This is a genomic window from Nevskia soli DSM 19509, from assembly GCF_000711955.1.
GTDB lineage: Bacteria > Pseudomonadota > Gammaproteobacteria > Nevskiales > Nevskiaceae > Nevskia > Nevskia soli.
Genome location: NZ_JONR01000021.1, coordinates 1 through 105,117 on the forward strand (window position 1 = coordinate 1; position 105,117 = coordinate 105,117).

88 protein-coding genes, 1 tRNA gene and 1 pseudogene are annotated in these 105,117 nt (G+C 64.8%); 55 read left to right on the top strand and 35 right to left on the bottom strand.

Annotated features, from left to right (window positions below; genetic code table 11):
* Positions 1-462 precede the first annotated feature (462 nt).
* Positions 463-1,818: a tyrosine-type recombinase/integrase gene (locus BP26_RS0111965; RefSeq protein WP_029920818.1), complete on the top strand. Its 1,356-nt coding sequence runs from the start codon at positions 463-465 to the stop codon at positions 1,816-1,818.
* Positions 1,819-2,007: 189 nt separating this feature from the next.
* On the opposite strand, the gene icmF is transcribed toward BP26_RS0111965, so the two are convergent.
* Positions 2,008-5,274, bottom strand: coding sequence for a fused isobutyryl-CoA mutase/GTPase IcmF (gene icmF, locus BP26_RS0111970; RefSeq protein WP_029920819.1), 3,267 nt, complete (start codon positions 5,272-5,274; stop codon positions 2,008-2,010).
* A 141-nt stretch (positions 5,275-5,415) separates the two neighbouring features.
* Between icmF and BP26_RS0111975 the strand changes: the two genes are divergently transcribed.
* The 5 genes from BP26_RS0111975 (at position 5,416) to BP26_RS0111995 (ending at position 13,367) form a co-directional block, all read left to right on the top strand.
* A complete protein-coding gene (locus tag BP26_RS0111975) occupies positions 5,416-6,426 on the top strand; it encodes an AraC family transcriptional regulator (RefSeq protein WP_029920820.1) in 1,011 nt (336 codons plus the stop codon).
* 399 nt (positions 6,427-6,825) lie between these two features.
* Entirely contained in the window at positions 6,826-7,989 is a 1,164-nt protein-coding gene (locus BP26_RS0111980) for an acetyl-CoA acetyltransferase (RefSeq protein ID WP_029920821.1), read from the top strand.
* Positions 7,989-9,518, top strand: a complete 1,530-nt coding sequence (locus BP26_RS0111985; protein WP_029920822.1) for a class I adenylate-forming enzyme family protein — start codon at positions 7,989-7,991, stop codon at positions 9,516-9,518. Before BP26_RS0111980 ends, BP26_RS0111985 begins: the two co-directional genes overlap by 1 nt.
* On the top strand, positions 9,515-10,912 hold the full coding sequence (locus BP26_RS26655; RefSeq protein ID WP_036516731.1) for a tetratricopeptide repeat protein: 1,398 nt from the start codon (positions 9,515-9,517) through the stop codon (positions 10,910-10,912). The genes BP26_RS0111985 and BP26_RS26655 overlap by 4 nt, the downstream gene beginning before the upstream one ends.
* 22 nt (positions 10,913-10,934) lie before the next feature.
* Positions 10,935-13,367, top strand: a complete 2,433-nt coding sequence (locus BP26_RS0111995) for an efflux RND transporter permease subunit (protein ID WP_036516733.1) — start codon at positions 10,935-10,937, stop codon at positions 13,365-13,367.
* Here BP26_RS0111995 and BP26_RS31095 read toward each other — a convergent pair.
* Positions 13,292-14,699 (bottom strand): annotated as a pseudogene (locus BP26_RS31095) (4-hydroxyphenylacetate 3-hydroxylase N-terminal domain-containing protein). The gene BP26_RS0111995 and the pseudogene BP26_RS31095 overlap by 76 nt on opposite strands.
* Positions 14,700-14,991: 292 nt before the next feature.
* On the opposite strand from BP26_RS31095, the gene BP26_RS0112005 reads away from it, so the two are divergent.
* From BP26_RS0112005 to BP26_RS0112075, 15 genes are all read left to right on the top strand, one after another.
* Complete coding sequence (locus tag BP26_RS0112005; RefSeq protein WP_029920825.1) at positions 14,992-16,956, top strand: hydantoinase/oxoprolinase family protein; 1,965 nt, start codon at positions 14,992-14,994, stop codon at positions 16,954-16,956.
* A gap of 2 nt (positions 16,957-16,958) precedes the next feature.
* Positions 16,959-17,399, top strand: a complete 441-nt coding sequence (locus tag BP26_RS0112010; RefSeq protein ID WP_036516735.1) for an acetone carboxylase subunit gamma — start codon at positions 16,959-16,961, stop codon at positions 17,397-17,399.
* A 4-nt stretch (positions 17,400-17,403) separates the two neighbouring features.
* The gene (locus BP26_RS0112015) at positions 17,404-19,593 is read left to right on the top strand and encodes a hydantoinase/oxoprolinase family protein (protein ID WP_051748893.1); all 2,190 of its coding nucleotides are present in this window, start codon (positions 17,404-17,406) and stop codon (positions 19,591-19,593) included.
* 30 nt (positions 19,594-19,623) lie between these two features.
* On the top strand, positions 19,624-21,894 hold the full coding sequence (locus BP26_RS0112020; RefSeq protein WP_051748894.1) for a hydantoinase B/oxoprolinase family protein: 2,271 nt from the start codon (positions 19,624-19,626) through the stop codon (positions 21,892-21,894).
* Positions 21,895-22,069: 175 nt separating this feature from the next.
* Positions 22,070-24,721: a PAS domain S-box protein gene (locus tag BP26_RS27585; RefSeq protein ID WP_084183030.1), complete on the top strand. Its 2,652-nt coding sequence runs from the start codon at positions 22,070-22,072 to the stop codon at positions 24,719-24,721.
* Entirely contained in the window at positions 24,708-25,334 is a 627-nt protein-coding gene (locus BP26_RS0112030; protein ID WP_029920830.1) for a response regulator transcription factor, read from the top strand. Before BP26_RS27585 ends, BP26_RS0112030 begins: the two co-directional genes overlap by 14 nt.
* Positions 25,335-25,740: 406 nt before the next feature.
* Complete coding sequence (locus BP26_RS0112035; protein ID WP_029920831.1) at positions 25,741-27,117, top strand: DUF1329 domain-containing protein; 1,377 nt, start codon at positions 25,741-25,743, stop codon at positions 27,115-27,117.
* Positions 27,118-27,312: 195 nt separating this feature from the next.
* Positions 27,313-29,745 (top strand): efflux RND transporter permease subunit, encoded by a 2,433-nt coding sequence (locus BP26_RS0112040; RefSeq protein WP_029920832.1) that lies wholly within the window; start codon positions 27,313-27,315, stop codon positions 29,743-29,745.
* A 107-nt stretch (positions 29,746-29,852) separates the two neighbouring features.
* A complete protein-coding gene (locus BP26_RS0112045; RefSeq protein ID WP_051748896.1) occupies positions 29,853-30,791 on the top strand; it encodes a WD40/YVTN/BNR-like repeat-containing protein in 939 nt (312 codons plus the stop codon).
* 60 nt (positions 30,792-30,851) lie between these two features.
* Positions 30,852-32,900 (top strand): DUF1302 family protein, encoded by a 2,049-nt coding sequence (locus tag BP26_RS0112050; RefSeq protein ID WP_051748897.1) that lies wholly within the window; start codon positions 30,852-30,854, stop codon positions 32,898-32,900.
* An 84-nt stretch (positions 32,901-32,984) separates the two neighbouring features.
* Positions 32,985-34,364, top strand: coding sequence for a DUF1329 domain-containing protein (locus BP26_RS0112055; protein ID WP_029920835.1), 1,380 nt, complete (start codon positions 32,985-32,987; stop codon positions 34,362-34,364).
* 38 nt (positions 34,365-34,402) lie between these two features.
* A complete protein-coding gene (locus BP26_RS0112060) occupies positions 34,403-35,233 on the top strand; it encodes a glucose 1-dehydrogenase (RefSeq protein WP_029920836.1) in 831 nt (276 codons plus the stop codon).
* Between the two features lie 20 nt (positions 35,234-35,253).
* Positions 35,254-36,105 carry a hypothetical protein gene (locus BP26_RS26670; RefSeq protein ID WP_036516738.1) on the top strand — a complete coding sequence of 284 codons (852 nt, stop codon included), beginning with the start codon at positions 35,254-35,256 and terminating at the stop codon, positions 36,103-36,105.
* Positions 36,102-37,103, top strand: coding sequence for a hypothetical protein (locus BP26_RS0112070; RefSeq protein WP_029920838.1), 1,002 nt, complete (start codon positions 36,102-36,104; stop codon positions 37,101-37,103). Before BP26_RS26670 ends, BP26_RS0112070 begins: the two co-directional genes overlap by 4 nt.
* Before the next feature lie 473 nt (positions 37,104-37,576).
* Positions 37,577-39,610 (top strand): acetoacetate--CoA ligase, encoded by a 2,034-nt coding sequence (locus BP26_RS0112075; RefSeq protein WP_084183031.1) that lies wholly within the window; start codon positions 37,577-37,579, stop codon positions 39,608-39,610.
* A gap of 279 nt (positions 39,611-39,889) precedes the next feature.
* On the opposite strand, the gene BP26_RS0112080 is transcribed toward BP26_RS0112075, so the two are convergent.
* Positions 39,890-40,513 carry a tyrosine-type recombinase/integrase gene (locus BP26_RS0112080; RefSeq protein ID WP_029920840.1) on the bottom strand — a complete coding sequence of 208 codons (624 nt, stop codon included), beginning with the start codon at positions 40,511-40,513 and terminating at the stop codon, positions 39,890-39,892.
* A 593-nt stretch (positions 40,514-41,106) separates the two neighbouring features.
* On the opposite strand from BP26_RS0112080, the gene BP26_RS0112085 reads away from it, so the two are divergent.
* The 10 genes from BP26_RS0112085 to BP26_RS0112130 all read left to right on the top strand — a co-directional run bounded on the left by BP26_RS0112085 (position 41,107) and on the right by BP26_RS0112130 (position 51,599).
* A complete protein-coding gene (locus tag BP26_RS0112085) occupies positions 41,107-42,057 on the top strand; it encodes an ROK family protein (RefSeq protein WP_029920841.1) in 951 nt (316 codons plus the stop codon).
* A 169-nt stretch (positions 42,058-42,226) separates the two neighbouring features.
* Positions 42,227-43,090 carry a DUF4394 domain-containing protein gene (locus BP26_RS0112090; RefSeq protein ID WP_029920842.1) on the top strand — a complete coding sequence of 288 codons (864 nt, stop codon included), beginning with the start codon at positions 42,227-42,229 and terminating at the stop codon, positions 43,088-43,090.
* Between the two features lie 89 nt (positions 43,091-43,179).
* On the top strand, positions 43,180-44,952 hold the full coding sequence (locus BP26_RS0112095) for a M61 family metallopeptidase (protein WP_029920843.1): 1,773 nt from the start codon (positions 43,180-43,182) through the stop codon (positions 44,950-44,952).
* 201 nt (positions 44,953-45,153) lie between these two features.
* Positions 45,154-45,441, top strand: coding sequence for a GIY-YIG nuclease family protein (locus tag BP26_RS0112100; protein ID WP_029920844.1), 288 nt, complete (start codon positions 45,154-45,156; stop codon positions 45,439-45,441).
* Between the two features lie 338 nt (positions 45,442-45,779).
* Positions 45,780-46,478, top strand: coding sequence for a glycerol-3-phosphate 1-O-acyltransferase PlsY (gene plsY / locus BP26_RS0112105; protein ID WP_084183032.1), 699 nt, complete (start codon positions 45,780-45,782; stop codon positions 46,476-46,478).
* A 198-nt stretch (positions 46,479-46,676) separates the two neighbouring features.
* Positions 46,677-47,744, top strand: a complete 1,068-nt coding sequence (locus BP26_RS0112110; protein WP_029920846.1) for a bifunctional biotin--[acetyl-CoA-carboxylase] synthetase/biotin operon repressor — start codon at positions 46,677-46,679, stop codon at positions 47,742-47,744.
* A complete protein-coding gene (locus tag BP26_RS0112115) occupies positions 47,741-48,469 on the top strand; it encodes a type III pantothenate kinase (RefSeq protein WP_029920847.1) in 729 nt (242 codons plus the stop codon). Before BP26_RS0112110 ends, BP26_RS0112115 begins: the two co-directional genes overlap by 4 nt.
* A 320-nt stretch (positions 48,470-48,789) precedes the next feature.
* Positions 48,790-49,413, top strand: a complete 624-nt coding sequence (gene msrA / locus BP26_RS0112120) for a peptide-methionine (S)-S-oxide reductase MsrA (RefSeq protein WP_029920848.1) — start codon at positions 48,790-48,792, stop codon at positions 49,411-49,413.
* Between the two features lie 199 nt (positions 49,414-49,612).
* A complete protein-coding gene (locus BP26_RS0112125; protein ID WP_029920849.1) occupies positions 49,613-51,103 on the top strand; it encodes a M20 family metallopeptidase in 1,491 nt (496 codons plus the stop codon).
* A 420-nt stretch (positions 51,104-51,523) separates the two neighbouring features.
* Positions 51,524-51,599 (top strand) — tRNA-Thr (locus BP26_RS0112130).
* Between the two features lie 13 nt (positions 51,600-51,612).
* On the opposite strand, the gene BP26_RS29485 is transcribed toward BP26_RS0112130, so the two are convergent.
* On the bottom strand, positions 51,613-52,722 hold the full coding sequence (locus BP26_RS29485) for a hypothetical protein (protein WP_157572494.1): 1,110 nt from the start codon (positions 52,720-52,722) through the stop codon (positions 51,613-51,615).
* A 152-nt stretch (positions 52,723-52,874) separates the two neighbouring features.
* On the opposite strand from BP26_RS29485, the gene BP26_RS29490 reads away from it, so the two are divergent.
* From BP26_RS29490 to BP26_RS0112135, 3 genes are read left to right on the top strand one after another with little or no spacing between them, the layout of a single operon-like run.
* Complete coding sequence (locus BP26_RS29490; RefSeq protein WP_157572495.1) at positions 52,875-53,234, top strand: hypothetical protein; 360 nt, start codon at positions 52,875-52,877, stop codon at positions 53,232-53,234.
* A 15-nt stretch (positions 53,235-53,249) separates the two neighbouring features.
* The gene (locus BP26_RS28545; protein ID WP_084183033.1) at positions 53,250-53,807 is read left to right on the top strand and encodes a hypothetical protein; all 558 of its coding nucleotides are present in this window, start codon (positions 53,250-53,252) and stop codon (positions 53,805-53,807) included.
* Between the two features lie 53 nt (positions 53,808-53,860).
* A complete protein-coding gene (locus tag BP26_RS0112135) occupies positions 53,861-54,355 on the top strand; it encodes a hypothetical protein (protein WP_029920850.1) in 495 nt (164 codons plus the stop codon).
* Positions 54,356-54,562: 207 nt separating this feature from the next.
* Here the strand turns inward: BP26_RS0112135 and BP26_RS0112140 are convergent, their stop codons facing one another.
* Positions 54,563-54,871 (bottom strand): PXPV repeat protein, encoded by a 309-nt coding sequence (locus tag BP26_RS0112140; RefSeq protein ID WP_029920851.1) that lies wholly within the window; start codon positions 54,869-54,871, stop codon positions 54,563-54,565.
* Positions 54,872-55,322: 451 nt separating this feature from the next.
* Between BP26_RS0112140 and BP26_RS0112145 the strand changes: the two genes are divergently transcribed.
* Entirely contained in the window at positions 55,323-55,613 is a 291-nt protein-coding gene (locus BP26_RS0112145) for a hypothetical protein (protein ID WP_029920852.1), read from the top strand.
* A gap of 134 nt (positions 55,614-55,747) precedes the next feature.
* A complete protein-coding gene (locus BP26_RS28550) occupies positions 55,748-56,293 on the top strand; it encodes a septal ring lytic transglycosylase RlpA family protein (RefSeq protein WP_211254902.1) in 546 nt (181 codons plus the stop codon).
* A gap of 390 nt (positions 56,294-56,683) precedes the next feature.
* Here the strand turns inward: BP26_RS28550 and BP26_RS0112155 are convergent, their stop codons facing one another.
* From BP26_RS0112155 to BP26_RS27595, 8 genes are all read right to left on the bottom strand, one after another.
* Entirely contained in the window at positions 56,684-57,127 is a 444-nt protein-coding gene (locus BP26_RS0112155; protein ID WP_157572496.1) for a hypothetical protein, read from the bottom strand.
* Between the two features lie 123 nt (positions 57,128-57,250).
* On the bottom strand, positions 57,251-59,341 hold the full coding sequence (locus BP26_RS0112160) for a phosphocholine-specific phospholipase C (protein ID WP_029920855.1): 2,091 nt from the start codon (positions 59,339-59,341) through the stop codon (positions 57,251-57,253).
* A 426-nt stretch (positions 59,342-59,767) separates the two neighbouring features.
* The gene (locus tag BP26_RS0112165; protein ID WP_029920856.1) at positions 59,768-60,619 is read right to left on the bottom strand and encodes a uroporphyrinogen-III synthase; all 852 of its coding nucleotides are present in this window, start codon (positions 60,617-60,619) and stop codon (positions 59,768-59,770) included.
* Between the two features lie 328 nt (positions 60,620-60,947).
* Positions 60,948-61,937, bottom strand: coding sequence for an L-histidine N(alpha)-methyltransferase (gene egtD, locus BP26_RS0112170; RefSeq protein ID WP_029920857.1), 990 nt, complete (start codon positions 61,935-61,937; stop codon positions 60,948-60,950).
* Complete coding sequence (gene egtB / locus BP26_RS0112175; RefSeq protein WP_029920858.1) at positions 61,934-63,199, bottom strand: ergothioneine biosynthesis protein EgtB; 1,266 nt, start codon at positions 63,197-63,199, stop codon at positions 61,934-61,936. The genes egtD and egtB overlap by 4 nt, the downstream gene beginning before the upstream one ends.
* A 16-nt stretch (positions 63,200-63,215) precedes the next feature.
* Positions 63,216-63,497, bottom strand: coding sequence for a DUF427 domain-containing protein (locus BP26_RS0112180; protein ID WP_029920859.1), 282 nt, complete (start codon positions 63,495-63,497; stop codon positions 63,216-63,218).
* A gap of 334 nt (positions 63,498-63,831) precedes the next feature.
* Entirely contained in the window at positions 63,832-64,452 is a 621-nt protein-coding gene (locus BP26_RS0112185) for a hypothetical protein (protein ID WP_051748900.1), read from the bottom strand.
* A 54-nt stretch (positions 64,453-64,506) separates the two neighbouring features.
* On the bottom strand, positions 64,507-65,586 hold the full coding sequence (locus BP26_RS27595) for a phospholipase A (RefSeq protein ID WP_084183035.1): 1,080 nt from the start codon (positions 65,584-65,586) through the stop codon (positions 64,507-64,509).
* Between the two features lie 146 nt (positions 65,587-65,732).
* Between BP26_RS27595 and BP26_RS0112195 the strand changes: the two genes are divergently transcribed.
* Positions 65,733-67,511, top strand: coding sequence for a monovalent cation:proton antiporter-2 (CPA2) family protein (locus tag BP26_RS0112195; protein WP_029920862.1), 1,779 nt, complete (start codon positions 65,733-65,735; stop codon positions 67,509-67,511).
* Between the two features lie 388 nt (positions 67,512-67,899).
* Here the strand turns inward: BP26_RS0112195 and BP26_RS0112200 are convergent, their stop codons facing one another.
* Positions 67,900-69,198 carry an MHYT domain-containing protein gene (locus BP26_RS0112200; RefSeq protein ID WP_051748902.1) on the bottom strand — a complete coding sequence of 433 codons (1,299 nt, stop codon included), beginning with the start codon at positions 69,196-69,198 and terminating at the stop codon, positions 67,900-67,902.
* A gap of 318 nt (positions 69,199-69,516) precedes the next feature.
* Here BP26_RS0112200 and BP26_RS0112205 point away from each other — a divergent pair, with 318 nt between their 5' ends.
* Positions 69,517-70,815, top strand: a complete 1,299-nt coding sequence (locus BP26_RS0112205) for an adenylate/guanylate cyclase domain-containing protein (RefSeq protein ID WP_029920864.1) — start codon at positions 69,517-69,519, stop codon at positions 70,813-70,815.
* A 153-nt stretch (positions 70,816-70,968) separates the two neighbouring features.
* On the opposite strand, the gene BP26_RS0112210 is transcribed toward BP26_RS0112205, so the two are convergent.
* From BP26_RS0112210 to BP26_RS0112285, 16 genes are all read right to left on the bottom strand, one after another.
* Positions 70,969-71,763: an MlaA family lipoprotein gene (locus tag BP26_RS0112210; RefSeq protein WP_036516746.1), complete on the bottom strand. Its 795-nt coding sequence runs from the start codon at positions 71,761-71,763 to the stop codon at positions 70,969-70,971.
* Positions 71,764-71,773: 10 nt separating this feature from the next.
* Positions 71,774-72,040 (bottom strand): STAS domain-containing protein, encoded by a 267-nt coding sequence (locus BP26_RS0112215; protein WP_051748903.1) that lies wholly within the window; start codon positions 72,038-72,040, stop codon positions 71,774-71,776.
* A gap of 22 nt (positions 72,041-72,062) precedes the next feature.
* Positions 72,063-72,725, bottom strand: coding sequence for an MlaC/ttg2D family ABC transporter substrate-binding protein (locus tag BP26_RS0112220; RefSeq protein WP_029920867.1), 663 nt, complete (start codon positions 72,723-72,725; stop codon positions 72,063-72,065).
* Between the two features lie 13 nt (positions 72,726-72,738).
* On the bottom strand, positions 72,739-73,272 hold the full coding sequence (gene mlaD / locus BP26_RS0112225) for an outer membrane lipid asymmetry maintenance protein MlaD (RefSeq protein ID WP_029920868.1): 534 nt from the start codon (positions 73,270-73,272) through the stop codon (positions 72,739-72,741).
* 72 nt (positions 73,273-73,344) lie between these two features.
* Positions 73,345-74,109, bottom strand: a complete 765-nt coding sequence (mlaE, locus tag BP26_RS0112230; RefSeq protein WP_029920869.1) for a lipid asymmetry maintenance ABC transporter permease subunit MlaE — start codon at positions 74,107-74,109, stop codon at positions 73,345-73,347.
* Complete coding sequence (locus tag BP26_RS0112235; RefSeq protein ID WP_029920870.1) at positions 74,106-74,927, bottom strand: ABC transporter ATP-binding protein; 822 nt, start codon at positions 74,925-74,927, stop codon at positions 74,106-74,108. Before BP26_RS0112235 ends, mlaE begins: the two co-directional genes overlap by 4 nt.
* 135 nt (positions 74,928-75,062) lie before the next feature.
* On the bottom strand, positions 75,063-75,725 hold the full coding sequence (lipB, locus tag BP26_RS0112240) for a lipoyl(octanoyl) transferase LipB (protein ID WP_029920871.1): 663 nt from the start codon (positions 75,723-75,725) through the stop codon (positions 75,063-75,065).
* Entirely contained in the window at positions 75,726-76,001 is a 276-nt protein-coding gene (locus BP26_RS0112245) for a DUF493 family protein (protein ID WP_029920872.1), read from the bottom strand.
* 53 nt (positions 76,002-76,054) lie between these two features.
* A complete protein-coding gene (locus tag BP26_RS0112250; RefSeq protein ID WP_029920873.1) occupies positions 76,055-77,209 on the bottom strand; it encodes a D-alanyl-D-alanine carboxypeptidase family protein in 1,155 nt (384 codons plus the stop codon).
* Between the two features lie 88 nt (positions 77,210-77,297).
* Complete coding sequence (locus BP26_RS30885) at positions 77,298-78,446, bottom strand: septal ring lytic transglycosylase RlpA family protein (RefSeq protein ID WP_157572497.1); 1,149 nt, start codon at positions 78,444-78,446, stop codon at positions 77,298-77,300.
* Positions 78,443-79,438 carry a lytic murein transglycosylase B gene (gene mltB / locus BP26_RS0112260; RefSeq protein ID WP_029920875.1) on the bottom strand — a complete coding sequence of 332 codons (996 nt, stop codon included), beginning with the start codon at positions 79,436-79,438 and terminating at the stop codon, positions 78,443-78,445. Before mltB ends, BP26_RS30885 begins: the two co-directional genes overlap by 4 nt.
* Positions 79,439-79,444: 6 nt before the next feature.
* Positions 79,445-80,581 (bottom strand): rod shape-determining protein RodA, encoded by a 1,137-nt coding sequence (gene rodA, locus BP26_RS0112265; RefSeq protein WP_029920876.1) that lies wholly within the window; start codon positions 80,579-80,581, stop codon positions 79,445-79,447.
* A 22-nt stretch (positions 80,582-80,603) separates the two neighbouring features.
* A complete protein-coding gene (mrdA, locus tag BP26_RS0112270) occupies positions 80,604-82,622 on the bottom strand; it encodes a penicillin-binding protein 2 (protein WP_029920877.1) in 2,019 nt (672 codons plus the stop codon).
* Positions 82,623-82,647: 25 nt separating this feature from the next.
* On the bottom strand, positions 82,648-83,142 hold the full coding sequence (gene mreD, locus BP26_RS0112275; RefSeq protein WP_029920878.1) for a rod shape-determining protein MreD: 495 nt from the start codon (positions 83,140-83,142) through the stop codon (positions 82,648-82,650).
* Positions 83,142-84,386 (bottom strand): rod shape-determining protein MreC, encoded by a 1,245-nt coding sequence (gene mreC, locus BP26_RS0112280; protein ID WP_084183037.1) that lies wholly within the window; start codon positions 84,384-84,386, stop codon positions 83,142-83,144. Before mreC ends, mreD begins: the two co-directional genes overlap by 1 nt.
* Positions 84,387-84,506: 120 nt before the next feature.
* Positions 84,507-85,544 (bottom strand): rod shape-determining protein, encoded by a 1,038-nt coding sequence (locus BP26_RS0112285; RefSeq protein WP_029920880.1) that lies wholly within the window; start codon positions 85,542-85,544, stop codon positions 84,507-84,509.
* A 279-nt stretch (positions 85,545-85,823) separates the two neighbouring features.
* Here BP26_RS0112285 and gatC point away from each other — a divergent pair, with 279 nt between their 5' ends.
* From gatC to BP26_RS0112315, 6 genes are all read left to right on the top strand, one after another.
* Positions 85,824-86,111, top strand: a complete 288-nt coding sequence (gene gatC / locus BP26_RS0112290; protein WP_029920881.1) for an Asp-tRNA(Asn)/Glu-tRNA(Gln) amidotransferase subunit GatC — start codon at positions 85,824-85,826, stop codon at positions 86,109-86,111.
* A 2-nt stretch (positions 86,112-86,113) separates the two neighbouring features.
* Positions 86,114-87,568: an Asp-tRNA(Asn)/Glu-tRNA(Gln) amidotransferase subunit GatA gene (gene gatA, locus BP26_RS0112295; protein ID WP_029920882.1), complete on the top strand. Its 1,455-nt coding sequence runs from the start codon at positions 86,114-86,116 to the stop codon at positions 87,566-87,568.
* A gap of 20 nt (positions 87,569-87,588) precedes the next feature.
* The gene (locus BP26_RS0112300) at positions 87,589-87,993 is read left to right on the top strand and encodes a hypothetical protein (protein ID WP_157572498.1); all 405 of its coding nucleotides are present in this window, start codon (positions 87,589-87,591) and stop codon (positions 87,991-87,993) included.
* Positions 87,990-89,435: an Asp-tRNA(Asn)/Glu-tRNA(Gln) amidotransferase subunit GatB gene (gatB, locus tag BP26_RS0112305; RefSeq protein ID WP_029920884.1), complete on the top strand. Its 1,446-nt coding sequence runs from the start codon at positions 87,990-87,992 to the stop codon at positions 89,433-89,435. The genes BP26_RS0112300 and gatB overlap by 4 nt, the downstream gene beginning before the upstream one ends.
* Positions 89,432-90,298, top strand: a complete 867-nt coding sequence (gene hslO / locus BP26_RS0112310; RefSeq protein ID WP_029920885.1) for an Hsp33 family molecular chaperone HslO — start codon at positions 89,432-89,434, stop codon at positions 90,296-90,298. Before gatB ends, hslO begins: the two co-directional genes overlap by 4 nt.
* A gap of 121 nt (positions 90,299-90,419) precedes the next feature.
* Positions 90,420-90,890 (top strand): SET domain-containing protein, encoded by a 471-nt coding sequence (locus tag BP26_RS0112315; protein WP_029920886.1) that lies wholly within the window; start codon positions 90,420-90,422, stop codon positions 90,888-90,890.
* 53 nt (positions 90,891-90,943) lie between these two features.
* Here BP26_RS0112315 and BP26_RS26675 read toward each other — a convergent pair whose 3' ends face one another.
* Both BP26_RS26675 and BP26_RS27600 read right to left on the bottom strand, forming a co-directional pair.
* Positions 90,944-91,279: a DUF4398 domain-containing protein gene (locus tag BP26_RS26675; protein ID WP_084183038.1), complete on the bottom strand. Its 336-nt coding sequence runs from the start codon at positions 91,277-91,279 to the stop codon at positions 90,944-90,946.
* A 3-nt stretch (positions 91,280-91,282) separates the two neighbouring features.
* Entirely contained in the window at positions 91,283-91,816 is a 534-nt protein-coding gene (locus BP26_RS27600; protein ID WP_051748905.1) for a DUF4398 domain-containing protein, read from the bottom strand.
* A gap of 195 nt (positions 91,817-92,011) precedes the next feature.
* Here BP26_RS27600 and BP26_RS0112330 point away from each other — a divergent pair, with 195 nt between their 5' ends.
* The 6 genes from BP26_RS0112330 (at position 92,012) to BP26_RS0112355 (ending at position 98,299) form a co-directional block, all read left to right on the top strand.
* Positions 92,012-92,791 (top strand): DUF1295 domain-containing protein, encoded by a 780-nt coding sequence (locus tag BP26_RS0112330; RefSeq protein WP_029920889.1) that lies wholly within the window; start codon positions 92,012-92,014, stop codon positions 92,789-92,791.
* Positions 92,792-92,902: 111 nt separating this feature from the next.
* On the top strand, positions 92,903-93,955 hold the full coding sequence (locus tag BP26_RS0112335; RefSeq protein ID WP_029920890.1) for an SAM-dependent methyltransferase: 1,053 nt from the start codon (positions 92,903-92,905) through the stop codon (positions 93,953-93,955).
* Positions 93,956-94,007: 52 nt separating this feature from the next.
* Positions 94,008-94,742 carry a hypothetical protein gene (locus tag BP26_RS0112340; protein ID WP_157572499.1) on the top strand — a complete coding sequence of 245 codons (735 nt, stop codon included), beginning with the start codon at positions 94,008-94,010 and terminating at the stop codon, positions 94,740-94,742.
* Positions 94,711-96,048, top strand: coding sequence for a thioredoxin family protein (locus tag BP26_RS0112345; RefSeq protein ID WP_169740696.1), 1,338 nt, complete (start codon positions 94,711-94,713; stop codon positions 96,046-96,048). The genes BP26_RS0112340 and BP26_RS0112345 overlap by 32 nt, the downstream gene beginning before the upstream one ends.
* A 99-nt stretch (positions 96,049-96,147) precedes the next feature.
* The gene (gene purU, locus BP26_RS0112350; protein ID WP_029920893.1) at positions 96,148-97,014 is read left to right on the top strand and encodes a formyltetrahydrofolate deformylase; all 867 of its coding nucleotides are present in this window, start codon (positions 96,148-96,150) and stop codon (positions 97,012-97,014) included.
* A gap of 349 nt (positions 97,015-97,363) precedes the next feature.
* Positions 97,364-98,299 (top strand): alpha/beta fold hydrolase, encoded by a 936-nt coding sequence (locus BP26_RS0112355; RefSeq protein WP_051748906.1) that lies wholly within the window; start codon positions 97,364-97,366, stop codon positions 98,297-98,299.
* 28 nt (positions 98,300-98,327) lie between these two features.
* On the opposite strand, the gene BP26_RS0112360 is transcribed toward BP26_RS0112355, so the two are convergent.
* Both BP26_RS0112360 and BP26_RS0112365 read right to left on the bottom strand, forming a co-directional pair.
* Positions 98,328-98,810 carry an SET domain-containing protein gene (locus BP26_RS0112360; protein WP_029920895.1) on the bottom strand — a complete coding sequence of 161 codons (483 nt, stop codon included), beginning with the start codon at positions 98,808-98,810 and terminating at the stop codon, positions 98,328-98,330.
* A gap of 98 nt (positions 98,811-98,908) precedes the next feature.
* A complete protein-coding gene (locus tag BP26_RS0112365; RefSeq protein ID WP_245611786.1) occupies positions 98,909-100,324 on the bottom strand; it encodes an MFS transporter in 1,416 nt (471 codons plus the stop codon).
* Between the two features lie 114 nt (positions 100,325-100,438).
* Between BP26_RS0112365 and BP26_RS0112370 the strand changes: the two genes are divergently transcribed.
* From BP26_RS0112370 to BP26_RS0112385, 4 genes are all read left to right on the top strand, one after another.
* Positions 100,439-100,864, top strand: coding sequence for a hypothetical protein (locus BP26_RS0112370; RefSeq protein ID WP_029920897.1), 426 nt, complete (start codon positions 100,439-100,441; stop codon positions 100,862-100,864).
* A gap of 191 nt (positions 100,865-101,055) precedes the next feature.
* A complete protein-coding gene (locus tag BP26_RS0112375; protein WP_157572500.1) occupies positions 101,056-101,607 on the top strand; it encodes a hypothetical protein in 552 nt (183 codons plus the stop codon).
* 117 nt (positions 101,608-101,724) lie between these two features.
* A complete protein-coding gene (locus BP26_RS0112380) occupies positions 101,725-102,339 on the top strand; it encodes a TIGR04211 family SH3 domain-containing protein (RefSeq protein WP_084183040.1) in 615 nt (204 codons plus the stop codon).
* 132 nt (positions 102,340-102,471) lie between these two features.
* A complete protein-coding gene (locus BP26_RS0112385) occupies positions 102,472-102,939 on the top strand; it encodes a metallophosphoesterase family protein (protein WP_029920900.1) in 468 nt (155 codons plus the stop codon).
* A gap of 18 nt (positions 102,940-102,957) precedes the next feature.
* Here the strand turns inward: BP26_RS0112385 and BP26_RS0112390 are convergent, their stop codons facing one another.
* A complete protein-coding gene (locus BP26_RS0112390) occupies positions 102,958-103,464 on the bottom strand; it encodes a DUF1993 domain-containing protein (RefSeq protein WP_029920901.1) in 507 nt (168 codons plus the stop codon).
* Positions 103,465-103,554: 90 nt separating this feature from the next.
* Here BP26_RS0112390 and BP26_RS0112395 point away from each other — a divergent pair, with 90 nt between their 5' ends.
* The gene (locus tag BP26_RS0112395; RefSeq protein ID WP_029920902.1) at positions 103,555-104,514 is read left to right on the top strand and encodes a beta-ketoacyl-ACP synthase III; all 960 of its coding nucleotides are present in this window, start codon (positions 103,555-103,557) and stop codon (positions 104,512-104,514) included.
* The last annotated feature ends 603 nt before the right edge of the window (positions 104,515-105,117 follow it).

The following is a 105,117-nucleotide window of genomic DNA, read 5'->3' on the forward strand; positions in this document are numbered from 1 at the left end:
GCACCATGGAATCACCATGCCGCACTCTGTCCGACTTGCACTGCGCAAAAATGACCGCCGTCGCAGGCGCGATTCATTCTGTTACAGGCTCTAAGCATCGCAAGCTCGAGAACTCATCGAGCCGGACGATCTCGACCCCGCCAGTACGCCGCACCTCCACTTTTCGCAAACCGGCACCGCCGCCGATGTGCTTACATACGCGTCACAGTCCCAGCCGCATGCACCATGTCACAACCCCCTGAGCTGCGAATCGGTATCGATCTCGGCGGCACGATTATTGGGTGATGTCCAAGGAAATCCTAAGAAATCCCGTTTTATTTATTAATTGTTTGTTTTCAATAACTTTATTATTCAGTAATATCCCAGAAAATACCGAGTCATACCGCCCGTTTTGCGTAGCTAGATGTGTAGCTGTAGTCGCTTTATGCTGACCTGACTACACATCTATACGGAGTTTCACATATGGGCCGGATGACCGATGCTTCTATTCGCAAGCTGTTGCTCGAGGGGCGCCCCCTTGCCATCGCTGACGGCGAAGGCCTGACGTTCACGATTTCCAACAATCTCACAGCTTCCTGGATTGTGCGGTACCGCTATGCCGGTCGGCCGCGCGAAATCACCCTGGGTCGGTGGCCGCAGATCGGCCTGAAGGAGGCTCGGCTGGAGACGAGCAGGGTCCGGCTCGATATAGCAGCCGGAAAGGACCCCGCATACGAGAAGAAAGTCAGGAAGGAGCGTAAGCGCGGCAACTTCACCATCGCCGAGCTCTTCGAGGAATATGTGGAGCACCGTGGCCCGGAGCTTTCCCCTGTTACGGTCAAGAACACGCGGTCTCTGTTCGAAAAGGACGTTCTTCCTCGAATTGGGTCACGACTCGCCCGCGATTTGACTCCACAAGAAGTGGTTGGGCTGATCCGGACAGTCAAGGAGAGGTCGCATTCCGTTGCCCGGCGCATATGGGAATCCCTGTCGACCGTAATGTCCTATGCCTGCGCCTCGTCTGTGATTGATGAGAATCCCTTTCGGAACTTGAAGCCTTCGGCAGTTCTGGGCAAGAAGCCCTCTGTGCGCAAGCGCCTGCAGCTGACGCCGATCGAGTTGATGTCCCTTTGCGCGGAGCTTAACGAGGTCGGGCTCGTCAATCGGGTAGCCATCTTGATCCTTTTGGCGACCTGCGTGCGCAAGTCAGAATTGCTGGAAGCTCGCTGGGAGGAATTCGACCTTCGGACGGGTATCTGGACGGTGCCTGCGGCGCGTCGAGGTAACAAGGCTCGTCGGGAATACACAATTCCCCTGGCGCCGATCGTGGTGGGCTGGGTGCGCGAGCTTGAACCGTTCAGGAACGAATCTGGCTACCTGCTGCCGCGACAAGCGAGGAACTGGCGTAGCAGCGCGAAGCACATGAGTCGGACCACCCTGAACGTCGTGATCAAACGCCTAGGCGGACCGATGCGGGATTTTTGTCCGCACGATCTGCGAAGCACCGCGCGCTCCTATCTGCGGACACTGGGCTGCCGTGATGACGTGATCGAGCGGTCGCTCAACCACTCGCTGGGAGGTCTGACCGAGATATACCAGGCGGGTGACTTGATTGAGGAGCGGCGAGAGGCGCTCGGATTGTGGGCTGAGTTGCTCGGCGACGCGCACCTTGGCCGCATGCTCGAATCCCGTGCATTGCCGCCATTCATTCAAAAGCGGTGGAAAGAGGAGTTCAATGCCGGTGATTCACAGCCAGAAACTACGACCCCTACGGTCGACCTTTCCGATTTGTTCGGCCGGACCGCGCAGTCTGCATCGTTCGCTGCTTCAAATGGCTAGTTAAGCCTGTCTCGTTTGGCCTGCTGCAGCGGGCTGGCCACGCAGAAACTGCGTAATCTTCAGACAGACCAGACAACCCCGATTGAGCGGACGTCGGCTTTCGGGGTGCGGGCAGCAGGTCCGCAATGAAGGCCCAAAGCGGCCCCTCTGCCTGCAACGCAGCAAGGGAGCTCCTTCGAGGTGCACATATCACATATTACGCCGGTAGCGCCCACCGACCTCGAATAGAGTCTGGGTGATCTGGCCGAGCGAGCAGACGCGCACCGCGTCCATCAGCACTTCGAAAATGTTGACGTTGTCGATCGCGGCCTGGCGCAGGCGCTGCTGCATCGCGGCGGTGTCCTTGGCGTTGCGGCTGTGGAAATCCTCCAGGCGCTTGAGTTGGGACTGCTTTTCGTCTTCGGTGGAGCGGGCCAGCTCGATCGTCTCCAGCTGGGCGTCGCCGTGTGGGTTGCGGAAAGTGTTGACGCCGATTAGGGGCAAGGTGCCATCGTGCTTCTTGTGCTCATAGTAAAGGCTCTCTTCCTGGATCTTGCCGCGCTGGTAGCCGGTCTCCATCGCGCCGAGCACGCCGCCACGGCTGGCGATGGCCTCGAACTCCTTCAGCACGGCTTCCTCAACGAGGTCGGTCAGCTCGTCGACGATGAAGCTGCCCTGCAGGGAGTTCTCATTCTTGGCGAGGCCGAACTCGCGGTTGATGATTAGCTGGATCGCCATGGCGCGCCGCACCGACTCCTCGGTCGGCGTTGTGATCGCCTCGTCATAGGCATTGGTGTGCAAGCTGTTGCAGTTGTCGTTGATGGCGATCAACGCCTGCAGCGTGGTGCGTATGTCGTTGAAGTTCATTTCCTGGGCGTGCAGCGATCGGCCCGAGGTCTGCACGTGGTATTTTAGTTTCTGGCTGCGCTCGTTGGCGCCGTAGCGCTCGCGCATCGCCACTGCCCAGATACGGCGGGCGACGCGGCCGATCACCGTGTACTCCGGGTCCATGCCGTTGCTGAAGAAGAAGCTCAGGTTCGGCGCGAAATCGTCGATGTGCATGCCACGCGCGAGGTAGCTCTCGACGTAGGTGAAGCCGTTGGCCAGGGTGAACGCGAGCTGGCTGATCGGGTTCGCACCGGCCTCGGCGATGTGGTAGCCGGAAATCGACACCGAGTAGAAGTTCTGCACCTTGTTGGCGACGAAGTATTCCTGGATATCGCCCATCATCTTTAGCGCGAACTCGGTGCTGAAGATGCAGGTGTTCTGGCCCTGGTCCTCCTTTAGGATGTCGGCCTGCACCGTGCCGCGCACGGTGGACAGGGTCTTTGCCTTAATCTGCGCGTGCTCAGCTTCGTCCGGCTGGCGGCCGTTGGCCTCGACGAACTTCCCGATCTGTTGTTCGACGGCGGTGTTGAGGAACATCGCCAGGATCATGGGTGCCGGGCCGTTGATGGTCATCGACACCGAGGTGGTCGGCGCGCACAGGTCGAAGCCAGAGTACAGCACCTGCATGTCGTCCAGGGTGGCGATCGACACCCCGGAGTTGCCGACTTTGCCGTAGATATCCGGGCGCAGGTCCGGGTCCCAGCCGTAGAGCGTGACCGAATCGAACGCGGTGGACAGGCGGTGCGCGGACATGCCCTCGGAGACGCGCTTGAAGCGGCGGTTGGTGCGGAAGGCGTCGCCTTCGCCAGCGAACATGCGCGTCGGATCCTCGCCCTCGCGCTTGAACGGGAATACGCCGGCGGTATAGGGGAAGTAGCCCGGCAGGTTCTCCTTCATCAGGAAGCGCAGGGTCTCGCCTTCGTCGTCGAAGCAGGGCAGGGACACCTTGCGGATCTTGCTGCCGGAGAGCGACTCGGTGGTCAGCCTGGTGCGCAGCTCCTTGTCGCGCACCTTGGTCACCTGCTCGTCGCCGGCGTATTGCGCCTGCACCGTGGGCCACTGATCGAGCAGGCGTTTCGCCTCCTTGCTCAGCTCGCCGTCCTTGGTTTCGATCATGCTGTCGAACCCGCTCAGCGGCTGGTTTTGCGCCTCGAACAAGGCCTTGGCGATGCGCAGGGACTGGCGCTCGCGCGCCACGCGCGCCTGCCGTGCCAGTTCCTTGTGGTAGCCGCGCACATTGCCGGCGATGTCGGCGAGGTAGCGCACGCGTTCGCCCGGGACGATGGCGCGGCCCAGGCTGGAGTGGCGCACGCTGACCTTGGGCAGCCTGCCAGCGGGCAGCTTGAGGCCCTTGCCTTCCAGCCCTTCGCGCAGGGCCTGGTACAGGGCAGTGACGCCGTCGTCGTTGAAGTGCGAGGCCATGGTGCCGAACACCGGCATGGTGTTGGGCGGCTGCATGAACAGGCCGCGGTTGCGCTGGTACTGCTTGGAGACGTCGCGCAGCGCATCCTCGGCGCCCTTGCGGTCGAACTTGTTGATGGCGACGTAGTCGGCGAAGTCGAGCATGTCGATCTTCTCCAGCTGCGAGGCGGCGCCGAATTCGGGCGTCATCACGTACAGCGAGAGGTCGACGAAGGGCACGATGGCGGCGTCGCCCTGGCCGATGCCGGAGGTCTCGACCACGATCAGGTCGAAGCCCGAGAGCTTGCAGGCGGCAATCACGTCCGGCAGCGCGGCGGACAGCTCGCTGCCGGTGTCGCGGGTGGCGAGCGAGCGCATGAACACCTGCGGCGTCTCGATCGCATTCATGCGGATGCGGTCTCCGAGCAGGGCGCCGCCGGTGCGCTTGCGCGAGGGGTCGATGGAGATGACAGCGACCTTGAGGCGGTCCTCCTGGTCCAGGCGCAGGCGCAGGATCAGCTCGTCGGTGAGCGAGGACTTGCCGGCGCCGCCAGTGCCGGTGATGCCGAGCACAGGGGTCTTGATGTCGGCCGCCACGGCGACGAGGGCCTGGCGCACGTTGGCCGGGTAGGAGCCGTTCTCCACCGCGGTGATGACCTGCGCCAGCTTGCGGCGGTCGCCGGAGTGCAGCGCGTCGAGCGCTTCGCCCTCCGCCGGAGCCTGGGCGCAGAGGTCGTAATCGCTGCTGCGGATGACGTCGTCGATCATGCCCTGTAGGCCGAGCGTGGCGCCGTCCTCAGGCGAATACAGGCGGGTCACGCCGTAGCTCATCAGCTCGCGGATCTCGGCCGGCACGATGACTCCGCCGCCACCGCCGAAGATCTTGATGTTCTCGCCGCCGTTCTGACGCAGCAGGTCGACCATGTACTTGAAGAATTCGACGTGGCCGCCCTGGTAAGAGGTGATGCACACGCCCTGCACGTCCTCCTGCAGCGCGGCGTTGACGATCTCGCCGACCGAGCGGTTGTGGCCGAGATGGATCACCTCCGCGCCGGTGCCCTGCATGATGCGGCGCATGATGTTGATCGAGGCATCGTGGCCGTCGAACAGCGAGGTGGCGGTGACGAAGCGCACCTTGTGCGTGGCCTTGTAGGGAGCGGCGGTTTTGGCGACGGAGAGATCATTCATGGCGGGTGGGGACGGCCCGGTGGAGGTATAACGGCGAGAGTCTAGGCTTCTCGCGCAATCCCACATATGCCGAAAAATCCCGCGATTCGTGAGAGAATCTGCCACGGGTGGAATTCAAGCTCGGCGAGGTGAATCCTGCACATGGCGGAAACAGGAAAGGGCAGCGTTGCCATCGATTTTGTGCGGCAGGCGGCGCAGGCACTGGTGCGCCGCGGCCATGACCCCGTGCCTGTATTGCTACGCTGCAACATTGCGCCGACGCTCCTGCTTTCAGACAGCGCCCGAGTTACGCCGGAGAGCTTTGGCGCGCTGTGGCTGGCTATTTCTGCAGTGCTCGATGACGAGTTTTTCGCACTGGACGCACGGCGCATGAAGGTAGGCAGCTTTTCAACGTTGTGCCATCACTGCTTGAATGCTGACAACCTCGACGGCGTGCTGAAACGCATGAGCCGTCTCTTCAACATCCTGCTCGACGATACGGTGATGCGAGTGGAATCTCTCGGTGCGGAGGCCTTTTTGGTTTTGCGCTCGCGCCCTGGGCGGGAGCCCGAGCTGGAGGCTTTTGCACACGAAACGCTGTTGGTGATCTCCTATGGACTACTCTGTTGGCTGGTGGGCCGACGCGTGCCGATTCGCCGCGCCAGCTTCGCCTATACCCAGCCTGCCTGGTGGCCGGAATACCGCTCCATTTTCTGCGACGACTTACAGTTCGGCGGCACCGAGACCTGCATAGTGATCAGCGCCCGTCATCTGACGCAGCCGGTGATGCAGACGGCGGCTAGTGCTCGCGAGTTCCTGCGGGGTGCGCCGGCTAACTTCATCCTCAAGTACCGCGACGATCAGAGCCTGGCTTCGCGCCTCCGCCGCCGACTTCGCAGCCTTCCGCCGGAATCCTGGCCCAACCAGGCAACGCTGGCGCGCGAATTCCGGTTGGGTTCCTCGACCATGCATCGCAAATTAGCGGAGGAGGGTACTTCGCTGCGCGAGATCCGCGATGTCCTAAGGCGTGACTTGGCAGTTCGCCATCTGGCTGAATCAGGATTGAGCGTATGCGATATCGCGGCCGCCCTCGGTTTTGCCGAGCCCAGCGCGTTCCGCCGCGCCTTCAAACAATGGACCGGGGTGCGGCCGGGTGATTATCGGCGAGACTAAGCACCCGCTCGCAGCTTTGCTGCGACAGATAGCTGGCTCCCGTTATGAGCCGTGACGATCAGAATAGCGCCATCGCCTGACAACCGATGTTCTGCATTACTCGACTCTGCAGCTTTGGCGGAAGTCCCGACTTCTGTATGCAATCCAGGCGGCAGCAGCGCTTGCAGTGGGCAGGCAAAATCCATTTTCCGCGATGGCGGAATATGAAATCCGACAGCGTGGAACTTAGACGGCCGAAGGTCTGATTCTTCTGCACTAATAGGGAATCCCCTAAGTCGGCGAGTGTCTTTCCTAATTGTTGGCGGTCGCGGCCAGCGGACATAGTGTGACCTGCCCCCGTCCTTGGTGGCGCACGCTGTGGAGAGCTATCGTCATGGCAGTACGAAGAGAATCGGGCCAATGAGCGCCTGCATCGTAGGTTGGGCACATTCGCCCTTCGGGCGGCTCGAAAACGAAACACTAGAGTCACTCATCGTGCAGGTCACACGGCAAGCCCTTGAGCACGCAGACGTCGAGAGTTCAGATATCGACGCAATCTGGCTCGGCCATTTCAACGGTGGCTTCGTGCCCACTTCGTTTACCTCCTCGTTGGTGTTGCAAGCCGATGATGGTCTGCGTTGGAAGCCGGCTACGCGGGTGGAAAACGCCTGCGCCACAGGCGCAGCGGCGGTGTTTGCGGCGATAGACGCGATCGAGTCCGGACGTGCGCGCCTGGCGCTGGTGGTGGGCGCGGAGAAGATGACCGGCGCATCCACGGCGGAGACGACTGCGATTCTGGCGAACGCCAGCTACGTGCAGGAAGAAGCGTGCCGCGGCATGACCTTTCCCGGGTTATTCGCGGATATCGCAAGAGCCTATTTTGCCCGCTACGGTGATCACTCCGCCGTGCTGGCGCGCATCGCGGCCAAGAACCACGCCAACGGCGTGCGTAACCCTTATGCGCAGATGCGCCGAGATCTGGGCTTCGACTTCTGCAATTCCGTCTCACCGCGGAACCCGATGATCGCCGCGCCGTTGCGCAAGACCGATTGCTCGCTGATTTCCGATGGTGCCGCAGCCCTGGTGTTGGCTGATGAGCGCACCTCCTTGGCGATGCGCAGGGCGGTGCGCATCCTCAGCCACTCCCAAGTCAACGACTACCTGCCCACCTCGCGCCATGACATGGCCGCGCTGGAGGGCCCGAGGCGTGCCTGGCAGCAGGCGCTGTCTCGAGCCAACTGCGCAGTGTCCGACCTGTCGCTGATCGAGCTGCACGATTGCTTCACCATCGCCGAGCTGTTGCTCTACGAGGCTCTAGGACTGGCGCCGCCGGGTGAGGGTGCGCGCGCGCTCGACAGCGGCATGGTCTATCCGGACGGTGCCCTGCCGGTGAACCCTTCCGGCGGGCTCAAGGCGAAGGGCCATCCGATCGGTGCTACCGGCGTGTCGATGCACGTGCTGGCGGCGATGCAGCTTTGCGGCGATGCGGGCGAGTTCCAGGTCCGCGAGCCGCGGCTGGCCGGCATTCTCAATATGGGGGGTACGGCGGTCGCCAACTACGCCAGCATCCTGGAGGCGGCCTGATGAACTTGGCCCGCCTGCTGGTCCGTACTGCCGCTACCTTCCCCGAGCGTCCCGCCCTGATCCACGGCCAAGAGTTGCTCTGCGACTACCGTGGTCTCGCGCTGCGCGCCGCCCGCGTCGGTAGCTTCCTGCGCCATGACCTCAGCCTCGCCGCGGGCGAGCGCATCTGCCTGTGGATGTCCAATACGCCGGAATATCTAGAGATACTGTATGGCGCTTGGTTCGCCGGCTTGGTGGTGGTGCCGATCAACCTCAAGCTGCATCCCAGAGAGGTCGAATATATCCTGCAGGATTCCGGCGCCGCCGCCCTATTTGTATCGGCTGACCTCGTTGGGCAGTCCAAGAACTGGGCCGGGCAGCCGCGGCTGCGCGGGGTGTTCGTGCCGGGCACACTGGACTACGCTCGCCTGTACCGCGCCGAACCGATGGCCGAGCCGTTGTTTCGTGCCCAAGACGACATCGCGTGGCTATTCTACACCTCCGGCACCACCGGGCGGCCCAAGGGTGTGATGCAGACCCACGCCAACCTGCTGACCATGATCTCCTGCTATTTCATGGATCTGGACACGGTGTCACCGGATGACGGCACGGTTTATGCCGCTCCGATGTCGCATGCCGCGGGGATGCTCAACTTCCCGCACATCATCGGCGCAGCGCGTCACATCATCCCGCGCTCTGGTGGTTTCGACCCCCAGGAGTTGCTAGAACTGGCTGAATATCACGGTCGCCTGACGCTGTTCGCTGCGCCGACCATGGTCAAGCGCCTGGTCGACTATGTCGAGGCCACCGGTGCGGATCCTTCCGGTTTCCGCACTATCGTGTACGGTGGCGGCCCCATGTATGTCGAGGATATGCGCCGCGCCTTGCGCGTGATGGGCGAGCGCTTCGTGCAGATTTACGGTCAGGGCGAGACGCCGATGACCATCACAGCCCTGAGCCGCCATCACTTGGGCGACAGTGAGCATCCACGCTATCTGGAGCGCATTGCCTCGGTCGGAGTGTCACAGACCCTGGTGGAGGTACGGGTGGCTGATGCCCAGGGCTGCGCGCTGCTGCAGGGTGAGACCGGAGAGGTGGTGGTACGCGGGCCGAGCGTGATGAAGGGCTACTGGAACAACCCCGAAGCCACGGCACAGGCTATCCGAGATGGCTGGCTGTTCACCGGCGATGTCGGCAGCTTCGACGAGGACGGCTTCCTCACCCTCAAGGACCGCTCCAAGGATGTGATCATCAGTGGCGGATCCAACATCTACCCACGCGAGGTCGAGGAGGTGCTGCTGCAGCACCCGCAGGTGGAAGAGGTATCGGTGGTGGGCCAGCGCCATGACGAGTGGGGAGAGGAGGTGGTGGCCTTTGTCGTTACGAAGGATGGCCGGCCAATAGACGCCGGTGAGCTTGATGATCTGTGCCTGCAGACCATCGCCCGCTTCAAGCGCCCCAAGCAGTACCGCTTCGTCCCGGCTCTGCCCAAGAGTAGCTACGGCAAGGTGCTGAAAACCGCCTTGCGCGAACAACTGGCGGCTGGATGAGGTGCCGCGCCGCGCAGTTCTCGGCGGCGCTGTTCCTGGGGCTGGCTTGCACCGCGGGCGCCGATGGCATCAGCAGCCTGCGGGCGGCGATGCGCGAGGAGGAGCAGGGGCACATGCAGATCGGCATCGCGCTATACACTGCGGCGATCCAAGACCCGATGCTGTCCCAGCACGACCGCATGGCAGCGCATTACGATCGCGCTGGCGCCTACGAACTGTCGGGCGACTACGAGCAGGCGATCGGCGACTACAATCTGATCCTGCAGGCCGATCCGCGCAATGTCTTGGTGCTGGGCAAGCGCGCTGAGGCCTGGTGGAGCTTGGGTGAAGTGAAAAAAGCGCTTGCCGACTACGACGAAGCGCTGCGCTTGGAGCCGCGTAACGCCGTGCTGCTAAGCGGCCGCGGCAATCTCTATCGCGGCCGCTCTGATCTGACGCGGGCTTTGGCCGACTACGACCTCTCGGCACAGCTTGACCCAGGCAATCCGGCCGTGTATCTAAACCGCGCTCTGGCCTACAAGGACATGGGCGATAACGGTCGCGCCCTGTCCGACCTTGGCCAAGCGCTGCGGCTTGATCCGAAATATGCCAAGGCCTATTTATTTCGAGCCTACACCTACCGCGCTGCCGGAGACCTCGAGCACGCCATCGCCGACTACGACGCCGTGTTACGCCTGGACCCAGGCAACGCCACCGTCTACTACAATCGCGCTAATGCCAACGCTGCGCGTGGCCAAGCCGAGAGCGCCATCATCGACTATGGCCACGCCATCGCCCTAAACCCGCGCGATCCCTGGGCCTATTTCAATCGCGCCGGCCTATATCTGGAACGTGGAGAGTATGAGCAGGCAATCGCCGACTACCAGTCCACTCTGGCGCTCAACGGCCGTAATGCCGATGCTCATTTCAGCCTAGGCAGCGCGCGCTTCTTCTCCGGTCGCTACGCCGAGGCTGCGCAGGACATCTCGCGTGCCTTGACGATGCCCACCGACGGCGTGCTGGCTTTCTCGACCGGGAGTGATGGCGGCCTCGATACCAAGTATCGGCTTATCTGGCGCTACCTGGCACGCCGTCGCGCCGGGCAGGACGGGACGGATGAGCTCCGCCGCGGAGCCGCTGCACTCGATGGCGGTGACTGGCCCTCGCCAGTGATCGAGCTGCTCCTGGGGCGGATCGATGGCGAGCGCTTGCTGGCGGCGGCGCGCGACGCCGTCCCAGAGTTGCAGCGCAAGAAGCAGTGCGAAGCCAGTGCCTACTTGGGTGAGATGCGTCTCATCGGCGCCGATCGCGCCGGGGCGCTGTCGCTGTTTAAGGTCGCTGGCGAACAGTGCCCGGCGGGCTATATCGAACATCGGCTGGCGCTGGTCGAGTTGCAGCGGCTGGGGCAGCCTTGAGCGGGGAGGGCAACTGAGCGCCATGTATGCGCTGCGCTGGCGCATCGCACACTGGATGCTGGCGCACCGCCGCTTGGCCTGGGCGTTGTTCGCGGTGGTGACGCTGTTCTTCTCCGCAGGGCTGCCGCGGGTGCAGCTGCGCACCATTTTTTCCGACCTTCTGCCGAAGGATGATCCTTTCGTGCAGGTTTACAAAGACCATCCTGGCTTTGGCAATCCGCTGACCATGGCGGTGATGATCCGCCACCGCAATGGCACCATCTACGATGCGGCTACCCTGGCCAAGGTCTGGAAGTTCACCCGCGACATCGACCTGGCGCCGGGCGTGGACCACGACCAGATCCTCTCCATCACCACCGAGAAGGCGCGCTACTCCGAGGCGACGCCCTTCGGAGTGGACATGCGCCCGCTGATGGGGGACGCGCCACCGCGCACGCTGGAGGAGGTGCAGCGCTTTCGCGATCGGGTCGACAAGGCGCCGAACGTGCGTATTTTCCTGATCTCGCGCGATGAGCACGCAACCCTCATCACCGCTACCTTCATCGAGCAGCGCGTCGACTACGGTGTCGCTTTCCGTTACGTGCAAGGGCTGGTGGAAGCGGCGCGCGATGTCGATCACGAGGTGGAGCTGGCCGGCCAGCCGGTACTGATCGGCTGGGTATACCAGTATGAGCGGCAGATGATCGCGATCTTTGCTATCACCATCGGCGCCCTAGTGATGGCACTGGCCCTGTACATGCGTAACCTGGTCGGCGTACTCACGCCTATCGTCACCAGCGCCACCGCAGCTGTGTGGGCCTTCGGCTTGGTCGGCTGGTTACGCATCTCGATTGAGCCGCTGTTGATGGTGGTGCCGCTATTGCTCACCGCGCGCTCGTTCTCGCACTCGGTGCAGTTTACCGAGCGCTTCTACGAGGTCTATGCCCAGCTGCGCGACCGCCACCGCGCCGCCGAAACCACGATGGCGCTGATGATGGCGCCCTCGGTGCTGGGCATCGTCACCGACATCCTCGGCATCTTCATTGTCATCGCCGCGCCTATCCCGGCGATGGTGCGCCACGCCATCTTCTGCGGCATGTGGGCGGTATGGCTGATCCCCACCGGCGTTGGGCTCATCTCGCTGCTGCTGGCTTCTCTGCCGCCGCCGCGCGACATCGAGCGCCTGGTAGCGCGCCGCTCCGGCGTCCATGAACACCTGCATGGCGTGCTCGGCGCCGTCGCCAGCCTGAGCTGCGGCCGGTGCGCGCGCTGGACTGCGATGGTGGTGTTCGCCAGCGCGGCGCTGGCCATCGGCATCGCCCAGCAGATCCGCTTCGGCAACCCTGTGGAGGGGAGCGGTCTGCTGTGGGACGACTCCGAGTTCAACATTGCGGTGCGGGCTATCAATGCCAGCTTCCCCGGGGTGAACACTCTGGAGATCGTCCTCGAGGCGAAAAACCAGAAGGATCCGAACTGGGTCGCCAACCAGGCCGACACAATTCTCACCATGCAGCGCCTACAGCGACTGCTGGAGGATGGGGCGCTGCCACCGCGCGCCACACTGTCGTTCGCCGACTACGTCGCCGAAGGCAATCGCTTGTTCAGCGGTGGAAATCCTAAGTGGTTACCGTTGGATCCAAACGACACGGCGGTGAACGCGGCGGCGGTGGCGGTGATGATGGGTTCCAGCGCCAAGAATTTCGGTAACGTCGTCAACTTCACCATGGAGAACACCACCGTCTCCCTGTGGTACCGCGACAACAAGCAGGAGACGGTAGACGCCGCGCTTGCCGCGGCGCGCACCGCTGTGGACGAAGTGGGTGCCGATCACCAAGCATTCCGTATCCGTTTGGCCACCGGTACCATCGCCCTGCAGGAAGCGGTGAACCGGGTCATCGCACGCTTCCATGTGGTAGTGATCGCGCTGCTCAACCTGTTCATTCTGGCCTCGTGCAGCGTGGCCTACCGCTCGCTCAGCGCAGGAGCATTGTTGCTGATCCCGGTGAATCTGGCCAATCAGGTGCTGTACGCGGCTATGCACCTGATGGGCGTGGGCCTGGACGTGAACTCGCTGATCGTAGCCGCAATCGGCGTCGGCGTCGGCATCGACTACGGCATCTACCTATTGTCGCGCATCTGCGAGGAATACCTGGCGGCGAACGGCGACTGGGAGCGGGCCATCGCCGGCGCCCTGCGCACCACCGGCAAGGCAATCCTGTTCACCGCCATGATCATGATCCTGGGCATTGCACCCTGGTACTTTCTCTCTGGGCTGCGTTTCGTGGCCGACATGGGGCTGTTGCTGATCATCATCATGCTGATCAACATGGTGCTGGCCCTGGTGGTGCTGCCACTGCTGGTGTGGCTGGTCAAGCCGGCCTTCGTACGGCGGCTTCACCCTCAGCCGGTGGAGTTCAGCTTCGCCGCCGGCAACTCCGGCGTGACGCAGCCGGCGGGGCAGCAGCGGTCAGACTGAGCCGGGGGGAGCTGCCCCTGGTCCAGCACACCGCGGTCGAGCAGGCGCTCGACCAGGGCGGTCCTGTCCGGCACCGGGCAGTTGCGCCGGATCTCGCGCTTCGTCGCCTCCGGCGAGCCGCCGCCGTGCAGTGAAATGACCGAGTACCAGCCGCCTTGGTAGGAAGAGGTGAGATCTTCCACCAGCCGCGCCACCCCGAGGCGGCGCTGGGCCGGTACCTCGTCGCGGCCGGCCAGTACCTCGGCCAGGCTGGTGCGAATCTCCGGGTTGTGGTCCTCGTCCGGACCAGGCAGGACGACGATGAGGCCGCCGGAGACATGGCGGGCGAGACGGTGCATGTCGTAGATACGGGTGGCCAGCAGCAGCTTGCCGATGTTGGCGAACACCGTATCCGGCTGCACCGAGCCGGCCGCGCAGGGCGTGCGGTAGACCGAGGCGGCGACGCCGCAGACGTAGAAGCCTTCAGTGATGGCGATCAGCTCGACCATGGCGTCGCGGATGTGGGCGTGGCGCTCCGGGTCGAGGCCGTTGGCTTCGATCATCAGGGTGCCGGCACCGATCAGCAGGTCGCCGAAGCCGGCGCGTGCGCCAATGCAGGAATGGCGGTGGTTGGTGGCGTAGGACGTGGTCTGCACGCCAACCTTGACATGCTCTCCGGAGAGGACCCGCGCTCGTACGGCACGAACACGTCGGCGAACAGCACCACGCCGGTGGACTACCGTAGCGCGCCGAGAACATGGCGGCGCGCTCGCTCGGTCGGCCTACGGGCCGCGCCATGATGGTCACCCCGGGGCGTCGACCGGCACCGCGCAGCACACGGCAAAGTGCGCCTCCTCTGCTGTGTGGGTGCGGCACGGCATCACCAGGAACTCGTGCATGTACGGCGCACCGGTGACGATGGCCTTGGTGCCGCGGATGACGATGCCGCCGGGGTGGCGCTCCACGATGTGTACGTAGACGTCGGGGTTGCGTTGTTGCCCTGGCCGCAGAGAGCGATCACCTTTGGCGTCGGTCATGGCGATGCCCAGCGTCAGGTCTTGCTGCCGCACCTGTTCCAGACAGGCGGGAAAGCGGGCGTGGTAGTCGCTGCCGTGCGCGGCGTCGGCCGGCCGCACCCGGATTCGCGGCAGACCAGGCGCACCGCCTTGAGCTTGCGCAGCAGGTCCTCGGAGTGCTGGTCGATGTGCAGCATGCGGTTAACCAGGCGCCGTCCTGGTGCGCTGTCATCAGCGTGGCATGGGCCGGCACGTGCGCCACTGCCATGCCATCGACGAACACCCATGGCGCGTAGCGGCGCAGGGACTCGCGGTGGTCCTCGGCGGTCATCAGCATCGTTCGTCTCCAGGGCGGAGTGGAGCGGCATTCTGCGCGGGGCGGCGCAGGCGATTAAGCCGAGCGCTGCTACCGCGGATGCTCCGTCGCGATAGCGCCGTACTGGAAAGGGCACGCGCCAAAGCAGGTTTTTCCCGCCCCGGCCTTCGCGCTTGATGCAGGGATATTAGGGAAATCCCTACATAAACGGGGCAGCCTACTAATTGAGCGGTCTCGGGGCGGCGTCTACCGTTTGCAGACCGGCCAGAGTGCCGGCCCACACAGATACAAAACGCATCGACGAGGAGAGTTCATGGGAATGCTGATCAGCATCGACAACGGAGGCACGTTGACCGATGCCTGCGTCATCGCCGACGGCAAGGTGTTTCATGCCAAGACCCTGACCACGCCGCACGACTTGACCCAGTGCTTCATCGAAGTGCTGCGCCAGATATCCAGGCGGGTCTACGGCGAGGCTCGGCTGGATACGCTGCTGGAGGAAGTGGATTACATCCGCTATTCGACTACCCAGGGTACCAATGCCGTGGTGCAGCGCAAGGGGCCCCGCTTGGGTCTTTTGCTGCCGGTGGGCCAGGACCGCAAGGCACTGGTGCGCAACCAGGCCGAGGACGAGCTGCTGCAGGCTCTGGTCGGCGACCGCATCGCCAAGCTGGACCTGTCGCTGAACGACGAGGCGCTGGAATCCGAGGTGATCTCTGCCATCAACGAGCTGATGTCGCGCGGTGCCAACCGCCTGGTGGTGAGCCTCGGCGGCGGCAAGCTGGTGGAGGACGAAAGCCGCATCAAGCGACTCGCCTTGCTGCGTTATCCGCGCCATCTGCTCGGCGCCGTGCCGATCCTTTACTCGCACCAGCTCTCGGACGATGCTGACGACGCCCGCCGCACCTGGAGCGGCCTGCTCAACGCCTTCCTGCACCCGGCGATGGAGCGCTTCCTCTACAACGCCGAGGGCGTGCTGCGCGAGCGGCGTGCCCGCAACCCTCTGTTGATCTTCTGCAACGACGGCACCTCCTCGCGCGTGGCCAAGACCATCGCGCTGAAGACCTGGGGCTCCGGTCCGCGCGGCGGGATGGAGGGCGCCAAAGCCCTGGCGCAGCACTACGGCCGCAAGACGGTGCTGACCATGGACATCGGCGGCACCACCACCGACATCGGCGTGGTCGAGGCCGGCACGGTGCGTGAAGACAGCCGCGGCCAGCTGGAGGACGTGCAGATATCCTTCCCGCTGTGCGAGGTAGAAAGCCTCGGCGCCGGCGGCAGCTCGGTATTCCGCGTCGTCGACGGCAAGCTGCGCGTCGGGCCGGAGAGCGTGGGCGGTGCACCCGGCCCGGCCTGTTTCGGCTACGGTGGCAAGGAGGCAACCATCACCGACGCTCTGTTGCTGCTCGGCATCCTCGACGGCGAGTCCTACTTCGGCGGTTCGCTCAAGCTCGATGCCGAGCGCGCCCGCACCGCTGTCATCGAGAATGTGGCCAAGCCGCTGAACCTGTCGCTGGACCAAGCGCTGGCGGAGATGGAGCACGCCTACGTCGACAAGATTGCGGCGGCGATGTCGCACCTGGGAGGCAAGCCGGAGGAGACCTCGCTGCTCGCCTTCGGCGGCGCCGGCCCGATGTCCGCCTGCAAGGTGGCGGAGCGGCTCGGCCTGCGCGAGATCATCGTGCCGCGCATGGCGGCGGTATTCAGCGCTTTCGGTATTGGCTTCAGCGACATCGCCCACGGCTACAACGCTGCGCTGGGCGATGCCAGCGTTAAGTCGCTCGGCGCCCTGCTGGAGCAACTCAACCAGCGCGCGCAACGCGACATGTATGCCGAGGGCTTCGACCTCGGCGACTGCACGGTGGAGAAGTCGTTGAGCTGGGCCGGCAAGGACGGTCAGATCACGGTGCACCGACTCAATGGCAAGGCCGAGCTGCCGGAAGGCGCGTACGAGGCCGCCGACCTGCGGGTACAGCTGCGCGCCACCAAAGAGATCCCGCACTTCCATCTCAGCGCGGTGGACACAAAGGCTGGCGTCCAGGCGCAGACCCGGCAAGCGCGCACCGTGCGCTTGGCCGACGACCCGGCCAAATCGGGGAATCTCACCGCTAAGGGTCTGCCGCTGTTCCGCCACGAGGAGCTGCAGCCGGGGCAGTGGGGCATGGGCCCGGCGATCGTGGAGGAGGAGTACTTCACCTGCTATGTCGCCAGCGGCTGGCGCTTCCTGGTCAACGACAACCGTGACCTAGTCCTGAACAAGCAAAGCGAGAAGAACTGAACATGAAAGTACCGATGACGGAGTATCTGGAGATTGACCTCGATCGCGAGCTGTGGCTGTGCCGTGTGTGCGGCCACGAAATCGGCCCGGCGCGAGGTCTGTACAAGGAGGGTCTGCTGGTCCACGCCCGCGACCCACGCGAGATCCACAAGCCGGTCCTCGACCCGGAGATGTACGAGTTCACCTTCGCGCCGGACCCGAGCTGGGTGCAGATCCTTGAGTACTACTGCCCGAGCTGCGCCACCATGGTGGAAGTCGAGTACCTGCCGCCCGGCCACCCACCGGTGCACGACATGGACTTCGACATCGACGCGCTCAAGGCGCAGTGGAAGACCCGCAAGCCGCTAACCGCCGGCGAGCTCGCCGGCCCCGACATGGCCCACTTTGCGCAACACACCCATTCGCGCAAGGAAAAGGCGCAACACCGGCACGGAGGGCACTAAGACCATGAAGCGCATTGCAGTGGACATCGGTGGCACTTTCACCGACTGCTTCTTCACCTGGGACGACCGCTACATCCAGTCCAAGGCTCTCACCACCCATCACAACCTCTCCGTCGGGTTCCGCGAGGCGCTGCAGAACGCCTGCCAGAAGGTCGGGCTCGACGTGCAGGAAGTGCTGTCGCAGGTCGACTCGGTACGCTATGCCACCACCCTGGGCACCAACGCGCTGATTGAGCGTAAGGGGCCGAAAGTTGCGCTGCTGGTCACCGCGGGCTACGAGAGCTCGGTACCGTTGTCGCGCGGCCGCGGCTACGGCGAAGGTCTGGACCACACGGACCAGTCCAACCTGCCGGCCGCCGACCGGCCCGACGCGCTGGTGCCGATCCCGATGATCGCCGCGGTGCGCGAGCGCATCGACGCGGTGGGCGATGTGGTCATGCCGCTGGACGAGAACGACTTGCGCGAGAAGATCCGCAAGTTGGTTGACCGCGGCGCCCAGGCTTTCGTCGTCGGCCTGGTCAACTCGGTCACCAACCCGGCGCACGAGCGGCGGGTGGAGGAGATTCTGCTCGAGGAATATCCCGAGCACATGCTCGGTGCTATGCCGGTGGTGCTGTCGCACAAGGTGGCGGGGCGCAAGGGTGAATACGTGCGCTGGTCTTCCTCGATCATAGATGCCTTCCTGCACGACGTGATGTACCACGGCCTCAGCTCGCTGGAGCTGAACCTGCGGGAGTCCAGCTACCAGCGGCCGATGCTGGTGATCCATAACTCCGGCGGCATGGCGCAGCTCAATTCCACCGACTCGCTGCAGACCATCCACTCCGGCCCGGTGGCCGGCGTCAGCGCCTCCGAGCACTTGGCGATGCAGGCCGATCTGGGCAATGTCATCTGCACCGACATGGGCGGCACAAGCTTCGACATCGGCCTGGTGGTGCAGGGCGGCGTCAAGCACTACGACTTCAACCCGGTGATCGAACGCTGGCTGGTCAGCGTGCCGATGATCCACCTGGTCACGCTCGGCGCCGGCGGCGGCTCGATCTGCCGCTACGACCGCCTGCACCACACGGTCCAGGTGGGCCCGACCAGCGCAGGCTCCAACCCCGGCCCGGCGTGCTATGACCGCGGCGGCCTCAATCCGACGGTGACCGACGCCGACCTGGTGCTCGGCTACCTGTCTTCTGAGCGCTATGCCGGCGGCAACATCAAGCTCAACCCGGCGCGCGCCAAGAACACGCTGGAGGAGAGCATCTGCGACGAGCTGAACTGCTCGCCGATCGAGGCGGCGATGATGGTCAAGCGCCGCGTCGACGCCAACATGGCCAACGGCATTTTCCAGGAGCTGCGCGCCCGCGGCTACGATCCACGCACCTTCACCATGCTGGCCTACGGCGGCAACGGTCCGCTGCACAGCTGTGGCATCGCCAACATCCTGGGCATCAACCGCATCCTGGTGCCCCCATTCTGCTCGGTGTTCTCGGCAGTGGGCGCGGGCAACATGCACCAACTGCACATCCACGAACGCTCGCTGTTCATGTACATCTACGACAGCACCTCGCGCAAGCTCCTGGCCGACTATGACCGCTTCAACACCATCGTCGAGGAGCTGGAGCAAGCCGGCCGGCAGGACCTGCTGCGCCAGGGCATGGCACGCGAGCAGATCAAACACCGCTTGGAGCTGGACATGCGATTCGGTAACCAATTGGTCCAGACCACGGTGGTGTCGCCGAGCTCGCGCATCCGCAGCATGGACGATGTAATGGCCCTGATCAAGCAGTTCTCCGCCGATTACGGTCACCGCTTCGGCAAGGGCAGCGAGGCGCCGGAAGCCGGCATTCGCATCAACACGGTGCGCGTGCTCAGCTATGTCGAGCTGGAGACGGTGCGCTTCGGCGACATCGCGCCTCGCGGGCAGAGCCGCAAGCCGCCAGCGCCGGTGGAGCGCCGCAAGTGCTGGTTCGTCGACCACAAGGAGCCGCTCGACACCGACGTCTACGAGATCGGGCAGCTGGAGCCCGGCCACGTGGTGCAAGCCCCGGCGGTGGTGATATCGCCGGTAACCACCTACCTGGTCGAGCCGGGCTGGCGCCTGGAGCTCGGCGAGCACGGCGCCGCCTGGTTCACCCGCATCGGAGTGGCCAACCCGCACGCGCGCAACGCTACCACCACCGTCGGCGAGTCCGTCGTCGCCTGACGACGCGTCCACCCTATATCGGAGTACATCATGGGAAAGTCAGAAAACATCGGCGATCAGAAGCGCGAGCAGGATCTGATCAATCAGTTCCTCGCCGACAACGTGCTGTTCCTCGGGCCCGACCCCGAGATCATGGAGAACCACGACATTGCCCCGCGCACCGACGCGGAAGACAAGGCGATGAAGAAGGAGAGCGACCCGGCCGTGTTGGCCCTGGTGCGCGATCGCCTGCAGGCGGGCTGCAACGAGACTTTCGAGATGCTCGAGCAGATGGGCGCGGCGCCGGGGGCCAAATGGGGTGACCTCATCACCGGCATCTTCACCCCCAGCGGCGACCTGGCCGTCGGCAGCACCGGTGGCGTGCTGCTATTCGCCTGCCTGGTGCATCACCCGATCAAGTTCATCAAGAAGTATTGGGAGAAAGAGCCAACCGTCGGCATCCGCGAAGGTGACGGTTTCATCCACAACGATGCCCGCTACGGCAATATTCACAACACCGACCAGAGCCTGATCATCCCGATCTTCCACGAGGGCAAGCTGGTAGCCTGGGCCGGCGCCACTGTGCATGAAGGCGAGAATGGCGCGATCGAGCCGGGCGGTATGCCATCGGCGGCGGAGCAGGTCTACGACGAAGGCCTGAAGATGTCGCCGTTCAAGGTGGTGGAGAACTACGAACTGAAGAAGGACCTGGTGACCTACCTGCAGAACTCGGTGCGCGAGCCGAAGCTGCAGTACGAGGACATGAAGGTCAAGCTGTTCGTGTGCCGCCGCCTGGAGCAGCGCGTAAAGGCGGCCATCGCCGAGTTCGGCGTGGACGCGGTGATCTCGTCCCTGCGCCGCGGCCTGGAGGATTCCAAGACCGAGGTGCAGCGCCGCCTCACCGAGTGGCCGGAGGGCAAGGTACGCACAGTGGTGATGGCGGACAGCACCCTGCGCGAGAACTGCCTGATCAAGATCAACCTAGAGATGGAGAAGAAGGGTGACGAGTTGGTGCTCGACTTCCGCGGTTCCAGCCCAGAGTTCGCCAACCGCTGCAACAACACGGTGCTGTCCTCGCTCAAGGGCATGCTGTGTCAGCTGTTCCTGATGTTCGTCTGGCCCGACCTGCCGCGCAACCAGGCGGTGTTTGCGCCGATCCGGGTGATCTGCGACCCGAAGTCGACGCTGCGCTCGTCCTACACGACGCCCAACGCCGAGAGCATGATGACGTTCTTCCCGGCGTTCACTGCGGCGCAGCTGTGCGTGGCCAAGTTCCTGTACAACACGCCGGCCAAGTTCACCAAGGTCATCGCGCCCTGGCACAACATGATCCGTACCTTCATCTGGGGCGGCATGACGCAGCACAACGAGATGGTGGGAAACCTTTGCGCAGACCTCAATGGCATGGGTGGTGGCGCCCGCGCCGACCGCGACGGCGAGCATGCCATCGCGCCGATCTTCGCCTCCATGGCCGACACCGGCGAGCAGGAGCTGAACGAGGAAGAGGTGCCGTTCATCCAGATCGTGTCGAAGAAGATCATGTGCGACAATCAGGCGTTCGGCAAATACCGCGGTGGCCAGGGCTACGAGATGATTGCCTCCAACCTGAAGAGCAACATGTGGGGCTTCATGGTCTGCTGCATTGGTTCCAAGGTCTCAAGCACGCCGGGTCTGTTCGGCGGCTATTCCTCGCCGACCTACCCGCTGTGCAAGGTCAAGGGTGTGGATACCTTCGAGATCATGAAGAGCCACCCGGAGAAGTGGGAGTTCTCCATCGTCGACATCATGAACAAGCAACCGTTCGAGGGCGCCAAGTACAGCACGCACCACATGGGCCTGCAGTTTGAGTTGTGCAACCGCGGCGAGTTGTACATGATCATGCAGGGCAGTGGCGGCGGCTATGGCGACGTGCTGGAGCGCGACCCTGACCTGGTGATCCGCGACATCGAGGAAAACCTGATCTCGCACGAGGCGGCGTGGCGCGTGTACAAGGCGGTTTTCAACCCGGAGACCCTGGTGCTGGATCGCGATGCGACACAGAAGGCGCGTGACGCCGAGCGCGCCGCCCGCAAGAAGCGCGGCGTGCCGTTCAAACAGTTCGTCAAGAGCTGGAGCAAGCCAGAGCCGCCTGCCAACATTCCGTACTATGGCTGCTGGGGCGAGGACTGCAGCACGATTTACGCCGGGCCTTTCGCCGGTGTGCCGCGCAAGGTGATGAGGGCCGACAACATCGAGGCGGTGTTCATGCCCAATCCCAAGGACGTGCGCATCGCTGAGCTGGAAGATCGCATCCGTACGCTTGAGGCCAAGGGCCGCGGCTGAGAAGAAGACTGTGGCCGGCCTGGCCGGGGCCGGCCACAGCGACGCGTCGCCCCAAGATGCAAACCGGCCGGAAGCGGAGCAGCGCCCAAGGAGCGATGCCGGCTATTCATCGACTACAGGCCGGTGTACGATCCTGAGACTAGAAAAAGGGCAGGCGTGGCTGTGGAGGACGGCGATGCCAAACAGGAATCCGTACATTGGGTTCGAGAAGGACCGCAGGCGCGTGCACAGCTTGTGGGAGCGGTTCAACTCGGGCGAGGTCGATGCGGCGGGACTGCACGACCCCTATTCGCGCCTGTTGGTGAACGAATGGCAGCGCTGCGCCCGCGACGGCGTCGACCCGACACGCCGTATCGGCGTCAGATGCGCCGACGAGGAGTTCCAGCGCCACCTCGAGGAAAACCGCCAGCTGGTCAGCATCGCCCGGCCCTACATCGATGGAGTCATTGAGCGCCTGCACGACGTACCGGGCATCGTGCTGCTGGCCGACCGCGACGGCGTGATCCTCCATATCGACGGGGACCACAGCGTGCGCCGCCTGGCTGAGGACCGCTCCGGGGTGGTGGAAGGCTCGCGCTGGCAAGAGTCGGTTGCGGGCACCAATGGCATGGGCTCGGCCCTGCTCAAGCGCCAGTCGGTGCACGTCTATTCCACCGAGCATTTCTGCGAGGGCTGGCACAGCTGGACTTGCGCCGCCACGCCGCTGCTGGACCCGGAGTTCGGCGACCCCATCGGCGTGATCGACTTCACCACCGTCGAGCGCGACTACCGCGAGCAGGCGCTGAACCTCACTACCTCGCTGGCGCGCTCGATCTCTACCCACGTCGGCGCCGAGATCAGTGCTGCGCGGCAGCAACTGGTGCGGCGCTACGAAACGCTGTGCTCGCGCTACCGCGCCGAGCAGCTGGTGCTGGTGGACGACCGCGGCCGGCTAATCCGCACCGGCCGTGGCCAGGAGCAGGATTTCAATTCCAGTCCCGAGGCGCTGCGGCTATGCGCCGACGCCATCCCGATCCATAACGGCGGCCGCCGGCTTGGCACCGCCTACGTCCTCGGCAGCGACCTGACGCGGCCGGCGTCAGCCAGCCGCGCGCGCCGCAGCGCAGCAATGCCGCAGCGCCCGGCGCCTGCTCCGCCGCGGTTGCCGTGCGCGGCGCCGCGTGGCGGAGCGTCGCCGTCGGGCACCGAGGCCGACCCTGAGCAGCTGCTGCGGGCAACCGCCGACTATCAAGTCATCTTCGACAACGCCATCGTCGGCATCTGCTACAGCATCGACCGCGTCATCATGCGCTGCAACCGCCGCTTCGAGCAGATGTTCGGCTACGAACCCGGCGAGCTGGACAACAAGGAGTTCTTGCAGATTTACCCTTCCGAGTCCGACTTCCTGCGCATCGGCAAATCGGTCTACCGCTACTTCCATACCCATCGCATCTACTCCGATGAGCGCCTGATGCGGCGCAAGAACGGCCAGCTGTTCTGGTGCGCAGTGTCGGGCAAGCGGCTCGACCCGCCGGGGCAGTCGCCGCGCACCGCAATTTGGATCTTGCAGGATGTATCGCGCCGCAAGGACGCCGAGGAGGCCCTGCAGCGCGCCCACCAGCGCCTTGAAGCCCTGGTGCAGGAGCGCACCTCCGAGGTGCGCAAGAAGAACGAGGCGTTGAAGCAGGAGATCGCCCGCCGCAAGCGCATCGAAGAGAAGCTGCGCGAGAGCCAGAAGCGCTATCGCGTGCTGTTCGAGACCTCGCCCGTGGGCATGCTGGTCACGGACATGAAGGGCGACGTGGTCGAGGTCAACAAGGCGATGGCACGGATGATCCCCAAGGCCGAGCTCTCCGCCTGCATCAAGGGCGCGAAGAACGCCCGCGTATCGATGATCCACCCCGACGGCAGCGTGATGCGCCGCAACGACCTGCCCGATGCCCGCGCCCTGCGCGAGAATCGTACCATCCCAGAGTTCGAAGTCGGCATGCGCAACGCCGAAGGGGCGGTGCGCTGGTTCAACGTCACCAGCGCGCCGATCCCGGTCAAGTCCTTCGGCGCGGTGGTGGCGCACCGCGAGACCACCGAGACCAAGCGCCTGGAGGAGCAGGAGCGCATCAAGCGCCTGGAGCTGGCACGCGCCTCGCGCGTCAACACCTTAGGCGAGATGGCGGCGGCGATGGCGCATGAGCTGGGCCAGCCGCTCAGCTCGGTGGTCAACTACCTCTCCGGCTGCCGCCTGCGGCTGGAGGCTGGAGACTACGACCGCGAAGCCGTCTACGACACCCTCTCGCAGGCGCTGTACTACGCCGAGCAGGCCGGCGACATCATCAAGCACATCCGCCAGTTCGTGCGACGCCACGAACCGAACAAAGTGATGTGCGATCTCAATGCAGTGATTTGCGAGGTGGTGCGCTTCATGGATATTGAGCGGCGCCAGATCGGCGGCACCATCGAGCTAACGCTCTCCACTTTCCTGCCGCCGCTGATGCTCGATCCGCTGGAGATCAAGCAGCTGATGGTCAACCTGATCAAGAACGGCCTGGAGGCGATGACGGGGATGCCAGAGGGTCATCGCATCCTCGGCGTCAGCACCCGCGCGCGCGGCCGCAAGTGGGTCGAGGTGGCGGTGGCCGACCGCGGCCACGGCGTCACGGCGGACGATGCCAAGAGTATCTTCAATCCTTTCTTCTCGACCAAGAACAACGGTCTGGGGCTGGGTCTGGTGATCTGCCGCTCCATCGTCGAGTCGCACGGCGGCAAGATCACGGTGGGTGCCAATACCCATCGCGGCGCCACCTTCAGCTTCAATCTGCCACAGATGGCGACGGACCATGACCAACGATGACGAAACGGTGTTTATCGTCGACGACGAAGAGCCGGTGCGGCGCTCGCTCAAGTATCTGCTGGAGTCGGTCAAGCTGCGCGTGGAGGCCTTCGAGTCGGCTGAGTCCCTGCTCAAGAAGCTGACTCCCACCGCGCACGGCTGCATCGTGCTCGACGTGCGCATGCCTGGCATCGGCGGCCCGGAGCTGATGGACCACCTCAACCAGGTCGGCCTGACCATTCCCATCATCTTCCTCTCCGCCCACGGCGACGTACCGCTGGCGGTGCGCGCCATGCGTGGCGGCGCCATCGACTTCCTGCAGAAACCGCCCAACAGTCAGGTGTTCCTCGAGTGTGTGCGCCGTGCCCTGGCCTCGGACCGCCAGGCGCGGCGAGACCGCGCGGAGACAGCGGTAGTCACCGAGCGCTTGTCTGCGCTCACCGATCGCGAGCGCGAGGTGCTGGAGCGCCTGGTTGCCGGCCAAGGCAACAAGGCCATCGCGCGCGACCTGGACGTGAGCTACAAGACCGTCGAGGCGCACCGCGCGCGCGTGATGCGTAAAATGCAGGTGTCCAACTATCCCGCCCTGGTGCACCTGATCCTCAACGCGCGCCGAGGCGTTGGAGCCAAGTAGAGCTGACGGTAGGCGCCGCCCCCGCTGCGGCAATAAGCCCCCTGCAAAAAAAACCGGAGAACGGCGAGTCCTTACGGCCTTGCGCATCCTTGCGCGCGCTATTTCCGGCATTTTCCCTCCATGTTTCTCCCGTGCGCAGTACCCGGCCGGAATAGGGGAATTCCCTAATTGCTTGCGGCATTTCACTACGCACAGGTTCCAAATTCCGCAGTGTCCATGGCGAAGCCGAACGACCTCAGTCGACATCTTCCTAATTGACCCTTCCGGCGGTGCGCCGATACTTCAAGCGACGCTGTGAGGGCGAGAAAAGACACCTGTAGCGGCGCAGCCGCAAGGTGCGAATCCGCACACTGCCCCGCTGGCTGAATTACATAAACCTGGAACAGGTGCTGGTACTGGAGGACACATGCGCATCAAAAAGTACGATTTCAACTACGGCCGCCGAGCGCTCATGGAGAAAGCTGCCAAGGGAGTCTTCGCCACAGGCGTGCTGACGCCGCTGTGGCCCTTGATTGCCAGAGGCGACAACTTGGCCAAGGCCTATCCCGACGAACTGGTATCGATCGAAGCCTATACCAAGGGCAAGGTCAAGCCTGGTGACGCGATCACCGCCGACAACGTCGACGTCGTCAAAGATCTGCTCGATCCGATCGCCTATCAGCAAGTGAAGACCATGGGGCGACGGATCATCATCGTGCCGCCAACCACGGATATCACCAAGATGTTCAATCACGATTTTCTCGAGGCCACGCTGAAGAACAAGGGCAAGTCCAAGTTCGACGCGACCGGCAACGTGGTCTACGAGGACGGTGGGCCTTGGCGCGGTGGCACGCCGTTCCCCGATCCCAAGGACGGCAAGGAGGCGCTATTCAACATCACCCTGAGCTGGGGGCGTCACGACTATTCGCTCTACGCCATTCGCGACTGGGATATCCAGCCCAGCGGCGACGAGGCCTACCACTATGATTTCGTCTGGGCCGAACTGAACACCACCGCACGCGCCGACGGTCAGGTGTTCAACGGCATGAAGGATATGCTGCGCCTTCAATCGGTTTGGTTCACCTCCCCGCAGGACACGGCCGGCACCTCGTTCCTGTCGCAGTGGTACTACGACCAGCGCAAGTTCCCGGAGTTGTACGGCTACCTGCCGGCATTCAAGCGCGTGCGTCAGTTCCCCACCAACCAGCGCTTCGAGCCGCTAGTGCCGGGCATCACGTTTTTCCTCTCCGATGCCTGGTCTTCCGGCGATCCACTGCTGACCTGGGGCAATTTCAAGACCATCGGCCGCCAGCCGATGCTCGGGGCCATCAGCCAAAACTGGAAGGGCAGTTTGCCGAACTGGGAGCGGCCGCGGCATGGTGGCGGCAAGGGCAAAACCTTCCTCGACACTTACATGGAGTTGATTCCGGAGTGCATCGTGGTCGAGGCCGAGCCGGTGGGCTATCCCCGCGCGCCGGTGAGCAAGAAGCGGGTATGGATCGACGTGCGCAACAACATGTACGTGTCGAGCATCACATACGACCGCCGCGGCGAGGTGTGGAAGTCGTTCGAAACCGGCTCCGGTCAGTTCGTCGACGGCAATGCCGTATTCAAGGACACCTCCGGCCACCCGGCTTGGTCCTGGACGCACGTGCTGGTGCACGACATCCAGTCCAACCGCATGAGCATCCTCGCTCACGTACGCGAGGTGAAGGGCGGCTACCAGACCACGTTCAACATGGATGGCGATGTAGTCAATAAGTTCTTCACGGTGCAGGCGATGCAGCGCCTCGGCGCTGCCTGATGGAAGGTCCGGGTGCGGCAGGTTGCCGCCGCGCCCGGATCATCTCCGGTCCGCTGCGGCGGACCGTTACGCACGGCCCTGCCTTGCAGCTTGAGCACGAAGAGCCCCACCGGCGAGGGCCGGCGCAAGAGGGTGGCTTTTGGGCCCGAGGCAGGCTGGCCATCGACGACCTGACGCCTGGTTCCCGAGGATTTCATGCTTTCATTTCGCTACCGCATCGCCAGCTGGACCATGCACCACCGCAGGGTGGTGGCGGCGGTGTTCGCGCTGACTACGCTCGGTTTCGCTGGCGGCCTGCGTAACGTCGAGCTCAAGACCATTTTCTCCGACCTGCTGCCGAAGGACGATCCGTTTGTGCAGGTGTTCAAGGATCATCCGAACTTCGGCAATCCGCTTACCGTCACGCTGATGGTCAAACGCAAAGACGGTGACATCTACAACGCCGAGACCTTGAGCAAGGTTTGGCAGATTACCCGCGACATCGATCTGGCGCCGGGCGTGGATCACGACCAGATCCTGTCCATCGCCACCGAGAAGGCGCGCTATGCCGAGGCCACGCCCTTCGGCGTGGATGTTAAGCCACTGATGGAGGACCACGCTCCATCCACACTGGAGGAGATCGCGGATTTCCGCGCGCGTGTGGACAAGTCGCCGAATGCACGCGTATTCCTGATCTCCGGCGATGCCACGGCTACCCTGATCAATGCAACGTTCATTGAGCAGCACCTGGACTACGGCGAGGCTTTCAAGTACGTGCATGCCCTGGTGCAGAAGTACAGCGACGCGCACCACGACGTCTACCTGGCCGGCCAGCCCGCGCTGACGGGTTGGGTCTACGAGTACGAGTCACAGATGTTCACCATCTTCGCAGTAACTCTGGGCGCCTTGGTCTTGTCCTTGGCGTTCTACATGCGCAACGTGGTCGGCATCGTCACGCCCATCGTCACCAGCCTGGTGGCGGCGATCTGGGGCTTCGGCTTCGTCGGCTGGCTCAAGTCGCCGATCGAGCCGCTGCTGATGGTGGTGCCGCTGCTGCTGGTGGCGCGCTCCTTCTCGCATTGCGTGCAGTTCACCGAACGCTACTACGAGATCTACTCGCACGTGAAAGATCGGGTGAAGGCGGCGGAGATCACCATGGGCGTGATGATGGCGCCGTCGGTGCTGGGCATCTTCACCGATATCGTCGGCATCTTCCTCATCGCCATCGCGCCGATCCCGGCGATGGAGCGCTTCGCCCTGTTCTGCGGCTTCTGGGCGATCTGGCTGATTCCCACCGGCGTGATCCTGATCTCGCTGTTGCTGGCCTTCCTGCCGGCACCCAGGAATGTCGACAAGCTGATCGGCCGCGGCGGAGACAGCGGCGTGCATCGCATCATCAAGGCGGTGCTGCGCAGCGTCGCCCGACTCAGCTACGGCAAACCGGCGCGCATCACCGCCGCAGTGGTGGTATTAGCCGGCGCCTTCGCCGTCTACAGTGCGCTACAGATCAAGATCGGTAACCCGGTGGAAGGCAGCAACCTGCTGTGGGACAAGTCCGAGTTCAACACCGCGGTTCGGCAGATCAACCGTCATTTCCCCGGGGTCAACACCCTGGAGATCGTCTTCGAAGGCAAGGGATCTGGAGACGGCGACCGCGTCATGCACCAGGCCGACACGGTGCTGACCATGCAGAAGCTGCAGAGCCTGATCGAACACTCGCCGGCGCCGCCCCGCGCCACCCTGTCCTTTGCCGACTACCTGATGGAGGGCAACCGCCTGTTTTCCGGGGGAGATCCGCGCTGGATGCCCCTGGACCCCACCGACACCGGCGTCAACGCTGCGGCGCAGGCAATCATGCTCGGTAGCAGTGCCAAAGCCTTCTCCAACGTAGTCGACTTCGAGCAGGTCAACGGCACCGTCTCTCTGTGGTTCAAGGACAACAAGCAAGACACGGTCGACGCCGCGCTGGCCAATGCCCGCCGCGCCGTGGAGCAGGTACAGATCGACCACAAGAATTTCCGCATCCGTCTTGGCACCGGCACCATCGCTCTGCAGCAGGCCATGAACAATGTCGTGCACGAGTATCACTGGGTCATCATCGGCCTGCTCAACCTGGTGATCCTGCTTGGCTGCAGCTTCGCCTACCGGTCCTTTGTCGCCGGGTTCATCCTGCTGATCCCGGTGAACCTGGCCAACTTCATCATCCAGGCCTCGATGCACCTGATGCACATCGGCCTGGACATCAACTCGCTGATGGTTGCTGCCATCGGTGTGGGCGTGGGCATCGACTATGGCATCTACCTGCTGTCACGCATCTGTGAGGAATACCACGGCCAGGATCGCGACTGGGGCAGGACCCTCACCGCCTCACTCACTACCACCGGCAAGGCGATCCTGTTCACCGCCACCATCATGTTCATCGGCATCTTGCCTTGGTACTTCCTGTCCGCGCTCAAATTCATGGCCGACATGGGCCTGCTGCTGGTGTTGACCATGCTGATCAACATGGTGCTGGCATTGGTGGTACTGCCGCTGCTGGTTTTCCTGTTCAAGCCCTCCTTCGTTGGCCGCAAGGACCTGCTGGTGGGGGAAGGTGTGGACCTGTCCGCCTTCACCGCTTCCGAGCCTGAGTTGGCGGACGCATTGTGACGCACTCCTATCGGAACATGCTTATGCCTACGCCTCCTTCCGAGCCAACGCGTCCGCCGGGCCGCCCGCCGACGCCAGCGCCGACCCGCCGGCGCCCATCGCGGCCAATGCTGCTGGCGCTGTGCCTCGGTCTGCTCTCCGCTGGCGCCGCAGCCGAGCTCGCGCCGCCGCTGCTACCGGTGGTAAGCGGCACGATACACGAGGCGATGTACGGCATCGCCGCCCACGGCGATGCCATGATCGCCGTGGGCGCAAGCGGCATGATCTTGGAGAGTGGCGACGCAGGGCAGAGTTGGAAGGCCGCCACTGGCGTGCCTACGTCGCTGGCCCTATTGGGCGTGGCCATAGCCAATGGGCATGCCGTCGCTGTCGGCCAGGTCGGCACGGTACTGGTAATGGATCAGCGCGGCAACTGGATCAAGGCCGACAGCGGCACCGATGCACGCCTGTTCGGCATCGGCGTCAATGATGCAGGCCGCGCTGTCGCGGTGGGCGGCTTCGGCACCGCCATCAAATCCGAGGACGGCGGCCGCACCTGGAGTTCCATTTCGCCTGATTGGAAGACCATCACCGCCACCGGCGAGCAGCCGCATCTCTACGGCGCCGCGGTGGACCAAGCCGGCGTCATCACCGTGGCCGGTGAGTTTGGCCTGATCCTGCGCAGCAGCGACGGTGGCATCAGTTGGAAGCAGCTGCATAAAGGCGACGCCTCGCTATTCGCGCTGGACCTGCATGACTCGGCCGTGGGCTTTGCCGTGGGGCAGAACGGAACCATCTTGCGCAGCAGCGACGGCGGTGCCACCTGGGCGCAGGTGGACAGCGGCAGCAGCGCCATCTTGCTCGGTGTGCGCGCGATTGGCGGCGGGCGTGTCGTCGTCACCGCCATGCGCGACTTGCTCGAGAGCCGCGACGACGGCCGCAGCTGGCACGACATCGCGCACGGCGAGGCCAGTACATCGTGGTACCAGGGTATAGCGCCCGCCCCGCAGCAGCAGGAGGCGTTTGCGGTGGGGCATTCCGGCCAGATCATCCGCGTTGGCAACTGAGGAGCTGAAAACCTCACGCGGCCACAAGTAGACAGTGCGAATCGAGAGGGGAGAATGCAGATGAACAAGGTGCTTTTAAGAAAAATCGCGCGGCTCTGTGCCGGCCTACTGGCAGCAGGTGCGCTCGCCGTCTGGGCGCCGCCCGCGGCGGCCCAGGATGCCTCAAGCGTTGACGCCAGCAGCACACCGCCTGTAGGGGGCGATTCCGGCGGTGGCGGCTTCGGTGGCCTGTTCAAGGACTTCGACATCAGCTTCGGCGGCTTTCTGCGCCTCGAGACGGCCTTCTCCACCGGCTATGAGAACCCCAACAACGAGCGTGGTGACCCGTACAACGGCGTCAGTGTGCACCGAGTGCCGGGGGTGCCAACGCCGGGTATCCCGCTCACCGCCTTCGTCGTTCCCAATCCGCTACTGGCCACCGACGTGGTGCGGCCACTGGCACCGTCCAACAACATGTTCAACTACCACACGGTGCGCGGAGAACTCGAGGCGGGCATCAAGATCAACTCCAACCTCAACTTCATCTTCCGCGCGCGCGCTCTGGTCGAGCCGGGCCACTACAGCGACTTCAACGGGGCCTCGCTCACCGGCACCAACGAGGGGGGCATCACCGGCGGCGACCCGGCCCTGTACGGCGGCGCGCCGAACTACTTCCAGTACCGAGTGGACGGCGACAAGCATCCCAACCCGCTGGAAATCGCCGGCCCGAACTACCTGTTGTATTTCCCGGTAGCGATCCTCAACTACACCAACGGCCCCCTCAACATCCGCGTCGGCAACCAGCAGATCGCCTGGGGCCAGATGATCTTCTTCCGCATTTTCGACACGCCGGACGGCCTGGATCTGCGCCGCCACTTGGTGCTGGGCAAGGCTACGGAGGAATATTCCGACTCGCGCGTGCCGGCGCCGGCGATACGCATCGGCTACCAGATCACCGACTCGATCCTGGTCGATACCTTCGCCGAGAAGTTCCAGCCGACGATGTACCCCAATCCCAATACGCCGTACAACGTCATTCCCTCGCAGTTCACGGTGCACGACCGCTATTTCGAGGGCAACTACGAGAACAAGATCAACTACGGCATGCGCCTGACCGCCGACTTTGGCCAGTACAGCGCCGGCCTGATGTACGTGCGCCGCTACAACCCCGACGGTATCTTCCGCTGGACCAAATCCAACGTGAACAAGGATTTCCCCATCGTCAGTTCCACCGGCGGCGTCAACACCCTGGGTGTGGTGGAGAACACCTTGGCTCTCGCGGCGCTGACCAACTCCGGCTCCAGGTTGGCGCAGACGCCAGTGGAAGTGGCACCGGGCGGTGTCTACTCTGCCGATGAGTGGTTCCATTATGCCGCGCAGGTGCGCCTCAACGGCATTGGGGCTCTGAACTCGCTGATCAACGATTTCGAGCCGGCCACCGGCCTCCTGCTGGCCGATCCGGTGACCACCTACTCGGCGGCGCACAACGAACTGGATACGTTTTTCACTGCGGCCGGCGATAGCCTGCGTGGCCATATCGCACGCGACTATTTCCGGGAGGACGACATTGGCCTGAACTTCGGTTATGTCACCGAGGCCGAGCCGGGCTCGATCTTCGACCAGATCCTGGTGCACCTGGAAGCGAGCTACACGCCGAACCGCACCTACACACCGATAGACCTCGGGCAAAACCCGCTGCGCCAACATGAGTGGACGGTTGGCCTGGTGGCGGAGAAATACCAGCGTTTCTCCGAGGCCTTTCCGGCGACCTATATGGTGTTCCAGGCCCTGCACAAGACCAAGAGCGACTTGTTCGGCCGCTCGCTTCAGGGCTATGGCGGCACCGACACCACAGCCGCGCCGGGCGTGGCCGGCGGCGCGAACTACTTCGTGCTGGCCGGCATCCAGCCATTCCCAGCCTCGATTTACGAGGCCTACGCTGCGATTCTGGCCGACCCGCGCGGCGGCGTTCTGGCCCAGCCGGGCCTGCGTTGGAAGCCGCGCGGCGACATTACGGTGGAGGGCTTCTATACCTATATCAATGGCCACCTGGGCAACCCCAATCGCAATGCGCTGTCAACGCTGGATTTCGCCGATGAGTTCAGCCTGCGCCTGACCTACCAGTTCTGATGATCGGCGCCGACATCCGCAAGTTCCGCAGGTCTGCCACCGATCCGTCTGGACCGGTGGCAGCAGCGACCTAGGCCGGTACGCATGCGCATCCGCCGTTACGACCGCGGCTACAGCCGCCGTGCTTTCCTGGCGCAGGTGGGGCGGGGCGCCGCCGCGACAGGCGTGCTGATGCCGCTGTGGCAGGCAATCGCCGACAGTGGCAGTGTGGCCAAGGCCTACCCGGACGAGTTGCTGTCAATCGAGGAGTACAGCAAGGGCAAGCTCAAGCCTGGCGACATGATCGACGCCGGCAACGTCGAGCTGGTTAAGGACTTGCTGGAGCCGATCAAGTACCTGCAGGTGGCCAAGCTAGGGCGCAAGCTCAAGCTGGTCAGCACCACCACCGACATCATGCGGCTCAGTCCCTGGGAGTACATTGAGGCGACGCTGCGCAACAAGGGGCTGGCCCGTTTCGACGCCCGCGGCAATGTCGTCACCGCCGATGGCAAGCCCTGGATCGGCGGCAATCCCTTTCCCGCAGCGTCCAATGCGGTGGAGCTATTCGCAGGGCTGACCCTGAGCTGGGGCCGGCACGATGCCTCCTTCTACGCGATCAAGGAGGAAGACGTGTCGCCGGAAGGAGAGGTGCTGTTCCACTACGAACTGGGCTGGACCGAGCTGTCGCCGGTGGCGCGGGTACGCATGGAGCCGCGCCCGTACTGGCCGGGCAAGGAAAACAAGCTGCGCTTCCAGTCGGTGTTCTTCCAGGTACCGGAGAACGTCAAGGGCACCTCCTTTCTCAACGTCTGGGACTATGACCAGAGCACCTTTCCCGAGCTGTACGGCTACGTGCCGGCGTTCAAGCGCATCCGCCAGTTTCCCACCGACCAGCGCTTCGAGCCGCTGATCCCGGGATCGACCTTGTACCTGTCCGATGCCTGGGCCGCCGGCGACCCGCTCTACACCTGGGGCAACTATCGCATCGTTAGCCGTGGTCCGATGCTCTCCGGCGTCTCCGGTGGCTGGAACCCGGAGCACCCCAACTGGGAGCACAAGACCCATGGTGGCCCCAAGGGCAACACCTTCTGGGATACCGAGGTGGAACTGGTGCCGGAGACAATCGTGGTTGATGCTGAACCAGTGAAATTCCCGCGTGCGCCGGTATCCAAGAAACGCGTCTGGTTCGACGCACGCACCGGCTTGCCCATTGCCATGGTCTCCTACGATCGGCGCGGCGAGCCCTACCGCTCCTTCGACGGCGCCTATGCGTTGTACGAGCGCGATGGCAAATCCTTCATGGATGGGGCCCATCCTTACTGGTCCTGGGGCCACGTCCACTGCTTCGACAGCCAGACTGGGCGCATGACTCGCCTGCAGCAGGTGCGCGGCATCAGCGGCGGGCACAGCACCCGGGCCAACGATCCCGGGCTGTATGAGCAATATCTGACCACCAGTGCCCTAATGCGCCTGGGCAGCGCCTAGCCTGACCCGGCGCAGCTCACAAGAAGAAGGAAAAAATCATGTCTCACGCCGTTATTGATTACAGGAACTTGTTTGCGCTTGATCGCAAGGTCGCTCTTGTCAGCGGCGGTAGCCGTGGCATCGGCGAGGAGATCGTGCGTGCCCTGGCTTCAGCCGGCGCCTCAGTGATGTTGACGGACATCCTGGCGGACGAGGGCCACGCTCTGGCGAAAGACCTGCGCGGCCGCGGGCTGCGCGCGGAGTTCATGCGGCAGGATGTTGCTGACGAGGTGCAATGGGAGATGGCGGTGGCCGCCGTCGTGGCAAAATTCGGTGGGCTCGACATCCTAGTCAACAATGCTGGAATCGAGAAGCAGAGCCTGATCGCCGATCTGTGCTTCGAGGATCTGCAGAAGGTGCTCGACATCAACATCTCCGGGGTGTTGCTGGGTTGCAAGCACGCAGTGCGGGCGATGCGCCCCGGTGGAATCGCCGGCAAGGGCGGTTCGATCATCAACATCTCGTCCATTGCCGGCCTCGGCGGCATCCCCGCCTTGAGTGCTTACACAGCCTCGAAGGGCGCGGTGCGGCTACTGACCAAGTCGGTTGCAGTGGAATGCGCCCAGCTGCGCACTGCTATCCGCTGCAACTCGATCCACCCCGGGCTGATCGATACGCAGATGGCCGCGCGCTTCCTGCAGGGTTTCGTCGACCTGAAGCTGGCCGAATCGGTGCAGGCATCGAAGGAGGCTTTCCTCAACCAAGTGCCGATGGGGGAGCTGGGCCGGCCGCAGGACATTGCGGCGGCGGTGGTCTATCTGGCTTCCGACGCCGCACGCTACGTCACTGGCGCAGAATTGCATGTGGACGGCGGCTATTACGCGATGTAATCACCTGGGGAGATGAAATCGTGGGCGCACTGCTCGACAAGATCAATCTGTTGCACCCCCTGGTCTGGCTCGACGACCTGAGCTACGTCGAGCGCCTGCTTGGCGGTGGCCGGATCGACTGGCTCGACGTTGCCGGCCTGGTGGCGCTGCGGCGCAAGGCCGCAGGTTTGCTGCGGGCGGAGTTGACGGTGCTGCCGGCCGCGGCGGTGGCCGCAGCCTGGATCGAAGCGCAGCCGGAACTGCGCCAGGCGATGGCGTCCAAGCCGCGCCCGGTGGTGCCGTTGCGCACCTTGCTGGCCGATCCCGGCCTTCGCGCCAGGCTCGACGAGCTGATCCGAGCCCTGCGCGCCGGCCTGCCAGGCCGGCCCCTGGTTCTGGCGCTCCCCTCGCCGCGGCGCTGGCTGGCCGAGGCCTACAGCGCCGCCCATGGCGCCGGGGCCGTGCTCAGTGCCGGGGCGGAGGAGATCGACACCGCTGCTGTCTACGTCGCTGAGTTCCTGCGGAGTTTCGGCGAGAGCGGCCTGGACGCCGTGCTGCTGCAGGAGGCGCTTGGCGCCGAGCCCGCCTCCGCCGCCGAGATCTCCTGGTACCGGCCGGTTCTCAACATCGCCGGCCACTACCGCTGGGATCTGGGCCTGCAACTGCCCGACGCTTCCGGCTTCGCCGGCCCGGCGCGGGACCTCGATTTCATCATCGCACCGCAGCCGCTGTCCGGTTGCACATTAGGGGTGGCACTGGATGGGGAGTTCTGGTCCGGCGCCGCGCCGCCGCAAGTGCCCGCCGGTGGCTTCCTTTTCGCGGTAGTGCCGACGAACGCGGTGCCCGAGCAGGTGCTGGCGCGGCTTGCCGTGCTGCGCGGCGGTGCCGATTGAAGCGTGCGCTGCGCAACGCCGGCCTGGCAGCCGCCGGCTTGTTCCTGGCCTGCGCCGCCTCCGCGGCAGAACTCGAGTGGCAATTGCAGATCGAGCTGAGCGTAGAAGGCCAGCAGGACTGGCACAACGGCCAGCAATCGTCGAAGGGCAGTACCAGCCAGCAATACAGCATCGAAACTCGGCTGCGCTCCGACGGCAAGCTGCAGGGTGCCAACTTGCTCGATCTGAATTTCGACCAGCGCCTGGCAATCAAGCAGGAATACATGCGACGCAAGGGTCTGGAAGAAGCCAAGCAGGCCGGTGGCGGCCAGTTGCGGATCCCCAGAACCGACGCCGAGCGCCAACAGGTATCGCAGCAGGCCCAGCTCGACATGTACAACTGCAGGGGCGATCCCGATTGCATGTCCGCGGTGGTGCAGCGCTACTCGGCGGTGTTCGCCACTGCCCCCTCCGCGGATGGCGAGCCGGCAGGCAGCGCCGCCGGTGCCGCGTTGCTCGACCGGGCCGGACGCTACCTGTTCTTCTTCGGTTACGACGGCTGCCCCAACCGTATGAAGGCGGCGTTGGAGACGCGGGTCGAAGGGCAGATCGCCTTCGACCGCGCCGGCAGGAAGCTGGTGCCTTTCACCCTGGAGCGCCGCGGCCAATCCAGCGGCGACACCGCGGACCGGAAATCGCTGTGCCGACGCTACACAGCTGTGGTGGACACTCAGGACCATCGTCTCTACCTCGACAACGTCTACCTGCCTTCCGCGCATGGCATCTCGCTGCGTACCCTGCACGGCTCCCCGCAGCAGCGCGAGGAAGACTTGGCGCCGCTTGGCGAAGCGCTGGAGTGGGCTTCGCAGATCCTGCGGCAGGCCGACGAATCGGGCAGCGCTACCGGCGAGCTCTCGCTAAAGGCCCCCTTGGACGGCAACGCCACGGTGGGCGGCCTGTTCAGCGGGTCGGGCAAAGTCACGATGAAATGGTCGTTCCTGCCAATTCCGCCGTCTTAGGGAAATCCCCCTGTAGTAGCGGCAAGTTCCGGATTGTGGCGTCCGCGCAGGCAATCGGATACTGCCACCACGCCGCCGCATCCGCGGCTTCGCCTACGACAAGGATCACCGCGGCGCGGTACTCCGCGCGCCAGCTTCGGGAGGACAACAATGCACTTACAGCAGGGCGGGGTCCGGGTTCGCAGGGCGGACCGCTGTGCCTCCCTGATCGTAGCGGCTGTGGCACGTCCCGGCCGATCCATGTCAGTTGGCATTTGCTTCGGGGCATCGGCCGGGAGATTTCGCTCCGCATGCGCTCCTGTTCCACCCTCCCTCAGTAGGGGGCGCGTGTTTTTGAAGCCGGTTTGTGACCAGGCCGGCTCTTTTTTTCAGAAGCCGAATGCCGATGGTGGTACACACCGCGGTCCGGGCCGAAGCAACGTCGAGGCGTGACATGACGCCGCTACGGCCGGACCTTTAAACCGGGAACCAAGATGGTGCAGAAGTTCAGTAAAACGTCGGGCGGGACCGCGGGGCCGTCGCTGGGTGATCCGGTGGTAGCCGATGGGGACCTGCTGTGGGTGCCGGGGCCGGAGCGCGTGGTGTCGGCGCCGATCACCCGCTATTTACAATGGCTGCGGCTGCGGGGTCGGCCATTCACCGATTACCACGAGCTATGGCGCTGGTCGGCGGACCGTGTCGAGGACTTCTGGGCTTCGATTTGGGAATACTTCGGCGTACTCTCCGACACGCCGTACGAGTCGGTGCTGGAACGCCGTGTCATGCCCGGAGCACGCTGGTTTACCGGCGCGCGCGTCAACTATGCCGAGCACGTGCTGCGCCATGAGGCGGAGCTGGCAGAGGAAACCGCGCTGCACTACATCTCCGAGGGACGCTCCTACGGCAAGCTCAGCTGGGGCGAGCTGGGCCGCCAGGTACGCATCCTCGCGACGCGGCTGCGCGCTATGGGCTTGGCACCCGGCGACCGCGTCGTCTCCTACATGCCCAACGCGCCGGAGACCGCGGTGGCGATGCTCGCCACCACCGCGATCGGTGCGATCTGGTCTTCGGCAGCGCCGGAGTTCGGCGCCGGCGCTGTACTGGAGCGCTTCCGCCAGATCGGGCCGCGGCTGATCTTCGTCGCCGATGGATATGTCTATCACGGCAAGACCTTTCTGCGCGGAGTTGAGGCGGCGCGCATCGTCGGTGATCTGCCGACTCTCGAGCATGTGGTGTGGCTACCCTTCGTCGATGCGGGCGCCGGCTGCCCAATCGCCGGAGCACTTTCCTGGCACAACATGCTGGCCGGGCCAGAAGTGCCGCGCGCCGCGTTTCGCTATGAGCGCGTGGCGCATGACCATCCACTGTGGGTGCTGTTCTCTTCCGGTACTACAGGGTTACCCAAGGCCATTGTGCACAGCCATGTCGGCATCTTGGTAGAGCTGTTGAAGCTGACCCAGCTGCAGCTCGGGTTGCAGCGCGGCTCGGTGATGTTTTTCCACAGCACTACCGGTTGGGTGATGTGGAACATCCTTCTGTCGGCGCTGCTAGCCGGGGCTGCCGCCGTGCTCTATGACGGCGATCCGATGTACCCCGGGCCAGAGCTGTTGTGGCAGCTAGCGGAACGCACCGGAACCACCTCCTTCGGTGTTAGCCCGACCTACGTCAAGATTTTGCAGGACAGCGGCTTCATCCCAGGCGAGTGCTGCGACTTGGTGCAGTTGGATTCGATCGTGCTGAGCGGCTCGCCGGCGACGTCAGAAACCTACGCCTGGCTTTATGCCAGAGTCAAGCGCGATCTATGGGTGAATTCGATCTCCGGCGGCACTGAGCTGTGCAGCGCACTGGTCGGTGGCGCGCCGATATTGCCGGTTCACGCAGGCGAGATCCAGGGCCGCGCGCTTGGTATGGACGTGCACGCCTGGGACGAGGCCGGCTGCGACCTGAGGGGTGACGTTGGCGAGCTGGTGGTGCGCAAGCCGAGCCCCTCAATGCCGCTACGCTTTTGGAACGATGCGGATGACAGGCGTTATCTCGAAACCTACTTCGACGTCTGGCCGGGTGTTTGGCGTCACGGCGACTTCATCCGCTTCAACGAGAACGGTGGTTGCCATATCCACGGCCGCTCCGACTCCACCCTCAATCGCTATGGTGTGCGCATCGGCACCGCGGAAATCTATCGGGCCGTCGAGAAGATTGAGGAGGTGGCGGACTCCCTGATCGTCTGCTGCGAACTATCGGACGGCGGCTTCTTCATGCCGCTGTTTGTTCAGATCCGCGATGGTGCAGTACTGGATCAGGCGCTGTGCACCCGTATCCAAGATAAACTCCGCCGCGAGTGCAGTCCCCGGCATGTGCCAGACCGCATCATCCAGGTGCCGGATATTCCTTACACGCTCAGCGGCAAGAAGATGGAGGTTCCGGTACGCCGTATCCTGATGGGCTGGCCAGTGGATAAGGCGGCCAGCCGTGAGGCGATGAAGCGGCCAGATGCTTTGGAATTTTTCATTACATTCAAGTGGCGATGAAACGGCGGGGTGCCTGGCTCCCAGTTCCGCAAAGTGGCGAGGCTGTGTGAAAACATGTTGTGAGGATTTCCGGAATTCTTTTGGAAAAATTAAAGCGCTTGATTGTGGGTCACTCAAATTGGGCCGCCACTCTATGAGCGAGTTCTTATGAGCGGCTGGTTGTCGGTCCAGACTGGACGGCAGCTATGTGGCGGGTGCGGTCGCGGTTGCGACATGCTGTCGACCACAGCGGACATCGAAGCGGGCGGCGCCCACGGCGCCGCCCTTAGAAGGTCAGGCTCAGATCTCCGTTTCTTCGGATAGCGTCAGCGCGTCCTGAAGCTCAACGCCGAGGTAGCGAACGGTGTTCTCAAGCTTCCGGTGACCGAGTAGCAACTGGACAGCGCGGATATTCTTGGTTCGCTCGTAGATCATGCTCACCTTGGTGCGCCTCATTGAGTGTGTGCCGTACGCCGTAACATCTAACCCGATCTGGTGGCACCAATCGTCCACGATTCGGGCGTATTGCCGGGTCGACAGGTGCGTCGATGGTCCACCGCGTCCTGGGAACAGGTGGTCCACGGGGAGGAGGCTGGCATCCGAAATCCACTGAGCTAAGGCACGCCTGGTGGTCGGCATGATCTCAAACACCGCAGGGCGCTGCGTTTTCCTCTGCAAAATTGTGGCGCGGCTCAGTACTTCGGTGCCGTGAGCAATATCTCGGACGTAGAGCGCGATCAGATCGCAGGCTCTCAACTTGCTGTCGAGAGCCAAATTAAACATCGCAAGGTCCCTGCAGCGATCGGCGAGATTCAAGTGCGCCCTGATGGTCCAGACATCCTTCTGCTTCAACGGACGCTTCTGTCCGACCAGTTTGCCCTTATTCCAAGGCTCTCGAACGGGAGAGGAGGTGATTCCATTCATGGCTGACTCCTTGTCGCCGGGATGGGGAGTCAGTCTGCTCGCTGCACGCAAGCGGCCGAGATTCGAGGAATTTGTGGCGGGTCCAGACGTAAGAATGACATTCCGCCGCAAATAGCGGACGTCGAAGGGGCGGCGCACTTGGCGCGGCCGTCCAGGACTCAAGCTCAGATCGCCGCCTTGTTCACCGCAAAGGCCCAGGCGGCCGCAGTGACCGAAAGTCTTTTTGCGAGCCCGGCTTCGAACAAGCATCAGGCCCAATCGATTTTGGCATGCCAAAGATCGATTGGTCTGGACAAGTTGGCATGAGCAATCGCGTGCAACTCGCGGGCTCTTGAAGGAGCGGTGTGGGTTCTGGCCTGGTCCAACCTGACACGCCGCAGCGTGCTCGTTCCAGAAGATGCCTGAGCGTCCCAATTTAGGCGCAGGAACGAGGTCGATGAAAGCAAAACGGCTGATCGCGAAGATGCCGGCATTGCCGGCGCAGATCCTCTTTAATATTGATCTGAGGCGAGTCGAAGCACCTTGAGTGCCAATGACATGGCGAGTGCAGTTCGAATCTGTGTAGCTACGAGTGTATGGCTTGATGCAGTGAAATGATTAAAAACAATAGCTTGGATGCATTACGGATAGGAATTGATCTTGGCGGCACCAAGATCGAAGGCATCGTCCTGCGCGGCGAAGCCGAAGTCGTGCAGCGCCTGCGCATCGCCACGCCGGCCATGCAATACCAGGCCACCATCGCCGCCGTGGCCGGGTTGGTACGCGATCTGGAACAGGCCGCCGGCAAGAGTGGTCTGCCCGTCGGCATCGGCCACCCCGGCGCCATCTCCCCGGCCAGTGGCCGCATCAAGAACGCCAACTCCACCTGCCTCAACGACCAGCCGCTCCGGCAGGATCTGGAGCACGCCCTCGGCCGCACCGTGCGCATGGCCAACGACGCCGACTGCCTAGCCCTGTCCGAAGCCTTCGACGGCGCCGCCGCCGGCGCCCGCAGCGCCTTCGCCGTCATCCTCGGCACCGGCGTCGGCGGCGGCCTGGTGGTGCAGGGCGGCCTGCTGGCCGGCCCCAACGCCATCGCCGGCGAGTGGGGCCACAACCCCCTGCCGTGGCCGCGTCCGGAGTGGGGCGAATCGCCGGGCCCGCTGTGCTGGCACGGCCTCCACGGCTGCATCGAAACCTGGCTCTCCGGTCCCGGTCTCGCCGCCGACCACGCCCGTACCACCGGCGAAAAGCTGTCCGCCGAAACCATCGTCAGTCGCGCCGAATCCGGCGAAACCCAGGCCGCCGCCACCCTGGCCCGCTACGAAGACCGCCTGGCCCGCGCCCTGGCCCACGTCATCAACCTCGTCGATCCCGAAGTCATCGTCCTCGGCGGCGGCGTCTCCCGGGTGCAGCGGCTCTACCGGCAGGTACCGGCCCTGTGGGCGCCCTGGGTCTTTTCCGACCGCGTCGCCACCATCCTGCGGCCGGCCCTGCATGGCGACAGCAGCGGCGTCCTGGGCGCCGCCCGGCTGCCCCCCGTCACACCGCCGAAACCGCCCTGAAAACCCCCTGAAAAGCCGCTGCAACACAGGCCCCGGGACGGGACCGCGGCAATGTAAAAATCGGTGCAGCCTTGGACGCCACCCCCGAATCGCGGCACAATCGCTCACAGGCTGAACCCGCCGGCGCAAGCCGGGTCTTGCCAGGCCCACGCCGGCGCCAAGGAACCTTATGCTGAAGTCCGCACGCATCGCCTTACTGCTCGCCGCCACCCTGGCCATGGCCGGCTGCCAGAAGGATTTCACCGCCTACGCCCTGACCAGCTCCGGCTCCATCGTTCAGTTCAAAACCAACAAGCCCGGCACCGTCAACAGCACCGTCCCCATCACCGGCCTCTCCACCGGCCAGAGCGTGGTGCAGATCAGCTACCAGCCGTCGACCGGCGTGCTGTGGTGCATCACCAACGACGGCTTCCTCTGCACCCTCGATCCCGTCGGCGGCACCGCCACCATCGTCAACACCACCAGCGGCCTGCCGTTCACCCAGCAGCTCGGCAACCGCAACAACACCGTGCGCCTGATCAACCCGCTGATGAGCTTCGACCCGGTCAGCGGCGACGTGCGCGTCATCAGCACCCAGTACAACCTGCTGGTCAACATCACCAGCGGCCTGATCGACAACAACGGCAGCCAGGTCGTCTACGACAGCCAGGACGTCAACGACAAGAAGACCCCCCAGCTCGGCGGCATCGCCTACACCAACCCCGTCGTCGGCGCCGGCCAGACCACTCTCTACGCCCTCGACATCGCCACCACCAGCCTGGTGCGGATCGGCGACAAGAACACCAGCAACGCCGGCTCCGCCAACGGCGGCGACCTGCGCACCATCGGCACGCTCAACTCGTCCCTGAGCACCAACACCGGCTTCGCCATCTCCCCCGATAACGGCGACGCCTACGCCGTGCTGCAGAGCGGCGGCCCGGCCACGCTCTACACCGTGGACCTGGATACCGGCGCGCTCACCAGCCTGGGCCAGGTCGGCGGCGACAACAACTCCCAGGAACCGACCATCACCTCCCTGGTCATCTCCCGCTAGCACCCGTCAGCGCCGCTCCGGCGGCGCAGGCCCGCGGTTCCGGCCCGCTCTGTGGGTAGAATGAGGCATCCCCCATCACCAGGGCTGCCGTGAGTCCCGTCCGTTACGCCGTTTCCCTCGATCCCCTCAGCCACCTCTACACCGTCCGCTGCGAACTGGCGGACGCCGCCGAGGGCCAGGTCTTCAGCCTCCCCTCGTGGATCCGCGGCAGCTACCTCGTCCGCGACTTCGCCAAGCATGTGCTGCGCCTCACGGCCACCGTCAACGGCGCCCCCGCGGCCATCCAGCGCATCGACAAGCGCAGCTTCCGCGTCACCGGCCACGGCGCCATCACCCTCGACTACCAGGTCCACGCCTACGACAGCTCCGTGCGCAAGGCCTGGCTCGACACCCACCGCGGCTTCTTCAACGGCAGCTCCCTCTTCTACTGCCCGCAAGGCCACGAACAGTCCGCCTTCGAAATCACCGTGGCGAAGCCCGATGCCGCCCTCTGCCCCGGCTGGAAACTCGCCACCGCCATGAGCGAAGTGGCCATCGACGACACCGGCTTCGGCACCTACCTCGCCGCCGGCTACGAAGAACTGATCGACCACCCGGTCGAAATGGCCGACTTCCAGCGCATCGAGTTCGACGTCGATGGCGTCCCTCACAGCCTCATCCTCTCCGGCCGCTGCGAGCCAGACGCCGTGCGCCTCGCCGCCGACCTGCGCCGCGTCTGCCACGTCCAGCGCGAACTGTTCGGGCAGGAGCCCAAGCTGCGCCGGTACCTGTTCCTCACCCAGGTCACCGCCAACGGCTACGGCGGCCTCGAGCACCGCGCCTCCACCGCCCTCGTCTGCGCCCGCGACGCCCTGCCCAGGCCCGGCCAGACCGGCCTGCGCAAAGGCTACCGCGGCTTCCTCGGCCTGGTCAGCCACGAATACTTCCACCTGTGGAACGTCAAGCGCATCACCCCCCAGCGCTTCGCCGAATCCAGGCTCGCCGCCGAAGGCTACTCCCAGGACCTGTGGGCCTACGAAGGCATCACCTCCTACTACGACGACTACATGCTCCTGCGCGCCGGCCTGCTCGACGCGCCGGCCTATCTGGACCTCCTCGCCGAAACCGCCACCCGCCTCCAGCGCACCCCCGGCCGCCTGGTGCAGACCCTGGCCGACTCCAGCTTCGAAGCCTGGATCAAGTACTACCAGCCCGACGAAAACACCCCCAACGCCAACGTCAACTACTACGTCAAAGGCGCCCTCGTCGCCCTCTGCCTCGACCTCACCCTGCGCCTCAAATCCAGCACCACCCTGGACGAAGTCATGCGCACCCTGTGGGCCCGCTACGGCCGCGACGATAAACCCGTTCCCGAAAGCGGCTTAGAACACATCGCCGCCGAACTCTCCGGCCTCGACCTGCGCCCCCTGTTCGACAGCATGCTCCGCTCCACCGCCGAACTGCCCCTGGCCGAGCTCCTCGCCGAATTCGGCATCAAGGCAGTTCTGCGCGCTGCCTCCGGCCCCACCGACGAAGGCGGCCGCGGCGAAGCCAAACCCGCCACCGCCTGGGCCGGCCTGCAACTGCGCGGCGCCGATACCGGCATCTCCCACGTCCTCAACGGCTCCCCCGCGGAGCGCGCCGGCCTCGCCGCCGGCGACGTCCTCGTCGCCCTCGACGGCCTGCGCGTCACCAACGCCAACTGGAACAAACTCCTCGACCACCTGCCCATGGGCTGGGAAACCACCGTCCACTACTTCCACGGCGACGAACTCCTGCAAACCAGCCTGACCCCGGTAGCCCCGCCGCTGGACACCTGGGTGCTGACCCTGGCCGAAGTGGAAGGGGAAAACCTGGAAAGGCGTCGCAAGTGGCTGGGCTGAGCCACTGTCCGGATATTCAGCATGAGAGGAGAGAGTGGGGGGAGTGACCGAATGCCAGAAACCAGAAGGCTGAAGGTAGAGGGTAGAAGGCAGAAGGCAGAAGCATTGAATCTCCCCGAACGACACCCCCTCCACCGTTCGTCCCGAGTGCGCCGCGAAGCAGCGCGTATCGAGGGATGAACGAGCGCAAACCCTCAAGCAATGGCCTTCTGGACCTACATCCTGCGCTGCAACGACGGTGCTTACTACACCGGGCATACCGACAACCTCGAGCAGCGCATCAACCAGCACCAGCACGGCGAGATTCCCGGATTCACGTCCAACAACCGCCGTCCGGTCCAATTGGTGTTCTCGCAGGCATTCAGCACCCGGGAAGAAGCCTTGACCGCCGAATTGCAGATCAAGTCATGGAGCCGGGCGAAGAAGGAAGCGCTGATACGCGGTGATTGGTCTGGGCTACAGCTTGCAGCAAAAAAGCAGTTTGATTAGCCCGAATCAATAGCCACGCTCTCCCCCGTTCGTCCCGAGTGCGTCGCGAAGCAACGCGTATCGAGGGATGAACGGGCGCAGTAACCTCCCAGGCCGCGTTCTTTGAACCTCCTCACACTCCGCAGCCCAACCCAGCACCGGCACCGCCTCCCGCTCTGGTCCGGAGGCAGGGCAGGTGGCAAGCGCCACCCTCCCCACCGTTCGTCCCGAGTGCGTCGCGAAGCAACGCGTATCGAGGGATGAACGGACGCATCACCCTCTCAAGCCGCGTTCTTTGAACCTCAGACGACACGCCCAATACCAGCACCAACCCCAGCCCCGGTTTATAGTCATCCCCCATGACCGAACTCCTCATCAAGGTAATCGCCGCCTACTTCCTCGGCACCCTCATGGGCGGCGACATCATGCGCCTCCTGCGCGGCGGCGCCGACCTGCGCGACACCGGCTCCGGCAACGTCGGCGCCACCAACGCCCTGCGCACCCGCGGCAAGAGCTTCGCCCTCGGCGTCCTCCTCATCGACATCGGCAAGGGCGTCCTCGCCGCGCTCGCCATCCCCGCCATCCACTGGCCCGGTGCGGAAGCCGCCATCCTGCCGCAGCAAAGCGTCGGCTACCTCTGCGGCATGGCTGTCGCCCTCGGCCACTGCTATCCCGTCTTCCAGAAATTCCGCGGCGGCAAGGGCGTCGCCACGCTTGCCGGCGTCTTCGCCGCCCTGCTGCCCGCCGCGCTGCCCTGGATGCTGCTGGTCTTCGTCCTCGCCGTCATCCTCACCGGCTACGTCGCCATCGCCTCCATCGGCGGCGCCGCGGCCTTCTTCGCGTACGTCGCGGTATTCCACGGCGGCGTCCAGTCCGACGCCGGCCTCTTCGCCCTGGCCATGCTTTTTCTGGTCGTCTTCAAGCACCGCGAAAACATCGCCCGCCTGCTCAAAGGCACCGAGCATCGTTTCGACAAAGCCATGATCCTGGAGCCTCTCTGGAGGTCGTTCGCGCGACGCGTTGCGAAGTCCAAGGCCCCAGGTGCAAGGCGCGAGTGACGTGGCAATGACTCATTGCAAGGAACGAGCAACGCAGCAGATGGGGCCTTGGATTCGCAACCCTTCGGGGCCGGGCGCCGGCGGCACATTGCGGCGTCACTCGTCGCTTGTTTGGATTACCAAACTGCGCTCCTCCTTCCTTGCACTGTACCGCCGGCGCCTTCGGCCGCGTGCGCAAACGACCTCCAGAGAGGCTCCATGGCTCGCCCGCTAAGCGAAGACGAATTGCTGCGCCTGATCGACGCACTCGCCCCCGGCGAGTGGCAGTCCGGCGAAGCCCTGGCCGCCGAAGCCGGCGTCACCCGTGCCGCCCTCGCCAAGCGCGTCACCCACCTGCGCGAGTGGGGCCTGCAAGTAGAAGCCGAAGCGGGCAGGGGCTACCGCCTCGCCCAGCCCTTGCAGAGACTGGACGCCGCAAACATCCGCACCCTCCTGCCTGCGCAGACCAGCGCAAAGCTGCGCCACGTCGAAGTGCTCACCCGCACCGACTCCACCAACCAGCGCCTGCTCGAAGCAGACTCCGCCCAAGACCCCCAAGCCCTCTTCGCCGAACTGCAAACCGCCGGCCGTGGCCGCCGCGGCCGCGAGTGGCGCTCCCCCTTCGGCGCCAATCTTTATCTGTCGCTCGCCTGGAGCTTCCCCACCTGGCCCCCTCAACTCAGCGCCCTCTCCCTCGCCGTCGGCGTCGCCTGCGCCCGCGCCCTGCGCAAGGCCGGCCTCGATCAGGTCATGCTCAAGTGGCCCAACGACCTGCGCATCGGCAATGACAAGCTCGGCGGCATCCTCATCGAGCAGCGCGGCGAAGCCGGCGGCGCCTGCCGCGTCGTCATCGGCATCGGCATCAACGTCTCCATGAGCCCCGAGCAGGCCGGCGCCCTGGGCCAGCCCTGGACCTCCGTGCAGGCCGCGCTCGCTTCTACTTCGAATTCCAAAAACCCCCCGTTCGCTTCGAGTGAATCGCGCAGCGATTCGTATCGAGAAGCCAGCGCTGCGCCCGAACGCAATGCTTTAGCCGCCGGCTTGCTAGCCGAACTCATCACCGCCATCACCGAATTCGAAACCGCCGGCTTCACCCCCTTCCTCCACGACTGGTCCACGCTCGACGCCACCGCCAACCAGCAAGTCCGCATCGAAGGCGGCGGCGAACCCCTGCAAGGCATCGGCCGCGGCGTCGATGCGCAAGGCGCATTGATCGTCGAAGCCCAGGGCCGCCGCCACCACGTCCACGCCGGCGAAGTCAGCCTGCGTTTCGGCCCCGCTCCATGAGCCTGCTCCTGCTCGACGTCGGCAACAGCCGCCTCAAGTGGACCGCGGCGGATGAAAGCGGGCTGGGCGAGGGCGGCGCCATCGAGCACGGCGGCAACCCGGCGGCGGCGGTCTCCGCCATCGGTCTCACCAAAGCAGACGCCATCTGGATCGCCAACGTCACCGGCGCCACCCTCGGCGACAAACTCGCCGCCGTCCTCAAACTGCGCTTCGGCACCGCGCCAAGATTCGCCACGGTCCAGGCCGAATACTCCGGCCTGCGCGTCGCCTATGCGGAGCCCCAACGCCTCGGCATCGACCGCTGGCTCGCCCTGCTCGCCGCCTGGACCGAAACCCGCAACGCCGCCTGCACCGTCAGCGCCGGCACCGCCCTCACCTTCGACGCCGTCAACGCCCAGGGCCAACACCTCGGCGGCGTCATCGCTCCCGGCCTCCTCACCATGCAGCAGGCCGTACTCGGCGCCACCCGCTTCCCCTCAACCGGCCCCGCCCAGACCTATTCCGACGGCTTGGGCACGGATACCGACGCCTGCGTCCGCCAGGGCGCCCTCCACGCCGCCGCCGGCATGGTCGAGCGCCTCGCCGGACGCTACGCGGCGCGCGCTCCGCGCCTCATCACCGGCGGCGACGCCGCGCGCCTGGCGCCCCACCTGGAGAGCGGCTGGTCCATCCGTCCCAACCTCGTCATGCAAGGCCTGCTCGCCTACGCCCGCGACGCAAAGTAGGAAAGTTCTTGCTGTCATCCCCCGACTATGACCTCGGGGGCCAGGCTCTGAGCGAAGCGAAGGATCTGGCTGCATACCATCAACCCGCGACGCCCCCAACAGTAGGGCGGCCTGTGGCCGCCATCGCCCCGCACGCAACGCCCCAAGCCGGCGGCCACAGGCCGCCCTACAAATGCCGAAGAAGTACGAATGCTTTTCCCTCTCCCGCCCGCGGGAGAGGGCGGCCCTCAGAGCCGGGAGAGGCCATGCCACACAGGCGAATGGAATAAACCCGCCCCTCAAGCGTCTAAACCCCGAACCCTCCCAACCAGGCATCCCCCATGCGCCCCCTGATCGCCGCCCTCTTCGCCCTCGTCCTGCCGCTACAGGCAGCCCACGCCGACGTCACCCCCGCCAAAGCCGAGGCGAAGACCGAAACCGCCACCTTCGCCGGCGGCTGCTTCTGGTGCATGGTCCCGCCCTTCAAGAACCTGCCTGGCGTCATCTCCGTCACCTCCGGCTACACCGGTGGCCATGTGGCGAATCCCAGCTATGAAGAGGTCTCCTCCGGCAAGACCGGCCACGCCGAATCCGTGCAGGTCGTCTTCGATCCGACCAAGGTCGGCTACGCCAAACTGCTCGACGTCTTCTGGCACAACATCGACCCCACCACCCCGCAAAGCCAGTTCTGCGACGTGGGCGACCAGTACCGCACCGCCGTCTTCTACCACGGTGAGGAGCAGCAGAAACTCGCCATCGCCTCGCGCGACGCCCTGCAAGCCAGCGGCGTGGTCAAAGGCCCCATCGTCACCCAGATCGTCCCCGCCTCCACCTTCTACCCGGCCGAAGAAGCGCATCAGGACTTCTACATCAAGAACGAAGTCCGCTACCAGATCTACCGCCACGGCTGCGGCCGCGACCAGCGCCTGAAGGAGCTGTACGGCGACAAATCCGGCGGCCACTAGGCCGCCGCCTTTCCCCCAACCAGCCGCCCCCCTCCGTTCGTCCCGAGTGAATCGCGCAGCGATTCGTATCGAGGGATGAACCCGCGCCACCCTCCCCACAATCCCGCTTTTATCCCCCACAAATCCGTATTGCACAAACAGCCGGCAATCCCCACCCCGAACCGTTTAAGCTGTCTCATCCCCCTTTCCCGAGTCCCCCATGAACTCCCCCGAAACCCTCAGCTACGTCGGCACCCTGTGGGACACCCAGATCGTCCCCCAGCTCATCGAATACATCAAAATCCCCAACAAATCCCCGATGTTCGATGCCGACTGGGAAAAGCACGGCTACATGGACCAGGCCGTCTCCCTCATGGAGAAATGGGCCAGGGCCCAGCCCATCCCCGGCATGCAGCTCGAAGTCGTGCGCCTGCCCGGCCGCACCCCCCTCATCTTCATCGACATCCCCGCCACCGGCACCGCCTCCGGTGAAGACTGCGTCCTCCTCTACGGTCACCTCGACAAGCAGCCCGAAATGACCGGCTGGGCCGAGCACCTCGGCCCCTGGAAGCCTGTCCTCGAAGGCGACAAGCTCTACGGCCGCGGCGGCGCGGACGATGGCTACGCCATCTTCGGCTCCCTCGCCGCCATCCTCGCCCTGCACAAGCAGGGCGCCCCCCACGCCCGCTGCGTGGTGCTCATCGAAGCCTGCGAAGAGTCCGGCAGCTACGACCTGCCGTACTACGTCGACCACCTCGCCGGCCGCATCGGCAAACCCTCCCTCATCGTCTGCCTCGATTCCGGCTGCGCCAACTACGACCAGCTCTGGCTCACCACCAGCCTGCGCGGCCTCTCCGGCGGCAACCTCACCGTCAAGGTGCTGGAAGAAGGCGTCCACTCCGGTGACGCCTCCGGCGTCGTCGCCTCCAGCTTCCGCATCCTGCGCACCCTCCTGTCCCGCCTCGAAGACCAGGCCACCGGCTGCATCCTGCCGCAGGACCTGTATGTGGAAATCCCGCCCCAGCGCATCGAGCAGGCGCAACAGGCCGTCAAAACCCTCGGCACCGCCGTCTACGACAAATTCCCCTTCGTGACAGGCATGCGCCCCATGAACGAAGACCCCGCCGAACTGGTCCTCAACCGCACCTGGCGCCCCGCGCTCTCCGTCACCGGCCTCGACGGCATGCCCCCGCTCACCAGCGCCGGCAACGTCCTGCGCCCCTTCACCGCCGTCAAACTCTCCCTGCGCCTCCCGCCCACCCTGGACGCCGCCATCGCCGGCAAGGTCCTGCAAGAGCTGCTGGAAAAAGACCCGCCCTACGGCGCCCACGTCACCTTCGAAGTGGAGAAGGCCTCCGCCGGCTGGAACGCCCCCCAGCTCTCCCCCTGGCTCGAAGCCTCCGTGGCCGCCGCCTCGCAGGAATTCTTCGGCCAGCCCCCCGCCTACATGGGCGAGGGCGGCACCATCCCCTTCATGGGCATGCTCGGCGAGAAATTCCCCGGCGCCCAGTTCCTGATTACCGGCGTCCTCGGCCCCGGCTCCAACGCCCACGGCCCCAACGAATTCCTCCACATCCCCATGGGCAAGCGCGTCTCCGCCTGCGTCGCCCGGGTCATGGCCGACCACTACCAGGCCAGCACCCAGGGCCTCACCACCGGCGCAGCCGCCACCGAAGGCCACACCCAGCACGGCAACCACGGCTGCTGCTGAGAGAAAGTGTTCAGAAGGTGTTCCCCTCGCCCGTTCACGGGAGAGGGGCAGGGGAGAGGGGCTTTGAAATCCTGGTCAAGCGCCGCCCTCTTCCCGCCGGTCCTCCACCTAACCGTTCGTCCCGAGTGAATCGCGCAGCGATTTGTGCTTTTGCGAATGTCCCGAGTAGCGTTGCGGAGCAACACGTATCGAGGGAGGGAGGGGCGGTAGGGTGGGTGAAGGACCGCGCCGCCCTTTCCCCCACCGTTCGTCCCGAGTGCGCCGCGAAGCAGCGCGTATCGAGGGATGAACGGTGGCGCGCGCACTCTCAACAAGTGACTGGTAGGTCAGGGAGAGAAGGATCACAGCCCCCCGCCCAAGCTGTAAAATACCCCCACGCCGCAACGGCGCCCCGCCACCCGCGGGCCCGTCAGGGAAAAAGCCGGTTTAGCTCAGTTGGCAGAGCACCTGATTTGTAATCAGGGGGTCGGGGGTTCGAATCCCTCAACCGGCACCACTGAAGTAGCCAATCAAGATTTCTGCGCTTTCTTTGTTATTTCTTCCGCTATGTGCGTTAAGAAATCCTGAGCGACCTTAACAGTGACTTGACCGTTTTCTTCGATGAACAAAATGTCTCTCGTTGCATCATCGATCCGATGGTCTAACTTGCACAGTATTTCATAGTTTCCGTTGATAGAGATGCCAAAATAGTGACAAGTGAATCGTGAATTCAACGAAGTGGGCTTAAGCAGTTGCAGATCGATCTCCGATGCCGCCGCATAGACGGGTAGCACTGCGTGATAATCGTTTCTTGTTATCTGCCGCTCTTGGGTTGAATGGTTGCCGAATTCAATTGAGTGAATAAGCAAAATTTCATTGAAGTATTCCTGTTTGAGGGCTAGTAAAGGGGAACTTATGGTGACTCCAAGATTGGAAATCCGTGCTTCCCAAAAAACATATGTAACATTGCCAATTTTTTGAAAACGGCCGTCAAAGAAGGTTGCTAATTCATACCCGCCCCCGAAGAAACCAAGTAATGAACTCGAACTTGCCGCTGAAGCTTCTGCTCGAAGCATCAATCCCGTTGTAAACAGCGAGGTGGATATTGCGGTTGCAAGCGAATTTATTTTACCTGTTGCTTTGAATGAATTTAGTGGGATGTTAGATAGTGATTTGACGAAAGCTTCTGCCCCAGTTCCGGTAGCTACTACGGTGCCGATGAGAGATGTCGAAAGTCTATTTTTAGTATTAAATTCGAACGTCTTAAAAAGATCTTTTTCAAGTGTCCAGCCAATGAAGCTAACGCCTTGTTTGACAATGTCTGGATCTAAAGACGAGAAGTAGTCTTTTATCTTACTGAATGACAGCTTATTCTCCGAAGCCAGAAGTTTCAGCTCTTTGATCACGATCCGAGCCGCAATATAGCTGCCCGCCCACGCAATAGCAGTTGTTGCGTTGAGAATTTCTATTTTTTGACGAAGGCCGATAATCGACCAGCCTGATCCTGCGGGGAATATATTTTCGACTCCACCGATCATGGGGACTGAATGTTTCCGATCTATACGTTCGATACCTGAAATCAAGAGATCGCCAATTAGTATCGGACAGCCCTCTACGGTATAAGCAGCAATAATGGTCATGTATTGATTCCATTAAATCGAGCTCGAATGAAGCATGATGGTGTAGAGTAAATTGGGGTCGGCTGTCATTGATTTATGACTAGACCTCCGTGGAGTTGCAAGGCAGGAAAGTGCAAACTAAGCAGCAGTAATAACTATCAATAATTGCGACTATGCCAACTCTTCAAGCAACGACTTTCGAGGATAGCCATCACTCCTTCACCGCGGCGCTGACGCAGCATGGTCTCAAATACAACAAACACATTAAGCTTGGCGCTAATCCTGTAGCGTCGAGACTCAATATTGAGATCATAATTTCTGGTGGTTGGGGTGCACTCGCGGTTGCTTGTTTGGCTTGGGCTCACGTTCGGAAAAGCAGGCGTATTAATGTCACTACAAAGGACAAACATGCAGTGTGGCTCGAAGGATATTCAGCTGAGGAGGCGGCAAGGATTTTGGAATCCGCATCCCGCATCGCGGCTATAGAAACAAAACCTATAGAGACAAAACAAGAAGACGACGCAGAATTTTGACACCAAATACCGTCGATGAAGTTCGTTCTACACTATCGTGGACCATTGCGTTCGAATGGGAATCCAGCGCACAAGCATGATGTGCGACAAGCATTTCACGCTCAACTTAAAGCGTTGTGGAATCAATCTCCGCTAAATGAATACGGCGAGTTCCTTCAGCCACGGAAAGCGCCCGGAAATTATTCTTCGTTGAGACCTCTTGGGGCATTTACGTTCGTGCCCCTGGTTACAGCCGAAATCAATGCAGTAGCTGAATTGCGGCTCACGCTTCTAAGACCGGAACCTCCCGGACAGCTGATTACTCAAGGCGGCGACATTGACAACAGGTTGAAGACTCTTTTTGATGCGTTGACGATGCCGCGCTTACTAAATGCCTTACCTATTGGTATTACGCCGACTCAGGATCAAATCCCGTTCTTTTGCTTGCTGGAGGATGACAATCTTGTTACGTCAGTCTCCGTGAACACGCAACAACTGCTTGAACCGGTATCGGATACTTCACTCGCAGATGTACTCGTCGAAGTAACCACAAGAGTGACGCGAGTAACTTTCGGGAACGGTCAATTCGCATAGCTACACTGAGGTGGTTGACGGTGATATCGAAGTAGTGCAAATGGGGGGGGTATATGCTGCTTAAACTGGCCATCGCTCTAGTCATGCCTCTTCTTTGCTTCCTTTGGACAAGCGCGCATCCAGAGTTGCATCGGCGGCCGTTCTTGATTTTCGTCCTTGGAGTTTTTATTGGAGTGCTCAGCATTCTTGGAGAAGCAGCACTCTCGCATTTTAGCGGGATGCCTAAGGTGTTGACGGATTCTCCATCCGATAGCATGGCGCCCCTTCTCATCAGCGTACTGAGCGCCGCAACGGCTGGCAGCCTTATTGCCGCATCTATTTTGCTTCAGTCACAGAGACTGCACGAGACCGAGGTCAAGCAGGCCGCTGCGTCCATGGAGCGGCTACAGAACCAGTTAAGCGGTATCGAATTGGATTTGAAGCAGATCGGTGCTCATTCAGGCGGTGAGGAGGGTAATGCGTCCTACGTGGATCTCTTGCGACGATTCCAAGTGGATGCAACTTTAGAAATCCGACAGGTGCAGGATTTCCTTAAAAAATACAAATGACGCGAGCCTTGGCATGCAACTGGTCAATATTCACTGAGGCCAGCGAGCGTGGCCCGGATGGAATGAAATGGAATCCGGGGGGCTTTGCCGCCATCAAATTCCATATTCCCGCGCTGTATCTGGGTTCTTGTTAACTGAAACGAGGTCGCTCTCAACAATTAAAAAGCCCGCCGAAGCGGGCTTTCCTTTACACCACCAGACTAAGCCTTAGCGGCGATCGTCTCGGTCATGGCCATGCCAGCCATGATCCTCGTGCCAGCGATGCTCTTCATGCCAGCGGTGCTCTTCCCACCGGCGATGCTCACGCCAGCGGTCGTCGTCGCGGTAGACCACGTTCGGGCCGTAGTAGACCGGGGCCGGACCGTAGTACACCGGTTCCGGGGCGGCATAAACAGGCTGGGCATAGCTGCCACCCAGGTTGAGGCCGATGGAGACGTCGGTATGTGCCATCGCCGCGGTAGGAACCAGGGCGAGCAGGCCCAATCCGGCAACCATACTCAAAGCAATGCGTTTCATGACACGTACCTCCGTTTCGATGTCCGCCAGCAGGTTGCTGGTTGACGTGAGCACTGTAGGCCCGCGGGGGTGAATGTCGGCTGAACACCGCCGGCGCGGCCAGCACCACCGCTTTGCGGCCAATGAAGCCGGCGTAATGGGGCCGCAGCGCCCGATCAAGGCTCTTCGAGTCCCCTCCTTATGCAGCATCCGCAGGTGGCGACGACCCTCGCATTCCTCAAAGCGCGGTAACGTACGGACCTCACCCCCGCACCCCGTTACTCTGCATCTTCAACCTGGCGATGTTTTCCGCGTCATATCGTGGATCCGGGATGAATTCAGAGGCTTGCGACGCTCTGGATAAGCCGCAGGGCCTGCCATCCCCGATGCGAGGATGGCTGAAAGACCAACCCTGCAAAGGCTTCGGGCACAGTCAACCGACTGGGCTCAATCAAGCAAGTGGAGAAACAATATGAGCATGCAATCACGCAAGTTGATGCTGGCCTCCGGCATTGCGCTGGCTTCCATCGGTGGCCTGGCTGTTGCCGGCACCGCCGGTGCCGCGGTCATCGCCGCCCCGCTGGCGCATTCGGCCACCTTCGTCACCACCATCGCGCCTTCGCTCAACGTCCTGCCCAACATCGCCCCCAATGTGGCACCGACGATTGCCCTGGCACCGACCCTCGCCATCTCTCCCACGGTAACAGCGCCCGTCCTGGGCGGAGCCACCCTTACCGCGGCGCCGCTGCCCGGGCTGAAGTAGCCAGCCCGCCGTTCGGCCGCGTTTTGCGGCCCGAGCGGCACCTCACCTGAAGCCGGAAGGCCGGGGCGCATGCATGCCCGCATGCACCCCCGGCCTTTCTTGAATCCGGCCCTCGCTGCCTTCATATTTCCAAAATGAACGGCGGTACGGCGTTACGGATGACGAATTTGCGGCTCAGGGCATGGATGGTTCCGGCCCTGCTTTTCCTCTGTTGCGGCGGCCCCGCCGTCGCGGCGCAGAGTGCGGCCCTCGCAAAAGAAAAGACCCGGACACACAAGGCGCCTACGCATGCGCACGCGTCGAACAACCATCGCGGCAAGGCCTCGGTCTACAGCCGCAAGCTCTCAAAAAGACCGATGGCCGACGGCACCCCGCTGGACCTCGACTCCAACGCCGCCGCCAGCAAGACCCTGCCGCTCGGCTCCCGCGCAAAAGTCACCAACCTGCGCAACGGCAGAAGCGCCGAAGTGGTGATCAAGGACCGCGGGCCCTTCGTGAAAGGCCGCATCATCGACCTCTCCCCGAAGACCGCAAAAGCCCTGGGCTTCCGTACCGGCACCGTGCCGGTGGAAGTCACGCCCATCGACGACCGGCAGGCCCAGGCCGAGCACGCATCGAAGCCGGGCGCCGTGCTGATCGGCGATGCGCAATGGCCGCATGCGCCGCCGCCGATACAGTGAGCGCGCCGTTCAGTGGAATAAGGGCAGGTTAGCCGAAGGCGTAACCCGCCGCTTCGCATCAAGCGCCGCGATCCGAAAGAAGAGGTTGCACCGATGCCCCTCAGGGCTTCTCGCGCTCGGTGCCGCGCACCACACTGTCGCGAGCAGGAGTGACACTTCGGACAGCATTAGCCGTTTGATCGTATGCCCTTGGGCCGGCCTGGCGGGTAGCAACCAGGAAGCGCACCGGCACCCTTGCGGCGCCCGCTGATGCGCTCCCCGATTGCCCCCTGACCGGTATGAGCGCTTTGATTATCGGCAGGCGCCGGGTATAGCGAGAGTGGAACGGATGGACGCGGGCGCCGCGCCGCCAAGCGGTGGCGGGGCAGGGGAGCCGCAGTGCAGCAAAATTCAGACGGGATGCAGCAGCGAGCCCAGGCCCAGGGCACGTAGCAGGCTCATCACCGCGTGGTGGACATCCCGGTTGAACAGGAACAGCAGCACCAGTGCCAACACCACCAGCAGGAAATCGGAAGAACGCGGACTGCTCCAGGAGCGTGCCGTCTTGCGCGGCCGCGGATACACCGGGGCCGCCCGCGCCCCCTCGTCGAAAGCCCGCCGCCGCTCCCGCACCGCCGTCGCCATCAGCTTCGCCGAGCGCCAGCGCATATACAGTGCGCGGGCCTTGTTGTCGTTCCCTTCAGCCTCGGCGAAAGCCTTGGCCATCAGCGGCTCATCGCGCACACCGTTCTTCAACTCTTCCAGCACCGCGGCATAGGCGGCTTCGTCGTTGTCCGGGCGGGTCGAGGACGGCATGGTGGCAAGCAGGGCTGGTGCGGGCGTCAGGTACGCCACGCAGCTTACCCGGCCCGCGGTGCGGCGGGCCAGCCAGTTTGATCAATACGTCCCGCTTTCGAACGTCGCGCGGCGGAATGTATGTATTCCGCCGCGCGACACGGTCCCGCATTCGGTCAAAGATCAGGCCGCCGCTTCAACCCCCAGCAACTGCGTATTGGCAATCGCCGGATCGCTGAAGCCGTCCCTGCCGGTCTCGACATGCCCCGCCAGCCGGTGCTGGAAGCCGCTCTCCGCGTTGGAGGTCACCACCAGGTCGTACCAGCCGAAGCTGCCTTGCAGGTTCCAGTGGTGCTCCACCCGCTGCCCCGGCGCCAGCACCTGCGAGAACTTCTCGCCGCTGTAGGTGTTCTCCACCGTCACCTGGCAATGCGCGCCGCCGCGGTTGACCAGGATCAGCTCCAGGTTGCCGCGCAGGCGGTCGTAGCGGTTGGTGATGCGCAGGTCGGCGCGCGGCGCGCTCAGGTCGCCCTTGAACTGCCGCAGGAAGCCGTTGGCCCCATACACCGAAAGATCGTACGCGCCCGCCACCGCCCAGGAATCCGCCAGCGACTTGCCGGCCTCCACCGTGTAGCTCCACGGCCCGCTTGCGCCGTCGCCGGAGCGCACGTGGAAGCAGGCGCCGGCCAGGCCGGTGTTGACGAAGTCGATCCAGAAACTGCCCTGGTCCGACCAGCCCGCGGCGTGCAGCTCATAGGGCAGGGCGCGGGCCGGGCGCAGCCCGCCTTCCTGTTCCGGCAGCGCCTGGTGCGCGGGCGGCACCGCGTCGAAGTCCGGGTGGCGCAGTTGATCCGGCGGCGCGAAAGAGCTGGTATCCGGCAGCGTCACGCTGCGCGAATCCGGCTTGGTGAAGTCGAACGCGCTGCGCAGGTCGCCGCACACCGCGCGGCGCCAGGGCGAGATGTTCGGCTCCGTCAGCGGCGCCTTCACCGTGCCGAAGCGCTCGCTGATGAAGCGGATGATCGAGGTGTGGTCGAACACCTGCGAGTTGACCCAGCCGCCCTTGCTCCACGGCGACACCACCAGCATCGGCACGCGCGCGCCCAGGCCGTAGGGCCCGGCGGGATTGCCCGAGCTGCCGGCGAAGATCTCGTTGGTCGTCGCCACCGTCGACTTGCCCTGCGTCGCGGAAGGCGGCGCATACGGCGGCACCACGTGATCGAAGAAGCCGTCGTTCTCGTCGTAGGTGACGAGGAACACCGTCTTGGCCCACACCTCGGGGTTGCTGGTCAGCGCGTCCAGCACCTGCGACACATACCAGGCGCCGTAGTTGGCCGGCCAGTTCGGGTGCTCGGTGTAGGCTTCCGGCGCCACCACCCAGGAAACCTTCGGCAGCGTGTTGTTGGCCACGTCGCTGCGCAGGATGTCGAACAGCGTGCCGCCGGCCGAGATGTTGGTGCCGGTGCGCGCCTTCTCGTACAGCGCGCTGCCCGGCTGCGCGTTCTGGTACTGGTGGAAATACAGCAGCGAGTTGTCGCCGTAGTTGCCGATGTAGGCGTCGTCGGTCCAGCCCCAGAAGCCGGCGGCATCCAGGCCGGTGCCGGCGTCCTGGTAGATCTTCCAGGAGATGCCCGCCTTCTCCAGCGCTTCCGGATAGGTGGACCAGCCGTAGCCCGCCTCGGCGTTGTCGATCACCGGGCCGCCGCCGGTGCCGTCGTTGCCGACATAGCCGGTCCACATGTAATAGCGGTTCGGGTCGGTCGGTCCCAGCAGCGAGCAATGATAGGCGTCGCAGATAGTGAAGGCGTCGGCCAGCGCGTAGTGGAAGGGGATGTCCTTGCGCGTCAGGTGCGCCATGCTCGCCGCGCCCTTGCTCGGCACCCACTGATCGTACTTGCCCTGGTTCCAGGCCTGGTGCGTGGTGGTCCAGTCGTGCGCCAGGTCTTCCACGAACTGCAGGCCCAGCTTGTCCGCGTTCGGGCGGAACGGCAGCACATAGCTGCCGCCGTCCGGCTGGTACCACACCGGCTTGCCCGAAGGCAGGTTCACCGGCCGCGGATCGCCATAACCGCGCACGCCGCGCAGCGTGCCGAAGTAATGGTCGAACGAACGGTTCTCCTGCATCAGGACGACGATATGCTCGACGTCCTCGATGGTACCGGTTCGATGATTGCCGGGAAGCTCCAGCGCGCGGGCGATGCTGGCGGGGAACATCGAGGCAAGGGAGGTGCTGCCGAGCAGCCGCAAGAAATTGCGGCGATCCGTCGTGGTCATGATCAGTCCTTTGATTGGGTATGGCTCAACCAACCGAAGGCTAGGCCGCCAAAATGTCAGCGCCTTGACACATTCATGACCGGATTGCTGCTGTAAGCCTGCCGTAATATTTGGCCCGAAAAGCCGAAAAAACCGTTACCGGCGCTCCACGCTTTTCCGATCCCCAAAACCCCTCTCAGGCACGTTTAACGTCCCTTGGCGAGCCCGTCAAAACCCATGCTGCATTCAACGCTCACCGCATGCGTGCCAACAAAAACCCTTGGCACACATGGCACGCATGGAGAAAAAGGCCATGTAGGTCGGATCAAGCGAAGCGGATCCGACAGCGGTAGGCGGAACAAGGCCGTCCCGGGTGGCCCGCTTTGCGGGCGTATCGAGGGGCACAGCGCATTCCGCCATTCCTTCCTTCGCCCAAGACCGGGTAACTCAGGCCTCCGCCCCACCATCCGCCTTCCCGCCCCCCAAAGCCTCCACCAGCTTGCTGGTCAAAGGCTTCAGGAAATAAGACTCCGTCGGCATCAAATCCACCCGGATGCCCTGCGCCGTCAGCGCCTCGGCCACCACCGGCCCTACCGCCGCCACGCAAATCCTGCCCAGCGCCGCCTTCAATGCCTCGCCCTGTTCCGCCGACTCGGCTACCGTGATCAGCCGTTCCACCTGCGCCCGGCTGGTGAAGGCGATAGCGTCCACCTCGCCCGCGGCGATGTGCACGATCAGTTCGATCACTTCCGCATCGTGCGTGTTGTCGGCATACACGTAGGGCGCCACGGTGCGCACGCTGGCGCCCGCCTGTTGCAGGAACTGCGTCAGCGGCAGGTTGGGCTCGGTGCCGTAAAGCTGCACGCCCACGCCGCGCCCGCTCAGATCAAGCTCACGCAGTGCCTTGATGATGCCCGCCGTGGTCGCCACGTCCGCCGCGATATCGGGCTTCATACCCAGTTCGCGCAGCGCGCGCGCCGGTTTGGGTCCGCGGGTGATCTTGCGTACGCGCGCCAGGTGGGCGATGAAAGGCGTATGCAGCGCCGGCTCATGCTGCTCGATGCAGCTCAGCAGCCTGCGCAGCCCCTCGCCGGTGAGCACGATGAAATCGTCGCAGCCGCCGCTGTTGAACCAGCGCACCCACTCCAGCACCGGCGCCGGGTCCGGCGCATCGAGTATCCCCACCAGCGGGCAGCGCAGCACGCGCGCGCCACGCCGTTCCAGCATGGAGACGAATACGTCCAGCTCGCGGCTCTCCGCCACGGCGATGGTACGTCCCTGGAGTGGATGCTCCGTCATCTGCGCAAATTCCCGGTAATGCAGCGAATACGGTGAGGCGCAACAAGCCTAACGCATCCGGCCGGGAATGAAGCAGGAGAAAGAATGCGGGGCGAATTTCCGCCCCCGCAAAAAAATGGCGCCAGCGAACGGGGAATTCGCCGGCGCCGCCACTCGGACAGCGTCAAAGGGGGAAAGCCGCTGCCCTGCTACGGCGACCCAGGGAGGGAAGTGCCGTAGCCGAAGATAAGGCACCGCCCCGGGACGTAAGTTCGGCGCTTTACGTTTTTTAACGTCCCGCCCATTCCGCCGCTCGTTTTCTTGTACAACAGGCTGTATTGATTGAGGTTTACGGAACACGCAGCGCATGCACGCTGAACAGCTGTCGCTCGTCCGTCCAGCATGCCGCCGGAACATAACCGGCATCGCTGGCCAGCGCCTGGAACGAGGCGATGCTGTACTTGTACGAGTTCTCCGTGTGGATGCTCTCGCCCGCCTGGAACTCGAAACGCGCGTTGCCGATGCGCACGCTCTGCGCGCCGCGGCTGACCAGGTGCATCTCGACCCGCCCCTCGGCCTCGTTCCAGCGCGCCGCATGTTCGAACTCGCCGATCCTGAAGTTGCCGCCCAGCTCGCGGTTGATGCGGCGCAGGAGATTCAGATTGAACTCCGCCGTCACGCCGGCCGCATCGTCGTAGGCCGCGTTGAGCACGCGCTCTTCCTTCTGCAGGTCCACGCCGACAATCATCACCGCGCCCGGCCCGAGGATCTCGCGGGTACGTGCGAGGAACACCGCCGCTTCCGGATGGGTGAAGTTGCCGATGGTCGAGCCGGGGAAGAAGCCGCCCAGTGCACCCGGCGCCGCCGAGGCGGCAGCGGGCAGGGCGAAGTTCTGCGTGTAGTCCGCGCATACCGGCGCGATGCGCAGCCCGGGGAAGGCGCGCGCCACGCCGGCCGCGCCGGCGAGCAGATGCTTGCGCGAAATATCCACCGGCACGTAGGAGAACGGCTGTTCCAGCCGCGACAGGATCAGGCCCACCTTGCTGGCCGAGCCGGCGCCGAACTCCACCAGGCTGGCCTGCGGGCCGAGTAGCGCGGCGATAGCAGGGGCCTGCTCGTCGAGGATGCGCAGCTCGGTGCGCGTCAGGTAATACTCGGGCAGCTTGCAGATGCGGTCGAACAGCACCGAACCCGCCGCGTCGTAGAAGAATTTACAAGGCAGGGTCTTCTGCGTGGCGGAGAGCCCGGCGACCACCGCCGCCTCGAATTCCTCCAGCGTCGGTTCCAGATCCTGCAGCTGCTGTACCCCGAGTTGAGCCGTTGCTGCTTGAGCGTTCATACATCCTCCGCAAGGCGGAAGCCACTGAATTGCCAGCGTGCAGCTGGAGGAAAGAAATTGCGATACGTCGGCCGCGCATGGCCCGGCGGCGTGGCGCAGGACCGTCCGCGCAACACCATCTGGTTGACCATGAACTTGCCGTTGTACTCGCCCACCGCGCCCGGTGCCACGCGGAAGCCGGGGTAGGGCAGGTAGGCGCTGCCGGTCCACTCCCATACATCCTGCGTGAAGCCATCGGCGAGCGGACGCGGATGGACGCGAATCTGTTGATCCTGCTGCGCCTTCACGCCGCCGTGCAGGCGGCTCGCCACTTCCCATTCCTGCTCGGTGGGCAGGCGCTTGTGCGCCCAGGCGGCATAGGCGCAAGCCTCGTAGTAGCTGACGTGGCAGACCGGCTCGTCGTGGCGCAGCGGCGCATCGCCGTGCAGGGTATAGCTGATCCATGCGCCGTCCCGCTGTTCCCAGTACATCGGTGCCTGCCAGCCCTCGGCCTGCACCGTGGCCCAGCCGTCGGACAGCCACAACCCGGCGCGGCGGTAGCCGCCGTCATCGATGAATTCGAGATACTCGCCGACGCTGACCGGGCGGCTGGCGATGCGCAATGCTTGCAGCAACGCCTGGTGCCGCGGCATCTCGTTGTCGAAGGAGAAGCCGTCGCCGTCGTGGCCGATGTCGTGGATGCCGCCGGGAATGTCGAGCCAGCGCAGCGCCGGCGCGGACCGCTGCGCCGGAGTTGCAGCCGCCGCACTGTAAACGGGATGTAGCGGATTGATCGAGAAGGCGTGCTTGATGTCGGTGACGAGCAGTTCCTGGTGTTGCTGCTCGTGATTCAATCCCAGTTCCACCAGCGCGGCGATCGTCGGCGTGTTCTGTTCCAGCAACGCGCCCATCGCCGCATCCACATGCGCGCGGTACGCCGTGATCTCGTCCGCCGTCGGCCGCGTCAGCATGCCGCGCGAGGCACGGGCGATGCGCACACCCACCGCTTCGTAATAGGAATTGAACAGGTGGCTGAAGCGTTGGTGGAACACGCGGTAGCCGGGCTGGTGCGGCAGCAGCAGGAAGGTCTCGAAGAACCAGGTCGTGTGCGCGCGATGCCACTTGGCCGGGCTCGCGTCCGGCATGGACTGCACTTGCTGGTCCTCCGGCGACAGTCGCGCGGCGAGGGCCTCGGTGCGGGCGCGCACCGCGTGGTAGCGCTCGCGCAAGACCGCGCCGGAGACGCGCAAGGCTGGACCTGGTTGGAGCTTCCCTGCGTCCATGTTGGAGTTTCCGGGTCTACTTGACCTTGACGCCCCGCCAGAACGCGATCCGGTCCTTGATCTGCGCGGCGGCATCGGACGGTGTCGGGTAATACCAGGCGGCATCCTTGCTCTCGCTGCCGTTGGCGGCAACGGTGTAGTAATGCGCCGTTCCCTTCCAGTGGCAGACGGTGGTGGTATCGCTGGGTTTGAGGTAATCGGCATTGACCGATTCCACCGGGAAATAGTGATTTCCCTCGACGACGACGGTGTCGTCGGATTCCGCGATCACTACCCCATTCCAGACTGCGGTGGTCATTGCTGCCTCCTGCTTGGCCGCCGATCCGCGTCAGCCCTTGAAGGCGGGCCGTGGGCGGATCGTGGGTTCCTGCTGATGTCGGCGGGTGCGGCGAGAGTATCGCCGGGCCAGCTCCTCTGGATTATCGGACCGGGTCGTATGCCGAACTATGACCGGCGGTCCGGCGCATATGTTCAATCGTACGACGGATCGGTACCGCAACCCGATTCATGGAGGCGGCCCGCGGGATTGCAAGGGGGCCGCGAACGGCACCGGATTGGCCCGTGGCAGCCCTTGCCCGGAAAGCGCCGTGCGCTTGCCGGGCGACCGTCCGGCCGCCTTCCCGGCCGTTTCGCTATTCCGGTGCGCTGACCTGCACCTTCGACTGCTGCAGCCCGGCGATATGCACCTTGTGCTTGGGCTCGAAGTTGGGGCAGGGCCACATGCCGGCCTTCATTTTTTTCAGCTCCTCGGCGTCGTGGAAATCGCGGTAGGGCGTGAGGTCGAGGGTATCGGGCACCCGGGTCAGATCCTCGTCGCCGATGACCTTGATGTAGTCCTGCATGAAGGCGTCGTACGCCTCCCAGGTGATGCCCTCGGCGCGCACCGCGGCCTGCTCGGCGTGCAGGGCGATCTGGTGCGCATGCAGGTAATGCATGCCGAGCAGCTGGATCAGCGACTTCTCCACCGCCTCGTGCACGATCAGGAAGCGGTCGGTGAGCACCTTGCGCTTGCGGTAGATGAAACTCTTCGGCATGTGGCGGTCGATGAAGATGGTGTGACCGTCGATGCTGTAACCGGCGAGATAGGGAATGTCGTAGCCGCGCTCCAGGTGGGCGCGGGCGCGGATCGCCTTCACCGCGTGGTCCATCATGCTCTGCCCGATCAGCCATTCCGGGCGATGACCCTTGTGCATGACCTTCTGCACCGGGTTGAGCGCCTTGAGCATCTTCGGGTGTCTGTCCGTGCCGTGCATGCCGTGCTCCTCGTTGGATATTCGAATCTACGGTCTGTGAATCAACGCCCGGTGTCAGCGCGCGATGGACACGCCAACGCCGACGCGGGTGATGGAATGGTTGTAATCGATCAGGCTCTCGCCGTAACCCTGGAAGAAGGAGAAGGTCCAGAAGAAGGCCGGGTCGCTGGCGCTGTTGGGAATGGTGTAGAGCAGGCTGGCCGCGCCGTGCCCGGTCACCGGGTTCCAGCGGAACATGGCGTTGGCCAGGTGCTTGTTGAACAATTGCTGCTCGTAATGCAGTTCGCTGTAGCCGAAGTAATTGGTGATGTCCGGATTGTCGTCGCGGGTCGGGTCAGTGCGTGCCTTGCCCTTGTTCTCCGGCAAGCGCCACCACCATTTCCAGTAGATCAGGTGATCGCCCGCGGCCTGGAACGGCGCGAAGTAGATGCGGTTCCAGCTGCGCGAATCGGGTAGACCCTTGCCGTTGGACTCGTGTTCGATGCCGACGTCCGCGCCGAGGTGGAACCATTTCTCGCGGTCGGCGGGGATATAGCGGTAGAACAGCTCCGGGTTGTAATCGCTCTCGCGGAACGGCTTGGAATCGGGCGAGTCATAAATGTCGAAGAAGGACTTCTGGGTATAGGCCACATACAGCGGGACGCCGAACAGTCGCTGTTTCAGGCTGATCTGGAACAGCATTTCGGTCCGGCGGCCGTGGTAATCCTCCGAATACGTGACCGGCAGGATGTACATCGGCTTGTGCAGGGATAGACCCTTGCCGGCGGAGACGATCTGGTAGGGGTCGGTATCGGGCTGCAGCGCGTCGTGCTTGTGCTCCGCTGTCACTGCGCCGGGGACACCTGGCGCTTCCCGCGTCGATGCCGTCGCGACCACCGGGGCGATATCGGTCAGCCCGGGGCCCGGCGCAGTGACCGGGGCCACGGTGGTGCCGGTCACGGCCACATCCCTGGGTGTGGCCGGCGCCAGGCCGTTGCGCATGCTCCCGGCAAAGCCCCACGGACCGGCGACGGTGCCGCCGGTGGTACCGGCCGGGAGGCAGGCCTCGGGGGCCTCCTTCCTTTCCGGCGCGGTGCTGCAGGCCGCAGACAGCAGCGCCCCGAGGGCGCAAACTATGTTAAGAAACGTACGCATCGAGTCCCTTCCTTGAGCGTAACGAGAAGAATCAAGCTGGAAATCGAGCCGGACCTGATGTTTTTTCGTCGCCGGAATCTTTCAACAGCCCCAAAGCAACCTCATACAGCCTGAACGCCGTCTCAAACCGAATCCAAATTTAACCGATGCTCGCAGACATTGCCCTGCTCCTCCTCGCCGCGGTCATCGCGGTGCCGCTGTTCAAGCGCTTCGGCCTGGGCTCGGTGCTGGGCTATCTGGCGGCCGGCATCGCCATCGGACCGTGGGGCCTGGGTCTGATCTCGCAGGTCGAGGAGATCCTGCATTTCTCGGAGTTCGGCGTGGTGCTGCTCCTGTTCGTGATCGGCCTGGAGCTGCAGCCCAGCCGCCTGTGGCGCCTGCGCACGGCCGTATTCGGGCTGGGCGGCGCGCAGGTGCTGTTGAGCACCGTGGTGCTGGCCAGCTGGGCCATGATCCGCCACCAGACCCTGCCCGCGGCGATCGTGGCCGGCTTCGGCCTGACCATGTCCTCCACCGCCTTCGTGCTGCAGATGCTGGGCGAGCGCAAGGAACTGACCGACCGGCACGGCCGCGCTGCTTTCGCCATCCTGCTGTTCCAGGACCTTGCGGTGATTCCCTTCCTGGCATTGCTGCCCTTCCTCACCGCCCAGGGCGCGGCGGTGCACGACGGCGCACCGTTCTGGGTCGGCGCGGCCAAGGCCGGCGCCGCGCTGGCCTTCGTGGTCTTCCTCGGCCGCTACCTGCTGCGCCCGGTGCTGCGCATCCTCGCCGCCACCCAGGTGCCCGAGATCTTCACCGCCGCCGCCCTGCTCACCGTCACCGGCACCGCCCTGGGTATGAGCGCGGTGGGCCTGTCCGCCTCGCTCGGCGCCTTCCTCGCCGGCATGCTGCTGGCCGATTCCGAATACCACTACGAGCTGCAGGCGGACATCGAGCCGTTCAAAGGCCTGCTGCTGGGCCTGTTCTTCATGGCGGTAGGCATGTCCGCCAATATCGGCTTCATCGCCCAGGAGCCGCTGCGGGTGCTGGAAGTGGTGGCCTTGCTGGTGACCCTGAAGGCGGTAGTCCTGTTTTTCATCGGCCGGGTCTATGGCCTGCCGGCGCGCTCGGCGCGCCTGCTCGGCGTGGCCCTGTCCCAGGGCGGTGAATTCGGTTTCGTGCTCTTCGCCCTCGGGCGCAGCGCCGGCCTGTTCGATCAGCGCACCGACGACATGCTGGTGGTGGCGGTGACCCTGTCGATGATCGCCACGCCGCCGTTGTACGCGTTGGTATCGCGTTTCGGCGGCCGCGAGTCGGAAGATACACGGCCGTTCGACGAGATCGATGCGCCGGAGAACGACATCATCATTGCCGGCTTCGGTCCTTTCGGCCAGATCTTCGGACGCATGCTGCGTCTGAAGAAGATTCCCTACACCGTGCTTGAGCGCAACTGGCAGCACGTCGATTTCGTGCGCCAGTTCGGCAGCACCGTGTTCTACAGCGACGCCGGGCGCATGGAAGTACTGCGCGCGGCCAAGGCCGACAAGGCGCGCTTCTTCGTGCTGGCCATCGCCGACGTGGAGGAGTCCCTGCGCATCGCCGAGATGGTACGGCGCAATTTCCCGCATCTGCGCATCTTCGCGGTGGCGCGCGATCGCGCCCATGCCATGCAGCTGATGGACCTCGGCGTCACCGACGTGATTCGCCGCGCCTACGGCTCGAGCCTGGAGATGACGGCGGAGCTGCTGCGCGCCCTGGGCGAATCGGATGAGCGCATCGCGCGCGACGTCGCGCGTTTCCGCCGCCATGACCACGACACCCTGCTCAAGCAGCAGGCGATCCATCGCGACGAGCAGCAGCTGATCCAGACCGCCAAGGAAGCATCGAAGGAGCTGGAGCAGCTGTTCGAAGCGGATATGGAAGAGCAGGAAACCGCCGGCAGCTAGCTGTCGCGGTCCGCACGACGGGCAAAAAAATGAGCCGCTGGAACACCGGGGTGTTCTTCGCGGCCCAAGGCTCAGGGTCGTGCCGATGCGGGACTCGCCGCGCCGGGCTTAAACGTTCAGTCCTAAAAAATGGGCTGCTGGAACACGTAGTGCGCTCTTCGCAGCCCAAGGCTCAGGGCCGTGCCGCGGCGGACCTCCGCCGCGGGCTGAATCGAGGTCCTAAAAAATGAGCCGCTGGAACACCGGGGTGTTCTTCGCGGCCCAAGGCTCAGGGCCGTGCCGGTGCGGACCTCCGCGCCGGGCTTGACTGGACGGTTTGAGAAAGTGGGCTGCTGGAACCGGAGTTCTTCGCAGCCCAAGGCTCAGGGACCGTTGAGCGATGCGGCGGTCAGGCCGCACCGAGTGCCGAAATCCTTCCTTGCGTCGCCGGTGGGACGAGCCGCGGCTCGTTACCCACTTCGCGCTGCAGCTTCATCGCGGCGCGGATCAGCGCCTGCGTCGAATTGCCGCCTTCCGGGTAGCGGCTGCTGCCCACGCCCCACACCAGCCGGAAGCGCTGGCTCTCGCAAGGCACCGGGTTGTCGAGCAACGCGAGCACCTGCGCCATCGCCGTATCGATGTTGCGGTCGGCGTGCTGGCGCAGCAGGAAGACGAAACCGTCGTGCGACAGGCGCGCCAGCAGGTCGCCGTCGCGCAGCACCGGCGTCAGCTGTCCGGCCAGCGTCTTCATGATCAGGTTGACGCGGTCCTGGCCGACCTTTTCCACCAGGGCGCGGTAGCCGCGGATCTCGCCGTAGACCACGGCGAACGGCGGCGGCGTCCTGCCGCTGACAGTGATCAGTTGTTTCAGCAGGGTTTCGTTGAACAGGCTGCGGTTGGGCAGTCCGGTAATGGTGTCGTAGTAGGCCAGGCGGCGGACGCGCTCGGATTCGATGCGGCGCTTTTCGATGCGGCGGCGTTCCGCCATGGCGCGCGCATCCATCCGCGCCAGCAGCAGCACCGCGGCCAGCAGCCCTCCGGTGATCAACGCCACCGGCAGGCCCATCCAGTCGCCGCCGAGCAGGTTGCCGGGAGCGCACAGCGCTCCGCCGGGGAAGTGGGTGGCGGCCATGCCGGTGTAATGCATGCCGCAGATGGCTACGGCCATCACCAGCGCCGCGGCGACCTTGGCCGGCACCACGCGCCTGTCGGGCAGGTGCCGCACCGAGAAGGAGATGAACAGGGCCGCCGCCGAAGCGAACACGGCGATGGCCACCGAGGCGGCGAACAGCAGCGGATCGTAGCTGACACCCGGCTGCATGCGCATCGCCCACATGCCGCTGTAGTGCATCAGGCAGATGCCGGCGCCCATCACCAGTGCTCCGGCGACAATGCCCGACAGGGTGAGCTGGCTGCGGCTGATGATGTAGAGCGCCAGCAGCGAAACGGTGATGGCGGCGACCCAGGACAAAACGGAGAGGCCGAGGTCATAGGTGATTTCCACCGGCAGCCGGAAGGCCTTCATGCCGACGAAGTGCATGGCCCAGATGCCGGTGCCCATGGCCAGTGCGCCGGTGAACAGCCAGAAGCGTTCGCGGGCGCCGTCGAACAGTGCGATCCGGCCCCCCAGGTCCAGCGCCGCGTACGAGGCGAAGGCCGCCACGCAGTAAGAGGCGATGACCAGTGAGAGATCGTAGGTTCCGTTCATGTCCGTTCGTTATTGCTTTCGCGAATACCCTGGGCGGTGCGGCGATGGGATACAGAAGACTGCTTTTCCGGCCCGCTGCGGCGTCGCTACCGATGGGCGTACGCCGAGGCGTGATGAGCGGAAGAACGGCCGCCTGAACGGGGAGTCAACGGCTGCATCTGGCCGACAAACGGCGCGGCCGCGCCGCCATGCGCGGATCGGCGGCATCCGTGGCCGTGGCCGCGCGGAACCGTCCGCAAGACCGCCGGGACGGGGATTGCGGCCCCGGCGCCGGATTTCCGGGATAATGTGACACCACCTTCAGCCAGCCGAACAGGCATGACTTCCATTGTTCCCAGCGTGATGGTTGCGCTCGTCGCGCTGGGCATGGCCTTGGCCTTCATCTCCGCCGACTACCGTTCGCCAACCTCGCGCGCGCTGGCGCTGACCCTGGTGTTCATCGGCGTGGCCATCGGCGCCAATGTCGGCTTCCTGTTCCGCATGACCCCCGGCGCCGTGATGCCGGGCTGGCTGGCCTTGCCGGAGGGGGCGGCCCTGGTCGCAGTGCTGGAATTCGTGCTGCGCGTGCGCCGCACCTTGCCGGCAGGCGAGCTGGATGTCCGCATCGGCGACTACACCTTGCGCCTCGGCCAGCTCGCCGCGGTGACGTACTGCGTGCTGTCGCTGTTCTTCCCGGAGATCCGCTCGCGCGATTTCCTGTTCGCCGCCAGCAACACCAGCGTGCTGTACAAGCCCGGTTTCTGGCTGTTTGCCGTCCCCATCCTGCTCTCCGCCGGTTCCGCGCTGTTTTCCGGTGCGCTGGTGCTCAACCGGCGCCCCGACCGTGCCGAGCGGGTGCGCCTGCTGGCGCTTGGCCTGTCCACTCCGTTCTTCATGGCCGGTTTCGTGCTGCGGGTGGAGTTTGCCTCCATCACTGTTCTGTGCGGCGAGATGATCTTTCTGGTCGGTTCGGTGCAGTACCACGTGCTGCAGGGCCAGCGCGGTCAGTTCCTGTCGCGCTTCCTGTCGTCACAGGTGGCCTCCCTGGTGCGCGAGCGCGGCCTTGCCGGCGCGATGAAGCAGAATTACCTGGAGATCACCGTGGTGGTCAGCGACGTGCGCGGATTCACTACCTACGCGCAGGCGCATCCTTCCTCGCGCGTGATCCAGGTGTTGCGCGACTATTATGATGCGGTGGGCGAGGTGGTGGCCGCGTACGGCGGCACCATCAAGGACTATGCCGGCGACGGCATCCTGATCCTGGTCGGCGCGCCGATTCCGATGTCCAACCATGCCGCCGTCGGCCTGGCTATCGCACGTGGTGTGCGGGAGGCGGCGCGGGAAGTGACGCAGCGCTGGAGCAGCGAGGAACACCGGCTCGGCATCGGCATCGGCGTGGCCAGCGGCTTCGTTACCGTCGGCGTCATCGGGTCCGCCTCGCGACTGGAATACACCGCGGTGGGTCCGGCGGTGAATCTGGCCTCGCGCTTGTGCGAGCAGGCGGCGGATGGCGAGATCCTGGTGGATGGGCGCACGCGTGAACTGGCGATGGAGGTGCCGCTGGAGGCGCGGGAGGCGGTTGTGGTGAAGGGGTTTGCGGAGGCGGTGCCTCTGTATGCGTTGCCTGCGGCCGGGTAGTCCTTGCTTGAAGGCTTACGATTTCATTCCAGCCTTCAAGGCGGAACCGGGATTTCAGGCAGCGCGGTCAGTGCCTCGCGCGCAAGCGCGTACGCCAAGATTTCAGAGTAAGAAACCTCAAGGCGCTGCATTGCCTTGAAGCGACAACGAAACCTACTTGCTCTTCGCCGGCGGCTGCTGCCCAGGCACCACTGGCGTGGGGGCCGGTGCCGCGGTGCTGCTGTCGTCGCCGTAATCGCTCAGGCCGAGGTCTTCCGGGGGCGGGTTGCCGTCGTAGACCAGCGCCTGCCGGTGCTGCAGGTAGGCGGTGCGGATGAACAGATAGGTGTCGAACTGTGATTCCAGCAGGCTGTCCGAAGGCAGCGCATTGGCGCGGATGTTGACGCTGTTGAGGACATAGTCGACCAGGTAGTGGGGCAGGTCGTAGCGGCCGGGGATGTAATGGGCCGGCGCGGTGAAGATGTCGACGCCCTTGCCGACGATGTCGCGGTTGTCGCTGGGTCCCATGAAGGGAATCATCAGGTACCAGCCCTCGCCCACGCCCCAATAGCCCAGGGTCTGGCCGAAATCCTCGTCGTGCTTGGGCAGGCCGACGCGGTTGCCGACGTCGATCAGGCCGCCGATACCCCACAGGCTGTTGACCACGAAGCGGCCGGTATCGGACGCGCCCTGGCTGAATTTCGCCTGGAAGAAATCGTTGACGATGGTGGTCGGATAGACCAGGTTGGAGAAGAAGTTGGTGACGCCTTCGCGCGCCCAGCCCGGGGTGACGGCGACATAGCTCTTGGCCGCCGGCTTGAGCACGTACTGGTCGGCCTTGGAGTTGAAGGTCCACATCGCCCGGTTGACCGGTTCGAGCGGATCGGCCGGGTCATCCGCCGGATGGTGGGCGCAACTGGCCAGCAGCACGGCGACGGCAATGGAGCAGTAACGATGCATTCTGCCCATATGAAGCTCCCTATTCGAACCGCAAAATTTTGTCGAGGCCGAAGAACCGTGCGAGCTGGATGATCTGCTCGTTGGCGCCGCGGATGCTCAGATGCTTGCCCCGGGCCTTGCTGCGCCGGCTCAATTCCAGCAACAGTGCGAGGCCGGCGCTGTCGGCATTGCTGACGCCGCCAAGGTCCAGCGTGCCGTCGACACCCAACACTTCCGCCTGCGCCAGCAGCTGCGGCACCCGCGTGAAGTTGAGTTCGCCCTGAAGCGCGCCCTGGCCCGTGGTCACGGCTGTTATTTCCCTGTCTGGCTCAATTCGCTTTCGGCTGCGTGGCGTTCGCGCTCGAATCGGACTTGAACTGGCCATTCTGCATCCGGGCGATCACGTCGTCGAGGCTGGTGCGCTTGATCTCGGCATTGAGCTGGGTCCGGAAATTCAGCACCAGCGATACGTTTTCGACGTTGATGTCCAGGATCTTCCACTCGCCGTCGACCACATGCACGCGGAAGCCGATGGCGTAGGACTGGCCATTGTCGCGCGACAACGAGGTGTTGACCGCGGCCTCGGTCGGATTGAGCATGCGCGGCGGCATCCAGTTGATGCTGACCGACTTGTAGTTGTCGAGCATGGCGTTGGCGTAGCTGTGCACCAGCATGTCCTTGAACGCCGTGGCGAAGCGCGTACGCTGGTCCGGGGTGGCGTTGCGGTAGTTGAGACCCAGCACGGCCCTGGCGATGCCCGGCACGTCGAAGCGCGGCACCACCACGTCGTTCACCGCCTGATAGAACTTCGGCTGGTCGGCCTTGTACTCGGCGTAGTGATCTTTGATCATGCCGCGGATCTGGTCGGTGGTGGTCTTCAATGCCACGTCGGGCGCCTGCGCCGGCGTCGTGTCCGCCTGGGCAACCACGCCCAACGACGCCGTGACAGCCAGGGCGAGCGCAAGAAGGGGGCGGGTCAGAAGCTTGATCATGGGTGACGACTCCTTATTTTGATTTCGGCGCCGGTGTAGGCGCCGGCTGCGCGGCGTTCTGCGGTTGCGAGCTACCCTGGTTATTGTCTTTCTGCGTCATCGAGGTCAGGAACTGGCCGATCAGGTTTTCCAGTACGAAAGCCGACTGGGTGAACTTGATCTCGTCGCCGTTCCGGAGTGTCTTGTCGTCGCCACCCGGTTCCAGACCCACGTATTGCTCGCCAAGCAGCCCGGAGGTCAGGATCTTTGCAGTCGAGTCCTCGGGGATATTGGACTGGCGCCCATCGATTTCAAGGGTGGTCACCGCCTGAAAGCTGGTGGGGTCGATGCTGATGCCCTTGACCCGGCCGATCTTGACGCCCGCCATCCGTACCGAGGCGCCGATGGCGAGCCCGCCGATGGTGTCGAACTTGGCGGTAATGCGGTAGTTGTTGCTGCCGGTGCCCACCGTATCCAGGCTGGCGACGCGGAAGGTCAGCAGGAAGATCGCCGCCACGCCAAGGCAGACGAAAAAGCCGACCAGTATTTCCAGGGTTCTCGATTGCATAAAGCAAAATCCTCGACTCACAGCCTCGGTTCCGAGGCACTAAACCAGACTGAATGCTTCGCCGGCGAAGGCCTAGCGGAACATGAACGCGGTCAACACGAAATCCAGCGCCAGCACCACCAGCGACGACACCACCACGGTGGAGGTGGTGGCGCGCGATACGCCTTCCGAGTTGGGCGCGGCATGGTAACCCTGATACAAGGCAATCCAGCTCACCGCAACGCCGAACACCAGGCTCTTGATCAGGCTTTCGAAAATATCGTGCGGATGCAATCCGCTGTGGATCTGCGACCAGTAGGACCCATCATCCACACCCAGGGCAACAACCCCCACCAGATGGCCGCCGGCCACGCCGATCGCCATCAGCGAAAAGATCGAGGCGAGCAGGGGCATCGCGATGATTCCCGCCAGAAAGCGCGGCGCGATGACCCGCTTGATCGGATCGACCGCCATCATTTCCATGCCGGAAAGCTGGTCGGTGGCTTTCATCAGGCCGATCTCGGCAGCCAGTGAAGAGCCTGCCCGTCCTGCGAAGAGCAGTGCCGTGACAACCGGCCCCAGCTCGCGAATCACGCCGAACGCGACCACCACGCCCAATGCGGACGCGGCGCCGAACTGGGCCAGCGTGCGATAACCCTGCAGCGCCAGCACCATGCCGATGAAAGAGCCGGAGATGGCGATGATGATCAGCGACAGCATGCCGATCATGTACAGCTGCTGTATCACCAGCCGCGGCCGCAGCAGCGCCGCCGGCAGGGCGGCGATCATGGTGAACAGGAACAGCGTGGCTTCGCCCAGGCCGCGCAGGAAATCGCCGACGATCTGCCCCAGCTTCATGCGGCGGCATCTCCGAGCAGGTCGGTGGCGTAGTCGTGCGAGGTCTTGTAGTGGAAAGGCACCGGGCCGTCGGGCTTGCCGTCGAGGAACTGCCGCACCATCGGGGAATCGCTGGTGCGGATCGCCTCCGGCGTGCCGTGCGCCAGCACCTTGCCGCCGGAGACGACGTAGGCGTAGTCGGAAATCGACAGTACCTCGTCCACATCGTGCGAGACCAGGATCGAGGTCATGCCGAGGGCCTCGTTGAGGGTGCGGATCAGGCGCATCAGCACGCCCATGGAAATCGGGTCCTGGCCGGTGAAGGGTTCGTCGTACATCACCAGCGCCGGCTCCAGCGCCACCGCGCGGGCCAGAGCCACGCGCCGCGACATGCCGCCGGAGATCTGCTCCGGGTAGAGACCGGCCGCGCCGCGCAAGCCCACCGCTTCCAGCTTCATCAGCACGACGTCACGGATCATGCTGTCGGGCAGGTCGGAGTGCTCGCGCAGGGGGAAGGCGACGTTCTCGAATACCGTCAGGTCGGTCAGCAGGGCGCCGTTCTGGAACAGCATGCCCATGCGCTTGCGCAGCCCGAACAGCTGGCTGCGCGACTGCTTGTGGACGTCCGCGCCGTCGAATTCGACGGTGCCCGACTGCGGCCGCCACTGGCCGCCGATCAGGCGCAGCAGGGTGGTCTTGCCGGTGCCGCTGGGCCCCATGATGGCGGTGACCTTGCCGCGCGGGATGTCGATATCCACCCCGTCATAGATCACGCGCGGGCCGAACGCGAAGCGCAGGTCGCGCACGCGCACGAGAATCTCTTGGCCGGTCGGGGTCATGGGACTGGGAAGCCGGGATATTTGGGCTGGGTATGCGGGCAGTGGATGCGGAGACTACCGTAGCTACGTCATTCTACGCGATTGACACCGCTTTAGAGGCGCCCCGGACCGCTTGGTTCCACGGTTCCGGTCGATTCAGTGTGACGCAAGACCCAGATTGTTCAGCAAGCAGGGTTCGAGGCTGCGCACCACCTCGGTCACCGAGGCCGGGCCGCCGAGTTCGGCCACCTGGGTCATGCGCATGCCGGTCAGCCCGCAGGGATTGATGCGCTCGAAGGGTTCCAGGTCCATGTTCACGTTCAGCGCGATGCCGTGATAGCTGCAGCCGCGGCTGACGCGCAGGCCGAGCGAGCCGATCTTCCGCATTTCGGTGACCCCGCCGGGCCAGTCGCGCTCCACGTACACCCCCGGGGCATCGGCGCGGGCCAGGGCCGCGATGCCGTAGCCGGCCAGGGTATCCAGCATCGCCTGCTCCAGCCGCCGCACCAGTTCGCGCGCGCCGTAGCCGAGCCGATGCAGGTCGAGCAGCACGTACACCACCGCCTGGCCCGGTCCGTGGTAGGTGACCTGGCCGCCGCGGTTGCTTTGCACGATGGGAATGGCCCCGGGTGCCAGCACATGTTCCGGTTTGCCGGCCTGACCCTGGGTGAACACCGGCGGATGCTCGAGGAACCACAGTTCGTCCGCCGCCGCCGCGTCACGGCTGGCGGTGAAATCCCGCATCAGCGCGTAGGTTTCGCTGTAATCGCGCAGGCCCAGCCGGCGCAGCAGCGTCCCGCCCTGCGCCCGGGCTTCCATTTACAGGGACAGCACCACGCTGGAATCGGCGCTGATGGCCTTGGTGATGCGGGTCAGGTGCGCCTCGTCCTCGGCCACGAAAATCAGCGTCAGGCACAGGTATTTGCCGTTGGCCGAGGTGCGGCGCTCCACCTCCAGCCCGGCTTCGGGCTGGAGGTGGCTGCGCACCAGCGTCTGCAGCCGGCCTTCGACTTCGTCGTCGGGACGGACGAACACCTTCACCGGGAAGGAGCAGGGGTAGACGAGGCCGACAACTGCGGAGGTCTTGGTTTCCATGCGATCCAATATAGGGCCGCCCGGCTGCCTTTCAAATTGTCTTCAGGCCGGGTTTACATCCCCAGCCAGAGCTTGATCTGGTCGACCAGGCGATGCCAGAAGCCACCGGCCGGAACGTCCTTCAGCGCTACCAGCGGCACCGTCTTGAGCGGCTTGCCGGCGAGCAGGATGGTGGCCTCGCCGACCTTCTGGCCGGCGGTCAGCGGGGCGATCAGCTTGCCGCTGATCTGCGGCTGCACTTGCAGCTGGCTCTTCTCCCCGGCCGGCAGGGCCAGGTACACCGGGTCGAGCGTGCCGACGCCGACTTCGTTGTCCGCGCCCTTGTAGACCCGCATGCTCTGCACCGGCGCCGCGGCGCCGAGCACGCTGGCGGTGTCGAAGTTGCGGAAGCCGTAGTTGAGCAGCTCCTGGTTGGCCTGTTCGCGATAGGCCCAGCTCTGGCCACCCATCACCACCGAGATCAGGCGGCGGCCGTCGCGCTTGGCCGAAGCCAGCAGGCAGTAGCCGGCGGCCTCGGTGTGGCCGGTCTTGATGCCGTCCACCGTGGGGTCCTTGAACAGCAGGCCGTTGCGGTTCTGCTGCGGGTGTTCGATGCCGTACTTGAACTCGTGCTCGGAAAAGTACTTGTAATCGTCCGGGAAATTCTGGATCAGCGCATGGGCCAGGATCAGCAGGTCATGGGCGCTGGTGTAGTGCTGGTCATTGGGCATGCCGCTGGCGTCGACGAAATGCGTGTTGGTCATGCCCAGCTTCTGCGCATACTGGTTCATGATCTGGGCGAAGGCGTCCTCGCTGCCGGCGATGTGCTCGGCCAGGGCTACGCTGGCGTCGTTGCCGGAAACGATGATGATGCCCCGCAGCAGGTCTTCGATGGTGACGCGGCTGCCGAGCGTCAGGAACATGCGCGATTCGCTCGAGTCCTTGCCTTCGGCCCAGGCCTTCTGGCTGACCAGCGCGGTGTCGGTGAGCTTGAGGCGGCCCTGCTTGATCATGTCGAAGGCGACATAGACCGTCATCACCTTGGTGATGCTGGCCGGCGGCACGTGCGCGTCGATGTTCTGCCCGGCGATGATCTCGCCGCTCTGGTAGTCCATCAAGCCATAGCTGTGGCCGTCGATTGCCGGCGGATCGGGCGCGGCGGCGCGGGCGGCGCCGGAAAGGGAGAAAAGGGCGATAACGATACCGAGCAGGCCGGATTTGAGATTCATCGACTGGGAGCCGTTCAACTTGTAGGGAGGTACTGCGGGAGAGAAGGAACGCATGCGCATTTTACTTCACGGGGACAGGGGAAACTAACTATTCGATGACGGGGACGGCGGGCAGCCGCAGCTCGCTGAGGCGCTTGCGCACCACCGCCAGCAGCTCGTCGTCGATGAAGGGGCCGATCAGCACGCGGCTCACCGCGTTGCCGTTGCGCGTGTCGTTCTTCAGCTGCACGTTGGCGATGCCCAGGCCGTTGAGCTGGTCGCGCATCGTCACCGCGTTGATCGGATCGTTGAACAGGCCGGCCTGCAGGTAGCGCGCCGTCGGCGTCACCGTCTGCGCCGGCACGCTCACCACCGGCGGTGCGGACGGCGCCGAGGACAGCGTATTGGCCAGGCTCAGCCGCGGCGGCGCCGGGGCGGCGGCGACGGCGATCGCCGCCGTTGCGACGGTGGCCGGGATGGTCGGTGGCGGCGGAGCGGCAGTGGCGACAGCCGCGGGCTGCGGCGGCGGTCGTGGCGGCGGTGCCATCGCCATTGCCGGCGCCTGCTGCTGCGGCGCCGGTGCAGGCGGCCGGGGCGTGCCGGCGTACTGGATGGTTGGCGTCGGCATGCTCGGGTCGATGGCTTCCACTTCCACCGGGATCGAGCCCTTGCCCAGGCTGCCCAGCTTCACCGCCGCGGTATAGGACAGGTCGATGATGCGGCCTTCGTGGAATGGCCCGCGGTCGTTGATGCGCACCACCACGCTCTTGCCGTTGTCGATGTTGGTGACGCGGGCATAGCAGGGGATCGGCAGCGTCTTGTGCGCCGCCGTCATCTTGAACATGTCGTAGGCCTCGCCGCTGGAGGTGCGCTTGCCCTGGAATTTCTTGCCGTACCAGGAGGCGTAGCCGCGCTCCTTGTAGCCGCGGGCGTCCTTGAGGATGACGTAGTGGTCGCCGTAGACCTCGTAGGAGTCCGGGTTGCCGCTGCTGCTCTTCGGCTCGGGCTGCGGCACCGCATCGGGGATGTCCGCCACGTTGGCCGGGATCTCCGCCGCCGATGGCGGCCCGTCCTGGCTGGGATTGTTGGACTGATTCGGGTAGATCGGCACGATGCGCGAGTGTCCGCCGGACGCCGGGCCCGACCCTCGGGATGGGCGCACAGCCTCCCCGCCCCCGCAGCCGGTGAGCAGGGCGGCGAGGCAGCACAGCGCAATGGCGGCGAGGCTGCGCATGGCAGCGACGTCAGACCCGATCACGGACTATCTTCCGCCAGTTTCAGCTCGTACGCCAGCGAGGTCACCGCCATCGCGTAGAAGACGCGCGGGTTGTAGGACATCACGGCGTAGAAATTGGGCAGCGCGATCCAGTATTCCGAGGCGCCGTTGTTGTGGCTCAGTTCCAGCAGCCCCGCCGGCGTGTCGCCCGGAAGCGCCGCCGGAGCGGCCACGCCGGCGGCACGCAGGGCGGCGACGGTCTGCGGCGGCAACTTGGCGTTGCGCGTCACTTCCGCCGATGGCGGCGTGGGGGAGTCGATCCCGGCCAGCAGGGCCTGGCCGCGGCGCCAGCTGCGCTGCGGGTCGTAGTTCACCAGGTAGTTGGCGACGCTGCCGATGGCGTCGGCCGGCGACCACAGGTCGGTGCGGCCGTCGCCGTCGAAATCCAGCGCCAGGGTGCGGTAGTTGCTGGGCATGAACTGGGCGAGGCCCATCGCCCCGGCGTAGGAGCCGCGCAGCGCGGTCGGCTGGAAGCGGTCGTCGCGGCACAGCACGAACAGCTGCGTCAGCTCCTCGAAGAAGAACGGCGCCCGCGTCGGGTGATCGAAGCCCAGGGTGGAGAGCGAGTCGAGCACGCGGAACTTGCCGGTGTAGGCGCCGTACTTGGTTTCCACCCCGATCAGGGCGGTCACCACCTCGGGCGGTACGCCGTAGCGCTCCTGCGCCAGGTCCAGCCACTTCTTCTGCTCCTGCATGAAGCGCAGGCCGTTGGCGATATTGGCCGGGGTGACGTGCAGCGGCTTGTAGTCCTCCCAGGTCAGCGTCTTTTCCTTGTTGGTCTGCTCGCTGTGGATCAGCTGCGGCAGCAGCTGTGCCTGCTTCAGCGAAGCCCTGACGTCGTCGAGCTCGCCAGGGGAGAAGGCGTAGCGGGTTTTCAGCGTCTGCAGCAGCTGCGGCGTCTTGGTGTTGCCGCTATAGTCGGCGGCGGCGCCGGCTGTGCAGCAGGCCAGCAGGAGGGCAGTGAAAAAGCGCATGCTGGACTAGCTCGTCAGGAGTTTGCGGTGCGTCTGCACCGACATGAGGATGCCGAAGCCGGCCAGCAGGGTCACCGCCGAGGTGCCGCCATAGCTGACCAGGGGCAGCGGTACGCCCACCACCGGCACCAGGCCGATGACCATGCCGCAGTTGATGAACACATAGATGAAGAAGGTCAGGCCGAGGCTGCCGGCCAGCAGGCGCTGGAAGGTGTCCTGGCCGCGCATGGAGATGACCAGGCAGCGCACCACGATGGCGGTGTAGAGCAGCAGCAACAGCAGCACCCCGATCAGGCCCAACTCTTCCGAATACACCGCGAAGATGAAGTCGGTATGGGCTTCCGGCAGGAAATCGAGCTTGGCCTGCGTGCCCATCAGCCAGCCCTTGCCGAACAGGCCGCCGGAGCCGATGGCGATCTTGCTCTGGGTGATGTGGTAGCCGGCGCCGAGCGGGTCGCGCTCCGGGTCGAGGAAGGTGAGCAGGCGGTTGCGCTGGTAGTCGTGCAGTTTCAGCCACAGCAGGGGCGCCGCTGCCGCCACCGCCCCCACGGCGAGGATGATCCAGCGCCAGCGCAGGCCGCCGAAGAACAGCGCCAGCACCCCGGCGGTTACCACCAGCAGGGCGGTGCCGAGGTCGGGCTGGATGGCGATCAGGCCGGTCGGCACCATGATCAGCGCCAGGCTGACCAGGATGGTGCCGAAGCTCGGCGGCAGGTGGCGGCTTTGCAGGTAGGCGGCCACCGCGATCGGCGCGGCCAGCTTCATCAGCTCGGACGGCTGGAAGCGCATCACGCCCAGGTCGAGCCAGCGTTGCGCTCCCTTGGCGTGCTGGCCCAGCACGGCCACCGCCACCAGCAGCAGCATCGAGAAACCGTAGAACCAGGGCGCGGCGGCGCGGTAGAACTCCGGCGGCGCCTGCGCCAGCACCACCATCACCACCAGGCCCAGCACCAGGCGCTGCGCCTGGCTGATCACCATGCCGAGCGATTGCCCGGTGGCGGAATAGAGCACGAACAGGCCCAGCCCGGCCACCGCCATCAGCAGCAGGCCCAGCACCAGGTCGAAGTGCCAGCGCGCGAACCAGGCGCCCCAGCTGCCGACGGGCTTGGGGGCGGAAGAGATGACGCTGACGTTGACGGTCATGGCTGTGCTCTGCGGTCTGGTGCTATAGCGGCGGCGGTACGGCGCCGCCGCTGTCGGGCAGGCTCGGCGCGGGGGCGCTCTGCCAGCCATCGGGGTGTTCGTCGCTGTCCTCGTCCGGTTCTTCCGGCGCGCCGTCCGCGTCCACCGCCGGCGCGGGCAGCGCCGCCGCCGCCGGGTTGTTGTAGGTCACCCGGCCGAGCAGGTACTGGTCCATCAGGGCGCGCGCCACCGGCGCCGCCGAAGTGCCGCCGTGGCCGGCGTGTTCGGCCACCACCGCCACCACGATCTGCGGATCGTCCGCCGGGGCGAAGGCGACGAAGAGGGCGTGGTCGCGCAGCCGGTAGGCCACCGTTTCCAGCTTGGCCGCCACGGTTTCGTCCTGGCGCAGGCCGGCCACCTGGGCGGTGCCGGTCTTGGCGGCGACGCGGTAGGGTGCGTCCTTGAATACGGCATAGGCGGTGCCGCCGGGCAGCGCCACCAGTTCCATCGCCGCGATCACCTTGTCGAACGCCGCGGTGTTGCCGGCTTCGACCACGGGCAGCGCTTCCGGCCGCACGGCGGTGAGGTCGTGGCTGACCGGGTCCTCGACCGCATGCAGCAGGTGCGGCTTGAAGCCGCCGCCGTGCATCGCCAGCCGCGCCGTGGCCTGGGCCAGTTGCAATGGCGTCACCGTGAGATAGCCCTGGCCGATGCCGGTATTGAGGGTTTCCCCGGGATACCAGGCCTGGCGATACATCTTCTGCTTCCAGGCGCGGGTCGGCAGCAGGCCGGTGCGTTCGCTCGGCAGGTCCAGACCGCTGACGCGGCCGAAGCCGAAGCCGTCGAGCACGCTGACGATGCGGTCGATGCCCATGTTCAGCGCCGCCTGGTAGAAGTACACGTCGCAGGATTTCTGGATGGCGGTGTTGAGATCGACCCAGCCGTGACCGCTGCGTTTCCAGCAACGGTAGCGGCGCTCGCTGCCCGGCAACTGGAAGTAGCCCGGGTCGAATACCTTGGCGTCGGGGTTGAGCGTGCCGGCGATCAGCCCGGCCACGGCGATGAAGGGTTTCATGGTCGAGCCCGGCGGATAGGCGCCGAGCAGGGCGCGGCTGTACAGCGGCCGGTCCGGATCCTCCAGCAGGGCGCGGTAGCTGGCGCCGTCGATGCCGTCGACGAACAGCTGCGGGTCGAAGCCGGGCTTGGACACCAGGGCCAGCACCTCGCCGCTGCGCGGATCGATCGCCACCGCCGCGCCGTCCAGTTCGCCCAATGCCTGTTCCGCAACCGCCTGCAGCCGGGCGTCGATGCTCAGGTAGAGATTGGCGCCGGGCGTGCCGCCCTTGTAGTCCAGTTCGCGCAGCGGCCGCCCGCCGGCATTCGCCTCGACGATCTTGTTGCCGGGCATGCCGCGCAGCGCATCTTCGTGGCTTTTCTCGACGCCGGACTTGCCGATCTGGGTCAGCCCCGAGTACTGGCTCTCGTTCAGCGTGGCGTAGTCCGCGTCGGAAATGCCGCCGACGTAGCCGATCAGGTGCGAAGCCTGCGCGCCCAGGGGGTAGGCGCGCACCAGGCTGGCGTCGACCGCCGCGCCGTCGTTGCGGAAGTCGTAGCGGTTGATCTCGAAGTTGGCCACTTCCTCGGCGGACAGGTTGCTGCGCAGCGCCACCGGGCGGTAGCGCGGCGTCTTGTGCATGCGGTCGCGGAAGCGCGTCACGTCGCGCTCGCTGATCTTCACCAGCCGGCCCAGGCGCGCCAGGGTGTCGTCCAGCTTGTGCGCCTGCTCCGGCACGATGTTGAGCACGAAGGACGGCTGGTTGTGCGCCAGCAGCGCGCCGTTGCGGTCGAAGATCAGACCGCGCACCGGAGGCACCGCCACCAGGCGCATGCGGTTGTCGTCGGCGCGGGTGCTGAAGTAGTCGTGCTGCACCACCTGCAACTGCACCAGCCTCAGCACCAGGAATGCCAGCAGCAGCGCGCACAGGCCGATGGCGACATAGACGCGGCCGCTGAAGGCGCGCCGCTCTTCCCACAGATCCTTGATTGCCTGGTAGCGGTTCATCGGCTACCCGGCCCGGCGCGCAAGCTCAAGGCAGGAGGCCGCGACGGCTGCGGCGGCCGCCTGTGCTTCCCAGCAGGCCGGCGGCCAACGGCCACAACAGACTGGTGGAGATCAGGGGCAGCCAGCGGCGCAGGGGATCGGCGGGATGATGAGTCAGGCCGTCGATCCAGAACATCAGGAAGATATACAGCGCCCACACCGGCACCAGCACCAGCGTGGCCTGCCACAGCGGGAATGACAGCAAGGTCCCGCTGAGACGCCGCGCAACGTACGCCACCGTCACCAGTCCCAGCGCATATTGCCCCAGCGGCGCACCGTACAGCACGTCGCAACACAGCCCCAGCAGCCAGGCCGCCACCAGGGCCGGCATTTCCGGGGCGTATATCGCCCAGTAGGCCAGGGCCATCACCAGCAACAGCGGCCGGAACGGGCTCACCGCATCCGGCAGCGCCGTCACCTGCAGCACCAGGGCCAGCAGCAGGCTGAACAGGAATACCAGCGGATTGCTGTCGCGGTTCATCAGTACACCGCCGGCGCTGGCGCCGGAGCCGGGGGTGTGGCCGGCGGCGACGCCGGTTTGGCTGGTGCCGGGGCGGGTTTGGACTGCGCCGCGGCAGGCTTGGACGGTGCCGCAGCGGGCTTGGATTGTGTTGCGGCGGGTTTGGGCGGTGCGGCCGCGGGCTTTGCCGGTGCCGGTGCGGGCTTGGGTGCCGTCGCCGCCGGCGCCGCCGGCTTTTTCTGCGGCGGTTCGGGCTTGCGGGCGGCGGGCGGGGTGGTATCGCGCTTCGGCTCGGAGGCGGCATTGGAGCCGCCGACGGCATCCGCGGCGTGGTCGCCGGCGGCCTCGGGTTCGGCGGCCTGCTGCGGCCGTTCCGCCCACACCAGCAAGGCCTGGTGGCCCTGGTTGAGTTTGGCGGTCGGGTAGGCGATGCCTTCCATGAAGTTCTCGCCGGCGGGGTGGCGCAGTTCGTTGATCCTGCCCACCGGGTAACCGGGCGGATAGCGCCCGCCGAGCCCGGACGACACCAGCAGGTCGCCGACCTTGATGTCGGCGTTGCCGGGAAGGTAGGGCAGGGACAAGGTCTGGCCGTCGCCGCGGCCCAGGGCCACGGTCTGCAGGCCGGTGCGGTTGATCTCCACCGGCACGCCGCTGTCGGCGTCGGTGATCAGCAGGGCCACGCTGCTGGCGGGATTGACCTCGATCACCTGCCCCATGATGCCGTCGGCGTCGACCAGGGCCTGGCCCTTGTAGACGCTGTCGTGCTCGCCCTTGTTGAGCACGATCTGCCGGTACGGCTCCTGGCTCACGCCCATGATCTCGGCGATCAGCACCCGCGTCTGCAAGGAGGCGGCGGAGGAGAGCAGTTCGCGGATGCGCGCGTTCTCGGCTTCCAGCGCATCCATGCGCAGCACCCGGCCTTCCAGCTCGAGCTGCTTCTGGTGCAGGGCGGTGTTCTCGGTCAGCAGGTCCTCGCGGCTGCGGAAGTGGTCGCCCAGGCCGGCGGTGGAACGCGGCAGCGAGGTCACCCACAGCAGCGGCTCCAGGGCCCGCGCGGTCCATTCCCGCACCGGGCGCAGGCGCGCGTCGCCGTGGTTGTCGGCGACCATCAGGCCGATCGACAGGGTCGCGAAGAGGAGGAATTTCAACCCCAGTCCGGGGCCGCGGGGAAACAGCGATTTGCGGGCGGAGTCGCTAAGCGTGTTCAAGGGCCGTGGCGGGGTGAGTGAGCAGCTGGATATGGGGATTCCAGACTGCCCGGACATTCAGTCAAGCATAGGGCTCGGCGCGTGCGCCGACAACCGATATTGCCAGGAGAGCGGGCCCCGCTTGGCGGAACCCGCGAGGGCCGGTCCGGAACGCTGCCGGAACAGCCGTTGCACCGCTCAATCCATCAGGTAGATATCGCCCTGGCGATCGAGCATGTCGAGCAGCATGCCGCCGCCGCGCGCCACGCAGGTGAGGGGGTCGTCGGCGATGATCACCGGCAGTCCGGTTTCCTCGGAAATCAGCTTGTCCAGGTCGCGCAGCAGGGCGCCGCCGCCGGTCAGCACGATGCCGCGCTCGGCTACGTCCGAGCCCAGTTCCGGCGGGGTGCGTTCCAGCGCCTGCTTCACCGCCTTGACGATGCCGGCCAGCGGCTCCTGCAGGGCGTCGAGGATCTCGTTGGAGTTCATGGTGAAGTTGCGCGGCACGCCGGCGGCCAGGTGGCGGCCGACGACGTCGATTTCCTGCACTTCCGGCCCCGGGAAGGCGGTGCCGATTTCCTGCTTGATGCGCTCGGCCGTGGCCTCGCCGATCAGCATGTTGTACTGGCGGCGGACGTAGCTGACGATGGCCTCGTCGAACTTGTCGCCGCCGATGCGCACGCTCTCGGCGTAGACGATGCCGTTGAGCGAGATCACCGCCACTTCCGAAGTGCCGCCGCCGATGTCCACCACCATCGAGCCGCGGGCTTCGGAAATGGGGATGCCGGCGCCAAGGGCGGCCGCGATCGGCTCTTCGATGACGAAGACCTTGCGCGCGCCGGCGTTTTCCACCGACTCGCGGATGGCGCGGCGTTCCACCTGGGTGGAGCCGTAGGGCACGCACACCACCACGCGGGTCATCGGGCGCATCACGCGGCCCTTCTGCACCTTGCGGATGAAGTGCTGCAGCATCTTTTCCGTGACCGTGTAGTCGGCGATGACGCCGTCGCGCAGCGGGCGGATGGTGGAGATGTTGGTGGGGGTGCGGCCGAGCATGCGCTTGGCGTCGAGGCCCACCGCCTCGATTTTCTTGCTGCCGCGGGAATCCAGGCGGATGGCGACCACCGAAGGCTCGTTCAGGACGATGCCCTCGTCCCGTACGTAGACGAGCGTGTTGGCGGTGCCGAGGTCGATGGAGAGGTCGTTTACGAAGAGGCGGCGGACGGCGTCGAACATCGTTTTGTGAGAATCCGGATTCGTTGAAAGAAACAGTGGAGAATGCGTCGGTACTGCGGGGCAGCTCTATTCGGGATTTTGGCGCTACCGGCACCGCCACGGGGCGGGCCCGGGCGCGATGCGGCAGGCGTAGGGAATGTGCAAATCGTTTATCATTTCATGATAGCGCATTTTCTTCCGTGAAAGTCTGCCGTTTGGCCGGTTCTGCACTGTTATCGACCAGCCCGCGACAGCCTGCCCGATCCTCAATCCAGCCAATACCAACCGATTGAATCGCCGATGAGCCTGAGTCCGGAACAAGTCAAACAGGTCGCGCATCTTGCGCGGCTCTCGCTGCCGCCCGAAAAGGTCGAGCCTTACGCGCGCCAGCTGTCCAATATTCTGGACATGGTGGGCCAATTGTCCAGCGCCAGCACGGACGACGTGCAGCCGATGGCCCATCCGCTGGAGATGGTGCAGCGCCTGCGCCCCGATGCGGTGAGCGAGGAAAACCGCCGCGAAGCCTTCCAGGCCATCGCCCCGGCCGTGCAAGACGGCGTCTACCTCGTACCCAGGGTCATCGAATGAGCCTGCACGAACTCTCCCTGCGCGAATTGGGCGAAGGCCTGCGCGCCAAGAAGTTTTCCAGTCGGGAGCTGACCGGCCACTACCTCGGCCGCATCAGCCAGCACGACAAGGCCCTGAACAGCTACATCACCGTCACCGCCGACCGCGCCCTGGCCCAGGCCGACGCCGCCGACAAGACGCTGGCCGCCGGCGCGGGCGGAGCCCTCACCGGCATTCCGCTGGCGCAGAAGGACATCTTCTGCACCTCCGGAGTGAGGACCTCCTGCGGCTCGAAGATGCTGGACAAGTTCATCGCCCCCTACGACGCCACCATCGTGCAGAAGCTCGATGCGGCCGGCATGGTGATGCTGGGCAAGGCCAACATGGACGAGTTCGCCATGGGCTCGTCCAACGAAACCTCGTACTACGGCCCGGTGAAGAATCCCTGGGACCTGGAACGGGTGCCGGGCGGTTCCTCCGGCGGCTCGGTCGCCGCGGTTGCCGCCGGCCTGGCGCCGATCGCCACCGCCACCGACACCGGCGGTTCGATCCGCCAGCCGGCCGCGCTGACCAATCTCACCGGCATCAAGCCCACCTACGGCCGCGTTTCGCGCTACGGCATGATCGCCTTCGCTTCCAGCCTCGACCAGGCCGGGGTGGTGGCGCACAGCGCCGAGGACGCCGCGGTGGTGCTGCAGGCCATGTCCGGCTTCGATCCGCGCGATTCCACCAGCGTCGAGCGGCCGGTGGATGACTACATCAGCGGCCTGGGCGCTTCGCTCAAGGGCTTGCGCATCGGCTTGCCCAAGGAATACTTCGCCGAAGGCCTCGATCCCGGCGCCCGCGCCTGCATCGAGGCGGCGATCAAGGTGTTCGAGGGGCTGGGGGCCAGCGTGCGCGAAGTGTCGCTGCCCAGTTCGCCGCTGTCGGTGCCGACCTATTACGTGGTGGCCCCGGCGGAAGCCTCCAGTAACCTGGCCCGCTTCGACGGCGTGCGCTACGGCCATCGCGCCGAGGGCGTGCACACCCTGGAAGAGCTGTACAAGCGCAGCCGTGGCGAAGGCTTCGGCGCCGAGGTGCAGCGCCGCATCATGATCGGCACTTATGTGCTGAGCCACGGCTACTACGACGCCTATTACCTGAAGGCGCAGAAAGTGCGCCGGCTGATCTACGACGATTTCCGCCGCGCCTTCGGCGAAGTGGATCTGATCCTGGGGCCGACCGCGCAGAGCGTGGCCTTCAAGCTCGGCGACAAGACCGACGACCCGGTGGCGATGTATCTCAACGACATCTACACCATCGCCGCCAACCTCGCCGGCATCCCGGCCATGAGCCTGCCCTGCGGCTTCCACCAGGACCTGCCGATCGGCATGCAGCTGATGGGCAATTTCTTCGACGAGGGCCGCATGCTCAACGCCGCCCACCAGTACCAGCAGGCCACCGATTTCCACAAGCGGCGGCCGCAAGCGTTCGCGTGATGCTCCGCAGCCGTCACTGGATGTCGCTGGGCCTGTCGGCGCTGGCCGCCGGCTGCGCAGCGTCCGGCGGCCAGGAGCCGCCCTTGCCGTTTCCGAAGGAAACCTACGGCGCGCTGTTGACGGAATTCAAGCGCATACAGGCCGAAGGCAGCCATGCCGGCTGCGGCACGGTGGGGTTCGAACTCGACGACGCGGGGCACGCTTCCGGCTTCAGGATTTTTTATTCGGCGCCGGATATCCGCTTCGCGCAAGCGGAAATCCAGGCGTTATCGGCGACGCAATTTCCACCAAACACGCAGCCGCGCCGTCGCGCCATCTCCATGACGGGCGGCCACGATGACGGCAAGAGCGGCATGGCCGAGTGCAATCGCCACGACTTCAAGCAAGCTGGGCATCAGGCCACAGCCGAGGGTTATCTAGAATGAATTGGGAAGCCGTAATCGGGCTGGAAGTGCATTGCCAGCTCCAGACCAAATCGAAAATCTTCTCCGGTGCGGCCACCGCCTACGGCGCCGAGCCGAACACCCAGGCCGACGGCGTGACGCTGGGCTTTCCCGGCGTGCTGCCGGTGCTCAACGGCGAAGCCCTGCGCATGGCGGTGACTTTCGGTCTCGCGGTCGGGGCGGAAGTGGCGGAGCGTTGCGTCTTCGCGCGCAAGCACTACTTCTATCCGGACCTGCCCAAGGGCTACCAGATCTCGCAGTACGAGCTGCCGATCGTGGGCAAGGGCAAGCTCGACATCGAGCTGGACGACGGCCGCGGCGGCGTCACCCACAAGACCATCGGCATCACCCGCGCCCACATGGAAGAGGACGCCGGCAAGTCCCTGCACGAGAATTTCTCGGGCGCCACCGGCATCGACCTCAATCGTGCCGGCACGCCGCTGATCGAGATCGTCTCCGAGCCGGACATCCGCACCGCGCAGGAAGCGGTGGCCTACCTGAAGAAGCTGCACCAGCTGGTGGTGTACCTGGGCATCTGCGACGGCAACATGCAGGAAGGCAGCTTCCGTTGCGACGCCAACGTCTCCGTGCGCCGCAAGGGCGAGCCCTTCGGCACCCGCACCGAGACCAAGAACGTCAACTCCTTCCGCTACGTCGAAAAGGCCATCGAGTACGAAATCCAGCGCCAGATCGAGGTGATCGAGGGCGGCGGCAAGATCATCCAGGAAACGCGCCTGTTCAACCCGGATACCGGCGAGACCAAGTCGATGCGCGTCAAGGAAGATGCCAACGACTACCGCTACTTCCCCGATCCGGACCTGCTGCCCATCGTCTGCACGCCGGAGTACATCGCCGCCATTCGCGCCAGCCTGCCGGAACTGCCGGAAGCCAAGCGCGCGCGCTTCGAGCGGGATTACGGCCTGTCTCCGTACGACGCCAAGACCCTCGTCAGCTCGCGTGAACTCGCCGCCTATTACGAAGCGGTGGTGAAGGCGTCCGGTGCCGAACCCAAGCTCTGCGCCAACTGGGTCGCCACCAACCTGCTCGGCGCGCTGAACAAGATCGGCCAGGACATCGACACCTCGCCGGTCAGCGCCGACGCCCTGGCCGGCCTGCTCAAGCGCATCGCCGACAAGACCATTTCCGGCAACGGTGCCAAGGAAGTGTTCGAGGCGATGCTCGCCGGCGAAGGCGACGCCGACAGCATCATCAAGGCCAAGGGCCTGGTGCAGATCACCGACGAATCGGCCATCGTCAAGGCCATCGAGGAAGTGATCGCGAAGAACCCCGGCCAGCTCGCCGAGTACCGCGCCGGCAAGGACAAGCTGTTCGGCTTCTTCGTCGGCCAGGCGATGAAGGCCACGCAGGGCAAGGCCAATCCGGACGCGTTGAATCGCTTGCTCAAGGAAAAGCTGGCGGGATGAATCGTCTGACCGGTTTTGTATTCGAGAACAAGGTGGCGCACGGCGCCTTCGTCGAGCTGTCCGAAGGCGTGGGTGAGATGCTCGGCCGCCGCGCCTACAGCGGCGACGTGCGCAAACTGCTCGGCGAGGCCATGGCGGCGATGCCGCTGCTCGCCACCCATCTGGGCTACGAGGGCCGCATCAACCTGCAGTTCCAGGGTGAGGACGCGGTGAAGATGCTGGTGGCCCAGGTCGACCATCATCTCGAAGTGCGCGCCATGGCCAAGGCCCCGGAGGACTTGCAGGGCAGCTTCACCGGCCTGTTGCGGGGCGGGGTGCTGGCGCTGATGCTGGAGCCCAATGCCGAGCACCGTGAATCCACCCAGGCCTCGGTGCCGATCGAAGGCACCTCGCTGGCGCAGGCGCTGGAAGCCTATTTCACCCAGTCCGAGCAGTTGCCGACGCTGATCCGTCTGGCCGCCGACGGCGACCGCCTGCGCGGCTTCCTGCTGCAGCGCATGCCGCTGGAAGATGCCCGGGGTGGCGAGGAGGACTGGGAGCACGTTTCCATTCTCGCCGCGACCCTGAAGCCGGAGGAGATGCTGCAGGCCGATCTCGCCACCCTGCTGGGGCGCCTGTTTGCCGAAGAGGAAGTGCGGGTGTTCGAGCCGCGCCCGGTCACCGTGGCCTGCCGCTGCTCGCGCGCCGGCATTTCGCGCCTGCTGCTGTCGCTGGGGCGCGAGGAGTGCGACTCCATCCTGGCCGAGCAGGGGCGCATCGCCGTCACCTGCGAGTTCTGCGGCAAGGAATATGCGTTCACGCAGTTCGAGACGGCGGAGTTGTTTGCCGCTGCGGGCGCAGTTCCGTCCACGACTCGACATTGAAGCCCTCGGGCTTCAATGTCGAGTCGTGGGTATGTAGGTATGTCCATCCTGGACAAGACCGGGCCATCCGTGGCCCGGACTGTTGAAACAAGCGTCGCTAATCCAGAGTTCTGCTGAACCCATGATCGTTCCGCGCTATCGCATTGCTGATTCCGGCATCGCCGGCGCCGGCAAGGGCTTCTTCCTTGACGAGCCGGTGGCGCGCGGCCGCGTCATCATCGCGCCGGACAAGGTGCATACGCTCATGGCGGAGCGGGAGTTGCGCAGGTTCCCGCCGGGGTCGATCGAGGTCGATTCGAGCGTGCGCTGGTTCGAGGACTGGTTTTCGCTGACGCCGGAGTGGAGCGACGAGTGCTACGTCAACCACTGCTTCGCCCCCACCGGCCTGTGGCACCTGGGCTTCATCTTCGCCCAGGACGATCTTGCCGCCGGCACCGAGCTGACCATCGACTACCGTCTGGTCATCGGCAGTGGCGAGGAGATGCCGTTCCGTGATTCCGCCACCGGCCAGCCCATCGTCGGCCTGCAATGGCAGGACAACCTGCGCCAGAGCGCGCAGCGGTTGCTGCAATTAATCGGAAACCGCGACTGACCGACGGGTTGCACGAGGGGCTGGCTTCCCCCGCAGGCGGGACTTCAGCCGGCTCAAGGCCCCTGCAGCGCCTTCAACTGGTCTTCGGCCACCCGCGCCTCGGCCAGCGCCCGCGCGGTCTGTACCTTGCGGTCGGCCAGGTAGACCAGGTGGGCGGACTCCGCCGGATCCTTTTGCGCCACCTGGGCGGCGGCCACGGCGTCCTGCGCTTCCTTGAGGGCCACGGGAGCACGGCTGGCGAGCTGCGGATCGGCCTGCAACTGGCTCAGCTCGGCACTCACCTTGTCCGCTCCCGGGTCCTTGACCGAACCGTGGAACAGGCAGGAGGCCAGGGTCGTCAGCGACAGCAGGACGCCAACGCGCAGCAATGATCTGATCGGGCGATTCATGCGTTAGACCCCAGTGGCGGGTGGTGCGGCTGCGGGTGCATCCGGCGTCGGCGCGGCTGGCACAGGAGCGGATTCCGGCGCGGGGACCTCCGGCGCGGGTGCCGGTGCATCCGGGACGGGCAGGTCCACCGATGGCGGCGGCGCCACAGGCAGGTCGGCCGCCGGCGGCATGATGGGCGCGCTGGGCGCCGGTTGCAGCGAGCGCACCACGCTCTGGGTGCGGACCTTGCGCGCCTTGGCATCCGCCAGTTCGGCGTCGGCTGCGGCCTCTTCGGCCAGCCAGCGTGCCTTGGTGCGGTTCGGGTCGTTCGGGTCCGTGGTGATCTGCGCCGCCAGGGCGCGTGCCGCGTTGAGCTTCTCGTGGGCCGAACGCATTTCGGCCGCGGCATAGTCCGCCGCCCTGGCGTCTTCCGCGTTGATCACGGCGTTGCTGGCGTTGCGGATCGCCTCGGTTGCCGTCTTCGGCGTTGTTGCGCAGCCGCACAACGCCAGTCCGGCAATCGCGGACAGTCGCAGCACGGCACGATGTGTTTTCATCACCGGCGCTTCCTCGTTTATTGATGTGATGTTGCGTCGGGCGCAGCCGCGCCGGACACCCCTGATCTGGGCTCTAGCAGACTCCGCCGGACCCGCTAAAGTCAAGTGCGCGGGCGGCGCTCCGGCTCATCCAAAAGGGCCCCGGCCACGTAAATCAGGGAGCAATGATGAAACTCACCTCACCGCGGCTGCGCCATGTCGCTGTTTAGCACGATACTGATCGGCTGCGTCAGCCTGATGACCGTGTTCGCCCTGGTCTGGCTGGTGCAGCTGCGCACCCGCAACGCCGGCCTGATCGATGCGGTGTGGGCCTGGACGCTGGGCCTGTTGGCGGTCTGGTATGCCTGCCGCGGCCCGGCGCTGGTGCAGCTGCGCCTGCTGCTGGCCCTGCTCGGCGGCGTCTGGGGTCTGCGCCTGGGCATCCATCTGCTGTTGCGCAACCACGGCAAGCCGGAAGACGGCCGCTACCGCCGCTTCCGCCAGCAATGGGGTGCGGCTGCCGATCGCAATATGTTCTGGTTCTTCCAGTTCCAGGTGCTGTTCTCGATGTTGCTGTCGCTCAGCTTCGCCGTGGTGGCCTGGAGTCCCGCCGAGCCCGGCAGCCTGTGCACCGCCGCCGCCATGCTGGTCTGGCTGCTGTCGGTGGCCGGGGAAGGCGTGGCGGACTGGCAGCTGGAGCAGTTCAGGCGGGATCCCGCCAGCCGCGGCCAGGTGTGCCGGCGCGGGCTCTGGTACTACTCGCGTCACCCCAATTATTTCTTCGAATGCCTGCACTGGCTGGTCTACGTCCTGCTGGCGGCGGGCAGCGCCTGGTGGTGGCTGACGCTGGCGGCGCCGCTGGTCATGGCCTTCCTCCTGCTCAAGCTGTCCGGCGTGCCGCTGACCGAGGCGCAGAGCGCGCGCAGCCGGCCCGGCTATGCCGACTACATCCGCAGCACCAGCATGCTCATTCCCTGGCCGCCAAAAAAGCAGTGACCAGTGGTTAGTGGTCAGTGACTGGTTTGCTCCCGATCTGCGCTTCCATTCCTTTTGCAGCCTCAATTTCCGCTTCCGTACTGGCCACTAATCACTAGTCACTAACCACTCATGAATATCATCGACCTGTGCGAACGTGGTTACATCCCCGACCCCCTGGCCCGGGCCGGCATGCGCAGCCTGATGCGTCGGCGCCTGGCGGACGAGGCCAATCACGACGGCGAAGTGCGTTCGCAGCGCTTCAACCGCTTTCTCGACGAGTTGCGCGCCAGCCCCATCGCGGTCGAGACCGGGGCCGCCAACGAGCAGCACTACGAGGTGCCGGCCGAGTTCTTCCATCTGCACCTGGGGCCGCGCCTGAAGTATTCCTGCTGCCTCTATCCCACGGGCCGGGAGACACTGGCGCAGGCCGGGGAAGCCATGTTGTCGCTCTACGCCGAGCGCGCCGGCCTGCGCGATGGCATGCGCATCCTCGACCTGGGCTGCGGCTGGGGCTCGCTGTCGCTGTGGCTGGCCGAGAAGTATCCGAACTCGCACGTCATCGGCCTGTCGAACTCCCATGGCCAGCGCGAATTCATCCGGCAACGCGCAGCGGAGCGCGGCTTCGACAATCTTACCGTCCTCACCGGCAACGTCGTCGACTTCGATTTCCCCGCGCAGGACGTGGCGGCGGGATTCGACCGCGTCATGTCGATCGAGATGTTCGAGCACATGAAGAACTACGGCCTGCTGCTGGCGAAAATCGCGCGTTGGCTCAAGCCGGACGGGCGCCTGTTCGTGCACATCTTCGCGCACCGCCTGCTGGCCTATCACTTCGAGGTGCAGGGACGGAGCGACTGGATGTCGCAACACTTCTTTACCGGCGGCACCATGCCTTCGGAGAATCTGCTGCTCAATTTCCAGGATGATCTGTCACTGGAGCGGCAATGGTGGGTCGGCGGTCGACACTACGAGAAGACTTCCAACCATTGGCTGCAGGGCATGGACGCGCAGAAGGACGCCATCATGAGCGTGTTCCGCGCCGGCTACGGGGAGGCGCTGGCGCCGATCTGGTTCCAGCGCTGGCGCATGTTCTACATGGCTGTGGCGGAACTGTTCGGCTACGCTGGCGGCAACGAGTGGGGGGTGGCGCATTATCTGTTCGCGCCGCGCGCGGCACGTTGAGATCTACAGGGACTGGTTTTTCCAACACGGACCTCGCATGGAACGCATCGCCTTGTCTGCACTCGTCTTGTTCGTCGCCGGCGCCGCCCAGGCCGAGACCCAGGTCGAGCGCTTCTACGGCTACGCCTACGATCTGGCCAGCGGCAAATACCTCTACACCGAGGTCTACCGCGAGGAGATCGAGCAGGACCGCTGGATCAGCGGCCATACCAGCTACTACGCCGCCGACGGCAAACGACTCGGCGAGAAGACTCTCAGCTTCGCCGCCAACCCCTATATCCCGGTCTATACCCTGAGCCTGCCCGGCTACGGTTATTCGGAAGGCATCAGCAAGGTCGGGCCGGACGGCGTACAGATGTTCAAGGAAACGCCGGAAAAAGGCCGGCAGACCGGCACCGCCGCGAAGGTCGGCAACATGGCCGCCGACAGCGGCTTCCACAGCTACCTATACGACCATATGCCGGAGCTGGCGGCCGGCCAGACCATCAAGTTCCAGTTCGCCGTCGCCGGGCAGCTCGACAGCTACGCGTTCCGTGCGCGCAAGGTCGGCGATATCCGCTTCGAGGGCAAGGCGGCGATCCAGCTCAAGGTCGATCCGGATTCCCTGCTGCGCTACCTGGTCGATCCGCTGATCCTTACATATGACCCACAGACGCGGCGCCTGCTGGAATATCGCGGAATTTCGAATGTTATAAACCCCTCCACCGGCAGGCCGTACAATGCGCGTATTGCCTACTACTCGAAGCCGCCGGACGATGCGCCTAAAAACCTGCCGCCGCTGGACTGAACGAGCTCTGGGGCTCGCCGCATCTTCTCTCCTGTTGCTGGCCGGTGCGGCCCGTGCCGACGCCTGGCAGCCGCCGCTCGACGAGGCCCTCAAGCAGGCCGCCTCGAAACATGCGCCGATCCTGGTGGAATTCCACGCGCCCTGGTGCTACTCCTGTTACTACATGGCGCACAACGTGCTCAACGGCCCCGAGTGGGACAAGGTCAAGCGCGAAGCGGTGGTGGTGGATCTCGATGCCGACGCCCCGGAAGGCAACTACTGGGAACAGCGCCTGGCGGTGAAGGCCCTGCCCAGTTACGTCGTGCTCAACGAGACCGGCGACGAACTGGGCCGCATCCTGGCCGAGCAGACGCGCCCCGATTTCTATCGCCAGCTCGACGCCATCATGGCGCGCACCACCTCGCTCGAGGCCTTGCGCGGGAAGGTCAGGGACGGCAGCCCGGCTTCGCTGAAGGCCGCCCACGAGGTGCTCAAGGCCTACCACGCCCGCAACGATGCACAGGGAGGACTCGCCTGGCGCGATGCCCTGCCGCAGTCCGCGCAGACGGCGCTGGACAAGGATGCGCGCGCCAGGCTGTGGACTGCCCGCCTGCAGCTGATGCAGGCCAGCCAGAACAAGAATGCCACGCAATGCGCGGCGCTGGCGCCGTCGGTGCTGTCCGGCGAGCTCGGCTGCGATCGCGCCTACGAACTGGACCGCGTGATGGCCTGCACCGCGAGCCTGCCGGAAGCCGACAAGACCCGCTTGCTGGCCGCGCAGAAGCCGCTGATGACCCGCCAGCTCTATGCGCAGGTGTTCGTCACCCATCCCAGCTGCGCCGATGCGCGCAGCGTGGTGCTGACCACCGCCGACCTGGACGATACCCTCAAGTATCCACAGGCCACCGACGATGTGCTCGAACACGCCATTGCCGACGCCAAGCAGCGCCTGGGCGGCAACCTGAAAAAGGACCGCAACCTCGCCGACAACCTGCGCGTGTTTCTCGACCGCGCCGGCAAGACCGATGAGCTCACCCTGCTGTATCCCAAGCTGATCGCCGCCTACCCCGACGATTACGTCTACTACTACCGCTTCGGCAAAAGCCTGATCGCGCGCGGCCAGTATCAGCAGGCGCTGATCTACCTGCAACAGGCCGCGCCGAAAGCCTACGGCGTCAACCGCCTGAATGTGGCCGAGCAACAGGCCCAGGCCCTGCTCAAGCTCAACCGGCCCGACGATGCCAGACAGGCTGTGGCCGACGCGCTCAAGGCCAATGGTCCGTGGTTTCCGGAGCAGGCGGCCAAGCTGAAGGCACTGGTGCAGTGATGTACGTCCTGTACAAGAACGCGCGAAAATGTACGTCCTGTACAAGCACGCGTCGTCCATGACGCGACTCTCAAAACAAGCTCAAGAGCACAAAAGTTCGTGGCTAACGAATCCTTCGCCCGCCTGCTGATCCGCTGCGCCGACCAGCCCGGCATCGTCGCCGCCGTCACCAGCTTCCTGTTCCAGCACGGCGCCAACATCACCGAACTGGACCAGCACTCCACCGATCCCATCGGCGGCAAATTCTTCATGCGCCTGGAATTCCAGACGCCGAAGCTGGATCTGTCGCGCCAGGCCCTGGAGCAGGCCTTCGCCGAGGCTGCCGGCCGACGCTACAACATGGATTGGCACATCAGCTATGCCGCCGACCGGCCGCGCATGGCGGTGCTGGTTTCGGCGCATGATCATGCCGCGCTGGAACTGCTGTGGCGCTGGCAGCGCGGCGAGTTGCTGGTGGACATTCCCTGCGTCATCTCCAACCACGACACGCTGCGCGCCGCGGTGGAAGGTTTCGGCATTCCGTTCCATCACGTGCCGCAGAATACGGCGGAGCAGCGCGCCGAGGCCGAAACGCGGATGCTGGAACTGCTGGGCGAGGATGCCGACTTCCTGGTGCTGGCCCGCTACATGCGCATCCTCGGGCCGGCCTTCGTGGCGCGCTACCCGAACCGCATCATCAACATCCATCACTCCTTCCTGCCGGCCTTCGTCGGTGCCGATCCCTATCGCCAGGCCTACGAGCGCGGCGTCAAGATCATCGGCGCCACCGCGCACTACGTGACGGCCGACCTGGACCAGGGGCCGATCATCTCGCAGGGTACGGCGCATGTTTCGCACAGCGACGAGATCGACGATCTGCGCAGGCTGGGGCGCGATCTGGAACGGCAGGTGCTGGCGCGGGCGGTGCGCTGGCATGTCGAGGATCGCATCATCGTCGATGGCAACAAGACCATCGTCTTCGATTGAGCGGTTGCGGGATGTTCCCCGCTCTCTATGGAGTGGGGCGGGCTGAGGGGCCGCTTTTCGCCTGACTGGGCACACCCTACGTTCGCTCCGAGTGCCCGCGAAGCGGGTGTGCTTTTCCGAATGTCCCGAGTGAATCGCGAAGCGATTTGTATCGAGGGAGCGGCCAAGCACGGACCCATGCCCCTTCGTCATTCCGGCGAAAGCCGGAATCCGGGAGCCCCATACGTCCAACCCGGAAACAGCGCCTTGCCGCCCGGCGTCCTCAGCCGTACCGTCGCGGCGCCGCGGCCAAACTAAAGCGCCGGGGCTTCGTGCAACAATTCCTCAATACCTGCATCGAGAGTCCCCCGTGCCCCAAGCCCAAGCCAACGGCATCCAGATCGAGTACGAGACCTTCGGCAAGGCGACCGATCCGGCCATCCTGTTGATCATGGGCCTGGGCGGTCAGCTGCTGTTGTGGCCGGAGGCGCTGTGCGAGGCGCTGGCCCAGGGTGGCTTTTATGTGATCCGTTATGACAACCGCGATGTCGGGCTGTCGAGCAAGATCGACAGCGCGGGCAAGCCGGATCTGACGCGCGCGGCTCTCCGTTACATGCTGCGGCTGCCGATCAAGGCCGGCTACGGGTTGGAAGACATGGCGGCGGATGCCGTCGGGCTGCTCGATGCGTTGCAGATCCGGCGCGCGCATATCGTCGGCCTGTCGATGGGGGGCATGATCGGTCAGATCCTGACGGCCCGGCATGCGGAGCGGGTGAGCAGTTTCACGGCCATCATGACCACCAGCGGCAATCCGTGGCTGCCGCAGCCCAGTTTCAAGCTGCGGATGCGGCTGACGCGGCGGCCGAAGCACACCAGCCGCGAGTCGCTGGTGCAGCACTCGATGAATACCTGGAAGCTGATCGGCAGCCCGGGCTACCCGACCGACGACGCGACCTTGCGGGCCATGGTCGAGCGCGACCAGAAACGCAGCCTGTACCCGCGCGGCATGGCGCGGCAGACGCTGGCGATCATGGCGGCGAAGAGCCGTTTGCCGCTACTCAAGCGGATCGCCGCGCCGACGCTGGTGATCCACGGCGAGGCCGATCCCCTGGTGCCGGTGGCGGCGGGGCGCGAACTGGGCCGGCTGATTCCCGGCGCCAGGCTGGAGATCATTCCCGGGATGGGGCACGACCTGCCGGCGCCGCTGCTGCCGCGAATCGGCAAGCTGATCCTGGATCATGTGCAGGCGGTGGAAGGCAGCGCGCGGGCCAATTTCCAGGGAAAACCGCAGGCCACCCCGGCCTGACGCTCCAGTCAGCCCGGGCGGAGCGGCTTCAGGCCTTCTTCTTGCGGCTCTTCGGCTTGAGCAGGGTGCCGGTGCACTGCGGCGAGCCGCAGCGGCAGGCCCAGAGCTGCTTCAGGCGCGGCGTATAGCGCACTTCCAGCTCGATGCCGTAGTCGTAGGTCAGCTCTTCGCCGGCCTTGACCGGGCGCAGCGTCTCGATGAACAGGCGGTCCCGCGCCGGGTCGCCGTCCTTGCTTTCCCACAGCATCGGCTCGCAGTTCGGGTCGCAGCTGTGGTTGATCCAGCGCGCCGAATTGCCGCCTTCGGTGCCGTCGATGACGTAGGTATCGTTGAGCACGAACAGGAAGGTGTGGCCGGTCTCGACGTTATCGCAGTAGCGGCGGTCGGCCACCGCGTGGCGCAGCAGCTTGCCGCGATATTCGATCAGGCTCTTGCCTGCCGGGAGGTCGGTGGCGGCGAACACGCCATTGCCGTGGATGGGGGAGCGGCGGACAAGGATCGAACGGGACATCTGCGAACCGGAGGTGTGCGGGGTATGAAAACCGTGAAGCAATATTCTCGCCTAGTGGAGGCCGCAAGAACAGTGGTGAAAATCTGCGGTTTGGCTTTTCATCTCGAAAATGCCCTGGCCGGCCGGCCGCTGACACTGGCGCCGGCCTCGGCCGGCAGCCGCAGGTAGAGCAGGGCGGACCCGACGGTGATCGCGGCCAGGATGGCGAAGGCCCAGGTGAAGTCCACCGGCAGCAGGGTTGCCTCGTGACGCAGTGCCAGGCGCAGATGCAGCAGCTGCGCCGCCAGGCCCACCCCTACGCTCAAGGAGAGCTGCTGCGCGGTGCTGGAGAAGCTGGTGGCCTGGCTCATGCGCGACTCGGTGACGTCGGCGAAGGCGATGGCGTTGAGGCAGGTGAACTGCAGCGAGCTGAAGAAGCCGCTGCTCAGCATCAGGGCCACGATCAGGGCTTGCGACGCCTCCGGCCGCAGCAGGCCGCAGGCCAGCAGGTAGGCTCCCGCGATCACCGAGTTGGCGACCAGCAGGGAGCGGAAGCCGAAACGCCGCACGATCCGCGCGGCCATCAGCTTCATCAGCATGGCGCCGATGGCTCCGCCGAAGGTGAGCAGGCCGGAGCGCAGCGGCGTCATGCCGAAGCCGAGCTGCAGCAGCAGCGGCATCAGCAGGGTGAAGGCGCCGATGCCGACGCGGAACAGCGAGCCGGCGGAGATGACCACGGCGAAGGTGGGGACGCGCAGCAGCGTCAGGTCGAGGATCACCTGTGTCCGGCCGCGCGCGTACAGTGCATAGCCGCCCACCAGCAATGTGCCCGCACCCAGCATGGTCCACACCAGGGCCGGCGGCAGCACGTCCTTGCCCAGGGTTTCGAAGCCGAACACCAGCCCGGCCAGGCCGGCGCCGAGCAGGCTCCAGCCGCGCAGGTCCAGCTGCCTGGGCTCGGCTTCGCGCACCTCGGCGATGTAGCGGCTGACCAGCCAGTAGCCGAGCAGGCCGATCGGCAGGTTGATGTAGAAGATCCAGCGCCAGGAGGCGTAGGTGGCGATCAGTCCGCCCAGCGGCGCCCCCAGCAACGGCGCCAGCAGGGCCGGCACGGTGAGGTAGGAGATCGCCGTGACCAGCTCGCTTTTCGGCACATTGCGCAGCAATACCAGGCGCCCCACCGGCACCATCATGGCGCCGCCGATGCCCTGCAGGATGCGCGCCGCCACCAGTTCCGGCATGTTCTGCGCCGCGCCGCACAGCATCGAGCCGCAGGTGAAGACGACGATGGCGCCGCGGAACACGCGCCGTGCGCCGTAGCGGTCGGCCACCCAGCCACTGAGCGGGATGAATACGGCCAGGCTCAGCAGGTAGGCGGTGATGGCCAGGCTCAGCCGCAGCGGGTCTTCGTGGAGCGAGCGGGCGATCGGCGGCAGCGCGGTGGTGATCACCGTGGCGTCCAGGTTCTCCATGAACAGGGCGCAGGCCACGATCAGCGGGATCAGCATCGAGGGCCGCGGCAGTCCTCCGCTCATGACCTGGCCCACATACTTTGCGGCGCCGCGGCGATACCGCTACAGCGGGGGTGGCGCAATGCGTTACGCTTGGGCATGCGCCTTCCCGCCGACACCGCAACCAGGAAACCCGTCATGCAAAAAATGAAATCCATATGCGCCGCGCTCTGCCTCGGCCTCAGCTTCACCGCGGCGGCGGATGCCCTGGCCACGCTCAACGACGCCGAGTTGTTCAAGAAGGTGCAGAAGGACATCGCGGGATTGCCGCACGCCGAACTGGATGCGCTGACCGAGGCGATGGCGACCTGTTCGGCGGTCAGCGTCGGCCAGCGGGTGCCGTTGTTCGAATGCGAGCGGGAGATCAACATCTACTGGGCGCATTATAACCGCGGCCGCGCCGTCGATAATTACATGGCGGCGCTGGGCGGCATGTTCGTCGGACTCGACAATAATGCATTGAATCCCTCGCAGGAGCTGACGCAGACCTATCGTCACGCGGCCACCGACATGTTCACCCTGACCAAGACCATCAACGAGCGCTATCGCCAGCTCGACAAGTAAGCGTGGCCGCCGTTGCCTCTTTGCACGGCTGATTTGTTCAGAAACGGTTCAGCAAGCTTTCGGCATGCTCGGAACTGGTGCGTCGGCCGCGCGGTCTGTAACGCGTGGCCGGGTGCATCGTTCAGGATGAACGGCATGTGCCGGGCCCTGTTCCAGTCTGTGCAAATCAAACGGCCATGGAGGCTTACAACATGCTTAACACCGGACGCACGCGGCAGTTCGCTGCGCTTGCAGCGCTGACCTTGCTTCCCGCGGTGGCTTCGGCCGCCGACTACACCTACGTCGAAGGCGGCTTCATCGAGCGCCATGACTACGGCCAGGCCGGTCCCGGCGGTCGTGTCGCCGGCTCTTTCGATCTGCCGGTATTGCCGCTGGCGATCATCGCCGAATACACCGGTACCGATAACCTCGACCAGTTCGATGTCGGCGCCATCTTCCATGTGCCCATCATCCCCACGCTGAACCTGTTCGGCGGCGCCACGCTGGAACACGGCGATCGCAATGATGGCGACACCAGCACCGGTATCGGCGCCCGCGCCGGCGTGCGCTGGCAGACCACCGGCAATCTGGAGCTGGCGCCGGAACTGCGCTACACGCACCTGTTCGGCAGCAATGAAACCTCCGTGCGCCTCAACGCGCTCTACAACATCGCGCCGCATCTCGATCTGCAGGGTGCGATCCAGGGCGGCGACGAGCAGCGCTACGAAGTGGGCATGCGCTACAACTTCGGGCTGCACCTGTAGCACGAGACGATCACTCGATTCACCGTGGTCGATCGGCCGCGAGGGGCTTTCGGGTCCTTCGCGGTTTTTCCGCGTGGGGTGTTCATGCCGGGAATCTGCTGCTAATCTTCAGGGGCAATGATCAAGACATGGAAGTTTTTGGCGCAGTCCACCTGCGCCTTTGCCGTGCTGCTGCAGGCGCCGTTTGCATGGGCGCAGTCCGCCGGGCGGCAAGAATACATTTCGGATGAAATCAGCGTCACCATCCGCCAGAAGCCGACCAACGACTCCGAGTCCCTGGGCGTGATCAAGAGCGGCGCGCGCGTCAGCGTGCTCGAATCGCTCGGTGCCGACAGCTTCGCGCACATCCGCACCAGCGACGGCCGCGACGGCTGGATCACCTCGCGTTTCCTGTCCGAGCAGCCGGCGGCCAAGGATCAGTTGACCCAGCTCAAGCAACAGCTCGATCAGGCCCACGCCCAGGCCCAGTCCCTGCAGCGCGACCTCGACACGGCGCAGCAGCAGCTGGCCAAGGCCAAGCCGGCGCTGGAGATGGCCGGCGAAAACGACAAGCTGCGCGCCACCATCGCCCAGCGCGAGGAACAGGTCGGCGCGCTGGAGCGGCAGTTCGATGCCGAGAAGGCGCGGCGTGAAACCCTGGTCACCGGCGGCATCCTGGTGGGCGGCGGCATCTTCGTCGGCCTGATCCTGCCGTGGCTGGGCGGCCGCAAGAAGCGCCGTAGCGATTTCTGAAGCGGCATGCGGGCGTATTGCCGCGCGAGCGGGTAAAGTCGGCCTTCGACCATCGCGGGCTGTGCCCCTTGCGGGAAAGCCGATGAATAAGCCGCATCCGCCAAACAAGCCGTCTCGTCCAGCGGGATTTCAATGCTGCGCGTCGGCCTGATCTCCGATACCCACGGACTGCTGCGCCCGGAAGCGCTGCGCGCGATGCGCGGCAGCGACTACATCGTGCACGCCGGCGACATCGGCGATCCCGCCATCCTGGAGCAGCTGGAGCGGATCGCGCCGGTGACCGCGGTGCGCGGCAACAACGACAAGGGAGCCGAATACAAGAGGGTTGCGGAAGCCGAGGTATTGCAGGCCGGCGAGGTGCTGATCTACGTCATCCACGATCTCAACGAGCTTGACCTCGATCCGGCGGCTGCGGAATTCCAGGTGGTCGTATCGGGGCATTCGCACCGGCCGTCGAGCCGGGAGCGCGACGGCGTGCTGTACATCAATCCAGGCAGCGCCGGGCCGCGGCGCTTCAGCCTGCCCATTTCCGCGGGAGTATTGCGCATCAGCGGCAAAACCATCGAAGCCGAACTGCTGGACCTGCTGCCCCCTGCGTAGCGCAGGGGGCAGCGGGGCTCAGGGCTTGCCGAGGAAATCCATCTTGCCCAGCTCCACGCCGTTGTGGCGCAGGATGGCGTAGGCCGTGGTGCAGTGGAAGTACATGTTGGGATGGACGAAGAACAGCACGTAGGGCTGGCCCTTGAACTCCATCGGACCGCGTGGCGAGGGCAGGGTGATGTCCTTGGCCTCGCTGCCGTCGATCTGCTCCGCCTTGAAGCCGTTGATGAAGGCCAGGGTCTTGTCGATGCGCGCGTACAGCTCCTCGAACGTAGCCTCGGTGTCGTCGTATTTCGGCACTTCCACGCCGGCCAGCCGCGCCGTGCAGCCCTTGACCTGGTCGGTGACGATCTGGACCTGCCGCGTCAACGGCAGCATGTCCGGGGCCAGGCGGCCGTTGAGCAATACCTCGGGCTTGAACTTCTTGGCCTCGGCGTGAGCCGCGCCCTTCTCCAGGATGCCGCGCAGGTTGGTGAGGGCGCGGACGAAGACCGGGACCGATACCTGATACATGCTGATACTCATGGTGAAACCTCCGAAAAGCTTATGGTTATGAAATTAGGCGCGGCCATTCTAAAGCGTATGGAGGAAACTGTAGGTTAAGCTCGCGTCCCTATGGCCCACGCAAGAATCATCGGCACCGGCAGCTACCTGCCCGAACGTGTCGTTACCAATCAGGAACTCGAATCCAGGATCGACACGTCCGATGAGTGGATCGTGTCGCGCACCGGCATCGAGGCACGCCACGTCGCCGCGGACGGCGAAATGACCAGCGACCTGGCCTTCCACGCCGCCAGCCGGGCCATGCAGTCCGCCGGGGTGGGCCCGCAGGACATCGACCTGATCATCGTCGCCACCACCACGCCGGACATGATTTTCCCCTCCACCGCCTGCCTGTTGCAGGCCAAGCTGGGGGTGAAGCAGGGGGCCGCTTTCGATGTGCAGGCCGTCTGCACCGGCTTCATGTACGCCCTGGCCACCGCCAATCTTTACGTCACCAGCGGCCAGCATCGCTGCGCCCTGGTGGTCGGTGCGGAAGTCTTCTCGCGCCTGCTCGACTGGAACGACCGCCGCACCTGCGTGCTGTTCGGCGACGGCGCTGGCGCCGTGGTCCTGCGCCGCTCGGAAGAGCCCGGCATCCTGACCAGCAATCTGCACGCCGACGGCAGCCTGTCGCATATCCTGCGGGTCGACGGCGGCATCAGCCACGGCAAGATCCGCGGCAATCCGTTCCTGGAGATGGACGGCCAGGCGGTTTACCGCACGGCCGTGCGCGCGCTCGACGACAGCGCTACCGAGGCCCTCAACGCAGCGGGCATCACCGCCGACCAGCTCGACTGGTTCGTGCCGCACCAGGCCAATATCCGCATCATCAACTCCATCGCCGACAAGGTCGGCCTGCCGCGCGAGCGCGTGGTGACTACCGTGGCACGCCACGGCAATACCTCGGCGGCTTCGGTGCCGCTGGCGCTGGATGCAGCGGTGCGGGATCAGCGGATCAAGCCCGGGCAGCTGGTGATGCTGCAAGGCGTCGGCGGCGGGATGACCTGGGGGACGGTGTTGCTGCGCTGGTAGGTGCAAGCTGCAATGATCGGGTTCATCGGTCCCAGTGCCAAACTCCGTTCGCCCCGAGTGCCCGCGAAGCGGGCGTGCTGTTCCGACCGTCCCGAGTAGCGTTGCGAAGCAGCGCGTATCGAGGGAGGGGCCAAGCGCGGAACCATCCTCTATCGTCATTCCCGCGCGGCGAAGCCAGTTTTGCTTTTCGCTTCGCTGTCATCCCCCGACTACAACCTCGAGGGCAGGCTCTGAGCGTAGCGAAGGATCTGGCCGCTTAACTCAACTTTGAAGTGTCGCGGCGTGCGCTTGCGCGCGTGCCGGATCCTCCTGAACGTCTGGGCGGAGTTTTCGCCTGCGGCGAGTCACTTTTCTTGACGCAAGAAAAGTAACCAAAAGAACATGCCCCGGAGTTTGCGCCGGACTATCGCAAAAGAAGAAGCGCGATAGCCCGGTGCCCTGCGCTTCTCGCTCGTGGCGGGGTCTGAAGACAGGCCATCCCTGGCCTGTCTTCAGACGCTTCGGCATCCTGCCTCGCCCGGCGCGAACACACGCGCCGGCTGATGCCGCCACGAGCTGTGATGCTCGGCGCAAACTACGGGGCGGAAAATCAAAAGCAAGAAG

Bases quoted from the DNA above. Each gene is read 5' to 3' on its own strand.
- BP26_RS0112015 (WP_051748893.1), top strand. From the start codon at position 17,404: ATGAAGCGCATTGCAGTGGACATCGGTGGCACTTTCACCGACTGCTTC.
- BP26_RS0112390 (WP_029920901.1), bottom strand. From the start codon at position 103,464: ATGAGTATCAGCATGTATCAGGTATCGGTCCCGGTCTTCGTCCGCGCC.
- BP26_RS0112140 (WP_029920851.1), bottom strand. From the start codon at position 54,871: ATGAAACGCATTGCTTTGAGTATGGTTGCCGGATTGGGCCTGCTCGCC.
- BP26_RS0112245 (WP_029920872.1), bottom strand. From the start codon at position 76,001: ATGGAAACCAAGACCTCCGCAGTTGTCGGCCTCGTCTACCCCTGCTCC.
- gatC (WP_029920881.1), top strand. From the start codon at position 85,824: ATGAGCCTGAGTCCGGAACAAGTCAAACAGGTCGCGCATCTTGCGCGG.
- BP26_RS0112145 (WP_029920852.1), top strand. From the start codon at position 55,323: ATGAGCATGCAATCACGCAAGTTGATGCTGGCCTCCGGCATTGCGCTG.
- mlaE (WP_029920869.1), bottom strand. From the start codon at position 74,109: ATGAAGCTGGGGCAGATCGTCGGCGATTTCCTGCGCGGCCTGGGCGAA.
- BP26_RS0112285 (WP_029920880.1), bottom strand. From the start codon at position 85,544: ATGTTCGACGCCGTCCGCCGCCTCTTCGTAAACGACCTCTCCATCGAC.
- BP26_RS0112045 (WP_051748896.1), top strand. From the start codon at position 29,853: ATGCTGCTGGCGCTGTGCCTCGGTCTGCTCTCCGCTGGCGCCGCAGCC.
- BP26_RS0112360 (WP_029920895.1), bottom strand. From the start codon at position 98,810: ATGTCCCGTTCGATCCTTGTCCGCCGCTCCCCCATCCACGGCAATGGC.
- BP26_RS27585 (WP_084183030.1), top strand. From the start codon at position 22,070: ATGCCAAACAGGAATCCGTACATTGGGTTCGAGAAGGACCGCAGGCGC.
- BP26_RS0112040 (WP_029920832.1), top strand. From the start codon at position 27,313: ATGCTTTCATTTCGCTACCGCATCGCCAGCTGGACCATGCACCACCGC.
- BP26_RS0112060 (WP_029920836.1), top strand. From the start codon at position 34,403: ATGTCTCACGCCGTTATTGATTACAGGAACTTGTTTGCGCTTGATCGC.
- egtD (WP_029920857.1), bottom strand. From the start codon at position 61,937: ATGAACGCTCAAGCAGCAACGGCTCAACTCGGGGTACAGCAGCTGCAG.
- BP26_RS0112210 (WP_036516746.1), bottom strand. From the start codon at position 71,763: ATGGGCAGAATGCATCGTTACTGCTCCATTGCCGTCGCCGTGCTGCTG.
- BP26_RS0112330 (WP_029920889.1), top strand. From the start codon at position 92,012: ATGTCGCTGTTTAGCACGATACTGATCGGCTGCGTCAGCCTGATGACC.
- BP26_RS0112365 (WP_245611786.1), bottom strand. From the start codon at position 100,324: ATGAGCGGAGGACTGCCGCGGCCCTCGATGCTGATCCCGCTGATCGTG.
- BP26_RS0112010 (WP_036516735.1), top strand. From the start codon at position 16,959: ATGAAAGTACCGATGACGGAGTATCTGGAGATTGACCTCGATCGCGAG.
- BP26_RS0112315 (WP_029920886.1), top strand. From the start codon at position 90,420: ATGATCGTTCCGCGCTATCGCATTGCTGATTCCGGCATCGCCGGCGCC.
- BP26_RS28545 (WP_084183033.1), top strand. From the start codon at position 53,250: ATGAAGTTCGTTCTACACTATCGTGGACCATTGCGTTCGAATGGGAAT.
- mlaD (WP_029920868.1), bottom strand. From the start codon at position 73,272: ATGCAATCGAGAACCCTGGAAATACTGGTCGGCTTTTTCGTCTGCCTT.
- BP26_RS26655 (WP_036516731.1), top strand. From the start codon at position 9,515: ATGAGGTGCCGCGCCGCGCAGTTCTCGGCGGCGCTGTTCCTGGGGCTG.
- BP26_RS0112185 (WP_051748900.1), bottom strand. From the start codon at position 64,452: ATGCACGGCACGGACAGACACCCGAAGATGCTCAAGGCGCTCAACCCG.
- BP26_RS0112005 (WP_029920825.1), top strand. From the start codon at position 14,992: ATGGGAATGCTGATCAGCATCGACAACGGAGGCACGTTGACCGATGCC.
- BP26_RS0112035 (WP_029920831.1), top strand. From the start codon at position 25,741: ATGCGCATCAAAAAGTACGATTTCAACTACGGCCGCCGAGCGCTCATG.
- mltB (WP_029920875.1), bottom strand. From the start codon at position 79,438: ATGCGCTTTTTCACTGCCCTCCTGCTGGCCTGCTGCACAGCCGGCGCC.
- BP26_RS29485 (WP_157572494.1), bottom strand. From the start codon at position 52,722: ATGACCATTATTGCTGCTTATACCGTAGAGGGCTGTCCGATACTAATT.
- BP26_RS27595 (WP_084183035.1), bottom strand. From the start codon at position 65,586: ATGCGTACGTTTCTTAACATAGTTTGCGCCCTCGGGGCGCTGCTGTCT.
- BP26_RS0112200 (WP_051748902.1), bottom strand. From the start codon at position 69,198: ATGAACGGAACCTACGATCTCTCACTGGTCATCGCCTCTTACTGCGTG.
- BP26_RS0112335 (WP_029920890.1), top strand. From the start codon at position 92,903: ATGAATATCATCGACCTGTGCGAACGTGGTTACATCCCCGACCCCCTG.
- BP26_RS0111995 (WP_036516733.1), top strand. From the start codon at position 10,935: ATGTATGCGCTGCGCTGGCGCATCGCACACTGGATGCTGGCGCACCGC.
- BP26_RS0112090 (WP_029920842.1), top strand. From the start codon at position 42,227: ATGCTGAAGTCCGCACGCATCGCCTTACTGCTCGCCGCCACCCTGGCC.
- BP26_RS0112380 (WP_084183040.1), top strand. From the start codon at position 101,725: ATGATCAAGACATGGAAGTTTTTGGCGCAGTCCACCTGCGCCTTTGCC.
- rodA (WP_029920876.1), bottom strand. From the start codon at position 80,581: ATGACCGTCAACGTCAGCGTCATCTCTTCCGCCCCCAAGCCCGTCGGC.
- BP26_RS0111980 (WP_029920821.1), top strand. From the start codon at position 6,826: ATGAGCGCCTGCATCGTAGGTTGGGCACATTCGCCCTTCGGGCGGCTC.
- lipB (WP_029920871.1), bottom strand. From the start codon at position 75,725: ATGGAAGCCCGGGCGCAGGGCGGGACGCTGCTGCGCCGGCTGGGCCTG.
- BP26_RS0112020 (WP_051748894.1), top strand. From the start codon at position 19,624: ATGGGAAAGTCAGAAAACATCGGCGATCAGAAGCGCGAGCAGGATCTG.
- BP26_RS27600 (WP_051748905.1), bottom strand. From the start codon at position 91,816: ATGAAAACACATCGTGCCGTGCTGCGACTGTCCGCGATTGCCGGACTG.
- egtB (WP_029920858.1), bottom strand. From the start codon at position 63,199: ATGGACGCAGGGAAGCTCCAACCAGGTCCAGCCTTGCGCGTCTCCGGC.
- BP26_RS0112345 (WP_169740696.1), top strand. From the start codon at position 94,711: ATGCGCCTAAAAACCTGCCGCCGCTGGACTGAACGAGCTCTGGGGCTC.
- BP26_RS0112125 (WP_029920849.1), top strand. From the start codon at position 49,613: ATGAACTCCCCCGAAACCCTCAGCTACGTCGGCACCCTGTGGGACACC.
- BP26_RS0111965 (WP_029920818.1), top strand. From the start codon at position 463: ATGGGCCGGATGACCGATGCTTCTATTCGCAAGCTGTTGCTCGAGGGG.
- BP26_RS0112055 (WP_029920835.1), top strand. From the start codon at position 32,985: ATGCGCATCCGCCGTTACGACCGCGGCTACAGCCGCCGTGCTTTCCTG.
- BP26_RS0112160 (WP_029920855.1), bottom strand. From the start codon at position 59,341: ATGACCACGACGGATCGCCGCAATTTCTTGCGGCTGCTCGGCAGCACC.
- plsY (WP_084183032.1), top strand. From the start codon at position 45,780: ATGACCGAACTCCTCATCAAGGTAATCGCCGCCTACTTCCTCGGCACC.
- BP26_RS29490 (WP_157572495.1), top strand. From the start codon at position 52,875: ATGCCAACTCTTCAAGCAACGACTTTCGAGGATAGCCATCACTCCTTC.
- msrA (WP_029920848.1), top strand. From the start codon at position 48,790: ATGCGCCCCCTGATCGCCGCCCTCTTCGCCCTCGTCCTGCCGCTACAG.
- BP26_RS0112370 (WP_029920897.1), top strand. From the start codon at position 100,439: ATGCAAAAAATGAAATCCATATGCGCCGCGCTCTGCCTCGGCCTCAGC.
- BP26_RS0111975 (WP_029920820.1), top strand. From the start codon at position 5,416: ATGGCGGAAACAGGAAAGGGCAGCGTTGCCATCGATTTTGTGCGGCAG.
- BP26_RS26675 (WP_084183038.1), bottom strand. From the start codon at position 91,279: ATGAATCGCCCGATCAGATCATTGCTGCGCGTTGGCGTCCTGCTGTCG.
- BP26_RS0112300 (WP_157572498.1), top strand. From the start codon at position 87,589: ATGTCGCTGGGCCTGTCGGCGCTGGCCGCCGGCTGCGCAGCGTCCGGC.
- BP26_RS0111985 (WP_029920822.1), top strand. From the start codon at position 7,989: ATGAACTTGGCCCGCCTGCTGGTCCGTACTGCCGCTACCTTCCCCGAG.
- BP26_RS0112165 (WP_029920856.1), bottom strand. From the start codon at position 60,619: ATGACGGAGCATCCACTCCAGGGACGTACCATCGCCGTGGCGGAGAGC.
- BP26_RS0112180 (WP_029920859.1), bottom strand. From the start codon at position 63,497: ATGACCACCGCAGTCTGGAATGGGGTAGTGATCGCGGAATCCGACGAC.
- BP26_RS0112195 (WP_029920862.1), top strand. From the start codon at position 65,733: ATGCTCGCAGACATTGCCCTGCTCCTCCTCGCCGCGGTCATCGCGGTG.
- BP26_RS0112385 (WP_029920900.1), top strand. From the start codon at position 102,472: ATGCTGCGCGTCGGCCTGATCTCCGATACCCACGGACTGCTGCGCCCG.
- gatB (WP_029920884.1), top strand. From the start codon at position 87,990: ATGAATTGGGAAGCCGTAATCGGGCTGGAAGTGCATTGCCAGCTCCAG.
- mreD (WP_029920878.1), bottom strand. From the start codon at position 83,142: ATGAACCGCGACAGCAATCCGCTGGTATTCCTGTTCAGCCTGCTGCTG.
- BP26_RS0112030 (WP_029920830.1), top strand. From the start codon at position 24,708: ATGACCAACGATGACGAAACGGTGTTTATCGTCGACGACGAAGAGCCG.
- BP26_RS0112115 (WP_029920847.1), top strand. From the start codon at position 47,741: ATGAGCCTGCTCCTGCTCGACGTCGGCAACAGCCGCCTCAAGTGGACC.
- BP26_RS0112395 (WP_029920902.1), top strand. From the start codon at position 103,555: ATGGCCCACGCAAGAATCATCGGCACCGGCAGCTACCTGCCCGAACGT.
- BP26_RS28550 (WP_211254902.1), top strand. From the start codon at position 55,748: ATGAACGGCGGTACGGCGTTACGGATGACGAATTTGCGGCTCAGGGCA.
- BP26_RS0112375 (WP_157572500.1), top strand. From the start codon at position 101,056: ATGCTTAACACCGGACGCACGCGGCAGTTCGCTGCGCTTGCAGCGCTG.
- BP26_RS0112205 (WP_029920864.1), top strand. From the start codon at position 69,517: ATGACTTCCATTGTTCCCAGCGTGATGGTTGCGCTCGTCGCGCTGGGC.
- mreC (WP_084183037.1), bottom strand. From the start codon at position 84,386: ATGTCCGGGCAGTCTGGAATCCCCATATCCAGCTGCTCACTCACCCCG.
- mrdA (WP_029920877.1), bottom strand. From the start codon at position 82,622: ATGAACCGCTACCAGGCAATCAAGGATCTGTGGGAAGAGCGGCGCGCC.
- BP26_RS0112250 (WP_029920873.1), bottom strand. From the start codon at position 77,209: ATGAATCTCAAATCCGGCCTGCTCGGTATCGTTATCGCCCTTTTCTCC.
- BP26_RS0112110 (WP_029920846.1), top strand. From the start codon at position 46,677: ATGGCTCGCCCGCTAAGCGAAGACGAATTGCTGCGCCTGATCGACGCA.
- icmF (WP_029920819.1), bottom strand. From the start codon at position 5,274: ATGAATGATCTCTCCGTCGCCAAAACCGCCGCTCCCTACAAGGCCACG.
- BP26_RS0112220 (WP_029920867.1), bottom strand. From the start codon at position 72,725: ATGATCAAGCTTCTGACCCGCCCCCTTCTTGCGCTCGCCCTGGCTGTC.
- BP26_RS0112135 (WP_029920850.1), top strand. From the start codon at position 53,861: ATGCTGCTTAAACTGGCCATCGCTCTAGTCATGCCTCTTCTTTGCTTC.
- hslO (WP_029920885.1), top strand. From the start codon at position 89,432: ATGAATCGTCTGACCGGTTTTGTATTCGAGAACAAGGTGGCGCACGGC.
- BP26_RS0112075 (WP_084183031.1), top strand. From the start codon at position 37,577: ATGGTGCAGAAGTTCAGTAAAACGTCGGGCGGGACCGCGGGGCCGTCG.
- BP26_RS0112080 (WP_029920840.1), bottom strand. From the start codon at position 40,513: ATGAATGGAATCACCTCCTCTCCCGTTCGAGAGCCTTGGAATAAGGGC.
- BP26_RS0112100 (WP_029920844.1), top strand. From the start codon at position 45,154: ATGGCCTTCTGGACCTACATCCTGCGCTGCAACGACGGTGCTTACTAC.
- BP26_RS0112085 (WP_029920841.1), top strand. From the start codon at position 41,107: ATGATTAAAAACAATAGCTTGGATGCATTACGGATAGGAATTGATCTT.
- BP26_RS0112050 (WP_051748897.1), top strand. From the start codon at position 30,852: ATGAACAAGGTGCTTTTAAGAAAAATCGCGCGGCTCTGTGCCGGCCTA.
- BP26_RS0112235 (WP_029920870.1), bottom strand. From the start codon at position 74,927: ATGACCCCGACCGGCCAAGAGATTCTCGTGCGCGTGCGCGACCTGCGC.